The 96,897-nt window shown below is 60.2% G+C and carries 94 protein-coding genes, 1 tRNA gene and 2 pseudogenes (1 of these 97 only partly in view); 49 read left to right on the forward strand and 48 right to left on the reverse strand.

The features are described 5' to 3' along the window. Both PY650_RS03505 and PY650_RS03510 read left to right on the forward strand, forming a co-directional pair. Nucleotides 1–924: the 3' portion of an imelysin family protein gene (locus tag PY650_RS03505; protein WP_285877671.1), read on the forward strand. The gene continues 186 nt to the left of window position 1, outside the view; 924 of the gene's 1,110 nt are visible here — the last part of the coding sequence; the start codon falls outside the window, past its left edge; its stop codon occupies nucleotides 922–924. Nucleotides 925–929: 5 nt separating this feature from the next. Then, complete coding sequence (locus tag PY650_RS03510) at nucleotides 930–2,015, forward strand: DUF1513 domain-containing protein (RefSeq protein ID WP_285877672.1); 1,086 nt, start codon at nucleotides 930–932, stop codon at nucleotides 2,013–2,015. A 12-nt stretch (nucleotides 2,016–2,027) separates the two neighbouring features. Here the strand turns inward: PY650_RS03510 and PY650_RS03515 are convergent, their stop codons facing one another. Further along, nucleotides 2,028–2,708, reverse strand: coding sequence for a GntR family transcriptional regulator (locus tag PY650_RS03515; protein WP_285877673.1), 681 nt, complete (start codon nucleotides 2,706–2,708; stop codon nucleotides 2,028–2,030). A gap of 334 nt (nucleotides 2,709–3,042) precedes the next feature. On the opposite strand from PY650_RS03515, the gene PY650_RS03520 reads away from it, so the two are divergent. Then, on the forward strand, nucleotides 3,043–3,837 hold the full coding sequence (locus tag PY650_RS03520) for an alpha/beta hydrolase (RefSeq protein ID WP_285877674.1): 795 nt from the start codon (nucleotides 3,043–3,045) through the stop codon (nucleotides 3,835–3,837). A 15-nt stretch (nucleotides 3,838–3,852) separates the two neighbouring features. Here PY650_RS03520 and PY650_RS03525 read toward each other — a convergent pair whose 3' ends face one another. Further along, the gene (locus PY650_RS03525) at nucleotides 3,853–4,929 is read right to left on the reverse strand and encodes a DUF2252 family protein (RefSeq protein WP_285877675.1); all 1,077 of its coding nucleotides are present in this window, start codon (nucleotides 4,927–4,929) and stop codon (nucleotides 3,853–3,855) included. 159 nt (nucleotides 4,930–5,088) lie between these two features. Between PY650_RS03525 and PY650_RS03530 the strand changes: the two genes are divergently transcribed. The 3 genes from PY650_RS03530 to guaA all read left to right on the forward strand — a co-directional run bounded on the left by PY650_RS03530 (nucleotide 5,089) and on the right by guaA (nucleotide 8,160). After that, nucleotides 5,089–5,538 (forward strand): PaaI family thioesterase, encoded by a 450-nt coding sequence (locus PY650_RS03530; RefSeq protein ID WP_285877676.1) that lies wholly within the window; start codon nucleotides 5,089–5,091, stop codon nucleotides 5,536–5,538. Further along, nucleotides 5,535–6,176 (forward strand): 5'-methylthioadenosine/S-adenosylhomocysteine nucleosidase, encoded by a 642-nt coding sequence (locus PY650_RS03535; protein ID WP_285877677.1) that lies wholly within the window; start codon nucleotides 5,535–5,537, stop codon nucleotides 6,174–6,176. The genes PY650_RS03530 and PY650_RS03535 overlap by 4 nt, the downstream gene beginning before the upstream one ends. 421 nt (nucleotides 6,177–6,597) lie before the next feature. After that, a complete protein-coding gene (gene guaA, locus PY650_RS03540; RefSeq protein ID WP_285877678.1) occupies nucleotides 6,598–8,160 on the forward strand; it encodes a glutamine-hydrolyzing GMP synthase in 1,563 nt (520 codons plus the stop codon). Nucleotides 8,161–8,288: 128 nt separating this feature from the next. On the opposite strand, the gene PY650_RS03545 is transcribed toward guaA, so the two are convergent. From PY650_RS03545 to PY650_RS03550, 3 genes are all read right to left on the reverse strand, one after another. Next, nucleotides 8,289–8,417, reverse strand: coding sequence for a hypothetical protein (locus tag PY650_RS03545; RefSeq protein ID WP_285877679.1), 129 nt, complete (start codon nucleotides 8,415–8,417; stop codon nucleotides 8,289–8,291). A gap of 204 nt (nucleotides 8,418–8,621) precedes the next feature. Then, nucleotides 8,622–9,350 (reverse strand): DUF2306 domain-containing protein, encoded by a 729-nt coding sequence (locus PY650_RS37315; protein ID WP_432761484.1) that lies wholly within the window; start codon nucleotides 9,348–9,350, stop codon nucleotides 8,622–8,624. 86 nt (nucleotides 9,351–9,436) lie between these two features. Next, nucleotides 9,437–9,736, reverse strand: coding sequence for a TetR/AcrR family transcriptional regulator (locus PY650_RS03550; RefSeq protein WP_285877680.1), 300 nt, complete (start codon nucleotides 9,734–9,736; stop codon nucleotides 9,437–9,439). Between PY650_RS03550 and PY650_RS03555 the strand changes: the two genes are divergently transcribed. Further along, nucleotides 9,727–9,969, forward strand: a complete 243-nt coding sequence (locus tag PY650_RS03555) for a hypothetical protein (RefSeq protein WP_285877681.1) — start codon at nucleotides 9,727–9,729, stop codon at nucleotides 9,967–9,969. The two genes, PY650_RS03550 and PY650_RS03555, sit on opposite strands and share 10 nt — an antisense overlap. After that, entirely contained in the window at nucleotides 9,950–10,204 is a 255-nt protein-coding gene (locus PY650_RS03560; RefSeq protein WP_285877682.1) for a dihydrofolate reductase family protein, read from the forward strand. Before PY650_RS03555 ends, PY650_RS03560 begins: the two co-directional genes overlap by 20 nt. 231 nt (nucleotides 10,205–10,435) lie before the next feature. On the opposite strand, the gene PY650_RS03565 is transcribed toward PY650_RS03560, so the two are convergent. Next, on the reverse strand, nucleotides 10,436–10,876 hold the full coding sequence (locus tag PY650_RS03565; protein ID WP_285877683.1) for a lipid-binding SYLF domain-containing protein: 441 nt from the start codon (nucleotides 10,874–10,876) through the stop codon (nucleotides 10,436–10,438). Nucleotides 10,877–11,171: 295 nt separating this feature from the next. Beyond that, complete coding sequence (locus PY650_RS37675; RefSeq protein ID WP_490390923.1) at nucleotides 11,172–11,681, reverse strand: GFA family protein; 510 nt, start codon at nucleotides 11,679–11,681, stop codon at nucleotides 11,172–11,174. Nucleotides 11,682–11,765: 84 nt separating this feature from the next. On the opposite strand from PY650_RS37675, the gene PY650_RS03570 reads away from it, so the two are divergent. Then, complete coding sequence (locus tag PY650_RS03570; protein WP_285877684.1) at nucleotides 11,766–12,422, forward strand: TetR/AcrR family transcriptional regulator; 657 nt, start codon at nucleotides 11,766–11,768, stop codon at nucleotides 12,420–12,422. Between the two features lie 691 nt (nucleotides 12,423–13,113). Here PY650_RS03570 and PY650_RS03575 read toward each other — a convergent pair. Further along, nucleotides 13,114–13,797 (reverse strand): methyltransferase family protein, encoded by a 684-nt coding sequence (locus tag PY650_RS03575; RefSeq protein ID WP_285877759.1) that lies wholly within the window; start codon nucleotides 13,795–13,797, stop codon nucleotides 13,114–13,116. A gap of 67 nt (nucleotides 13,798–13,864) precedes the next feature. Further along, nucleotides 13,865–14,314: a GbsR/MarR family transcriptional regulator gene (locus tag PY650_RS03580; protein WP_285877685.1), complete on the reverse strand. Its 450-nt coding sequence runs from the start codon at nucleotides 14,312–14,314 to the stop codon at nucleotides 13,865–13,867. Between the two features lie 225 nt (nucleotides 14,315–14,539). Here PY650_RS03580 and PY650_RS03585 point away from each other — a divergent pair, with 225 nt between their 5' ends. Further along, nucleotides 14,540–14,905: a YciI family protein gene (locus PY650_RS03585; RefSeq protein ID WP_285877686.1), complete on the forward strand. Its 366-nt coding sequence runs from the start codon at nucleotides 14,540–14,542 to the stop codon at nucleotides 14,903–14,905. Nucleotides 14,906–14,971: 66 nt separating this feature from the next. Here PY650_RS03585 and PY650_RS03590 read toward each other — a convergent pair whose 3' ends face one another. After that, nucleotides 14,972–15,946 carry a LysR family transcriptional regulator gene (locus PY650_RS03590; RefSeq protein ID WP_285877687.1) on the reverse strand — a complete coding sequence of 325 codons (975 nt, stop codon included), beginning with the start codon at nucleotides 15,944–15,946 and terminating at the stop codon, nucleotides 14,972–14,974. A gap of 119 nt (nucleotides 15,947–16,065) precedes the next feature. On the opposite strand from PY650_RS03590, the gene PY650_RS03595 reads away from it, so the two are divergent. The 3 genes from PY650_RS03595 (at nucleotide 16,066) to PY650_RS03605 (ending at nucleotide 18,967) form a co-directional block, all read left to right on the forward strand. Beyond that, a complete protein-coding gene (locus tag PY650_RS03595) occupies nucleotides 16,066–16,884 on the forward strand; it encodes a class I SAM-dependent methyltransferase (RefSeq protein ID WP_285877688.1) in 819 nt (272 codons plus the stop codon). Nucleotides 16,885–16,908: 24 nt separating this feature from the next. After that, nucleotides 16,909–17,433 (forward strand): DUF8737 domain-containing protein, encoded by a 525-nt coding sequence (locus PY650_RS03600; protein WP_285877689.1) that lies wholly within the window; start codon nucleotides 16,909–16,911, stop codon nucleotides 17,431–17,433. A gap of 151 nt (nucleotides 17,434–17,584) precedes the next feature. Further along, entirely contained in the window at nucleotides 17,585–18,967 is a 1,383-nt protein-coding gene (locus PY650_RS03605) for an MFS transporter (RefSeq protein WP_285877690.1), read from the forward strand. Nucleotides 18,968–19,015: 48 nt separating this feature from the next. Here PY650_RS03605 and PY650_RS03610 read toward each other — a convergent pair whose 3' ends face one another. The 4 genes from PY650_RS03610 to PY650_RS03625 all read right to left on the reverse strand — a co-directional run bounded on the left by PY650_RS03610 (nucleotide 19,016) and on the right by PY650_RS03625 (nucleotide 23,115). Next, nucleotides 19,016–19,579, reverse strand: a complete 564-nt coding sequence (locus PY650_RS03610) for a methylated-DNA--[protein]-cysteine S-methyltransferase (protein WP_285877691.1) — start codon at nucleotides 19,577–19,579, stop codon at nucleotides 19,016–19,018. 162 nt (nucleotides 19,580–19,741) lie between these two features. After that, nucleotides 19,742–19,918: a hypothetical protein gene (locus PY650_RS03615; RefSeq protein ID WP_285877692.1), complete on the reverse strand. Its 177-nt coding sequence runs from the start codon at nucleotides 19,916–19,918 to the stop codon at nucleotides 19,742–19,744. 547 nt (nucleotides 19,919–20,465) lie between these two features. Then, nucleotides 20,466–22,112: a SulP family inorganic anion transporter gene (locus PY650_RS03620; protein ID WP_285877693.1), complete on the reverse strand. Its 1,647-nt coding sequence runs from the start codon at nucleotides 22,110–22,112 to the stop codon at nucleotides 20,466–20,468. Nucleotides 22,113–22,203: 91 nt separating this feature from the next. Beyond that, nucleotides 22,204–23,115, reverse strand: a complete 912-nt coding sequence (locus PY650_RS03625) for a LysR family transcriptional regulator (RefSeq protein WP_285877694.1) — start codon at nucleotides 23,113–23,115, stop codon at nucleotides 22,204–22,206. A gap of 59 nt (nucleotides 23,116–23,174) precedes the next feature. Between PY650_RS03625 and PY650_RS03630 the strand changes: the two genes are divergently transcribed. The 6 genes from PY650_RS03630 to PY650_RS03655 all read left to right on the forward strand — a co-directional run bounded on the left by PY650_RS03630 (nucleotide 23,175) and on the right by PY650_RS03655 (nucleotide 29,143). Then, nucleotides 23,175–24,149 (forward strand): quinone oxidoreductase family protein, encoded by a 975-nt coding sequence (locus PY650_RS03630; RefSeq protein ID WP_285877695.1) that lies wholly within the window; start codon nucleotides 23,175–23,177, stop codon nucleotides 24,147–24,149. A gap of 303 nt (nucleotides 24,150–24,452) precedes the next feature. Then, the gene (locus PY650_RS03635) at nucleotides 24,453–25,634 is read left to right on the forward strand and encodes an MFS transporter (protein ID WP_285877696.1); all 1,182 of its coding nucleotides are present in this window, start codon (nucleotides 24,453–24,455) and stop codon (nucleotides 25,632–25,634) included. Nucleotides 25,635–25,792: 158 nt separating this feature from the next. Further along, a complete protein-coding gene (locus tag PY650_RS03640) occupies nucleotides 25,793–26,854 on the forward strand; it encodes a M14 family zinc carboxypeptidase (protein ID WP_285877697.1) in 1,062 nt (353 codons plus the stop codon). 101 nt (nucleotides 26,855–26,955) lie between these two features. Further along, nucleotides 26,956–27,312, forward strand: coding sequence for an ArsC family reductase (locus PY650_RS03645; RefSeq protein ID WP_285877698.1), 357 nt, complete (start codon nucleotides 26,956–26,958; stop codon nucleotides 27,310–27,312). A 10-nt stretch (nucleotides 27,313–27,322) separates the two neighbouring features. Further along, nucleotides 27,323–27,796, forward strand: a complete 474-nt coding sequence (gene ybaK, locus PY650_RS03650; RefSeq protein ID WP_285877699.1) for a Cys-tRNA(Pro) deacylase — start codon at nucleotides 27,323–27,325, stop codon at nucleotides 27,794–27,796. A gap of 93 nt (nucleotides 27,797–27,889) precedes the next feature. Next, a complete protein-coding gene (locus PY650_RS03655; protein WP_285877700.1) occupies nucleotides 27,890–29,143 on the forward strand; it encodes an aminopeptidase in 1,254 nt (417 codons plus the stop codon). 3 nt (nucleotides 29,144–29,146) lie between these two features. Here PY650_RS03655 and PY650_RS03660 read toward each other — a convergent pair whose 3' ends face one another. From PY650_RS03660 to xseA, 3 genes are all read right to left on the reverse strand, one after another. Next, the gene (locus tag PY650_RS03660) at nucleotides 29,147–30,256 is read right to left on the reverse strand and encodes an endonuclease/exonuclease/phosphatase family protein (RefSeq protein ID WP_285877701.1); all 1,110 of its coding nucleotides are present in this window, start codon (nucleotides 30,254–30,256) and stop codon (nucleotides 29,147–29,149) included. 105 nt (nucleotides 30,257–30,361) lie between these two features. Continuing rightward, entirely contained in the window at nucleotides 30,362–30,958 is a 597-nt protein-coding gene (locus PY650_RS03665; RefSeq protein ID WP_285877702.1) for an NAD(P)H-dependent oxidoreductase, read from the reverse strand. Beyond that, nucleotides 30,958–32,574, reverse strand: a complete 1,617-nt coding sequence (gene xseA, locus PY650_RS03670; protein WP_285877703.1) for an exodeoxyribonuclease VII large subunit — start codon at nucleotides 32,572–32,574, stop codon at nucleotides 30,958–30,960. The genes PY650_RS03665 and xseA overlap by 1 nt, the downstream gene beginning before the upstream one ends. Before the next feature lie 137 nt (nucleotides 32,575–32,711). Between xseA and PY650_RS03675 the strand changes: the two genes are divergently transcribed. Next, the gene (locus PY650_RS03675) at nucleotides 32,712–32,939 is read left to right on the forward strand and encodes a homogentisate export protein (protein WP_285877704.1); all 228 of its coding nucleotides are present in this window, start codon (nucleotides 32,712–32,714) and stop codon (nucleotides 32,937–32,939) included. A gap of 9 nt (nucleotides 32,940–32,948) precedes the next feature. Here PY650_RS03675 and PY650_RS03680 read toward each other — a convergent pair whose 3' ends face one another. Continuing rightward, nucleotides 32,949–34,784 carry a hypothetical protein gene (locus PY650_RS03680; protein WP_285877705.1) on the reverse strand — a complete coding sequence of 612 codons (1,836 nt, stop codon included), beginning with the start codon at nucleotides 34,782–34,784 and terminating at the stop codon, nucleotides 32,949–32,951. 216 nt (nucleotides 34,785–35,000) lie between these two features. Here PY650_RS03680 and PY650_RS03685 point away from each other — a divergent pair, with 216 nt between their 5' ends. Both PY650_RS03685 and PY650_RS03690 read left to right on the forward strand, forming a co-directional pair. Beyond that, nucleotides 35,001–36,038: a glycosyltransferase gene (locus tag PY650_RS03685; protein ID WP_285877706.1), complete on the forward strand. Its 1,038-nt coding sequence runs from the start codon at nucleotides 35,001–35,003 to the stop codon at nucleotides 36,036–36,038. After that, nucleotides 36,035–36,421: a GtrA family protein gene (locus tag PY650_RS03690; RefSeq protein ID WP_285877707.1), complete on the forward strand. Its 387-nt coding sequence runs from the start codon at nucleotides 36,035–36,037 to the stop codon at nucleotides 36,419–36,421. Before PY650_RS03685 ends, PY650_RS03690 begins: the two co-directional genes overlap by 4 nt. Nucleotides 36,422–36,430: 9 nt before the next feature. Here the strand turns inward: PY650_RS03690 and PY650_RS03695 are convergent, their stop codons facing one another. Further along, nucleotides 36,431–37,417: a Gfo/Idh/MocA family protein gene (locus PY650_RS03695; RefSeq protein WP_285877708.1), complete on the reverse strand. Its 987-nt coding sequence runs from the start codon at nucleotides 37,415–37,417 to the stop codon at nucleotides 36,431–36,433. 314 nt (nucleotides 37,418–37,731) lie between these two features. Here PY650_RS03695 and PY650_RS03700 point away from each other — a divergent pair, with 314 nt between their 5' ends. The 4 genes from PY650_RS03700 to PY650_RS03715 all read left to right on the forward strand — a co-directional run bounded on the left by PY650_RS03700 (nucleotide 37,732) and on the right by PY650_RS03715 (nucleotide 40,808). After that, complete coding sequence (locus PY650_RS03700; RefSeq protein ID WP_285877709.1) at nucleotides 37,732–38,292, forward strand: isochorismatase family protein; 561 nt, start codon at nucleotides 37,732–37,734, stop codon at nucleotides 38,290–38,292. Beyond that, a complete protein-coding gene (locus PY650_RS03705; RefSeq protein ID WP_285877710.1) occupies nucleotides 38,289–39,281 on the forward strand; it encodes a GlxA family transcriptional regulator in 993 nt (330 codons plus the stop codon). The genes PY650_RS03700 and PY650_RS03705 overlap by 4 nt, the downstream gene beginning before the upstream one ends. A 113-nt stretch (nucleotides 39,282–39,394) precedes the next feature. Further along, nucleotides 39,395–40,345: an aldo/keto reductase gene (locus PY650_RS03710; protein WP_285877711.1), complete on the forward strand. Its 951-nt coding sequence runs from the start codon at nucleotides 39,395–39,397 to the stop codon at nucleotides 40,343–40,345. A 19-nt stretch (nucleotides 40,346–40,364) separates the two neighbouring features. Next, nucleotides 40,365–40,808, forward strand: coding sequence for a GNAT family N-acetyltransferase (locus PY650_RS03715; RefSeq protein ID WP_285877712.1), 444 nt, complete (start codon nucleotides 40,365–40,367; stop codon nucleotides 40,806–40,808). Between the two features lie 49 nt (nucleotides 40,809–40,857). Here PY650_RS03715 and PY650_RS03720 read toward each other — a convergent pair. Both PY650_RS03720 and PY650_RS03725 read right to left on the reverse strand, forming a co-directional pair. Further along, nucleotides 40,858–41,208: pseudogene (locus tag PY650_RS03720) on the reverse strand (hypothetical protein); the annotation flags it as partial. A gap of 44 nt (nucleotides 41,209–41,252) precedes the next feature. After that, nucleotides 41,253–42,146, reverse strand: a complete 894-nt coding sequence (locus tag PY650_RS03725) for a LysR family transcriptional regulator (RefSeq protein ID WP_285877713.1) — start codon at nucleotides 42,144–42,146, stop codon at nucleotides 41,253–41,255. Nucleotides 42,147–42,283: 137 nt separating this feature from the next. Here PY650_RS03725 and PY650_RS03730 point away from each other — a divergent pair, with 137 nt between their 5' ends. Further along, the gene (locus PY650_RS03730; RefSeq protein ID WP_285877714.1) at nucleotides 42,284–43,279 is read left to right on the forward strand and encodes an aldo/keto reductase; all 996 of its coding nucleotides are present in this window, start codon (nucleotides 42,284–42,286) and stop codon (nucleotides 43,277–43,279) included. Between the two features lie 105 nt (nucleotides 43,280–43,384). On the opposite strand, the gene phnF is transcribed toward PY650_RS03730, so the two are convergent. Then, nucleotides 43,385–44,134, reverse strand: coding sequence for a phosphonate metabolism transcriptional regulator PhnF (phnF, locus tag PY650_RS03735; protein ID WP_285877715.1), 750 nt, complete (start codon nucleotides 44,132–44,134; stop codon nucleotides 43,385–43,387). A 342-nt stretch (nucleotides 44,135–44,476) separates the two neighbouring features. Between phnF and PY650_RS03740 the strand changes: the two genes are divergently transcribed. The 3 genes from PY650_RS03740 (at nucleotide 44,477) to PY650_RS03750 (ending at nucleotide 52,525) form a co-directional block, all read left to right on the forward strand. Continuing rightward, nucleotides 44,477–49,978 carry an alpha-2-macroglobulin family protein gene (locus tag PY650_RS03740; protein ID WP_285877716.1) on the forward strand — a complete coding sequence of 1,834 codons (5,502 nt, stop codon included), beginning with the start codon at nucleotides 44,477–44,479 and terminating at the stop codon, nucleotides 49,976–49,978. A 9-nt stretch (nucleotides 49,979–49,987) separates the two neighbouring features. Beyond that, nucleotides 49,988–52,075: a penicillin-binding protein 1C gene (pbpC, locus tag PY650_RS03745; RefSeq protein ID WP_285877717.1), complete on the forward strand. Its 2,088-nt coding sequence runs from the start codon at nucleotides 49,988–49,990 to the stop codon at nucleotides 52,073–52,075. A gap of 90 nt (nucleotides 52,076–52,165) precedes the next feature. Continuing rightward, complete coding sequence (locus tag PY650_RS03750) at nucleotides 52,166–52,525, forward strand: nuclear transport factor 2 family protein (RefSeq protein ID WP_285877718.1); 360 nt, start codon at nucleotides 52,166–52,168, stop codon at nucleotides 52,523–52,525. Nucleotides 52,526–52,564: 39 nt separating this feature from the next. Here the strand turns inward: PY650_RS03750 and pheT are convergent, their stop codons facing one another. From pheT to infC, 5 genes are all read right to left on the reverse strand, one after another. Further along, nucleotides 52,565–54,988 (reverse strand): phenylalanine--tRNA ligase subunit beta, encoded by a 2,424-nt coding sequence (pheT, locus tag PY650_RS03755; RefSeq protein WP_285877719.1) that lies wholly within the window; start codon nucleotides 54,986–54,988, stop codon nucleotides 52,565–52,567. Nucleotides 54,989–55,004: 16 nt separating this feature from the next. After that, nucleotides 55,005–56,087: a phenylalanine--tRNA ligase subunit alpha gene (pheS, locus tag PY650_RS03760; protein ID WP_285877720.1), complete on the reverse strand. Its 1,083-nt coding sequence runs from the start codon at nucleotides 56,085–56,087 to the stop codon at nucleotides 55,005–55,007. 295 nt (nucleotides 56,088–56,382) lie between these two features. Then, complete coding sequence (gene rplT, locus PY650_RS03770; protein ID WP_285877721.1) at nucleotides 56,383–56,787, reverse strand: 50S ribosomal protein L20; 405 nt, start codon at nucleotides 56,785–56,787, stop codon at nucleotides 56,383–56,385. Nucleotides 56,788–56,824: 37 nt separating this feature from the next. Further along, nucleotides 56,825–57,028 carry a 50S ribosomal protein L35 gene (gene rpmI / locus PY650_RS03775; RefSeq protein ID WP_283056789.1) on the reverse strand — a complete coding sequence of 68 codons (204 nt, stop codon included), beginning with the start codon at nucleotides 57,026–57,028 and terminating at the stop codon, nucleotides 56,825–56,827. 316 nt (nucleotides 57,029–57,344) lie between these two features. Then, a complete protein-coding gene (infC, locus tag PY650_RS03780) occupies nucleotides 57,345–57,881 on the reverse strand; it encodes a translation initiation factor IF-3 (RefSeq protein ID WP_181315998.1) in 537 nt (178 codons plus the stop codon). A 280-nt stretch (nucleotides 57,882–58,161) separates the two neighbouring features. On the opposite strand from infC, the gene PY650_RS03785 reads away from it, so the two are divergent. Continuing rightward, nucleotides 58,162–58,974, forward strand: coding sequence for an alpha/beta hydrolase (locus PY650_RS03785; protein ID WP_285877722.1), 813 nt, complete (start codon nucleotides 58,162–58,164; stop codon nucleotides 58,972–58,974). A gap of 235 nt (nucleotides 58,975–59,209) precedes the next feature. Continuing rightward, the gene (locus PY650_RS03790; RefSeq protein WP_285869154.1) at nucleotides 59,210–59,809 is read left to right on the forward strand and encodes a transglutaminase-like cysteine peptidase; all 600 of its coding nucleotides are present in this window, start codon (nucleotides 59,210–59,212) and stop codon (nucleotides 59,807–59,809) included. A gap of 169 nt (nucleotides 59,810–59,978) precedes the next feature. Here the strand turns inward: PY650_RS03790 and mbfA are convergent, their stop codons facing one another. After that, nucleotides 59,979–60,962 (reverse strand): iron exporter MbfA, encoded by a 984-nt coding sequence (mbfA, locus tag PY650_RS03795; protein ID WP_285877723.1) that lies wholly within the window; start codon nucleotides 60,960–60,962, stop codon nucleotides 59,979–59,981. 236 nt (nucleotides 60,963–61,198) lie between these two features. On the opposite strand from mbfA, the gene PY650_RS03800 reads away from it, so the two are divergent. Beyond that, a complete protein-coding gene (locus tag PY650_RS03800; protein WP_285877724.1) occupies nucleotides 61,199–61,666 on the forward strand; it encodes a group III truncated hemoglobin in 468 nt (155 codons plus the stop codon). A gap of 615 nt (nucleotides 61,667–62,281) precedes the next feature. Here the strand turns inward: PY650_RS03800 and PY650_RS03805 are convergent. After that, on the reverse strand, nucleotides 62,282–63,196 hold the full coding sequence (locus PY650_RS03805) for an EamA family transporter (protein ID WP_285877725.1): 915 nt from the start codon (nucleotides 63,194–63,196) through the stop codon (nucleotides 62,282–62,284). Between the two features lie 96 nt (nucleotides 63,197–63,292). After that, complete coding sequence (locus tag PY650_RS03810; protein ID WP_285877726.1) at nucleotides 63,293–64,318, reverse strand: histone deacetylase family protein; 1,026 nt, start codon at nucleotides 64,316–64,318, stop codon at nucleotides 63,293–63,295. 162 nt (nucleotides 64,319–64,480) lie between these two features. On the opposite strand from PY650_RS03810, the pseudogene PY650_RS03815 reads away from it, so the two are divergent. Beyond that, a pseudogene (locus PY650_RS03815) lies at nucleotides 64,481–65,093 on the forward strand (HAD family hydrolase). Nucleotides 65,094–65,104: 11 nt separating this feature from the next. On the opposite strand, the gene PY650_RS03820 reads toward PY650_RS03815, so the two are convergent. Together PY650_RS03820 and PY650_RS03825 are read right to left on the reverse strand one after the other, a co-directional pair. Further along, nucleotides 65,105–65,629: a GNAT family N-acetyltransferase gene (locus tag PY650_RS03820; RefSeq protein ID WP_285877727.1), complete on the reverse strand. Its 525-nt coding sequence runs from the start codon at nucleotides 65,627–65,629 to the stop codon at nucleotides 65,105–65,107. A gap of 18 nt (nucleotides 65,630–65,647) precedes the next feature. Next, complete coding sequence (locus PY650_RS03825) at nucleotides 65,648–66,217, reverse strand: helix-turn-helix domain-containing protein (RefSeq protein ID WP_285877728.1); 570 nt, start codon at nucleotides 66,215–66,217, stop codon at nucleotides 65,648–65,650. A 126-nt stretch (nucleotides 66,218–66,343) separates the two neighbouring features. Here PY650_RS03825 and tenA point away from each other — a divergent pair, with 126 nt between their 5' ends. From tenA to PY650_RS03840, 3 genes are all read left to right on the forward strand, one after another. Beyond that, nucleotides 66,344–67,072 carry a thiaminase II gene (gene tenA, locus PY650_RS03830; protein WP_285877729.1) on the forward strand — a complete coding sequence of 243 codons (729 nt, stop codon included), beginning with the start codon at nucleotides 66,344–66,346 and terminating at the stop codon, nucleotides 67,070–67,072. A 55-nt stretch (nucleotides 67,073–67,127) separates the two neighbouring features. After that, a complete protein-coding gene (gene lepA, locus PY650_RS03835; RefSeq protein ID WP_285869165.1) occupies nucleotides 67,128–68,951 on the forward strand; it encodes a translation elongation factor 4 in 1,824 nt (607 codons plus the stop codon). 65 nt (nucleotides 68,952–69,016) lie between these two features. Then, nucleotides 69,017–69,226, forward strand: coding sequence for a type II toxin-antitoxin system CcdA family antitoxin (locus tag PY650_RS03840; protein WP_285877760.1), 210 nt, complete (start codon nucleotides 69,017–69,019; stop codon nucleotides 69,224–69,226). 37 nt (nucleotides 69,227–69,263) lie between these two features. Here PY650_RS03840 and PY650_RS03845 read toward each other — a convergent pair whose 3' ends face one another. Both PY650_RS03845 and PY650_RS03850 read right to left on the reverse strand, forming a co-directional pair. Next, on the reverse strand, nucleotides 69,264–69,719 hold the full coding sequence (locus PY650_RS03845; protein WP_285877730.1) for a GFA family protein: 456 nt from the start codon (nucleotides 69,717–69,719) through the stop codon (nucleotides 69,264–69,266). Between the two features lie 129 nt (nucleotides 69,720–69,848). Then, complete coding sequence (locus PY650_RS03850) at nucleotides 69,849–70,583, reverse strand: type 1 glutamine amidotransferase (RefSeq protein ID WP_285877731.1); 735 nt, start codon at nucleotides 70,581–70,583, stop codon at nucleotides 69,849–69,851. Between the two features lie 124 nt (nucleotides 70,584–70,707). Here PY650_RS03850 and PY650_RS03855 point away from each other — a divergent pair, with 124 nt between their 5' ends. Next, a complete protein-coding gene (locus PY650_RS03855; protein ID WP_285877732.1) occupies nucleotides 70,708–71,001 on the forward strand; it encodes an Rdx family protein in 294 nt (97 codons plus the stop codon). A gap of 98 nt (nucleotides 71,002–71,099) precedes the next feature. On the opposite strand, the gene PY650_RS03860 is transcribed toward PY650_RS03855, so the two are convergent. Together PY650_RS03860 and PY650_RS03865 are read right to left on the reverse strand one after the other, a co-directional pair. Continuing rightward, complete coding sequence (locus tag PY650_RS03860; protein WP_285869171.1) at nucleotides 71,100–71,237, reverse strand: hypothetical protein; 138 nt, start codon at nucleotides 71,235–71,237, stop codon at nucleotides 71,100–71,102. A 155-nt stretch (nucleotides 71,238–71,392) separates the two neighbouring features. Beyond that, entirely contained in the window at nucleotides 71,393–71,815 is a 423-nt protein-coding gene (locus PY650_RS03865; RefSeq protein ID WP_285877733.1) for a BA14K family protein, read from the reverse strand. Nucleotides 71,816–71,995: 180 nt separating this feature from the next. On the opposite strand from PY650_RS03865, the gene PY650_RS03870 reads away from it, so the two are divergent. The 3 genes from PY650_RS03870 to PY650_RS03880 all read left to right on the forward strand — a co-directional run bounded on the left by PY650_RS03870 (nucleotide 71,996) and on the right by PY650_RS03880 (nucleotide 74,464). Next, a complete protein-coding gene (locus PY650_RS03870; RefSeq protein ID WP_285877761.1) occupies nucleotides 71,996–73,417 on the forward strand; it encodes a phosphomannomutase in 1,422 nt (473 codons plus the stop codon). A 92-nt stretch (nucleotides 73,418–73,509) separates the two neighbouring features. Further along, nucleotides 73,510–73,594 (forward strand) — tRNA-Leu (locus PY650_RS03875). A gap of 603 nt (nucleotides 73,595–74,197) precedes the next feature. After that, nucleotides 74,198–74,464, forward strand: a complete 267-nt coding sequence (locus PY650_RS03880; protein WP_285877734.1) for a hypothetical protein — start codon at nucleotides 74,198–74,200, stop codon at nucleotides 74,462–74,464. Nucleotides 74,465–74,596: 132 nt separating this feature from the next. Here PY650_RS03880 and PY650_RS03885 read toward each other — a convergent pair whose 3' ends face one another. The 4 genes from PY650_RS03885 to PY650_RS03900 are packed head-to-tail and all read right to left on the reverse strand — an operon-like array spanning nucleotide 74,597 to nucleotide 78,631. Further along, on the reverse strand, nucleotides 74,597–76,516 hold the full coding sequence (locus PY650_RS03885; protein WP_285877735.1) for a beta-N-acetylhexosaminidase: 1,920 nt from the start codon (nucleotides 76,514–76,516) through the stop codon (nucleotides 74,597–74,599). A 27-nt stretch (nucleotides 76,517–76,543) separates the two neighbouring features. Beyond that, entirely contained in the window at nucleotides 76,544–77,320 is a 777-nt protein-coding gene (locus PY650_RS03890; protein WP_285877736.1) for an SDR family oxidoreductase, read from the reverse strand. Between the two features lie 21 nt (nucleotides 77,321–77,341). Then, nucleotides 77,342–78,205, reverse strand: a complete 864-nt coding sequence (locus PY650_RS03895; RefSeq protein ID WP_285877737.1) for a MurR/RpiR family transcriptional regulator — start codon at nucleotides 78,203–78,205, stop codon at nucleotides 77,342–77,344. Between the two features lie 36 nt (nucleotides 78,206–78,241). Next, nucleotides 78,242–78,631, reverse strand: coding sequence for a RidA family protein (locus tag PY650_RS03900; protein WP_285877738.1), 390 nt, complete (start codon nucleotides 78,629–78,631; stop codon nucleotides 78,242–78,244). Nucleotides 78,632–78,743: 112 nt separating this feature from the next. On the opposite strand from PY650_RS03900, the gene PY650_RS03905 reads away from it, so the two are divergent. The 3 genes from PY650_RS03905 to PY650_RS03915 are packed head-to-tail and all read left to right on the forward strand — an operon-like array spanning nucleotide 78,744 to nucleotide 81,836. Next, complete coding sequence (locus PY650_RS03905; protein WP_285877739.1) at nucleotides 78,744–79,229, forward strand: hypothetical protein; 486 nt, start codon at nucleotides 78,744–78,746, stop codon at nucleotides 79,227–79,229. An 11-nt stretch (nucleotides 79,230–79,240) separates the two neighbouring features. Continuing rightward, nucleotides 79,241–80,731, forward strand: a complete 1,491-nt coding sequence (locus PY650_RS03910; RefSeq protein WP_285877740.1) for a M81 family metallopeptidase — start codon at nucleotides 79,241–79,243, stop codon at nucleotides 80,729–80,731. Nucleotide 80,732: 1 nt separating this feature from the next. Further along, complete coding sequence (locus tag PY650_RS03915; RefSeq protein WP_285877741.1) at nucleotides 80,733–81,836, forward strand: D-TA family PLP-dependent enzyme; 1,104 nt, start codon at nucleotides 80,733–80,735, stop codon at nucleotides 81,834–81,836. Between the two features lie 85 nt (nucleotides 81,837–81,921). On the opposite strand, the gene PY650_RS03920 is transcribed toward PY650_RS03915, so the two are convergent. The 6 genes from PY650_RS03920 to PY650_RS03945 all read right to left on the reverse strand — a co-directional run bounded on the left by PY650_RS03920 (nucleotide 81,922) and on the right by PY650_RS03945 (nucleotide 87,863). Then, nucleotides 81,922–83,079, reverse strand: a complete 1,158-nt coding sequence (locus PY650_RS03920; protein ID WP_285877742.1) for an ABC transporter ATP-binding protein — start codon at nucleotides 83,077–83,079, stop codon at nucleotides 81,922–81,924. Between the two features lie 85 nt (nucleotides 83,080–83,164). Further along, a complete protein-coding gene (locus PY650_RS03925) occupies nucleotides 83,165–84,394 on the reverse strand; it encodes an ABC transporter substrate-binding protein (protein WP_285877743.1) in 1,230 nt (409 codons plus the stop codon). A gap of 34 nt (nucleotides 84,395–84,428) precedes the next feature. Beyond that, complete coding sequence (locus PY650_RS03930; RefSeq protein WP_285869186.1) at nucleotides 84,429–85,286, reverse strand: carbohydrate ABC transporter permease; 858 nt, start codon at nucleotides 85,284–85,286, stop codon at nucleotides 84,429–84,431. Further along, the gene (locus tag PY650_RS03935; RefSeq protein ID WP_285877744.1) at nucleotides 85,283–86,167 is read right to left on the reverse strand and encodes a carbohydrate ABC transporter permease; all 885 of its coding nucleotides are present in this window, start codon (nucleotides 86,165–86,167) and stop codon (nucleotides 85,283–85,285) included. Before PY650_RS03935 ends, PY650_RS03930 begins: the two co-directional genes overlap by 4 nt. A 13-nt stretch (nucleotides 86,168–86,180) precedes the next feature. Continuing rightward, complete coding sequence (locus PY650_RS03940; protein WP_285877745.1) at nucleotides 86,181–87,341, reverse strand: Gfo/Idh/MocA family protein; 1,161 nt, start codon at nucleotides 87,339–87,341, stop codon at nucleotides 86,181–86,183. Nucleotides 87,342–87,530: 189 nt separating this feature from the next. Next, nucleotides 87,531–87,863 carry a hypothetical protein gene (locus PY650_RS03945; protein WP_285877746.1) on the reverse strand — a complete coding sequence of 111 codons (333 nt, stop codon included), beginning with the start codon at nucleotides 87,861–87,863 and terminating at the stop codon, nucleotides 87,531–87,533. A gap of 279 nt (nucleotides 87,864–88,142) precedes the next feature. Between PY650_RS03945 and PY650_RS03950 the strand changes: the two genes are divergently transcribed. Continuing rightward, nucleotides 88,143–88,994, forward strand: coding sequence for a glycosyltransferase family 25 protein (locus tag PY650_RS03950; RefSeq protein ID WP_285877747.1), 852 nt, complete (start codon nucleotides 88,143–88,145; stop codon nucleotides 88,992–88,994). Between the two features lie 30 nt (nucleotides 88,995–89,024). Here PY650_RS03950 and PY650_RS03955 read toward each other — a convergent pair whose 3' ends face one another. Together PY650_RS03955 and PY650_RS03960 are read right to left on the reverse strand one after the other, a co-directional pair. Beyond that, nucleotides 89,025–91,007 carry a polysaccharide biosynthesis protein gene (locus tag PY650_RS03955; protein ID WP_285877748.1) on the reverse strand — a complete coding sequence of 661 codons (1,983 nt, stop codon included), beginning with the start codon at nucleotides 91,005–91,007 and terminating at the stop codon, nucleotides 89,025–89,027. 215 nt (nucleotides 91,008–91,222) lie between these two features. After that, nucleotides 91,223–92,899 (reverse strand): GumC family protein, encoded by a 1,677-nt coding sequence (locus tag PY650_RS03960; protein WP_285877749.1) that lies wholly within the window; start codon nucleotides 92,897–92,899, stop codon nucleotides 91,223–91,225. A 209-nt stretch (nucleotides 92,900–93,108) separates the two neighbouring features. Between PY650_RS03960 and PY650_RS03965 the strand changes: the two genes are divergently transcribed. From PY650_RS03965 to PY650_RS03980, 4 genes are all read left to right on the forward strand, one after another. Continuing rightward, the gene (locus tag PY650_RS03965) at nucleotides 93,109–94,185 is read left to right on the forward strand and encodes a glycoside hydrolase family 5 protein (protein WP_432761485.1); all 1,077 of its coding nucleotides are present in this window, start codon (nucleotides 93,109–93,111) and stop codon (nucleotides 94,183–94,185) included. A gap of 93 nt (nucleotides 94,186–94,278) precedes the next feature. Continuing rightward, nucleotides 94,279–95,523: a hypothetical protein gene (locus PY650_RS03970; protein WP_285877750.1), complete on the forward strand. Its 1,245-nt coding sequence runs from the start codon at nucleotides 94,279–94,281 to the stop codon at nucleotides 95,521–95,523. A 38-nt stretch (nucleotides 95,524–95,561) separates the two neighbouring features. Further along, nucleotides 95,562–96,584 carry an acyltransferase family protein gene (locus PY650_RS03975; RefSeq protein ID WP_285877751.1) on the forward strand — a complete coding sequence of 341 codons (1,023 nt, stop codon included), beginning with the start codon at nucleotides 95,562–95,564 and terminating at the stop codon, nucleotides 96,582–96,584. 193 nt (nucleotides 96,585–96,777) lie between these two features. Beyond that, nucleotides 96,778–96,897, forward strand: a 120-nt coding sequence (locus PY650_RS03980; protein ID WP_285877763.1) for an ACT domain-containing protein, incomplete at its 3' end; no start/stop codon positions are given.

The raw sequence follows: 96,897 nt of genomic DNA on the forward strand, positions 1-96,897 counted from the left end.
CTGACCACGGCGATGAAGGCGCTCTGCGCCGATCCCTCTGCCACAAGCCTCGCCAACGCCCAGTCCGCCTTCGGCGATGCGGTCAAAAGCTGGTCGCGCATCGAGATCGTGCAGACCGGGCCGATCATCGAAAAGAACCGTTTCGAGCACATCCTCTTTTATCCCGACCGCAAGGGCGTCGGCTTGAGACAAGTGCAGGCGCTGATCGCCAAGGCCGACGAGCACGACGCCACGGTCGAGGCGGTCGCCGGCAAGAGCGTGGCGCTGATGAGCCTCACGGCGCTGGAATATGTGCTCTACGGCAATGACTCCAGCGTTCTCAGCACCGAAAAGCAAGGATTCCGCTGCCGCTATGGCGCGGCCGTCGCCGGCAATATCGAAAGCACGGCTAAGGACATCGCCGACGAATGGGACGATCCGCATGGTGTGCAGAAGTCCTGGAAGAATCCGGGCAATACAAGCGACGACTTCATGGACAACAAGGAAGCCGTGACGGCGCTGCTCGGTATCCTAGTACACGGCGCTGAGAATGTTCGGGATCAGCGGCTCGAAACCTTCTACAAGGGTGATCCCGCGACGGCGCGGCCGAAAATGGCGATCTACTGGCGTTCCGGCAACACGTGGGCCTCGCTATCAGGCAACCTCGAAGGACTGAAAACGCTCTGGGAAAAGGCCGGCATGGCTGACCTCCTGCCCGTCGACAAACGCAACATTGAAGACAAGATCGACAGTCTGCTGAAGGAGCTGACCGTGACCGCGCCGACGGTCAATCCAGATGTCGAAGCGGCGATCGGCAATGATGTCGGGCGCGCTGAAATCGACAAGCTGCTAAATGTCAGCCGCGACCTCACCACTGCTTTTAGCGACGATTACGGCGGCGCGATTGGCCTCTCTGCCGGTTTCTCCTTCGCCGACGGGGATTGATGGCGATGCGAAGCGCGTTGATCGATCGCAGGGCCTTCGTCAGGGCGGCGGGGTTGACCTTTCTGGCGGCCTTGAAGCCGGCTGCGCTGATGGCGCTGGAGCGAGCCGATGCGGTCTACGCTTCCGGCATCCGCGCATCCGACGGCACATTCGCGGTGGCGACGGTTACCGAGCGCGGCCAGATCCTTGATCAGGTGGCGCTGCCCGCGCGCGCCCATGGAATGGCCTTTTCCAAGGTGACCGGCAAGACGGTCGCCTTCGCCCGTCGCCCCGGCACCTATGCGATGATCTTCGATCCCTGGAACAAGGGAGAGCCCATCGTCACTACCTCGGGCGAGGGCCGGCATTTTTACGGCCACGGAACGTTTTCCCCCGATGGAAAGCTGCTTTTTGCCAGCGAGAACGACTTCGGCAAGAACAGGGGGGTGATCGGCATCTACGACGCCCGCAATCGCTTCGCGCGCATCGGAGAATACGAAACCTACGGTACCGGGCCACACGACATGACCGTTTCCGACAACGGGAAACTGTTGATTGTCGCCAATGGCGGCATCGAGACCCACCCGGATTTCGGCCGCACCAAGCTCAACCTCGATCATATGGAGCCGTCGCTGACGCTGATCGACGTCGCCACCGGCCGGCTGATCGAGAAGCACGCCTTGCCGCCGCAATACGCCCAGGTCTCCACTCGACATGTCGATATCGATTCCCAAGGCCGCGTCTGGTTCGCCTGCCAGTATGAAGGCCGCCGGAACGACCTGCCACCGCTCATCGGTCACTTTGCCAAGGGCGAGGACCTGACCTTCGTCCGCCTACCCGACGACACCACTCGCGCCCTCGGCAATTATATCGGCGCCATCGCCGTCAACCGCGCCGAAAACCTCGTCGGAGTCACCTCGCCGATCGAAGGCACGTCGGTGACGCTGGATGCAAAGACCGGGGTAGTGCTGAAGGTCGAGAGCATGTCGGATGCGGCGGGTATAGCGCCGGCACGGCATGGGTTTGCGGTTTCCTCCTATGACGGTGATTTCCTGGGCGAGCACAGCGATGTGGCCTGGGACCAGCACATCGTGCGCATCGCCCGAGGCTGATCCGGATCTTACCTAACCAAACTTGTTGGCTTCAATGAAGCGCCGCAACGCCGTCGCCGCATTCAGCATATGCGCCCGCATGCGCCGCGACGCCATCTCCCCATCACCCTCTGCGATTGCCTGCATGATGGCTTCATGCTCCGCCCGGGATCTATCGAGGCGCTCCTCCTGCTGCAATTGGGCGCGGCGGAAGGCCATCAGGCGATGACGTATCGCAATTGCCTCTTCGGCAAGGAAGCTGTTGTGGGTCGCGTGATAGATCGCCTCGTGGAATGCGCGGTTAAATGTATCGTAGGCATCGAAATCGCCCTTTTTCACGATAGGCTCGGATGCATCGTGCAATTCGATCAGGTGACTACGCTCCAGGGGCGTCATGCGATAGGTGGCGAGCCTAACGCACATGGCCTCGATTTCGGCTGCGGTCTCGAACATGTCCATGATGCGTTCGGGCGTCATGCGGGCAACGACGACCCCGCGCCGAGCACGCACTTCGACCAGACCATTCGCCGCCAGTTGCCTTAAGGCCTCGCGCACCGGGGTACGCGAGGCGCCGAAGCGATCGGCAAGCTGCTGCTCGTCCAGTGCAGCACCTGCCTCCAGCTTACCGGTCGCGATCTCGTCGGCCAGCGCGTTGCGGATACGATCGAACAACAACTCGCGATCTTCAGCCGCATTATCCAACCCATCTGTCATTCCCAGGTCTCCGATATCCACTGTGGCTTGTATGCAGAAATATCTCTTTGCATCATCTTCGCATACAAATACCACATCACGCAACTGTTACGCATCCATACATTGACCAATGGCGCCATTAAGAATACAAAAATAGCAGCTGAACGTATTTTTGCATACACAAAACAGCCTCGGTACCGAATCGGAATGCAAGACGGGCAACTTCGATCCGTGTGTTAGGACGGATGTCGCCCCCAGAAATAGGAAACTTTCGAGAAGCTCACCGCTCCGACGTCCGGCGCGGACAGCTTTCTGCTGCCCATTTATCCTCAACGCCACAAGGACTACGATAAAGATGATGACCAGACGGAATTTCGCAACCGCGCTCGTTGCCGGCGCCGCCGCCTCCCTGATTTCCGCACGCGGCATGGCCGCCAGCGAGCCGACCTCGAGCCCGGCGATACCCGCGCCATTGAAAGCTCGCAATGTTGTCCTCGCCCATGGGCTCTTCGCAGACGGCTCGTGCTGGACGGAAGTCATCGCGCGGCTGCAGGACAAGGGGCTGAAGTGCACGGCGGTGCAGAATCCATTGACGACGCTTCCCGAAGCAGTCGCAGCAGCACAACGCGTCCTAGATCGCCAGGACGGCCTGACAGTCCTCGTCGGCCATTCCTTCTCCGGCATGATCGTGACCGAAGCCGGCGTGCATCCGAAGGTTTCTTCGCTGGTCTATGTCGCGGCCCGCGCACCAGATGCAGGCGAAGACTATACGGCGCTCGCCAAGACATATCCGACACCCCCTGCTTCGGCAGGCATCGTCTTCGACGGCGACGAAGGACGGCTGACGGAAGAAGCCTTTCTGCGCGACTTCGCCGGCGACCTGCCCGAGGCTAAGGCTAAGGTGCTTTATGCCGTGCAGGAACCCTTCCATAAGGCTTTGCTGATCGGCAAGACCACCCAAGCCGCTTGGCGCAGCAAGCCGAGCTGGTATGCGGTCTCTACCGAAGACAGAACGATCAATCCGGATCTGGAACGCTTCATGGCAAAGCGTATGGGCGCCAAGACCATCGAGGTGAAGGCCAGCCACCTCTCGCTGATCTCGCATCCCGATACGATCGCCCGTCTGATCCTGGAAGCTGCAGGTCATTGATCGGTTTTTACCGGTTTAGCCGTTCCTGGCGAATTCGGTCTGTTCCATGCCGATCGCAGCTGCAGCCGCCTTCGCGGAATTCCTCAACCAGTCTGCCTCTCGCTTGTCGAGGTCAGCCAGAATCACTGGAATGCGGGAGGCGTCATCGGCATGGCTATTGGCGATCTCGAAGCCCATCAGGTCTAGCATGGCCGGCGACAGCAGGATCTGCGCATCGCCCTCAACTTCGATCTTGCGGCTGTTCGGCGACAGTCGGCGGATCAACAGGTTGTCGGTCACCTGGTAATGTGGATCGGGAGAGCGGGCACGGCCTGAGGCAATGACGGCCGTGCGGATCACAGTGTCGGACGGATTGTGCCTGAGTGACCATACGGACTGGGCGAGCGCCTTGACCTCGCGGACGACCGGCCCCCCACGCCACTCGACGTTGGTGACGAAGCGCGGCCGGCCGAGACTGCCGGTACCGGCCGTGCGCGGCTTGGCGATGAAGGAGAGCCCACCATCCGGCAGCGACCGCCGCAGCGCCTCGAGATAGGGCGTCGGCACAGGTTTGGCGGGGAGCGGCAGATCACGGTATTTGTCCCAGAATGCCTTGCGCTCGCCATTCGAGAGAAGCACGTCATTGCGCAGCCACTTGTAATCACGCTCCAGAATGACGGGCGCAGGCGCCTTCAAACCGCGGCGATAGCCGCCAAGGATCGCCTCGGCGATGGCGCGCGATGTCGGGGAGCTGGAGTTTCGTGCCAGGATCGCACTCGTCGCCAGGCGCACGAGGTCGAGCGCATAGGGCATGACGGCCGCGTCGTCGAAATCATTGGCACCCCAGACCAACCGCCCCTCCTCGTCGCGCCAGGTGCCGAAATTCTCCAGATGCGTATCGCCAATCGCCAGCACTTGCGGAGCATTCGCAAGATCGGGGCAGATGTCGAAGATCGTCTCGGCCCAACGCCAATAAGTGGCGCGCAGGAAGACGAAGGCGCCGCTCTTCATCTTCTTGTACTTCTTGTCGAGATCGGCCTCCACAAGGTCGCCACCGAGTTGCGCACGCATCCAGGTTTCAAAGGCCCTGGTCGATTGCAGTATCGTCGTCATCTCGTTTCCCATCCAATCTCATGTTGAGCATTATCGAAACCTGGCCATCACAGAAAAACAAGCCGATCACCCATCGTTCCTTCAAGGTGGAATTCGATCGCATCGCCCTTGTCCAAATTATCCTGCCATGTCAATTTCGCACCCGCGAAAGGGAACAGGATGACCGAGGAAAACAGCGGCGACTTTCGAGCGCGCATTCGAACGAGCTTCCGCCGGCAGGCGGCGATGACGACGATTGGCGCGGAACTCACGCGCGTGGAGCATGGCATGGTCGAAATCGAGATGCCATTCGACGTGAAGCTGACGCAGCAGCATGGTATCCTGCATGCCGGCATCATCGCGGCGGCGCTGGATTCAGCTTGCGGTTTTGCCGCCTACAGCGTCATCGACCCTTCGGCTTCGATCCTCACCATCGAATTCAAAGTCAATCTGATGTCGCCGGGACGGGGCGAGCGTTTTCTCTTTCGCGGTGAAATCACCAAGCCCGGCACTACAATCATCGTCGCTGATGGAAGAGCCTATGCCATCAGCGACGGACCTGCCAAGCTGATTGCCTCCATGACCGGTACAATGATGGTCATCCGAGGCCGAGAGGGAATTACCGGATGAAATTCGAACTGAAACGTGTATCGGGAAAATCGATCCTGTTCGTCATGGCGGCAGAGGCGGAATACGGCCCCTTCCTGCGCTCCCGCATTGATCCGCTGATGACCGGCGTCGGCCCGGTCGAGGCCGCCATTGCCATGACGCGGGCGCTCGCTCAGCTGGAAGCGCAGGACGATTTGCCGGACATGGTGGTTTCGCTCGGGTCGGCTGGATCTTCCAAGCTGGAACAGACGGAGGTTTATCAGGTCACTTCGGTTTCCTATCGCGACATGGACGCTTCGCCTCTGGGCTTTGAGAAGGGCCGTACGCCTTTCCTCGACCTGCCCGCCACAATCGAACTGCCGTTGCGCATTCCCGCCGTCCCGGAAGCGAGCCTTTCGACCGGCGGCAATGTCATCTCCGGCCTTGATGCCTATGGCCGGATCGCCGCCGACATGGTGGACATGGAAACTTTCTCCTTGCTGCGCGCCTGCCAGATTTATGATCGGCCGCTGATCGGCCTGCGCGGCATTTCGGACGGCGCGATCGAGCTGCAGCATATTTCCGGTTGGACAGAGTACCTGCACGTCATCGACCGCAAGCTCTCCTATGCAGTCGACGGGCTGTTTACCGCGCTCGAGGACGGCATATTCTGGTTCTGATCAACATTTTGGGCAACATCATCGACGACCTAGTGTTTATTGCACGTCCTGCGATCGGAACTGACAGAAGTTTGTTGCGTATCTTGCTGGCGCTTGGATTTATGATTTTTGCTATCTCTAATCTTCTGGCGATCCGTGCGATCAATACGCAGCCTACCCAAATAAGATGCTCATACAGACGCCATATAAAAATGTCGCCAAATTTGGCGAGCCGCTTTTGGAACCTGTCCTTTGGGGCTTCCATGTTGGTGCGGACATTTTAGTTCTTCTGAGCATTTTCTACTTCCGGGATTACCGCACGAAACCGGCTTAGGGCTTCCACAGCCAATGCGGTTCGATGTAGGACAATCGGGACAATAAAATCGGCTCCGGCGCGATTTGCCCGATTGCCAGGGAAAGCGCTTTTCATTAAAGGCTCGCCATGACCCAGACAGCACATCCAGATACCGTTCTCATCGTCGATTTTGGCAGCCAGGTGACGCAGCTCATCGCACGGCGCGTGCGTGAAGCGGGCGTCTATTGCGAGATCGTACCCTTCCAATCCGCCGAAGCCGCTTTCAAGCGGCTGCAGCCGAAAGCGGTGATCCTGTCGGGCAGCCCAGCCTCGACCGTGGATGAAGGCTCGCCACGAGCGCCACAGATCATCTTCGACAGCGGCCTGCCGGTTTTCGGCATCTGCTACGGCCAGCAGACCATGTGCATGCAGCTCGGCGGCAAGGTGGAGAGTGGCCATCACCGCGAATTCGGCCGCGCCTTTCTCGACGTCAACACTGATTGCGCCCTGTTCGAAGGTCTCTGGTCATCCGGCTCTCGCCATCAGGTCTGGATGAGCCACGGCGACCGCGTCACCGCGCTGCCGGAAGGCTTCGAGGTCGTCGCCACCTCCTCGAATGCGCCCTTTGCCTTTATCGCCGACGAGAAGCGCAAATATTATGGTGTGCAGTTCCATCCGGAAGTGGTGCATACGCCCGACGGCGCCAAACTAATCAGCAATTTCATCCATAATATTGCGGGTATCAAGGGCGATTGGTCGATGTCGGCCTATCGCGCCAAGGCGGTGCAGGCGATCCGAGAGCAGGTCGGCGATAAGCGCGTTATCTGCGCGCTGTCCGGCGGCGTCGATTCCTCCGTCGCGGCACTGCTGATCCATGAAGCGGTCGGCGATCAGCTCACCTGCATACTCGTCGACCACGGCCTGATGCGCAAGGATGAGGCCGCAAACGTCGTTACGATGTTCCGCGAGCATTACAATCTGCATCTGTTGCATGTCGACGCCTCTGATCGCTTCATCGGCGAGTTGGAGGGCGTCAGCGACCCCGAAACCAAGCGCAAAATCATCGGCCGCCTCTTCATCGAGACCTTCGATGAGGAAGCCAAGAAGCTCGGCGGCGCCGATTTCCTTGGTCAGGGCACGCTCTATCCTGACGTGATTGAGAGCGTTTCCTTCACCGGCGGTCCCTCGGTTACCATCAAGTCGCACCACAATGTCGGCGGCCTGCCAGAGCGCATGAAGATGCAGCTCGTGGAACCGCTGCGCGAACTCTTTAAGGACGAAGTGCGCGTACTCGGCAAGGAGCTCGGTCTTCCCGACAGCTTCATTGGCCGCCACCCCTTCCCCGGCCCCGGTCTCGCGATCCGCTGCCCCGGCGGCATCACTCGCGAGAAGCTGGAAATCCTGCGCGAGGCTGACGCCATCTATCTCGACGAAATTCGCAAGGCCGGCCTTTACGACGCTATCTGGCAGGCCTTCGCCGTGCTGCTGCCAGTCCAGACCGTCGGTGTCATGGGCGACGGCCGTACCTACGAATTCGTCTGTGCGCTCCGCGCGGTCACCTCCGTCGACGGCATGACTGCCGATTTCTACCGTTACGACATGGAATTCCTCGGCCGTGCAGCAACCAGAATCATCAATGAAGTCAGAGGGATAAACCGCGTGGTGTATGACGTGACGTCGAAGCCGCCCGGTACGATCGAGTGGGAGTGAGTAGGAACAAACGCGGGCCTGCTTTGCGCGGAGACTGCTGTCGATCGAGCTTCACTGGCGTTCGGAAGCAAGTCATTGCTGGTGCAGAATTGATCCGTCGCCAGTGGCCGGGCGTCATGTCTTCCCACTCACGGAAAGCGCGCACCTGCCGCACAGGCCCAGGCGAAGACATCGCCAATGCGGGAATAGAGCGTCGGCGCGGGTCCCTCGGCGCGAGCGGTGACACGGCCTTGCGCGTCCGTAATTGTTAGAAGCACATTTCACGCCGCGCGCGCCATCGCAAAGCCGGTGGAAGGTGCTGCGAGCCGCGCCAAACCGAACGCCAAATTAGCTACAACGGCGCAAATAAGAAAGTGACGCTCCACAAGCCGGTTAAGGAGGCGCTTTAGATGAACACCGGCGCGGGGACCCGACTATAAGCAAACGCACCGACGCGGCCGTAGGCCGAAATGCGTGCATGTTCATTGACCGGCGGTGTTTGGAGCGCGGGGTGTGGGGCCTTCATTGAACCCAAGTGACAGAGAACGTTGCCTGGCTTCAAACATCGAATACAGGGCCACTATCAAGACGTTGGGTATCCACGAGGTAAACGCCAGAATCGGAGACATGCTGGAATAACTGCTGTAGCCCAACGCGAAACCGATCGGAATCTGCAAGCGTAGCGCGACTGCTCCGAAGGTCATTGCATAGCTGAATCGCATTAGTAGCCGATGCCACTCAAACCTTCCTTGCACAACGGAAATCCAAGCGGCCACAGTAGTGCCTACCCACAATACCGCGAGGATCCCAAAGCCGACACTGGCGACCAACCCTCCTGAAGCAAATGGTGACGTAGCGAACGCTCCTATTCCGCCTATAACGCATGCCAGGACATAAACTCGACCGAAACAGCGATGCAGCTTCGGATGGCGCATTCGTATTCCCGGAAAAAATTGGAACGGTCCGAGGACCAAAGCGGCGGGAGCTATGAGCATGTGCATTAGCGCTTGGAGAGGCGCTTGCAATATGACAGCCTCGATATTCGGATCGATATCCCACCATATGCCACCCAGCGCGGCGTAGTAGCGCGAGGAGTACAGTGTTACGATTACGGCGAGTACAACCATAAGGCCGCACCCAATGCGGGGGATGTATCTCTTAAGCATCTGCGTAGGACCCTTGCCGGCTCTGTTGCAAAATTTTCTCGTCATAGAATGTAATTCCACTTGAGTTGCTGCCTGAAAAGCTGATTTTTTGATAATTTACTGCCTCCGATTTCGGGGTCGCTGTGAGGCACCTAGAAGGAAGGCAGCCTCGTACTGGCGTGGTGGCTCCTCGAGCGCGAAAGCAAGAAATGCTTCGCTCGCCGCATGGAGCCATGAATGGGGTTGCGAAGCCATTCCTCCCATGCCGACATGCCGTTTAGTATGAGCGCGTTCATCAGGGCCTCGTTATCCGGATAGTGCCGGTAGATGGCCATCGCGGTAAGACCGACGTCCTTGGCAATCGTACCCATGGAGACGCCGGTAGGTCCCTCCCGCTCAAACCGCCTGCTTTGCGGCGTCGAAAATTTGCAGCATGGTTGCCATGTATACATCGTATACCATGGAACTCCAGCAGTGGATATTTCCGCAGCGGTTCTTCCGGGAGAGATTGAAGATCGGCGAGGGTGGCGAGGAAGGGCGCGACAACGACATCGTGCGGGCGACGTTCGAGCGCACCGGCGCGAGCGTGATGGGCAAACGCATGTTCGACCTCGGAGAGCAGGCGTGGCCCGAGGAGGCACCGGTTTCACACGCCGGTCTTCGTCGTGACGCACGAGAAGCGTGACCCCTGGCAGCGATTGGGTGGGACGACCTTCTACTTCGTCAACGACGGAATCGAGACCGCGCTCCACCACGCGCGCGACGCAGCCGCCGACCGAGACGTCCGCATCGCAGGCGGCGGCGCAACGATCCTGGAGTACGTGAACGCCGGCCTGATCGACGAGTTCTCGATCGCGCTCTCACCCATGCTGTTCGGCTCCGGAATCCGGTTGTTCGAGGGCCTGAATGCGGGCAGCTAGCCCTGGATTCGGTCCACCCAGAGCAGACGCAGCGCGTCACCCACCTGACCTGCGCAATCCGGGAGCGGTAACTGTCTCAACCTCAACGCTCCCTCCCCGAGATCAGCAGCGCGTGAGATGGTGCAAACGTCGGAAGCCGGCGCGGCGGACGAGTCCCAAGGCGCCCTCCCCGGAAGTGCCCGATCGCCAACTTTAGCAATCGGGCCTATCCAAGAAACAGAGTGACGGCCCTTACCTCACGTTGATGCTCATGCCGCTGATATCAGCATTGACCTGTAGGCCAACCTGCCTGCCTGTGAGTTCGAGTTGTGCGCCCTTGTCATTGGTCATAACGATCATCTGGGCTCCTCTGCCGACCGCGCCGCCACCACCCGCTGCACCATATACGCCCGTCACATCTTGGGCGCGGCGTATGTGGCGCACGGTACCATTGAAATACGTCTTGGAGGCGCCGAAGGCGAGGCCCCCGGAGATGCCGCCGATCGAGACCGGATATCGGTGACCGTGGAAGGTCAGCGTGCCCTCGCCGCCGGAACCTCCGACGAAGAAGGCGGCCTTGTAGACGGCGAAGTGGATGGTGCCGCTGTCGGCATGCGCGGCGCCGGCAAAGCTAACTCCCGCGGCGGCGATGGCGGCAACCGCCACTGATCGAAATTTGGATGAAATCTTCATGATAAGATACTCCTCAAGAGCGCCGCTTACCCAGTCGGCCGGGCACGACGTCAGCGTCGTATCAAAGTTATAATTCAACAATTTCGCACGCTATTAGTTCCAAGGCACGGCAATAACAAAGCGTTAGAGCAATCAAATAACCAAGTGCGAAAGAGGGGTGAGTAATGAAGGCCCCAGGATGTAGGGGCGTATGAATGGCGGATGTCCGCTGTCGAACGTCTCGACTGATTGGGTGCCCCGATCAGCTGTCGGGACCGGAATGCGGCGACCTGAAATTTCAATCAGACGCGCCGGTTTATCGACCTAGCAACATCCCCACGCGCGATGCGAGCAGCCTGACGATGAAGCCTGGGGCATAGCTCCGATAGCTCGGCACGTCGTCGGGAAGTACTGCACTATCCGGCTTGAACTTCGTGCAAATCCGAAACTGCAGTGGCGGGAGTTCTCCGCGAAATCGCGCTCTGTATGCCGAAACCCAGTGTGGACCTCTATCGAAATTCATGAACACGGCCGAGTTGCAGCACGTGGCGACAACTCTGTTTGTGGCCGAGGTTTCCTTAAGCTTGTAGCCCTTCAGCAATTCGGCGCCGTTGGAACACTCGATGCGGTCTTTTCGAAAGAGGATGTATGCGGTTCCGCCATCGGGATCGCGTATGGCGCCAGCATTCGGCAAAGATTCGATCTGCTCTGCGCCCTTCTGGCAATCGTCGCAATAGCAGACGCTGCTTACGATCGGCCTGCCGAACGCCTTGAGTTCAACGCTGCCGCAGGAGCATGTCACGGTCATGGTGGGTACACTTATCATTTGCCGGTAATCACCTTATGATTGCCCATTGCATCGATGCGAACATCAAACTAGACCGTCCAGTACTAGGAGTCAATCTCGGGAATGACCACTACGCCATCAGCAAGTGCTTCAGAGGAGCTCGAACAGCAGGGCCGGTCGGCGCAAAAGCGACGGGCCATTCTCGATGCGGCGACAGGGGTGTTTCTGCAAAAGGGCTATCTGGCCACTAATATGGATGAGATCGCAGCACTTGCGGCGGTGTCGAAACAGACCGTCTACAAGAATTTTCCGGGTAAGGAGACGCTGTTTGTGGAGATCGTGAGCAGTGTGACCAGCCGCACCGGCGATCGGGTTCACAATGAGATGCCGGACTTGGCCGATGGCGAAGATGTTGCCGAGTATCTTCAGCGCTATGCGTACCGACAGCTTACCATTGTCCTCACGCCGCGCGTCATGCAACTGCGCCGATTGGTGATCGGCGAAGTCGGCCGTTTCCCTGATCTGGCGAAGGCACTCTTTGACGGTGGACCCAAGCGCGCGATGGCGGCGATGGCCGCATTGTTCGTGCGCTTGGCCGATCGCGGTCTCCTTGCGATCGATGATCCAGCCGTCGCCGCTTCGCAGTTCAATTGGTTGATAATGGGCGAGCCGTTGAACAGGGCCATGCTGCTGGGTGACGATGCAATTCCGAAACCGGCGGAGCTTCGACGGCACGCCGCAGCCGGCGTGCGCGTGTTCCTTGCGTCATACGGCAAGTGAGGGAAGTGCAAGGACGCTGCGACAGTAGAGCTCAATATCGAAGCGCTAAGTCGTTCGATGCTGGTCGAAGCTTTCCGCCCGCCGTCTTTGCAAGAAGCGGCGGACGGCAGGGTCTATTTCCAGCGCAATCGCTTGGTATATGCTTCGCGGGCCGCCGCCATTTCCGCCATTCTCGCATGAAGTTCGGCTCGCGCCTCCCAACAGCGTTGATACTCGACAAGCCGGCTGACGGGCCACGTCGGCATCATAGGCGACGGCGGCATAGCGCAGCGTTTGTGACATAATCGGTTCTGAGCGACAGCGGTTGATAGATGCGGCGCGACTAGAAGACGCCAGGTACGAGATGCCAGCGGACTTTTGCGCAATATTCGCTATAACCGCACAAATTCTCAGCAAGAAATTTTTAGTGAGTCGCTCTTCTGCGCCCGGCCTGTCTTGGTTCCGCTCTCGAGTAGTATCGGATCGTTCAAGATGCACAGCGCACGGCGGAAACCCGATACGACGTCGAGTTAAACCCATGCCTGCCAGTACCCAAACTGTTCCCGCCGAGACAAACAGCGCGAGCGCTATGATGGCATAGCTCATGATAAGCGAGAGCCACGCCTTAACCTTGGGATCCTTCATTTGATTTGAACTGCAATTTTCTCCTCTGAGTTCGGGGCTGCCGGCATTCCTATGTGGGCGGGCCGTGTCACCAGATGAAAGGAATCAGACGCCAGCGCACCCGGCGCGCATAAGCGTCATATCCCTCAAGGCCCGTGCGCAGCGTTTTTTCTTCGACGCCGATCCGGATGCCGAATAAGATGGCGAGAATAGGGAGCGTCGCAAGTCCCCACCATGATCCGAGCACAAGCGATGTTCCGGCGATATAGAAGAGCGCGCCAAAATACATTGGATGGCGGACGATGGCATAAGGGCCTGTTGTGATGACCGCCTGCCCACGATCCTTTTGTATTTTCACGACTGGCGCTGCGAAGCGGTTCGTACGCATGACCCAGTAGATGAACAAAAGCGACGCCAAGAGGAGACCACATCCTTTCCACTGCACGGAGGATGGCATCGCTGACCAGCGCCAGCGCGCCGCATCTGCCGCCATGAAGGCCATTCCTCCGAATATGAGGAGCAGGATTGGGATGAGAATCAGCTTGTCCGCGAGCGGCTGGTCCTTTTGTACAGGCGGCTTGAGTCGCTCTTTAAGCAAGCCGGGATCGACGCGCATCATGTGCAGCCCAAAAGCGACAGAGAGCGCAACCATCACAGCGAGATAGAGCCAGCCACCGGTGTAGTCCATCGTGCCTGCGGCAACAAAGATGATCGCGCCCATGAAGCCGAACCAGACAATCGTCTGGACGAAGAGGTTTAGAACGAGACCCATTTTCTTGCCGTTCCTGTCGAAGCTTAAAGTCTTCCACTTGGCGAGCACCACAGCTGGAATTCTCTCGTCATCGCGGTTGCCGAACACTCTTCCAGCGGCGCATGGCAGTCTCCATGGCACCACGCATCACCCGATAGAAATCCGCCATCTCCTCGAGGCGGGCGCTTGCCATCTCTGACGCGGCGATTCCGGCACCGGCGTTCAACTGCCCGGCCAACATATCGAGCAGACGGTTCTGCTGCCGGATCATGGCTTCGTAGTCGTCGGCTACGGCATATAGCGCACGCTTCGTTCCAGCCTCGCTATGGCGACGCGCGAGCGTATAGCTTTCCAACAGCCGGGCAGCCACGCTTGCGCTGCTCTTGCTGATCTCAAGGTCCTCGGTGATTTGGTCGAGCGTGACTGGGCGAGGACAGAGAAGCAGATACCCGTAGAGCCGGGCCGCGACCGGCGGCACACCCCAAGGCGTGAGCAGCCGAGCCACATCCTCGACGAACCGTCGCTCGTCCTTGTTCAATTTATTTGGTATATTCGGCATATTCCGAATATAGAGAAAAACGCAGCTGACGCCAAGGACCACAGCGGGAGAGGCTCGCCATCGCGACCCCTGACGTGGAAGCTGCTCTTCGTGCTTCGAATCTCAATCGTCAAAAAAATCACACGACGATGTCGGATATCAAAAACCCCCGATCGTCATTGCAATTTCCGGCCGATGAGGCCGGCGCAAACATGGAGATAGACGATGCGTGTGATGGTGCTCGTGAAGGCTACGCAAGACAGCGAGAAAGGGTTTCTCCGCACGGCCTGGGAGGCGCAGATGATGGAGGCGATGGGCAGATTCAATGAGGAGCTGCGGGATGCCGGCATCTTCGTCATGGCCGGCGGCCTCAAGCCCACCTCGCAGGGCAAGCGTGTTGTGTTCGACGGCCCGGGCCGTACGGTTATCGACGGGCCTTTCCCCGGCGACGATATGGTCGCCGGCTTCTGGCTCTGGGACGTCAAGGATATGGACGAGGCGGTCGCCTGGGTGAAGCGCTGCCCCAATCCCATGCCGGGACCGAGCGAGATCGAAATTCGACCACTATACACGGCTGCCGATATTCAATGAGTCGCAGCAATCCATGACCGGACGCCAGAAGTTCGTAGGCAATTGACGGAAACTTCGGGCATGTCTTCAGGATTGGTTTGCATCGGGGCGCCCGCGCAACGCCCGTCCAGCTGCTTCGTCCCTGGGAGCGTCGCCGCTGCGGTATCTGATATGCTCGATGAACGCCCGGAGTTTGGGCAAGACCTGGCGTCTGCCCGGATGGTACAGAAAAACCCCAGGCGCTGTAACCGCAAAGGAGGTTAGCAGCGCTTGCAATCGGCCATCGGCGATCGCCGCCTCGGCAAGCGGGCGGGGCACCTGCGCAAGTCCCGCGCCTTGGAGGGCAGCCCCCAGAACCGTGGGGTAATCATGCGCGATGAGCGGCCCCGAGACGATCACCTCGACCGCCTCGTTGCCGTCGACAAAGGACCAGGGCGCGACCGAACCGTTCGAGCGGCGCATGCGCAGGCAGGCGTGATCACGCAAATCTTCGATGCACTCCGGCGGCTGGCGCCGAGACAGGTAATCGGGGCTGCCAACGACCACAATCGGGAAGGGTGGCGTCAGCCGCACAGCAATCATGTCAGCGGCGATGAATTCGCCCATCCGGACACCGGCATCAAACCCTTCGGACGCGAGGTCGACCAGCTTTTCGCTTACGGCAATCTCCACCTCGATTGCGGGATAGGCCTCGCAGAAGGACGCGATCAGCGGCTCCAGTACGATCGGCACGACCGAACGCGGCACGGCGAGGCGCAACAATCCGGCCGGCCGCTCGCCGAGTTGACCTGCGACTTCACTTGCCGCGACGAGCTCTTCGAAGGCGGGTTTTGCACGCGACAGAAACCGTTCGCCGGCTTCGGTCAGGCCGACACTGCGCGTCGTGCGCAGGAAGAGCGCTGCGCCGACGCGCTCTTCAAGCGCGCGCACCACTTGGCTGATCGCCGATGGCGTCACCCCCAGTGCCGCGGCCGCTCTGCGAAAACTGCGGTGCTCGGCGACGCTCAGGAACGCCTCCACACCGTCGAGCGCACCTCGTCTGACTGTGAAATTCTGCTTCATGGCCCGTCAACATTATAGCGAATAGTCGCTCGGTGAAAGCAGTCGTACATCTGACTTGCAAAGCGGCAATCACTCCGATGCCGCTCCACAACAGTCAGAAGTCTCAGAGGAAACTTGCAATGACCGATATGATGGAGGACGTGCGCCAACACTATCATGCGACCGGCTTGACCGAGCGGCTGAGGGCGGCGCTTACGGCGCTCTGGCCGGAGGATCAGCTGCTCACGCCCCAGCAACTCGGCGCTCTCGACCAGTTTCACACCCGAGGGCACGTTGCGACCGCCGAGATTGGCAAGTTGGCGGAGATTGCCGCCAACATGTCAGTCCTGGACGTCGGTTCGGGCGTCGGAGGGCCGGCTCGCGTCCTGGCCGCGGCTCACGGCTGCCGAGTTACGGGCATCGACCTTAGCGAGCCATTTGTCAATGCCGCGCGCTATCTGACCGAGCGCACGGGCCAAACCGGACAGGTGTCATTCCAGACCGCCAGTGCGCCGGAGCTCCCATTTGACTACGGCTGTTTCGACGTCGTGTTGCTGCTGCATGTGGCGATGAACATCTCCGACCGGGCGCGGCTCTACCGTGAGGTTCGGCGCGTGCTGAAGCCTGGCGGCAGATTTGTCACCTACGACGTCGTAGTGAACAGCGGCGAGCCCCACTATCCCGTTCCCTGGGCGCGAACACCCGCAACGAGCTTTCTCTTGACCGCTGGCGAGACGCGCGAGGCGATCGAACCGGCCGGCTTCCGGGCGTTGGTATGGCAAGACAGCACCGAGGCGGCCAAGGGTTGGATCGCCGAGCTGCGTGACTCGGGTCCACCGCCTTCGCCAAATCTCGGCTTGGTGATGGGGCCGGACTTCCCGCAGCTTGCCGCCAATTTGGGACGAAGTCTCATGGAAGGCCGGCTCGGCATTCTGACCGCGGTATTCGAGGCCGTGTAACCTAGCAACCCACAGGAGGGCCCAATGTCGCCCGCAATCATTTTCCAGTTACATATCGTTCTAGGCTACGTTCCGTGGCTGCTATGTTTCGGGGCGTATATCTGGCCCAGACTCAAATCGATGGATCCGCTCGAAGCGCAGCGCGCCATCGCCACGCTGCACAGCTTCCGCTTCTTCGGGCTCGTCTTCATTGTTCCCGGCGTCGTCGGCCCCGATTTGCCCGCCGGCTTCGCGACGCCAGCTGCTTACGGTGATTTCGCATCCGGCTTGCTCGCCATCCTGGCGCTTCTCAGCGTCAGGACGCGTCCGCTGTTTTGGCTGTTCGTCATCAGCTTCAATGTTGCCGGAGCAGTCGACCTCATCGTCGACTATTATCACGGCATTCAGTTCGACCTCCCTTCGGCGGCCGGGGCGTTGGCGGCCACCTATGCGATCCCTATCGTATACGTGCCCATTTTGATGATCACCCACGTCGCTGCATTCTACTTGCTGCTGCGTCCTCAGCCCAAGGCGGCCCGGGCCTTTGCCGGCGATGCCGCTGCATCATAGATCGGACGGCAATGCGGCGCCGCCGCCCGATGAAGAGGCGACGGCCCGCGCCGACAAGGAACGGTAAACGCACTCCCGCATTAACTCTGGATGTGCGCTCGCCAGGCACGGCGAGACATCAATTGCTTTGCACTTGGCAGGAGAACGATTGATGACGGAGAGCGCGGCTGACAAGGACGACCGTTCAAGATTGACGAAGTCGCTCACGCTCGCCGGGATGAGTCTCGGCTATGCTGTCGTCCAGCTCGACGTGACTATCGTCAACACCGCCTTGAGCAGCATTGGCAAAGCGCTGGGCGGCGGGGTGCCCGAGCTTCAGTGGGTGGTCACCGTCTACACGATTGCGTTCGCCGCGCTGATCCTGACGGCCGGTGCGCTGGGCGATCGCGTCGGTGCGAAGAAGACATTCATGGCCGGCTTCGCTATCTTCACGGTAGCGTCGCTCGCTTGCGCGCTGGCGCCCACACCAGTGATCCTGATTGCGGCCAGGGCCTTGCAGGGCATCGGCGCCGCCATTCTTGTTCCCAATTCACTCGCCCTCCTCAACCACGCCTATCCCAATGAAAAGGAACGTGGTCGTGCGGTTGGAACCTGGGCGGCCGGAGCGAGCCTCGCGCTCATGGCAGGCCCATTCGTTGGCGGCGGCCTGATCGCGATCGTCGGCTGGAGGAGCATCTTCTTCGTCAACCTGCCGATCGGGCTCGCAGGCCTTTGGCTGACATGGCGGTGGGCTAAAGAGACCACGCCATCGCCATATCGCGAGTTCGACCTTGTTGGCCAGACAATAGCAATCGGCGCGTTGGGTTGTCTCGCTGCGACAATCATTGAAGGCGGAACCTCGGGCTGGGGCAACTCCTGGGTTGTCGCAGGCTTTATTGTTTCGGCCATACTGATTGCACTCTTCCTGTTGCGGGAGCAGCACGCCGAGCAGCCCATGCTGCCGCTTGGCCTCTTCAAACGTCGATTGTTCTCGCAGATGTCGCTTGCGGGCCTGTTGGTGAACGTGCCGTTTTATGGTCTTATCTTCGTGCTCAGCCTCTACTTTCAGCAGGTCAACGACCTTTCTCCTTTTGAGACGGGACTGGCCTTTCTGCCGATGATGGCGGCGGTCTTTCCGGCCAATTTATTGGCGGCTCGGGCAGCCCAGCGATTTGGAGCGCTGCCAGTCATCGCCGCCGGAGCATTGATCGCAGCGGCTGGCTGCATCGGTCTCCTCGGCATCGGCCGTGGTACCAGTTACTGGGCGATGCTCGTTCAGTTCCTTGCAATGGGAAGCGGGTTGGGATTGCTGGTCCCGCCGCTCACGTCGACGCTTCTAGGCAGCGTCGAGAAGGCGCGTTCGGGCGTGGCGGCGGGCGTTCTTAACTCCGCGCGACAAACCGGCAGCGTCCTCGGCGTAGCTTTGTTTGGATCGTTCGTGGGCCAGATAAACGCGTTCGTCACCGGTGCGCGGGAAGCACTTGTTGTTTCCACAACGCTACTGGTTGGCGCGGCCATAACCACGACGGTCCGAGGCTGGAGCACGACGGAATAAGGGGGCAAATCCATGGATGGCCGTTGGTCAGCTTTCTTCCGCATCTGCTTAGAACCCTAGGGATTGCTGCACGGGTTTCGGCGGCGCAAGCTGGACGCCTTCCAGTTCCAGCATGCGGGCCTTGGCGGTCGACCCGCCGGGCGCCGAGAAACCGCCTATCTTACCGCCGGCGGCCAGGACGCGGTGGCAGGGAATGATCAGCGCCACGGGGTTCTTGGCCATGGCCTGGCCGACGTCGCGCGCAGCTTCCGGCCCGGCGCCGAGCTGTTTGGCGATCATGCCATAGGTGGTGGTGTGCCCCCATGCGACCTGCCGCGCGGCGGCATAGATCTGCTTGAAGAAATCGTCTTGCTCACTGAGATCCAATTTGACGCCGGAGAAGTCGATCTCTTCGCCGGCGAAATAGCGCTTCACGGCGGCAACCGCCTCGGACACGTCCGGCGTCGGTGTGCCGGGCTCGGCGTGTGGCAGACGGCGAAGCATAAGGCGCTCGGTCGCTTCAACACGTTTCGTCGGCAGCTGGAAGCGCGTTATGCCGATATCGTTCCACGCAATCCCACAAAACCCCCCCGCTGTTTCGAAGATCAGATAACGTTGCGTCGTTTCACTCATGGCAAAGCCTCCGTGTTTCCACTTGCCATGAAAATCGTGCTCCCGGCGCTCGAATTCAACCCGATTCTTGCGCCGAACGATTGTTGCCAATATTTTGCTGGTCGAAGGAAGCGATGCCGATGCCGCAATGGCAACGTCAGCCGCATCGCTTCCGGGAGGTTATCAATATCCGCCGCCCATACCGCCACCGCCCATGCCACCACCGCCCGAGGTACCGCCGCCAGCCGGAGAGGAATGCGTCATACCGCTGCTATTGCCCTGCCCGGTGGTGGAGCAAGCGGAAATACTGAGGCTGATGAGGGCAAAAAACACCGCGGAAAAGATTGCTTTTATCAACATGTGAGGTCATTCCCTTGTTGAGAGCGGGCGCGAAATGCCCTGACTTGCGGTAAACAGCCGAGCGGGCGGTTTTATTCGGTGCCTGAACATCCCAAACGATAAATGTGGGCCGCGAGATATTCGGCCCAAAAGGCATCGAACAACACGTTCTCTCCATTCTTGATTTGTGACAAAGCGTGGGATTAGCTTGGCAGTAGGGAAGCGAGGCGCATCCGTTGGACCGAAAGGTATCAAATGTCCGACGTCAGACGAACGCAGCTTCCATTCGAGCCGACGGAACCGGAGACTCTGCCCTCAAGGACAAAATCAAATATAGGGATCGGCTCATGGTGGTATTGGGCCAAAACCATCGCTTGCTAGGCAAACCCAGACCACCCAAGCTTCGGCATGTCTCTACACATGGCTTCCGTCCGAAGCGACGAAATGACTTTTCGACCATGTTTTCAGTTTTCGACAACCGCCGCCGGTCACATGGATAGTGCGAGCGTTATGTTGGTCAATAGGCTACAAGGTCAGAACAAGCACGAATATGTCGATCAGGCCTCGCTTAAGTTGATCCATCAGAATGCATCACCGCCGCCTCTACCGCGGCAGCCGCGTCGTCGACGCTAAAGCTGCAGCGCCTGTCGAGACTAGTCATTCCGGCCGCAGCCATGAGGTCACGGGCTCGATCATGGGCACGCGCGAATTGCACGCGGATGCCGGCGGTGCGCATGGCAGTATCGAATTCCATCAAAGCGTCGAGCGCCGAACTGTCGAGATCGAAGCTTTCCTCCAGACTTAGCACCACGGCCTTCAGTCCCGTCTCTGCGCGGCTGCGCCTCAGAATTTCGCTAAGAATCGTATCGGCATTGCCGAAAAATAGCGGCTCGCCAGGGCGCCAGATAGCAATACCGGGAGTCTCCGTCGCATCCGGATGGCGGCTGACGTCAACGAAATTATGGCTGCCCCCCAACCGTCCGAGACGAGCCACATAGGGAGACGCCAATCGGTGCATCATCGCAACGAGCGCGATCGCGATCGCCAACAACATGCCGTTAAGGACGCCGAAAATCAGCACGCCCGCCGCGGCACCGAGCGCGACATAGAAATCGCGATGGAGTCGGCGAAGACGAAGGATGGGACCGGGGTCGAGTGCATGTGTCAGGGCCGCGATCACAACCGCGGCTAGCACCGGCTCCGGCAGCCGCGCGACCAACGGCTCTGCGCACGCGATGAGGATGGCCAGGCCGATTGCGGCAAAGACACCTGTTGCGCGCGTCTTCGCCCCCGCCGCTTCACTGGCGAAACCGGCCGAAAAGCCGGCGCCGACCGGCATACCCTGAACTATGGCGCTGGCGATATTAGCAAGGCCCAGCGCTCCGAGTTCGCGATTGACCTCGAGAGGATCGCCATAGCGCAGCGCCAAGCCGCGCATCGTACCCCAGGATTCGGCGAAGAGAATGAGGACGAGGGGCACGGTGAACTGCACTAGCCGCGAATAAGCCGGCCAGCCGGCATCTTGAAGCGAAGGCCATTGCGGCAGGACCTCGATCGTCCCGACCAGCCTGACACCATGGCCGGCGAGATCAAAGGCAGATGACGCAAGAATGCCGGCCGCGAGCACGAGGAAAGCGCCGGGGACACCCGGCAGTCGCTTCAGCAGCAGCAGTGCGGCCAGCGCCACGATGCCGACGGCGACGCTTGCGAGGTTCCATCGCGCGATCGCCGCGAGCAAGGCGCCAGCATAGCTCAGGATATTCGAGCCTTGCACGGAAACGCCGACGAGAATCGGCAATTGATGCAGGATGATGGTAATCGCCAGCCCCAGCGCGAATCCGCGCAGCACCGGGCGTGAGATGAAGCCCGTAATGCCACCAAGGCGTAGGGCAGCGGCGACGACAAAAAGCACGCCGGCAAGCGCGACCGCAATGGTCGTGAGGCCAGCCTTGACGGTGGCATCTCCCGGAACAACCGCCAGCGTCGCGGCAAGGATGGCGGCGGATGAGGAGGTCGGCGAGACGATGGCGAAGCGGCTGCGTCCGAAAATCGCGTAGACGAGACAGCCGGCGATACCGGCGAGGATGGCCCGATGCGGTGGCAGACCGGCGATACCCGCATAGGCGACCGCTTCCGGCAGCATCAGACCGGCAACCGATATACCCGCGATCACATCGGCTTTGTTTAATGCAGGCCAGTCACTCAACTTCGTCATCGATCAGCGACCATAGGAATCGTCAATCTGCCTAGATCTAGACCTTCGCATACAAGCTGCAACAAAAAAATAAGCGGCGGCGAACTGCCGTCTATACAACCCCATCAACCTCTCGAAGCGGACAACTTCTGCCGATCGTCTCACTGACAAAATCCATCACCGCCCGGATTGCCGGAGAGCGGCGAAGATCGGGATAGGTCACAAGCCAGAGGTCGCGCGTCGGTGACGGGATCTCCGTCTGCAGACGCGTGAGGCCGGCTTCGCCGTCGCCGAGGAAGGCGGGTAACGCCACTACGCCCAGACCGGCGCGCGCGGCTTGCAACTGGCCGAAAACGTCGCCCGCCCGAAACACGATAGGGCGACCGGCAAGCAGGCTGCGGAGCCAGGTCTGCTGGGTCAGATGATCGAGCGCCGCATCATAGCCGATGAAGACCCGACTCTCCTCGGGCGCTTTTGCAATTTCGGGGATGGCATAAAGCCCGAAACGCATGACGCCGATCCGCCGCACCAGGAGATCGCTCTCCTCCGGGCGCGACATCCGCACGGCGATATCGGCTTCGCCATGGTCGAGGGCGGCGCGGCGGGTCACGCCGGCGACCGTCAGCGTAATATCGGGATGTTCGGCGCGGAATCCGACCGCCTTCGGGGCGATGAGGTGGGCGGCAATCGAAGGCGGCGCGCTGATCTTGACGGCCGCAGAAAGCCCCGCAACGGCGCTTTTCGAATAGCGTCTGATCGCTTCGACATTGTCCTCCATACCTGCCACCAACTCGGCAATTGCCCGGCCATCAGCCGTCAACGGCGAGGTGCGCGGCCTGCGGTCGATCAGGCGCAGATCAAGCGCACGTTCCAACGCTGCAATCCGCCGGCCGACGGTTGCGTGATCGACGCCAAGCTCGCGCGCAGCCGCCGAGAGCGAGCCGGTGCGCGCCAGAGACGCGAAGTGAAGAAGATCCTGCCAATCGATCATCTGTGCATTATTGCACAGATATGGTGAGTTCATACCGAATTTATTCAGACGCACCTTTGTGATCAAAGGTGCGTTCGAAAGGAGACTACTCAATGCCAGTAGCCATCGCGATAACCAATCCCGGCACGCCAGAAACAATGAAGCTCGTCGAGCTCCCCATCACCGAGCCGGGCCCCGGCCAGGCCCGCATCCGCCAAAGCATTTCCGGCGTCAATTTCGTCGATATTTATGTTCGCACCGGGCTCTATCCCCTGCCGCCCGGGCAGACCGTTCTCGGTTTCGAGGGTGCAGGCGTCGTTGAAGCGATCGGTTCCGGCGTCGAAAACGTCAAGATCGGCGATCGCGTCGCCTATGTCGGCCATCCGCTTGGAAGCTATGCCGAAATGCGTACCCTGTCGGCTTCTCGGCTGGTGCGGCTGCCCGACGATGTCAGCGAGCGACTTGCCGGCAGCACCATGTTGCGCGGACTGACCGCCCATATGCTGCTCCACAAGGTCCATCCGTTGCGATCGGGCGAATGGGTTCTGGTGCACGCGGCCGCCGGCGGTCTCGGGCAGATCGTGACACGCTGGGCAAAGCGGCTTGGCGCCAATGTCATTGGCACGGTCGGTTCGGGTGCCAAGGCGGAATTTGCCTATGAGGCTGGCGCCGACGCCGTTCTCCTACATAATTCCGAGGATTGGGTGGACGAAACGCGCCGCATCGCTGACGGCCGCGGCGTACATCTTGCCATCGACGGTATCGGCGGCGCGATGCTTTCGCAGACGCTCGCCACGGTCCGTCCCTTCGGCACGGCCGCCAGCATCGGCCAGGCCGCCGGCCCCATTCCCCCTATCCAGCTCGAGGAATTGACCGCACCCCGGGCCATCGGTCTCGCCCGCCCGAGCGTCCTGACCTACGCCAACGATCCCGATCTCTATCGGCAGGGCACCAAAGCCCTGGTGGCGGAATTGCGGGCCGGCCTGATCAATCCGATCGGTGCGGAATACGCGCTGAAAGACGCGGCCAGGGCGCATGCCGACCTGGAGGCGGGACGAACGACGGCGAGCGTGGTGCTGACGATGTAAACTAGGGGCGAGGAAGTTTGATCATCACCTCGCCTCCCTCCCCCGCAAAGGCATTTGACACCGGGCTGGCCGGACATCGCCCAGTCCGCGTCCGCCAGCGCTCTAAACACAATCGCTTGAGCGCGCCACGTTTTTTTGCTGCAAAGCAGCAATTTCGTTGACCCGGCTGCTTGTCGCCTGATACGAAACTGACCCGTGACGTCGCGCGGTCGATGGCCGTTGTCGCCACTCCTGTCCGGTACAAACCCCGATCCGCATGGCAACAGCAAGGACACCGCACGCGGTGCCCGCAGGCGATATCTCGTGAACACTGCCTCCCAGACCATCCAGTCCAATTCGGCCCTATCCCTTCTTTCCATCGTTACGCTGACCTTCTTCGGCTATGTCGCCATCGGGCTGCCGCTTGCCGTGCTGCCGACCTATGTTGATAGCGGTCTCGGCTTCGGCGTCGTCTGGGCCGGCATCACCATCAGCGCGCAATATGTGGCGACCGTCATCAGCCGCGCGCAAGTCGGCCGCCTATGCGATCGGTACGGGCCGCGCCGTTCGGTGTTCCTCGGGTTCTTTGCCTACGGGCTTTGCGGAGCCTTGACGCTGGCGTCAGCCTTGCTGAGCGGTGTACCGGCATTGAGCCTGGCGCTGCTGCTTGTCGGGCGGCTGGCGCTCGGCGTCGGTGAAAGCTTGGTCAGTACGGCGGCGATCACCTGGGCGATCGGGTTGATGGGGGCGCGCGAAACTGTACGCATCATCTCCTGGAACGGCATCGCCACCTATGGCGGCATCGCGATCGCCGCGCCCTTCGGCGCCTGGCTGGAGGGGCAATATGGTTTCTTCGCCATGGGCACGGTGACGATTGGCCTAGCAATTACCGGCCTGATGCTGGCCCAGACGCGTCCGCCTGTGCCCGGCGTCAAGGAGAAGGGCATCGGCACGGGCCAGGTCCTCAGCCGTATCGCGCCCTTCGGCGTGGCGCTGGCGCTTGCCTCCAGCGGTTTCGGCGTCGTCATGGCCTTCGTCGCCTTGTTTTTCCATAGCCGTGGTTGGGACGGGGCTTCGCTGGCGCTAAGCGCTTTTGGTCTGGCCTTCATGGGCGTTCGCCTCGGTTTGGCTCAAGCCGTTGCCCGCTTCGGCGGCTTGCCGCTGGCGCGCGTTTCGCTGGTGTTGGAGATCATCGGGCTGCTGGTGCTGGCCCTTGCGCCTTCGCCCACCGTCGCGATCATCGGCGCAGCCCTCGCCGGAGCCGGCTTTGCGCCGATCTTTCCGGCGCTTGGGAACGAGGCGATGGCCCGCATTCCATCGCAGAACCGTGGTGTGGCGCTTGCCCTCTACTCGGTTTTCATGGATGTGGCGCTCGGCAGCACCGGCCCGATCGCCGGCCTGCTCGCCGATCATTTCGGCTACGCGGCGCCCTTCCTCCTCGGTGTCGGCGCCGTCCTGCTCAGCCTCGGCCTGATCTTGAGCCTGCGCAAGAGTGGCAGTCTGTAGAACGAGTGCAGAGACAACGGCTCTGTGAGCCCGAGCCTTTGATCTTTCCGCAAAGCAATCTCGGATCTTGCGGCCGGGACCATCCGCGCGCCGCTCAATAATCATTGCGCGAGGCGACCACGGCTTGTTATCTGACCATTACAAGCAGGAGACAGCGCATGGACATCACAGAAATTGTTATCGACGGCGACACGCCCGGGATCGCATGGCGGCTACCGGTGCTGCATTTTGCCGGCAGCAAGCCGGATGCTCCGAAGATCTATATCCAGGCGGCGCTGCATGCCGGTGAGCTGCCGGGCACGGCGCTTGCTCATTTCCTCTGCGAGCGGCTGCGGCAGGCGGAGGCCGAAGGCGCGGTTCTGAGCGATATCGTCGTCGTGCCGCACGCCAATCCGGTCGGCGCGGCGCAATCGCATTTCGGCGAGCTGCAGGGCCGCTTTGACCTGGGCACGCGCACCAATTTCAACCGCGACTTTCCGCTGATCTCGGCACGCGACCGCCATCTGCTGATCGAAAACCTGGAGCGGTACTCTGCCGCCGACCGTTTGAAACGGCAGCTCATTCACATGGCGCTTGGCGCCGATCTGGTCATCGACCTGCATTGCGATGACGAATCCGTGCAATATGCCTATATCGACGATGCCTTCTGGCCGGAGGCCGCCGACTTGGCGGCTGCGCTGAATATGGACGCGGTACTGCTGTCGGACGGCGAAAGCTCGGCATTCGAAGAGGCCGTCAGCTTTGCCTGGAAATACGAGGTACCCGGCGAGAAGATGGCAAGTTTGCCGGGAAAACTGTCTGTGACCGTCGAACTGCGTGGCACGCGTGACGTTTATCCGGAGATGGCAAAGAAGGATGCCCAAGGGCTTTGGCGTTTCCTCGCTGCCCGTGGAGCAGTGCGTGACGATAGCGTGACCCTGCCGGCCTTTACCGGGCCGGCGGTGCCGCTCGACAATGTGGAGATGATCCGCGCTCCGCAGGCCGGCACCGTGCTCTTCCACCACAACATCGGCGAACGTGTCAGCGAGGGTGATCTGTTGGCGACGATTATTACGGCGCCCGGCATGCCGGATGGAACGATCGACGTCCACGCCCCGCAAGCGGGCCTCATCGTCACCCGCGTCTCCGACCGACTCGTGCGCCGACGCGGCGACTTGATGAAAATTGGCAGCGATAGACCGAGCGCTGCCACCCGCAAGCCGGGAACGCTGGAAGACTGAGGCATCTCAGCGGAGGTCTAGGACCATCGAGCCGTCCCAGACTTTCGCTCATCTTCGCTTGCATGTTATGCGGTGGGCGCATAGCAAGAGACGGATTCGGCATGGCAATCACCATTTACGGCATCAAGAATTGCGACACCATGAAGAAAGCGCGGACCTGGCTGGACAGCCACGGCATCGCCTATGATTTCCACGATTACAAGACCGTCGGCATCGATCGCGAGCATCTGGAGCGGTGGACCGCGCAAGCCGACTGGGAAACCGTCCTCAACCGCGCCGGCACCACCTTCAAGGCGCTCCCGGAAAAAGACCGCGCAGACCTCACCAAGGGCGAGGCCATTGCCCTGATGCTGGCCCAACCGTCAATGATCAAGCGTCCGGTGCTGGAAGCTGACGGCAAATTGCTGATCGGTTTCAAACCGGAGATCTATGCGGGCGCATTCAAGGTCGACGAATAACGGGTGAATCATGTCCAAAACCACCCGCGCCACGCAAGTACTGACCCAGGCTAAGGTTGCCTTCACCGTCCATACCTATGATTACGATCCGAATGCCGAGCGCGTCGGTATGCAGGCGGCAAAAGCTTTGGGCGAAGAGCCGCACCGGGTGTTGAAGACGCTAATGGCGGAGGTGGACGGCAAGCCGGTCTGCGTGGTCGTGCCATCAAACCATGAAGTCAGCATGAAGAAGCTCGCCGGCGCTTTCGGCGGCAAGTCGGCGAATATGATGAAGCCTGCCGCTGCCGAGCGGCTGACCGGCTATCATGTCGGCGGCATCAGCCCTTTCGGCCAGAAGAAGGTGGTGCCGACGGCGATCGAGGCACAGGCGATGACGGAGACCCATGTCTACATCAACGGCGGCCAGCGCGGCCTTCAGGTGCGCCTTGACCCTAAGGACGCGCTAGCGGTTTTGAAAGCCAAAGCCGCGCCGCTCATTACCTGATCATGCCTGAAAGACAAAACTGCCTTCATTTTCACTGCAAACCGGTCTAAGTCTGTGGACCGTTCTTCCGATCCTCAGCATGCAGGTCTTGCCATGACGTTCGCCTCCCCCAACCACCATCCCGTCGATCCCGCCAAGCTGGAAAAGCTCGCCGAAGTGGCCGTGAAGGTCGGGCTGCAACTGCAGAAGGGCCAGGAATTGGTCATCACCGCGCCGATCGTCGCCATGCCGCTGGTGCGGCTGATCACCCGCGAGGCGTATAAATCCGGCGCGGGTCTCGTTACAGCTTTCTATTCCGACGAAGAAACCACGCTTGCGCGCTACGCATACGGCCATGACGAAAGCTTCGATCGCGCTTCGAACTGGCTCTATGAAGGCATGGCCAAGGCCTATGGCAACAATTCCGCGCGGCTCGCCGTCTCCGGCGACAATCCGATGCTGCTCTCCGGCCAGGACCCGGCCAAAGTCGCGCGCGCCAACCGCGCCAACTCGGCCGCTTACAAGCCAGCGTTGGAAAAGATCTCCAATTTCGACATCAACTGGAACATCGTCTCCTATCCGAACCCTTCGTGGGCGAAGCTGGTTTTCCCGGACGATCCGGAAGCGATCGCGGTCGCCAAACTTGCCAAGGCAATCTTCGCCGCCTCGCGCGTCGACGTGCCGGACCCGATCAGCGCCTGGGCCGAGCACAATGCCAACCTGCACAAGCGGTCCGCCTGGATGAACGGCCAGCGTTTTGCCACTCTGCATTTCCAGGGTCCGGACACCGATGTGAAGATCGGTCTTGCCGATGGCCATGAATGGCATGGCGGCGCCTCGGTCGCCAAGAATGGCATCACCTGCAACCCGAACATTCCGACCGAAGAGGTGTTCACCACGCCGCATGCGCTGCGCGTCGAAGGCTACGTCTCCTCGACCAAGCCGCTGTCGCATCAGGGGACGCTAATCGACAATATAATGGTTCGCTTCGAAGGCGGCCGCATCGTCGAGGCCAAGGCATCGCGCGGCGAAGAAGTGCTGAACAAGGTGCTGGATACCGATGAGGGCGCCCGTCGACTCGGCGAGGTGGCATTGGTGCCTCATTCCTCGCCGATCTCTGCCAGTGGCATCCTGTTCTACAACACGCTGTTTGACGAAAATGCCTCCTGCCACATCGCGCTTGGTCAGTGCTATTCCAAATGCTTTATTGACGGCGCGACGTTGAGCCAGGAACAGATCAAGGCCCAGGGCGGCAATTCCAGCTTGATTCACATCGACTGGATGATCGGCTCCGACAAGGTCGACATCGACGGCATCAAGCCGGATGGCTCGCGGGTTCCGGTGATGCGCAAAGGCGAGTGGGCGTAACGGTCAGATGTCCAAATCCACCCATATGGCTGCATGATCTGATGCGCCCTGTCGCTCCGTGGTGAGGTCCGGATAGACGTCCCAGCGTTTCGGTCGCGATCCCGGCCATAGGCCTCTGCGGAAGACACCGCCACGCTGAACCTTGTCGAAAAGGGTCGGTGACAGGAAGAGATAGTCGATCTTGCTGGTGGTGTTGCAGAGACCGTAGGTGCCGGGATAGCCTCCATCGTCGAAGTCGGGATGCCTAAAGGCGTCCTGCAGAGTGCTAGTGGTCAGCGGCTTCAGCGGATGGCTGTCGGGAAAGTCGTTGAGGTCACCGATCAAGGCAATGTAATCGAGGCCTTCCGTCAGTAGGGCCTCGTAGATTTCCCGTGCCCGCTTCGCCTGAGTCTTGCGGCGGGCATCGGAGGCTTGCACGCCGCCATAGCCCTTGCTTTTGAAATGATTGACCAAGACGACGAGCGTAGCGCCGGCTGGCGTGGTGACGCGATATTCGGCGCAATCGCGTGAGAAGATCAACGAACCATCGGGCATGCGGTCATCGACATGGCTGCGCATGAAGCCGATCGGGAAATTCTCGCGCGTCATAATGCCGACATCGATGCCGCGCTCGTCATTGCCGTCGATCACCATGACATGGGCGAAGGGATCGCCGCCGACCACTGGCACGATCAATGAATTGAAAGCGGACAAGACCGGCCGACTTTCAACTTCGACAATGCCCAGCACATCGGCTTTGATATCTTTCATCACACGAGCCGTGTTGCGCATCGCCTCTTCATCCACCGGCTCTTCCCGCAACTCCAGCGAGCCGACCCAATCGGCGCGGCCATTGGCGACAATGACGACGCCGCCGGTCTTCGGCCGCGTCAATAGCGCGCCACGATTGCGGCGGAGAAGAACAAAGGGACCGGTATCGCTCCTCTCCAATCCAAGCGCAATAATCAGCTCCGTCATCTTCCGTTTGTCGGCTTCACTGTAGCTCACCTGGCCAAGCAGGCCTTCAAGCGCCGCGAACTTCTCCAGGATCGGGCGCCCTTCCTCCCAGCTATCGAGATTCATCGCCTTGGCGCGATCGAATAGGTTTTCAACATTATAAGAGGCCAATCTCATCGTATGGTCCTCCCAAAAAAACATGGCGTTAGAATAACATAACGTCGCGAAAACCGCATATCAGCCGAATTGGTTGCGGATGGGATACCGTCGGGATTAGTTAGGTCAGAGTGAGAGGGCGGCCATGGTATTCCTGATGCGAGCGAGATGGGCGAGACGCCTGGCTTGGCTGATCCGATCCATGTCATGCAGGGTCAACATACGGAAATCGAGCCGCTTGGAGCAAAAGGCGGCGATGCCGCGTTTCAAAAGGCGGCGCACTGGATTGCCCATATAGAGATGCACCACCCACCAGGGTGAACCGGTGGTCGTCAGCGCCCAGAACAGGCGAATATTGCTCAACTGGGGCACGATACGACCTCCGGCGGAATCATGGCGGAAAGCGATGCCGGGAGCAAATGCGCGATCGAAAAAGCCCTTGAGAATGGCCGGAAAATTGAACCACCATTGCGGAAAGACCAGCACTAGCCCATCAGCCGCCTGAAGCCGGGCAACAATTTCTTCGACGGCGGAGGTATCATAGGGCTGGTCGAAATAACCGCGCCGCTCCGCTTCGGACAGGCGAGGGTCGAAATTCTCGCGGTAGAGATCGAGCAGATCCACCTGATGTCCGCCGGCGACGAGCGTCTCCTCAGCCGTTTTCGCCACCGCTGCGGCGAAGCTGTCCTCCAGCGGATGGGCGAGGACGAGCAGGATGCGCATCAGAACAGGCTGCCCTGCTTTGGCGGATCGGCGGCGGCAGCCGGTTTCGCGACCCGCTTCTTGTGCGACGGAGTGCCTTCTGGAGGTTTCGCGAGCGATGGAGCGGCGGGGATGTCTCCAGTGACTGCACCGATGCGACCATCGGCGAATTCGACCGAGATCGCGACACCTGTGGCAAGGGCTGCGGCCACGGAAACCGGCCGGTCCGCGTCGTCGCGAACGACGGCGTAGCCGCGCTTCAGCACATTCTTGTAGGACAGGGACTGCAGAACCCGCTCCTGGGCCACCAGCTCACCCCGCAGCCTTGCGAGCTGGTGGCGTATCGCCGTATCGGCGTGACGGGAAAGGCTGCCGAGATGATCGCGGGCGCGGCCGGTCTGCGCCGCCAGCCGCGAAGGCAGCGTGGCAAAAACGGCGTCGGCACGACCAATACGGGCGCGGCCACGATCGATCATCCGCTCGACGGTGCGTTGGGCGCGACTCATCCGGTCGCTCAGCATCTGCCGCCGCTCGACGATACGGCTCGAGAGCACATCGGGCCGCAGATGCGACGCGGTGCGCTCGAAGGCGCGGCGTTTGTTCAACGTATTCAGCTCCAGCCCGCGGCCCAAACCGGCGGCGGCCTCATCGAAGCGACGGCGCGGCAGGCCGAGAAGCTGGTCGAGCGATGGCAGCGCCCTCAGCAGCGCACGTATCGCCTGCCGGCGTTGATCCATTTGCCTGCCGACACTGCCCTGCAGGCGGGCGGCAAGGCTTGCGAGCTGCGCCTCGAGTTCAGCCTTGACCGGTACGGCCATTTCAGCGGCGCCGGTCGGCGTCGGCGCCCGAACGTCGGCGGCATAGTCGATCAACGTCCAGTCGGTCTCGTGACCGACGGCGGAGATCAAAGGGATCTCGCTTGCCGCCGTGGCGCGAACGACCGCCTCGTCATTGAAGCTCCAGAGATCTTCCAGACTGCCGCCGCCACGGGCGACGATCAGCACGTCGGGACGGGGAACGGGACCTCCGGGCGCAAATTCGTTGAAGCCGCGGATGGCGTTTGCCACCTCGTCACCCGACCCCTCCCCTTGCACCTTTACCGGCCAAACAAGGACATGCACTGGGAAACGATCGGAGATCCGGTGCAGGATGTCGCGGATGACAGCACCCGTCGGCGAGGTGACGACACCGATCACCTTCGGCATGAAGGGAAGCCGTCGCTTGCGGCCTGCCTCGAAGAGGCCTTCCGCACCGAGTTTGCGCTTGCGTTCCTCCAAGAGGGCCATCAGCGCACCGGCGCCCGCCGGTTCCAGCGTTTCGATGACGATCTGGTATTTCGAGGATCCTGGGAAGGTCGTCACCTTGCCGGTGGCAATCACCTCCATCCCCTCTTCGGGGCGGAATTTCAGTCTGGAGAATGTACCTTTCCAGATCACCGCGTCGATGCGGGCTCTGTCGTCCTTCAGCGAAAAATAGGCATGGCCGGAAGAATGGGGCCCGCGATAGCCGGAGATTTCGCCGCGCACACGCACCTGATCGAAGGCGCTCTCGACGGTACGTTTGATCGATCCGGACAATTCCGAGACAGAATATTCCGCGAGATTCGTGGGCGAATCATTCTCAAAGAAGCTGCTCATAGGGTCCTTTTATCCGAAGTTGCGGCAAATGCGGAGCCTATTGCTTCATCAAGTGTTAACCCTATGCACAAAGTCTTTTTTAGCCATCCGCATGCAATTCTGTGCAAAGTTGTTTTTGGTAAAGAGGAGGTGGAGCGATGATATTCGTAACCGCCATAATCATCGGTATTACGGCCGGCCTACAGCGTTCGACCATCGGCTCGATCCTGGGTGCGGCCCTAGTCAGCATCACCTTCATGGCAGCCGTTGCCGCCTCCGCGGTTGTCCCGCCTTTGACGACATTGTTCATCGCGCTCGGTGGCTACAATCTCGGCTTCATCGGGTATCTCGTGACGCTCGACATGCTGGAGCAGCGCCAGGCTTGATCCGGCGCCTCAATCCAGCGGTTTGAACCGGAAGAACTGTACATCCGACTTCGCCGCCGGGATCGGCTCAAGATAGGCGGGCACATGAGCCCGGCCAAGTTGAGCATAGAGCCCCTCGGGCTTTAGCTTTGAAACTTCCTTCACCTGCGGATCGCCGGGGCAAAAGGCAAGCAGCGTCACATGAGCGCCGCGCAGGAAGGCTTCCGCCTCCTTTGGCGCAGCAAGGCCGATATGCAGTTCTGTCAGCATACCGCCCTGGTCACGATGATAGGGACCAGACAGCACTCGATGCGGCGTGAAGCGCAGGAGTGTCGAACCCATGTTGGAGGCCGCCGAAACGACGCCGGGATTGAGACTGGCGATCGGCGCCAGCGCTTCCTTCGAGGCGCAATTCCCCGTCGCATCCGCATCGGTGAGCGAGTTGGCAGAGAAGCTATTGTCGATCCCATTATAGGCAAGTGTGCCGCCGACGGCCCAAACGGCGGGTGCCGAGAGTAGTGTGGCGGCGACATAGAAGAAGGCTGCGCCCACGTCTTCCGTGTCGGCGGCCGAGATTCGGCGCAGTTCGGCAAGCAGCAGCGCCAGCGGCGGAATGGCGAGCAGATTGGAAAACTCGGCCCCGCGCACTTGTACCAGCGCAATAACCCAATTGATGGCCACCAAGGCTAGAAGAACGGCATGCAGCCGGGCACGCTTGCCTTGCAGCATGCGGAATATGCAGACGACGATCGCCAGGAAGCCGGTGGCATAAAAGGCGCCAAGCGCTTCCGGCTGATGGCGCGACAAAGTGAAGATCGACTGCGCCTCGGTGACGCTGTTCAGCCACAGTTTCACCAGCATCGGATCGAGATCGGCGAGCGGATCGCGCAGGCATTGCGGCGCGATCGCCAGCGTCGTTGCGAACACGGCAATGCCATTGGCGATCAGCACCACCAGACGCCACGGGCGCGATAGACGGCTGGCAAACAATGCGGACAGCAACAGGCCGGTGCCGCCAATGCTGGTCATACTGTAGAAGCCCAGCGAGAGATTGTCGCAAGTGACCGTGGAATAAAGATGCGGCGGTACGAGCGCAAAGAACGCGACGCTGACGCCGATCGTCAGCATCAAGGCGAAGGCGCGGGCGGCGGGCGCGAAAATCTCGCCGTCCCAAGCCCAGAGACCGGCGACCGCCATGCAGGCGACCGCGACGAACGGCGTCGTCTCCGCGCCGATGCCGAGGGCGATCGAAAGGGCGATAGCGGCGATGGCGAAATTGCGCGGCTTGTAGGTTTCATCGGCGAGCATCGCAACGGTAAGCGCAACAAGACAGAGCTGCACATTGTCATGGTCAATCGATCCGGGCGTGAAGCGGCGTGATGTCAGCACGAAGAGCGCCGTTAGGCCAAGCGAGAAATGCATGCCTTCGACGCCGGCGATCCGGTGACCGGCAAGCCCCATGAAGGCCATGAACGGCAACACGAGCATCAATGGCCAAACCGTAAGCGCCGCGGCTTCCGCATTTTCCGGCGCAAGAAACAGCCGCAAGAAGGCAATGAGGCTGGCGATCGGCAAGTCGATGAAGCGCGACCAATGCATCAACGTGCCGCCGTCAAGGCCGAGGCGGTATTGCATCATATCGTACCAGCCCTGCCCGCCGAGGAAATCACGCACCTCGACCAGACGCATGACGTCATCATTGTCGGGACCGACATAATCCATGGCATGGCGATTGAAGATCAACAGGGCGACGATGACAACGACGCTGTAAATCAGCGAGACGAGCCCCGGTCGCGACCAAGGCGAAGGGGCTCTTTCCGCCACTATCAAAGTCGATCCGCGCGACATTTCCACGGCCTGCGCCATCTCGATGAAACCCTGTGTTTGAAGGACATACGAGGCACCACGCTAACGGCTGCCGATCAAGAAAGAGTAAAGCGAAACTATGCCGCAGCCGATATCACGAGAATGTTCCCGCAGAGATCGCAACCGGCCATTTTTCGCCCGCAGCCATAGGGTCTTGTTAACGCGCAACAGGATAAGTTCTCCTTCGGATTGTCCGTTGGGGCCCAAGTGGAAGTCATGCGTAGGAATTGGTCAGAGACCTTGTGGAGTGAGAGCCTGAATATCGCCGTTCTCCTGCCCTGCTACGACGAGGCCGCGACGATCGGCGACGTCGTTTGCGGTTTTCGCAAGGCGTTGCCACGGGCGGATATCTACGTCTACGACAATAATTCCACCGACGGCACGGCGCTGCACGCGATGCTCGCAGGTGCGACCGTCATGCGCGAACGTCGGCAGGGCAAGGGGCATGTGGTGCGCCGCATGTTCGCCGATATCGACGCAGATATCTACGTCATGGCCGACGGTGACGGTACATACGCGCCCGAAGACGCAGAGGAACTGATCCGTACGCTTTTGACCGAAGGTTCCGACATGGTGGTGGGCACCCGCCGTGGCGTGCACGACGATGCCGGCCGGCAGGGTCACGCCTTCGGCAACCGAATCTTCAACTGGCTTTACCGAACGATTTTCGGCACGGACTTCACCGACATTTTCTCCGGTTATCGAGCCTTCTCCCGTCGCTTCGTCAAAAGCTTCCCGGCGGTCTCAGGCGGTTTCGAGATCGAGACGGAAATGTCGGTGCATGCGTCACGGTTGAAACTGCCCGTCAGCGAATTAGAACTCGGTTACGGCCGCCGGCCGGAGGGTTCGCATTCCAAACTGTCGACCTTTCGCGACGGTTGGAAGATCCTTTGGATGTTCGCGATGCTGATGAAGGAAACCCGACCCTTCGCCTTCTTTGGCATATTGGGCGCCATTTCCATGGAAGCGAGCATCGGTTTCATGATCCCCGTCTTTGTCGGATATTTCGAAACCGGCTTGGTCCTGCGCATGCCAACCTGGGTACTTTCCATGGCGCTGATGATGATTTCCTTCATGCTGTTCACGGCCGGCCTGATCCTTGATTCCGTCGCCCGAGCCCGTGCAGAACAGCTTCGCATTCACTATATGAGCTTGACAAAGCCGATATCCCGCCAAAAACGGGCCAACCAGACGGTATCTATGGAAAAGCTAGAAAACCCGACAGGCCGGAAGAAGAAAGCCAAATTGGCATGAAAAAACTCTTCCGTTTCCTGATTGCCGGCGGCATCGGCTTCGTCGTCGATGCAGGCGTGCTGCATTTGCTGCTCTGGTTGACGCCCTTCGGCCCCTTCGTCGGCCGTGCGATCTCGATACCGAGCGCGCTGCTCGCCACCTGGTTTCTCAACCGCACTTTCACCTTCGGCCGCTCCGACCGCTCGCTTGCGGCCGAAGGCTTCCGTTACGGTTCGGTCGGCCTGACCTCGGCATTGCTGAACTATGCCTTGTTCAGCTCGCTGCTGGTCTCCGAGCCGACTCTTAAGCCGATCATTGCGTTGACCCTCGCATCGGCGGCGGCGACTGCGTTCAGCTTCTTCGGCTATTCACGCTTCGTCTTCCGCCACCGGCAAAATACGTGAAATACGGGCTCAGACCGGCTCCCAGCCATCCTTTTCGCTGGCTCGATAGATGGCGTCGATGACCTTCTGATTGAGCTTCGAGCTTTCTAGCGTCACGACTTCCGCACCCCTGCCCAAAGCAGCCGAAGCAAAAGCCTCCACCTCGCGTTTGTACTGACGGCTGTCGGGGAAACGGAAGAGCTGCGATTCCGAATGATTGCGATTGGTTAGCTCGAGCTCTTCGGCGCCATAGCGGTCGGCATTGAAGGGAGACTTCACCTCGATGAAACCGTCCGTGCCGTGGAATACCATGACCTGACGGGCAGCCATCTGCGTCGAGATGTAGAAGCTCATTTCGAAATCGCCGAAATCGGCTTTGACGCTGGAATAGATGTCCGTGCCGAATTCCGGATCGCGCTCGGTAACAGCCTGAATGCGCAGGGGCTCGCGCCCGGTGACGAAGCGCGTGCTGATCGTCGGATAGACGCCGATGTCTGGCAGGCCGCCGCCGCCGAGTTCCGGGATATTGCGCATATTGCCGGCATCGCGGTTGAAATAGGTGAACGCGCCCTGGACATGGCGCAGACGGCCGATGGCACCGGCTGCCAGCAGCGACCGGACTTTCTGCCAGACTGGCGTATAGGTGACCATATAAGCTTCCGTCACCAGCACCTTGTTGCGGTCGCGGGCAGCGATCAGGCTATCGACCTCATCGGCCTTCAGCGCAATCGGCTTTTCGCAAAGCACATGCTTGCCCGCATCGGCCGCCTTGATCGTCCATTCGACATGCTGTGAGGTCGGCAGGGGAATATAGACGGCATCAATCGTGTCCGAAGCCAGCATTTCCTCGTAGGAGCCGAAGGCATGCGGCACCGAGAAGCGATCGGCCATGTCGCGAGCACGTGCCAGATCACGGCTGGCGACTGCCGTCACCACACAATTTTCCGCATCCTGAATGGCCGGCACGACCAGTTCGCGGCCGATCTTCGCCGTCGACAAAATTCCGAAACGCAACATGACTTTTCCTCCTGGAGCGGGATCCCGAAACAGACGACCGCAGGATGGCAAGCGCGAAGCGGTTTTCAGAGGGGATCTTTGTAAAATGATAGGCAGAGCAAAACGATAGGTCATCTCGCCCGCGATGAAAGTGAAGCAACTTTATTCGGGCCTTACCCAAGGCGCAATGGCATGGAGTGGCGCCAGGCCAGAAACCCGGCGGGCCTCAGCAGTTACGATGGCCGGATTTGTCCTTATTTTGTCCAGCACATGACTTTTGTGGCTATTCATATGGAGCTAGCTTTGATTATCCTTCAAACATAGGAGATACGAAAATGTCCCATGCCGACACCGCTTTGCTGGTCATCGATGTCCAGGAGTCCTTTCGTCAACGCCCTTACTGGCAAAAGGACGACCTGCCTCATTTCGTCGACCGGCTGCAGGCGCTGATTGACGGCGCCAAGGCTCGTGACATTCCGGTGGTCCAGATTTTCCATGTCGATGGCGACGAAGATTTCAGCCTTGCGAGCGGATATGTCCGTAAGCTCGAGGAGATTGGGCTGGAGGCTGATGCCGTGTTCCACAAGTCGCGCCATTCCGCCCTCGTGGGTACCGGCCTCGATGTCTGGCTGGTGGAAAACGGCATCCGCAAGCTGATCGTTTCCGGCATCCGCACCGAGCAATGCTGCGAGACGACGACGCGCCACGCCTCTGACCTCGGCTACGATGTCGACTACGTCACCGAAGCGACGCTGACTTTCCCGATGACGCATGCGTCCGGCACAGTGTTCAGCGCCGATGATATAAAGAAGCGTACCGAGCTGGTGCTATCAGGCCGCTTCGCCCGCATCGCCACCGTGGAAGATGCGCTTGCGGCTGCAAGGAGTGCCGCATGAGCCAAACCGGCAGACACCTTCGGGTCCTTCCCGTGTATGTCCTACTGCCGCCCTATACGCTGCTGATGGACGTTGCCGGGCCGATGGAGGTTCTGCGTCGCGCCAACATCGAACAGGACGATATCCTGTTCGACTACCGTTTCGTCGCCGCCCGGCCGAAGCAGACGACCTCGATCGGCCTGACACTTGCCGATCTCCTACCATTGCCCGATCATGTTCCCGACGACGCCTATGTCGTCGTCTCCGGTAGTGTCACGCCGCCGCCCGATGCGGGCAACATCGACGAAGAGAACGGGCTCATCGCCACCTGGCTGAAGACAGCGATTCGTCCGGGCGTCACGCTCGTCACCATCTGCTCGGGAGCCGTGCTTGCCGCCCGCGCTGGCCTGCTTGAAGGTTATTCCTGCACGACGCACGCGGCCTGCATCAAGGAGGTCCAACACCATGCCCCAACCGCGCGGGTGCTGGACAACCGGCTCTATGTCGAGGACCGCGGCCGCTACTCCAGCGCCGGTATCTCGACCGGCACGGATCTGATGCTGCACATCGTCTCCAAGCTCACCTCGCCGATGACGGCGCTGACAATCGCCCGCCACATGGTCATCTATATGCGCCGCACTGGTGCCGATCCGCAGCATTCCCCGTGGCTCAGCGGCCGCAACCACGTGCATCCCGCCATCCATCGCGTTCAAGATGCAATCATGGCCGATCCTGCGCATGGCTGGTCGCTCCCGGAGCTGGCAGGAATCGGCGCGATGAGTGCGCGGCATATTTCCCGGCTGTTTCAGGAGCATGCCGGCCTTTCAGTAACCGCCTATGTCAATCTGATGCGCGTTACGCTCGCTCGCGATGTGCTCACCAATTCGCGGCTGGACATGGAGCGCGTGGCTGAAAAATCCGGTTTCGCCTCGCCGCGGCATATGCGGCGTGTCTGGTCGAAATACAATGAGCTGCCGCCCAGTCACTACCGGCGATCGGCGGTCGAATAAAATAAAAGTTAGTGGCATTTCCTGTGACGGGCCGATAATTTTCACCGACGTCCCCTCCTCCTTCCGGCCCTTTCCGGCGCCGATCTTTTGCTCAAGTGATTTGGAGAGTCATTATGGAAATGCGTAAGCTTGGACGAACTGACCTTTTCACCGCGCCGATCGTCTTCGGCGGCAATGTTTTTGGCTGGACCGCCGATGAGAAAACCTCCTACGCTCTGCTCGATGCATTCTTCGATGCCGGCTTCAACACGATCGACACCGCCGATGTCTATTCCCGCTGGGTTCCAGGCAACAAGGGCGGAGATTCCGAGGAGGTCATCGGCAAATGGCTGAAGCAGGGACACGTTGCCCGCGATAGGGCCATCATCATCACCAAGGTCGGCTCGGAAATGGGTCCGGGCAAGAAGGGGTTGAAGGCGGACTACATCCTGCAGGCGGTCGAGGATTCTCTGAGGCGGCTGCAAACCGACTATATCGACCTCTATCTCTCGCACTGGCCAGACCCGGAAACGGCGCATGGGGAAACGCTCAGCGCCTTTGCCAAGCTGAAGGAACAGGGCAAGATCCGCCATGCCGGCTGCTCCAACCTCAACGCTGAGCAGCTGCAGGCCTCCTTCGATGCCGCCAGCAAGGCCGGCCTGCCGCGTTACGACGTGCTGCAGCCCGAATATAACCTCTATGCCCGCGACAGCTTCGAAGGCCCGCTCGCGGACCTCTGCGTCAAGGAAGAAATCGGCGTCGTCACCTATTTCAGCCTCGCAGCCGGCTTCCTCACCGGCAAATACCGGAGCAAGGCTGATACTGAGGGCCGCGCGCGCGAAAACCGCGTCACGGCTTACCTCAATGAAAAGGGTTTTCGCATTCTCGCTGCGCTCGATACCGTCGCCGCGGAAACCAAGTCGACGCCGGCCGATGTCGCGCTCGCCTGGTTGCTGCGCAAAAGGGGCGTCACCGCGCCGATCGCCAGCGCCACCAGCCTCAGCCAGCTCGATGCGCTGATCAATTCGACGAAGCTTTCGCTTTCCGACGAAGCCATGAGCCTGCTCGACAGAGCGGGCGAATAAAGTAAGCAGGAACCAACCTATGACCATGGTGATCCGCGATGCCAGACCTGAAGACGAAGCCCGCTGGCGCGAGCTCTGGGCTGACTATCTCGTTTTCTACGGCGTCGGAGTCGCACCCGATATCACCGACAAAACATGGCGCCGGGTCTTCGATCCGGCGTCCGCCATCTTCATGCGCGTCGCCGAAGTCGACGGGGAGGTCAAGGGTTTCACGCTCTGCCTGACGCATGAGGGCACTTGGGTCCGCGAGCCGGATTGTTATCTGGAAGACCTTTTCGTTGCCGAGAGCGCACGTGGCCATGGTGTGGGCCGGGCGCTGCTGGACGATCTCGTCGCCCTATGCAAGAAGAACGGCTGGGCGCGGCTTTATTGGCATACGGAAGAGAGCAACACCACGGCCCGCATGCTCTACGACAGCTATGTCGAGAGCGATGGCCACATCCGTTATCGCATCAATTTTTAAGGCATGATCCCAAAAAGTACGATCAGGTTTTTGGACAAGATCATGCCCATCAAGTGACCGATTTCGGAAACCCTTCGTAGAGAGCGGAATGATCGCCCTGCCAATTTGCCATGCCGCGCTTGGTAAGCGTGCCGCGAGGCTGGGCAAAGCTCTGGATCATCCGTTGCGGCCGCTCGTGCCATTGTATGTTGAAGGCCCATAATTTCGGGATGAAGCAGAGCGGTGCGTAGGGCAGATGATCATGGATCCACCATGCAAGCTTCCGCCAATCGCCCTCTTGGCGGCAATTGTCGATCAGCCATGGCACGACGATGCAGACTGCCGCACCCATGCAGCTATTAAGATCGCGCATATCCCAGATGTGGTGGGCGGCAGCGTGGGCGTTGGTCGAGCAATTCAGGCAGCAGCAGAATAACAGCAGCGTGGCTGTTCTCCGCTACTCTCCTAATGCCCGGTATATTTGAAGAAATCGATGAAGGCCCTGAGTGCTGGGCGTATCTGGCGACGACTGGAATAATAGATGCAGAAGCCGGGATAGGGTGCGCACCAGTCCTCCAGCACGCGGATGAGTTTGCCCTCGGCCAGTTCCTGCTGCACGCGTATATCGAACAGATAGGCAAGCCCGGCGCCGTTTGCCGCCGCCAAAACAGCGAGCCGGTCCTCGATTACGATCAACGGCCCGTCGACCGCCACGATCAACTCACGGCCGTCCTTCTCGAACTCCCAGCGATAGAGGGAGCCGTCCGTAAATCGCCGCTTGATGCAGCGGTGATGGACGAGGTCGCGCGGATGCAAAGGCTTCTGATTCTTCTCGAAATAGGCCGGGGAACCGGCGATGACGGTGCGAATATCCGGCGAGACCTTCACCGCGATCATATCCCCTTCGATGCTCTCCTCCAGCCGAATGCCGGCGTCGAAGCCTTCCTTGACGATATCGCTGAAACCATCCTCGTTGGCGATCTCCAGCGTAATGTCGGGATAAGTATTCAGGAAATCGCCGAGCCTCGGGGCAAGCAGCAGGTCGGTCGCAAAGCGGGGTGCGGTGATGCGAAGGCTGCCGGCCGGGCGCCCGCGGGCGGCGAGCGTATCCTCCAAGGCAATATCGATCTCCTCCAGTGCCGGCGCCAAGCGTTCCAGCAGTAGCTTGCCCTCCTCCGTCGGCGCCACGCTTCGGGTGGTCCGGGCAAGCAGCCGCACCCCGAGGCTTTCCTCCAGGCTGGAGACGGCATGGCTAACGGCGGAGGGCGCGACCGACAATTCCTTGCCGGCCGCACGGAAGCTTCGATGGGCGGCAACCGCAGCGAAGACCGCCAATTGGGAGAGCTGAGTTCTGTTCATTGATCTAAATAATAGAACAGCCCATTTGGATTTGCATGCATTTTCATTCGTTATCGGCAGGCATAGTTTCTTGCCTGTCGCGCAGCTAGCAATAATGGCCGCCGCAGACCGGAATTAAGCTCAAAAGGAGCAGGACTATGAAAACCCGCAAACTCGGCAAGGAACTCACCGTATCCGCCGTCGGCATCGGCTGCATGGGCATGAGCTTCGCCTATGGCAGGACGGATGACGATGAGTCGGTCAATACGCTACATCGCGCCGTGGACCTCGGCGTCACCTTTTTCGATACGGCCGAAACCTACGGCCCCTTCACCAATGAGGTGCTGGTCGGCCGGGCGTTGAAGCCCGTCCGGGATCGCGTCGTCATTGCGACCAAGTTCGGCTTCAAGCTCGATCTGGAAAAGTCCGGCCCGGCCGCAATAGTCGGCGTCGACAGCGGACCAGAGCATGTGAAGGAGGTCGCCGAAGCCTCGCTGAAGCGCCTCGGCACCGATGTCATCGACCTCTTCTACCAGCACCGTGTCGATCCGAATGTCCCGATCGAGGATACCGTCGGCGCCATGGCGGAGCTGGTGAAGGAAGGCAAGGTGCGTGCGCTCGGGCTTTCCGAAGCCAGTGCTGCCACCATCCGCCGCGCCCATGCGGTGCATCCGATAGCCGCCGTGCAAAGCGAATATTCGCTGTGGAGCCGCGATCCGGAAGAAGAGGTGCTCGCGACCTGCAGTCAACTCGGCATCGGCTTCGTGCCCTACAGCCCGCTCGGCCGCGGCTTCCTGACCGGCGCGATCCGCAATGCTAACGAACTGGCAGCCGACGACTTCCGCCGCAACCTGCCACGCTTCCAGGGCGGGAACTTCGACGCCAACGCTGCACTCGTCGCCAAGCTCGAAGCTTTCGCCAAGGACAAAGGCGTCACGGCGGCGCAGCTCGCGCTCGCCTGGGTGCTGCACCAGGGCGACGACATCGTACCGATCCCCGGTGCCCGCAAGCTGCATCATCTGGAGCAGAATGCCGCCGCCGCTGACATCACTCTATTGGCTGATGAAGTTCAGGAACTGAGCGATATCATTCCGCTCGAACAGGTGGCCGGCAAGCGCTACTCCGACGCGTCTCTGGCGATGACCAACCGATAAGTCGGTTTTCTGTTTTCTCCTACGCGACATCGGCATCGGCCTCATCGCCGGTGCCGAACTTTCTGGCCCTCAATTGCTTGGATCGAGAGGCAAAGCGGGAAGCGCTTATTCGATGACGAGCTGGACACGGTCGCCGGAGAAACAGGAAATGCCGAAAGAGATCGGACGTCCCTCGGTATCGACGTCGACCTTGTGTATCTCGATCACCGGCCGCGTCTTCGGCAATTTCAAGGTCAGGGCCTCGCGCGCGCTAGGCAGGCGGGCAATGATGCGGGTGCTCTTGCGCTTGTAGTCGTTGATCCCGAAGGAGCGGTAGGCGACGGTGCGCGACGGATTCTGCCGCAGCAATTCGTCAATGCCACGGAAGCGTTCGACGGGAAAATAGCTGCGTGCCATACTGAGCGGCCGTCCGCTGACTTCACCCATGGAGTCGATCACCACCACTTCAGCGCCGCGCGGCAATTCGAGATTGCGCAATGTAGCGACATCGGCTTCCTCGATCGAGCTTGCCAGGATACGGCGCTGGCTTTCGAGGCTGGCGCGGCTCATATTTTCGGTCCAGCGTGTGCGCTCACCGAGCGCGTAGGCAATCGCGTCTTCGGCGACGAAGAGACCGCGGCCATGTTCGATGCGGATCAGGCCCTCTTTTTCCAGTTCGGCCAGCGCCCGGCGAACCGTGAAGCGGCTGACATCGAAGTGCCTTGCCATGTCGAGTTCGGTCATCAACTGCATGCCGGCAACCAATTTGCCGCCGCGGATATCCTCGCGCAGCGCCGACGCGACACTACGCCACAGCCGGCCGCGCTCCTGGCCCTCGCCACTATGGATGTCACCGGTTTCTCTCGTTGAAGCCATGTTTCCGATCCTTTGCGCATGCCCTTCGGGCCAGGTTTATCGGGGGACTTCGCCTCACCGAAATCATTTCCGCAATCGTCATAAGGGCGAAACAGACGACCTGTAAAGGTCCGTACTGCGAAATTAAGGTACGAACCTTTGTTGTATTTGGGTTGCGATTTTCCCGTGTTTTTCCGCCGCCGAAGATATTGCGACGGACGCAGGGCGAGTTCTGGTTCAGGGTGTTGCGCCAACGGAACGGAATGGTCGTAAACCGCGCCGTCATCTCTCGACGTTCGGTTGACAAATTAGCCCGAAGTTTGAAGAGTGCGGCCATCGAAACGGGCAGCGTCGGGGGGACTTATGTCTAAGCGGGCGTTCATCGGATTTTCAGCTTTTTTTCTTGCCACTTTCGCCGCCTTGACGCCAGCCAGCACCGCCGATGCCAAGCGGCAGGTGGTCACCACACAGGATGGCGATTACTTCGGCTTCGATCTGCGCACCGAGCAGAACGTCACGCTGGATCAATGCTCAACATCCTGCATAGGCGATAAATCCTGCAAGGCCTTCACCTATAATCCCAAGGTGAGATGGTGCTTCCTGAAATCCGATTTCAACCAGCTCAACAGCTTCCCCGGCGCCGTTGCCGGGAAGATCGTCGAAACCGTCGCAGCCAGCGAGCCAGATATCGGCGCCGCCCCTGCTCTCCCCTTCCTTTCCGACAATTTCGTACAGAGCGCGCGTGATGCGAAAAGCAGGCTCACGCTCGCCAATGAGCTAAAGGGACAGGGCGTCGAAAGCCTGACGGCGCTCGGCCGCATCGAGCTGACCTCGGGCAATGTCAACAAGGCCTTGAACGCCTTCCAAGGGGCGCTGTCGCTTGCGCCCGACAACGGTGATCTCTGGATCGAGATGGCGCGGGCCGCCAACACGATAACGAATGATACGACCGTTGCCACCCAGGCGGCCTACGCTGCCCTCAATGGCTATCAGCTTTCCCGCACAGCGCGCACCCGCGCCGACGCACTTGCCGTGCTCGCCACTTCGCTGCAGAACGCGCAGAACTATCGCCAGGCGCTAAGCGCGTATAAGGCGAGCCTCGCTCTGGTCGGCTCCCCGGCCATCCAGGCCGCCTACGACGACCTGAGAGCCCGCCAGGGCTTCCGCGTCACCGGTAACACGCTGGACAATGACAACGCCTCGCCCCGCGCCTGCCTGCAATTCTCCGAAAAACTGGTGAAGAGCGGCGTCGACTACACGCCCTTCGTGACTGTCAATGGCGCCGCTCCGAAGGGCGTTGATGCCAAGGACAACCAGATTTGCGTCGAGGGCCTCGACTTCGGCCAGCACTACAAGATTTCGCTGCGCCCGGGCCTGCCCTCCTCCGTCGATGAGGACCTTGCCGCCCAGGTGGACATCGAGGTCTACGTAAAAGACCGCACCGCTTCGATCCGCTTCACCGGCGACAATTTCGTGCTGCCGTCGACGGCGCGGCGCGGCATCCCCTTGGTTTCGGTGAACACCACAACGGCCAACTTGAAACTCTACCGCATCGGCGACCGCAACATCGCCCAGCTGCTCAGCAATTCGCAGTTCCTGGCCCAGATGGACAGCTATAGCGCCGAGACGATACAGAATAGCAGCGGCGAACTAGTCTGGCAGGGTTCGATCGATATCCAGCAGGACTTGAATAAGGACGTCGTCACCAGCTTCCCGGTCGATGAGGCGCTGCCGAAGCGCAAGCCCGGCGTCTACGTCCTAACCGCGGTCGCACCGAACGGCGGCCAGGAATGGGATCCGCAGGCAACGCAATGGTTCGTCGTCTCCGATATAGGCGTCACCACCTATGCCGGCACGGACGGGCTGAACGTCTTCACCCGCTCGCTCGGCAGCGCCAAGCCGATCGCGGGCGTCGAACTGCAACTGCTCGCCAAGAACAACGAAATCCTCGGCACTGCCAAGACCGATGCGAATGGCCGCGCCACCTTCAGCGCCGGCCTGATGCGCGGCACGGCAGGCATGACCCCGGCCGTCATCACGGCGCAGAACGGCGATCAGGACTACGTCTTCCTCGACATGACCCGTGCCGGCTTCGATCTCTCAGACCGCGGCGTCGCCGGGCGCACGGCGCCGGGCGCGATCGATCTGCTGACCTGGACCGAACGCGGCATTTACCGCGCCGGCGAGACGGTGCACGCCTGCGCTCTTGCCCGCGACGTCAGCTCCGTGGCGGTCGAGAACCTACCGCTCACTTTCGTCTTCCTGCGCCCCGACGGTGTCGAGGACCGCCGCATCGTTACCGACGGCGGCAAGCTCGGCGGCTACAATGTCGATCTGCCGCTGCAGCAGACCGCAATGCGCGGCACCTGGACGATGAATATCTATACCGACCCGAAGGGCGCCTCCATCGGCTCGCAGACCTTCCTCGTCGACGATTTCGTGCCGGATCGCATCGAATTCGACATGAAGAGCGACGCCAAGGCAATCGAAGTCGGCCAACCCACACCGGTCAATATCGAAGGGAGCTATCTCTATGGCGCGCCGGCCGCCGGCCTAAACCTCGAAGGCGAAGTGACGCTGAAGCCGACGCGCGAGAGTGCCGACTATAAGGGCTATGAATTCGGCCTCGCCGACGAGGGCGCAGGGCAGGACAACAGCGATAGCGACAGCAGCAGCGACAACAAGGCCGAGAGCTCGCAAGTGCCGCTCGAGGACCTACAGCCGCTGGACGAAGACGGAAAGACGACCTTCGACGTTACCATCAACGACACGCCTTCGACCACACAGCTCCTCAACGCCAACATCACCGTCCGTATGCAGGAAGCCGGCGGCCGCGCCGTCGAGCGCTCCCTGACGCTGCCAGTCAAGTCGGATGGACCGCGAATCGGCATCAAGCCAGAATTCGACGGCGATCTCGGCGAAAATTCGATCGGCAATTTCCACGTCATCGCCGTCGACCAGAACGGCCAGAAGCAGGCCCTGCAGGGCCTGACCTGGAAGCTGCTTAGTGTCGAGCGTGACTACCAATGGTATCGCGACGGCAGTAGCTGGAAATACGAGCCCGTCATGTCGACCAAGCAGGTCGCCACCGGTACCGCCAACGCCACCCTGGACGGCGCAGAAATTTCGGTGCCGGTCACCTGGGGCCGCTACCGGCTGGAGGTGGAGACGGCCGACACGAACGGGCCGCAATCCAGCGTCGAATTCGACGCCGGCTGGTATGTCGCCTCGACCTCGACGCAGACTCCCGACGCATTGGAAATCGCGCTCGACAAGGCGAGCTACCATGTCGGCGATACGGCCAAGCTGAAGGTGACCTCGCATTATGCCGGACAATTGATGGTGACGGCCGGATCCGAAACGCTGATCTCGGTGACCAATGCCGACATCGGTGCCACCGGCGGTGAAGTCGACATTCCCGTCACCGCCGATTGGGGCGCCGGCACCTATGTGACCGCCACCCTCTTCCGCCCCGGCGATGCACAGGAAAGCCGCATGCCGATGCGCGCGATCGGCATTAAGTGGGCGACAGTCGATCCCGGCGAACGCAAGCTGCAGGTCAATTTCGATGCGCCGCAAAAGACCCTGCCGCGCCAGCCGCTGAATATCGGCGTGCAGGTCACGGGCGCAGGCGCTAACGAGGACGCCTATGTCACAATCGCTGCCGTCGATGTCGGTATTCTGAACCTGACGCGCTACCAGCCGCCGGCACCCGACAACTGGTATTATGGTCAGCGCCAGCTCGGCCTCGAAATCCGCGACCTCTACGGCCGCCTGATCGACGGCTCGCTCGGCGCCGCCGGGCGACTGCGTACCGGCGGCGATGGCGGACAGGTGGCCTTGCAGGCGAGCCCGCCGACGGAGAAGCTAATCGCCTTCTTCTCCGGCCCGATCAAGCTCGATGTCAACGGCAAGGCTAATGTCAGCTTCGACATTCCGCAATTCAACGGTACGGCGCGCCTGATGGCAGTCGCCTGGTCGAAGCTCGGGATCGGTCATGCCACGCAGGATGTGATCATCCGCGACCCGGTCGTCGTTACCGCCAGCCTGCCGAAATTCCTCGCTCCGGGGGATAAGACCAATCTCCGGCTCGATATCGCCAATACCGACGCGCCTGCCGGCGACTTCAAGCTGGCAGTCACGGGCAATTCGGCCGTCACCGTCGATGCCAGCGCCGCGCAGCAGACGATCAAACTGCAGCAGGGCGGCAAATACGATATCACCCTGCCTCTGACCGGCCGACAGCCGGGCGCGGGTACGGTCGCGATCAAGCTTTCGGATGCTTCGGGACTATCGCTCGATCAAGCGGTCGACATCCCGGTTCGGCCGGCACAATTGCCGGTGACCGAACGACGGCTGATCACGCTCGCACCCGGCAAGAGCCTGACGGTCAACGCCGACCTGCTGGCTGACAGCGTGCTGCCGGGCGCTTCGGTCAGTGTCAACGTCAGCCGCTCCAGCGCCTTCGACGTGCCGGCTCTTCTGATGAGCCTCAGCCGCTACCCCTATGGTTGCGCCGAGCAAACGGCCAGCAGCGCCATGCCGCTGCTCTATTTCAGCGACATGGCGATCAAGAACGGGTTGGCAGACGACACGGAAATCCATCAGCGCGTTCAGGACGCGATCTATCGCGAAATGTCCTATCAGTCGTCGACGGGCAGCTTCGGCCTCTGGGGTCCAGGCTCCGGCGATCTCTGGCTCGATGCGTATGTCACGGACTTCCTGACCCGCGCCCGCGAACAGAAATACATCGTGCCGGACCGGGCCATGGTGCAAGCGCTGGAAAACCTTCAGAACTCCTTGAGCATCAACACCAACGTCAAGGACCAAGGCAACGAGATCGCCTATGCGCTCTATGTGCTCGCCCGCAACAAGAAAGCTTCGATCAGCGATCTGCGCTACTACGCCGACACGATGCTGAACGACTTCCCGACGCCGCTCTCCAAGGCGCATCTGGCGGCGGCTCTGGCGCTCTATGGCGATGCGCAGCGCTCGCGCAACATCTTCGTCGATGCGCTGCAGATGTCACAGCAGGCGGCGGTGACCAAGGTCAGCTTCGTCCGTTCCGACTACGGTTCGTCGCTGCGTGACGGCGCAGCGGTGCTCGCGCTTGCCGCCGAAAGCCGCCCCGTGCCACCGATCATTCCGGACCTGGCGCCGGTTGTTGCGAAGGAATGGCAGACCAGGACCTATACCAGCACTCAGGAACAGACCTGGATGCTGCTCGCCGCCCGCGCCCTGCAGAACGGCGATGACGGCCTGACGCTCGATATCAACGGCGCAGCCCATAGCGGCGCTTACATGGCCCAAATGAGCGGCGACGCCCTGATGGGTCATCCGCTGACTATCATAAACACCACCCGGCAGCCGCTATCGACCGCGGTAACCACGGTCGCAGCACTGACCACTCCGCTGCCGGCCGGCGGCAACGGCTTCACCATCGAGCGCAAATACTACACGCTTGATGGCGAGGAGGCGAACGTCACCCAGGCGCAGCAAAACGAACGCTATGTCGTCGTGCTGCACATCACGGAAACCAACGACTGGCCGTCGCGCGTTCTCGTCGCCGACCTCTTGCCTGCCGGCTTTGAGATCGACAATCCGAGCATCGTCAACAGCGCCCAGCTTTCGAACTTCGACTGGCTGAGCGATGTGCAGCCAGCCCATGTCGAGTTCCGCAGCGACCGCTTCGTCGCCGCCTTCGACCAATCGTCCGACCGCGATCTCAGTTTCGCCTACGTCGTACGCGCCGTTACCCCCGGCACTTACGATCATCCGGCCGCGAGCGTCGAAGACATGTACCGTCCGCAATTCTCGGCCCGCACGGCGATGGGCCGCATGGAGGTGCTGGCAGCACAGCAGTAAGAGCAGGTGATGAGGACTCGATGGAAAATTGCGATCGGTGTCGGGGTGAGCGCCCTGTCGGTGGCGGCGCTCGTCTTTGGTCTCGAGGCCGCCGATCGTGCCTTTCCGCCGCCGCTCGAAAGGGCCGGCATCGTCTCGGCTGAAGTGCTCGACGCCAATGGCGAACTGCTCCGCGCCTTCGCCACGCCGGAAGGGCGCTGGCGGCTGAAGACCGATGTCGCCGATGTAGATCCGCAATTCCTGCGCATGCTGGTCGCCTATGAGGACCAGCGCTTCTACCGCCATCACGGCGTCGACGCGGTGGCGCTCGGCCGCGCCTTCCTCCAGCTTGTCAGCCATGGCCGCATCGTCTCGGGCGGCTCGACGCTGTCGATGCAGGTGGCGCGGCTGATCGAGCCACGCAGCGAACGATCGGTGCCGGCAAAGCTGCTGCAGATCGCCCGCGCCATGCAGATCGAGCGACGGCTCAGCAAGGAACAAATCCTCAACCTCTACCTGACGCATGCGCCCTATGGCGGCAATCTGGAGGGGGTGCGCGCGGCAAGCCTTGCCTATTTCGGCAAGGAGCCGCGGCATTTGACGGTCGCGCAGGCGGCCCTGCTGGTCGCCCTGCCGCAATTGCCGGAAAAGCGCCGGCCTGACCGGAACCTCGCAAGCGCCGAGGCCGCTCGACGTCGCGTGCTCGACCGCGCCGCCGTTGCGGCTGCCGTCGGCGAGGGCGAGGCGGAGCGAGCAGCACTCGTCCCCGTCCCGGCCGAGCGGCGGCAATTGCCGGCCTATGCCGCGCATCTCGCGGAAGCCGCGCTGCGCAAGCAACCCAGCGTCATCCAGCACCGCACGACGCTGCGCCGAGACGTCCAGCACGGCCTGGAGATCGTCGCTGATGAGGCGTCGAAGCGGCTGGGGCCGAAGGTTTCGGTCGCGATGGTGATGGCGGATGCGCATACCGGGGAGATCGTCGGCGAGGTCGGCTCGGCCAATTATTTCGATTCCAGCCGCTCCGGCTGGATCGACATGACCCGAGTGCTGCGCTCGCCCGGTTCGACACTGAAACCCTTTATCTACGGCCTTGCCTTCGAAGAGGGATATGTCGCTCAGGAAACCATCATCGAGGACCGTCCCGCTGATTTTTACGGCTATCGCCCCCGGAATTTCGATATGACCTACCAGGGCGATGTCAGCGTGCGCGAGGCGTTGCAGCTGTCGCTCAACGTGCCGGCCGTGCGCTTGCTCGACGCCGTCGGGCCGACGCGGCTGCTCGTGCGTTTCCGCCGCGCCGAGGTGAAACCGGTCTTGCCGCCCAACGAAGCGCCGGGCCTTGCCATCGGCCTCGGCGGCGTCGGCATTACGCTCAAGGACCTGGTGCAGCTCTATGCCGGGCTTGCCAATCGCGGCAAACCAATGCGGATCGGCGACGGCATTCAGGATCAGCCCGGGCCGATCGAAAGCGAGCCGCTGATGGAGCCAGTGGCAGCCTGGAACATCACCGACATACTCTCTGACATCATTGCTCCGGCCGGCAGCAAGCAGCTCGGCATCGCCTACAAGACCGGTACCAGCTACGGCAACCGCGACGCGTGGTCCGTCGGTTATGACGGCGCACATGTGCTCGGTGTCTGGGTCGGCCGGTCGGACAATGGCGCGGTACCGGGACTGGCTGGCTATGTCTCAGCCGCCCCGATCCTGTTCGAAGGTTTCGCCAAGTCCGGCGTCGCCATCGCACCATTTCCACCAGCGCCCATGGGCGCGGCGCGCATTTCGGCCACCGAACTGCCGATCAGCCAGCGGCGTTTTTCGGTCACGGCAGCCGGTCTGCTGTCAGCCTCGACCCGCGAGCCGGCGCCGCAGATCGTCTATCCGCCGGAGGGCGCGCGCGTCGACCTTGGCGCCAGCGGCGGCGCCAACCCGAAAATGCCGCTGGCGTTGAAGCTGCAGGGTGGCCGCGCGCCGTTCCGCTGGCTCGCCAATGGCAAGCCCCTGCCCGATCTCTCTCGCCGCCGGACCAACCAATGGATTCCAGATGGAGCCGGGTATTCGACGCTGACAGTCATCGACGCCGCCGGTCGCGCCGCCAGTGTCCGGATTTTTGTGGAATAAGACCTATCAAATCCTTGCGATCACACCACTGTTTTTGCCGGTTGGAGTGTTTATACTATATTAACAAGCACTCACATGAGGAATGGCGAGATGTCAGAAGAGCAAGCAATCCGCGCGGTTGTTCACCTCTATGTCGATGGCATGGCATTCGCGAATGAGCCGGCGCTGCGCAAGGCGCTGCATCCAAAGGTAGCAGTCATAGGCAATTATCAGGGCGCAGTGGAATGGATGACACGCGACGAATTCATCGCCGCTATCGTCGAGGAAGGCAGTGCGCCGCCGGACACAGTGCCGCTGATGGAAATCGAACTGATCGACATCGAGGGCGATGCCGCGAGCGTCAAAGTCGTCGACGAATTCGCCGGCATGCGCTTTTCCGACTATCTATCATTGCTGAAGATCGACGGTCGGTGGAGCATCGTCAACAAGGTCTATCATCTGCATCGGTAGGCCTTTCTCCTTCTCCCCGGGGGGAGAAGGAGAACCTTGTCAGCCTCTCAGTACGCCACCCGTCGACTTCGTTACATTGGTGACTATCTTCTGGGTCAGCGCCTCGAAATCTTCGTCGGTCAGCGTGCGCTCGGCCGGCTGGATCTGCACTTCGATGGCGATCGACTTCTTGCCGTCGCCGAGCGATGGGCCCTCGAAAATATCGAAGACATTGACGCCGGTGATCAGCTTGCGGTCGGCGCCGGTCGCGGCGCGGATGATGGCGCCGGCTTCCACTGCCTTGTCAACCACGAAGGCGAAATCGCGCTTGACGGCCTGGAACGGCGAAAGCTCCAGCGCCGGCTTGGTGCGCGTCGTCTTCTTCTTCGGTTCCGACATGGCGTCGATGTAGACCTCGAAGCCGGAAAGCGCGCCGGTGACATCGAGCGCCTCCAGCGTCTTCGGATGGAATTCGCCGAAATAGCCGAGCACCACTTTCGGGCCCATCTTAATCGTGCCTGAACGGCCTGGATGATACCATGCGGGACCACCCCGCTCGATCTGGATATTGCCCATCGGCAGGCCGCAGGCCTCGATCACCGCCAGCGCGTCGGCCTTGGCGTCGAAGACATCGACGGACTTGCCGGCACCGGTCGCGGCATTCGACCACATACGGCCGGAGCCAGTGAGCGTCGCAGTACCACGGCGGATGCCGCCGGCAACGCGGCGTTGGCCTTCGGGCCGATCATTTTCATAGGTGCCGGAGACTTCGAAAATCGCGACGTCGCCATAGCCTTTGTCGGCATTGCGCTGCGCAGCCGACAGCAGGCCCGGCAACAGCGAGGGGCGCATGTCGGACATGTCGGCGGCAATGGGGTTCGCGAGCTTCAGCGCCGGGGAACCGCCGCCGAAGAGCTTGGCCTGGTCTTCCGAGATGAATGACCAGGTGACAGCTTCCAGCATGCCACGGGCGGCAAGTGCGCGCTTGGCGGTGCGGGTGCGGATCTGCAGCGTCGTCAGGATCTTGCCGTTGACGGCGTTGTGGCTTGCGAGCGGCGCCGGCTTGATATTGTCGACGCCGTGGATTCGCATGATCTCTTCGACCAGATCGGCCTTGCCATCGACATCCGGCCGCCATGAGGGTACGGCGACGGAAACGTGCCCGCCCGAACCGGAAACCGAAAAGCCGAGCTTCGTCAGGATCGACCTGCCCTCTTCCATGGAGACATCAAGGCCAGTCAGACGTTTGACCTCGGAGAAGGGGAAATCGACGATCTTGGCGTCATAGCCCTTATAGCCTTCGACCTTGGCCTTGGCGGCCGTGCCGCCGCAGCAGGCGAGCACCAGCTCGGTCGTCCGCTCTATGCCGGGAACCATATATTCCGGATCGACGCCACGCTCGAAACGGTAGCGGGCATCGGTGATGATGCCGAGGCTGCGGCCGGTCTTGGCGATGTTCATCGGGTCCCAAAGCGCCGACTCGATCAGTACGTCGACGGTGTTCTCATCGCAGCCGGAATGCTCACCGCCCATGACGCCGCCGATCGACTCGATGCCGTCGTCATCGGCGATGACGACGTTGTTCGGGCCAAGCTTGTATTCGCGCTCGTCGAGCGCCAGCACCGTTTCGCCGTCCTTGGCGCGGCGGACGACGAGATTGCCCTTGACCTTGGCGGCGTCGAAGACGTGCATCGGCCGGCCCTGATCGAAGGTCATATAGTTGGTGATGTCGACCAGCGCGCTGATAGGGCGGAGGCCGATCGCCAGCAGCCGCTGCTGCATCCATTTCGGGCTCGGGCCGTTCTTGACGCCGCGCACGAGGCGGAGCGCGAAGCCGGGGCAGAGGCTGGCATCGTCGAGTTCGATCTTCACATCCACCGGCGTATCACCGTCGACTGCAAAGGTCGGCGTCAGGCGCGGCTTCAGCGTGCCGAGGCCGGAAGCGGCGAGGTCACGCGCGATGCCATAAACGCCGGTGCAGTCGGGCCGGTTCGGCGTCAGGTTGATCTCGATCATCGGATCGTCGAGGCCGGCATAGGCGGCGAAGCTGGCGCCGACGGGCGCATCTTCCGGCAGATCGATAATGCCGTCATGGCTGTCGGAGATTTCCAGCTCCTTCTCCGAGCACATCATCCCGTGGCTTTCGACGCCACGAATATTGCCGACCGAGAGCGTCACGTCGATCCCCGGGACATAGGTGCCGGGCGCGGCGAAGGCGCCGACGAGGCCGGCGCGGGCATTGGGCGCGCCGCAGACGACCTGAACCGGCTTGCCGGAGCCATAGTCGACCATCAGTACCTTCAACCGGTCGGCCTGCGGATGCTTTTCGGCTGACAGGACTTTGGCAATGACGAAGGGCTTAAATGCTGCCTTGTCGTCGACCTCTTCCACTTCCAGCCCGATCATCGTCAGGCGGGCGCAGATCTCGTCGAGCGTGGCGTCCGTTTCCAGGTGCTCTTTCAGCCAGGAGAGTGTGAACTTCATTTGCTTAATCCCTTCCTTACACGCTCAAACCGCCGAAAAGGGTCGGCATATCGAGCGGGCGGAAGCCATAGTGGTTCATCCAGCGGACATCGGCGTTGAAGAAGTCGCGCAGGTCGGGCATGCCGTATTTCAGCATGGCGATGCGGTCGAGCCCCATGCCCCAGGCAAAGCCCTGATATTCGTCAGGATCGAGGCCGCCATATCGCAGCACATTCGGATGCACCATGCCGCAGCCGAGGATTTCCATCCAATCGGTGCCTTCGCCGAACTTGACGATCGGGCCGGAGCGGTCGCACTGGATATCGACCTCGAAAGAGGGTTCGGTGAAAGGGAAGAAGGACGGACGGAAACGCATCGTCACGTTGTCCACTTCGAAGAAGGTCTTGCAGAATTCTTCGAGCACCCAACGGATATTGGCGACATTCGCCGTCTTGTCGACCACCAGGCCCTCCACCTGATGGAACATCGGCGAGTGCGTGGCGTCGCTGTCCTGGCGATAGGTCTTGCCGGGAATGATGATGCGGATCGGCGGCTTCTGCGCTTCCATGGTACGCACCTGCACCGGCGAGGTGTGCGTACGCAGCACCTTGCGTTCACCCTTTTCATCCGGCAGGAAGAAGAAGGTGTCGTGCATCTCGCGGGCCGGATGCCCTTCGGGGAAGTTCAGTGCCGTGAAATTGTAGTAGTCGGTCTCGACGTCGGGACCTTCGGCAATCGAGAAGCCCATGTCACCGAAGATGGCGGTGATCTCGTCGACGATCTGGCTGATCGGATGGATGCGACCACGTTCGGCCGGAGAGGACCGCACCGGCAGGCTGACGTCCACGGTCTCGGCCTTCAGCTTCGCCTCGATCGCAGCATCCCTCAGCGCGCTTTTGCGCGCGTTGATCGCGTCTGATACCGAGTTCTTCAGCGCGTTGATCGCGGCACCCCGCGTCTGCCGCTCTTCCGGCGACATGGTGCCCAGCGTCTTCAACAGTTCCGAAACCGAGCCCTTCTTGCCGAGAGCGGCCACTCTGACGGCTTCGATCGCCTGCTCGTCCGCAGCCGCGGCCACGTCGGCCATGAGTTGGATTTCAAGAGTATCGAGTTCCGTCATCTTGTCCTGCCTTGCGGAGAGCGGCTTGGGAATGCTGCTCATTCCACGGAGTAATTGGTAAACACATACATCAGATAGCTGGTGGCAACGATGAAGCGCTGCAGATCACTACCCATGTGGACGCGGCCAATCAACCGGGCAAATGACAAAAACCGCCTTGCCGTTAAAATCCCTGGTCGTCCGTCGATTGGCGAACTCATTCCATCAAGATGCCTGTGCCTTCAAGCACAAAACCCGCGCCGATTTGCCGGCACGGGTTTTGCGATGATCGTTCGAAATACGTGCGAGGCGCTGATTAATTTACAGCAGCTTCGAATTCGTTCTTCGTGCCGGCGTCCTTGAGATATTCCAGCGCCTTCTTGGAGGCGGCGACGAGCGCGCCGAAAGCTTCCGGCTCATGGATCGCCATGTCGGAGAGAACCTTGCGGTCAACTTCGATGCCGGCCTTGTTCAGACCGTCGATGAAGCGGCCGTAGGTCAGGCCGAATTCGCGGACGGCAGCGTTGATGCGCTGGATCCAGAGGGCGCGGAAATTGCGCTTGTTAACCTTGCGGTCGCGGTAAGCGTACTGCTTGGAACGGTCGACGGCGGCCTTGGCGGTACGGATCGTGTTCTTGCGGCGGCCGTAGAAACCCTTGGCGGCCTTCAGAACCTTCTTGTGCTTGGCATGGGCAGTGACGCCTCTTTTTACGCGTGCCATTTCATGATCTCCTTAGTCTATAGCGTTACGAATAGTCTTAGAGACCGTTCGGCAAGTAGTTCTTGACAATCTTACGGCCATCCGGTTCGGCGAGAACCATGGTGCCGCGGGCGTCGCGAATGAACTTGTTGGTACGCTTGATCATGCCGTGACGCTTGCCAGCAGCGGCTGCCTTAACCTTGCCGGATGCGGTGATCTTGAACCGCTTCTTGGCAGAGGACTTCGTCTTCATCTTGGGCATTTTGCTACTCCTTCGATGCTTCCTGGCGTGCCTTATAAAAAAGCCTTCCTACAGATCCGGCTGGGCCGGGCTGCAACAAGGTGCCGGAGCGTTTGTTGTTGAACGGCGGTACGGTGACGAACCGCCCCGCCAGCATTCTGAACCGCCACGGCATGCCCTGCCGGTCAGTTCGGACGCGCGCTTATAACCGCAGTTGCCCGTAAGTGCAACGGGCGCGACGGGGATTCTTTTGCGGATCGATGACAGGCATTGACCCGTAACACAAATGGAAAAGCCGCCCCATGGACGGCTCCGGCTTCTTACTTCCGCTCGCGCCTCACTTCGGCGCAAGCACCATCATCATCTGACGGCCTTCGAGCTTGGGCTCGGCTTCCACCTTGGCGATCTCGAGCGTATCTTCCTTGACCTGCTGAAGAAGCTTCATGCCGAGTTCCTGGTGCGCCATTTCGCGGCCGCGGAACTTCAAGGTCACCTTCACCTTGTCGCCTTCTTCGAAGAAGCGACCGATCGCCTTCATCTTCACCTCGTAGTCATGGGTGTCGATGTTGGGGCGCATCTTGATTTCTTTGACTTCGACGATCTTCTGCTTCTTGCGCGCCTCGGCCGCCTTCTTCTGGTTGGCATATTTCAGCTTGCCCAGATCGAGGATCTTGCACACAGGCGGTTCAGCGTTGGGGGAAATCTCCACCAGATCGAGACCGGCCTCCTCTGCCATTCTCAATGCCTGGTCAGTCGGAACAATGCCCATATTCTGGCCGTCAGCCGTAATGAGCTGAACTTTGGGAATGCGAATTTCCCTGTTGGAACGCGGCCCGTCCTTTACGGGCGCGTCGGCTTTAAAGGGTCTGCGAATGGTCGTACTCTCCACGAATTGTTTCGGATTGCTGCAGCCTCTCGCTCCCGTCGGCGCAACTGACGGAAATGTCGTAAAAGCTGTGGTGAAGTCAATAGCATGATGCCAGGAAAAAATCACCTCCCGTGTACCAATACTGCGCGGCGCAGCCGTAAGATGCGCAAAGGACACAATAACATCCTAAAAAAGCGCAGGAGCCTTTCCAAGAATCGAGAGGATTTTTTTGGGTCGCGGGCGCGAGAATCTGCTTTATAGGACGGAAAGATTCAGGAGTATCTTCATGTCCGAAGCAGCGACAAGCCTCGAACCTTCCTTCCTTTCCGTCGACACCGGCGACTATCAGCGGCAGATTGCCATGCAATTGCGCGCAGCGAGGAAGGGCGTGGATGGCCCGACTTTCGTCTGGCTCTCCGGCTATCGTTCCGACATGAGCGGCACCAAGGCACTGGAGCTGGACGCGTTGGCCGCACGATTGGGCCTCGCCTGTATCCGCTTCGATTATTCAGGCCACGGCCAATCCGGCGGCACGTTCACCGATGGTACGATCTCCCGCTGGCTCGAGGAGGCGCTCCTTGTCATCGACCACGTCAAGCCGAAGCGCATCGTCCTCGTCGGCTCGTCCATGGGCGGCTGGATTGCATTGAGGCTCATTCAGGAGCTGCGTAAACGCAAAAAGGCGGCCGCCATCCAAGGCCTTGTGCTGATTGCTCCTGCCCCGGACTTCACCATCGACCTCATCGAACCGAACCTTTCCGATGTCGAGCGGAGATCGCTTGCCGAACGCGGTTATTTCGAGCAACCCTCGGAGTATAGTCCGGAGCCGAATATCTTCACCCGCGCGCTCATCGAGGATGGCCGCGCCAACCGCGTCTTGACGGGCATCATCGAAACCGGCTGCCCGGTTCATATCCTGCAGGGCATGCAGGACGAGGATGTGCCATTTGCGCATTCGTTAAAATTGGTCGAACATTTGCCGGCCGATGATGTCGTGTTAACACTTGTGCGTGATGGCGACCACCGGCTGTCGCGACCGCAAGATATCGAGCGCATTTTGAGTGCGGCAGAGACATTAGCGCTGCATAATCATCCGTAAAAACAGATAGATAGACTTCGGAAAAACCCGCGGCTCGCCTCGCCGCCGGGTAGAATTTGCCTACCCCTCCGTAATCATAAGAGGCAGGAAAATGTGGCAACTATCCCCTTGATTGTAGTGAAATTAACCATAAAGGCTGGTTCCGCTGTTAACACTTAAGTAATGATTGACTTGGCGCACCCCCCTACATTAACAATTTGTTAACAAATGCAGGGACGATACAAGGATAGTGGGCGTGCGTATTAAGGGCGTATTCGTTGCCTTCGCAGCTATAGTTGCGATGTCGTCGTCGGCGATGCCGGCCCCCCAGAACACCGCATCGATGACCATCGGCGGCGTCACGTCTCAGCCCATTGGGCATTATGAATTTTGCGAGCGTCACGCCGACGAATGCGGCCCGACGCGCAATGCCGGTCCTGTCGATATGAACGCCGCCACTTGGGCTCTGGTCAACCAGATCAACCTGCGCGTCAACAAGACCATCACGCCGGCCACCGACATGGAGGTCTACGGGCAGGAAGAATATTGGGAATATCCGAAGACGGCCGGCGATTGCGAGGATTTCGCGCTTTTGAAGCGCAGGCTTCTGATGCAGAAGGGCATCTCCGCCGCCAACCTGCTGATGACGGTGGTGCGCAAGCCCGACGGCGAGGGCCATGCCGTGCTGACGCTGCGGACCAAGCAGGGCGACTTTATTCTCGACAATCTCGATGACGAAGTGAAGGCGTGGTACCAGACGCCGTATTCCTACCTGAAGCGTCAGGCCAGCTACAACGCCGGCCGCTGGGTCACCATCGAAAACGGAAACGACGTCCTGGTCGGCGCGGTCAAGTAAGCGCAGTAGGTACCTAATCTAATCAAAAGGCCGGCAAATCTCTGCCGGTCTTTTGTTTTTCCGTAGATGAGATGATTAAAACGGTCCCTGCCCTTTGGCACGGACTATCGGATATCACCATCAGTAGTGCTTATGGCTTTGCTGACACTCGGGGGCGTTCGATGCTGTCTCACCCATTGCCGATCAATATGCCTGCTGCAAGCACCAGGGAACCGCCGAGGACGACCTGGAAAGCGGCTCGCAGAAACGGCGTCTCCATATATTTGTTCTGAATGAAGGCAATTGCCCAAAGTTCGAAGAAGACGACGATGGCGGCGGTGATGGTCGCCGTCCAGAAATCGGGAATGAGATAGGGAAGGGCATGACCGAGGCCGCCGATCGCCGTCATGATGCCACAGGCAAGGCCGCGCTTGATCGGCGAACCGCGGCCGGAAATCTTGCCATCGTCATGGGCTGCTTCCGTGAAGCCCATAGAAATGCCGGCGCCGACGGATGCCGATAGACCGACCAGGAAGGTCTGCCAGGTCTGCTGTGTCGCGAAGGCGGCCGCAAAGATCGGCGCCAGCGTCGAGACGGAGCCGTCCATTAGTCCTGCGAGGCCCGGCTGCACATAGGTGAGCACGAATTTGCGGCGGGCGCTCGCGTCTTCTTCTTCCTTGACCGATTGCGGCGTATGCTTGTCGCCGAGCATGCGGGCGATGTCTTCATGACCTTGCTCGGCCAGCGCGAGATCGCCGAGAAGCTGGCGCGTCGAGGCGTCGGAGACCTGCTTGGCCGCCTCGACATAGAAATTATAAGCCTGCTGCTCCATTGCCTCAGCCTCATCGCGGATGGCTTCAAGCGACAAGTTTTTGCGCAGCCAATCCGGCTTGCGTTCATAGAATCCGCTGACATGCTCGCGTCGGATCAGCGGAATGCGCTCGCCGAAACGCTTGCGATGCATATCGATTAGCGTCTTGCGATGGGTGTCCTCGACTTCGGCCATATCCTCGAACACCTTGGCTGAGTCGGGATAATTGGCCCTTAGAATATCGGCATAGGCAAGATAGATGCGTGCGTCGTCCTCTTCCGAGGCGATCGCGACGGCAAGAATTTCTTGTTCGGACAAAGAAGCAAAAGAACGTTTTGGCGAGCGAAAAAACCTCAGCAACATAAGAATCTCCATTTTAGAATTATTCTAAAACTAAAGTGGACGATCGCACTGGTCAAGAGCTAAGGCATGTGCCGAACTGAAGAACTCCGCGGCGAAATAGAGGAGGCGGTACGACTTTGACAGATTGCCGCAACAGCTGCGTGACGTCTTGGTTGCGCCGCAAAAATGCATAGATAGAGCCCGACAAACGCTCGTATGCACTAAAAGAGCGCTGTGTGCGGCGACAGGAGCATGACTTGACCACTGAGATACAGGGCCGCGCCGTCCACTTGGCCGGCATTCGTGAGCGAGCCGAGGCAGAGATGGAGCGCGTCGGCATCGATGCCGCCTTCATCGAGCGGCTTGTCGATACTTTCTACGGCCGCATTCAGGCACATCCCCGGCTCGGTCCGGTTTTTGACGGGCGCCTCGCCGGGCGCTGGCCGGATCACATGGAGAAGATGAAGCGTTTCTGGTCGTCTGTCGCTTTCAAGAACGGCGCTTATGGCGGCAAGCCAGTACAGGCTCATGTCGGAGTCGAAGGCATCGCGCCAGAGCTCTTTCCGGAGTGGCTGGCGCTGTTTTCGGAAACCCTCGGCGATATCGCACCCTCCGATGAAGCCAAGACCTGGTTCATGGCGACAGCCGAGCGCATCGCCAAGAGCCTGACGCTATCACTGTTCTATAATCCGGCGTTGGACGATCCCGCGAGGAAGACTGAATAAAGCATACCGCCCAAGACTATGGAATCCGATGACAGATGCTGCAACCTTGGCCGTGGTTTAAGGCAGTTTTGCCTCCTCGGCACTATCGCCTTCCTCTGATGCGGCGCATATCTACGACGCGGCCATCGCGCTGTCGCACGGCAACCTCGAACCGGCTACCGCCCCTCCAAGCACGATAAACGAAGGTACGACCACGGCAGTCGATCCGCCTGACGTCCCTAAAACCGCGGTTACGGAGCAACCTCTCGCCCTGACTACAACTAATCCCTCTGCCTCTATTCAGATTGGTACCGACGCTAATGGAAACATGGGTCTGTGCGCTTGCTACGGTCGGCACGGAAATCGATGAAACCGACAGGCCGACAGCCAGCGCGAGTGACAAGAACAACGATGATCTAGGCAAGGCATCCTCCATTTGGACGACGGGTTGTGAACCCACGACGCTCGTTCCCCTGCGGAATTATACAACCATGAGAGTAGAAGCGATAGGGGTCGTGTAAACACAACCTGCCTCTGCTGCAGTCAGATAACCAGAGAGGATAACGAGAATCGGACATTGCCGAGACCGCGACCAGCGCCGACCTTTACATCGGTCGTTTGCCGGTGCGCTTCAGCTCAGCTTTTCGTGGCGAAAATCGTTGCCCCGATGCTGGCGGCGACGACGAGTGCCGTGCCGAACATCTGCGACGGCGTCATCGGTTGTGACAGGATGACGAAACCGGCAAATGCACCGATGGCGGGCTCGAGGCTCATGAGGATGCCGAAGGACGAGGTGGGCATGCGCCGCAAAGCGACCATTTCCAGCACATAGGGAAGGAGCGGAACAAGCAGCGCCAGGCCGGCTATTTCGAGGAGGCCAACGGCCGTCAGATGCGGAGCGGCGGCGGCAAAGCCGAAGGGTGTCGAAACGACGGCCGCAACCAGCAGCGACATGGAAAGCCCCTCGAGACCTTTAAAGGCATTGCCGACCCTCTTCGTCAGCAGGATATAACAGGCCCAGCCCGCTCCCGCGCCGATGGCGAAGAGGATACCCGGCCAATTGCCGACCCACTCCTCGCCGTCATAGGCCAACAGCAGAACACCGATGGCGGCAAAAACCGGGCATAGAAGCTGGCGGCTCAGCCCGAAGCCGAGGGTCGCAACAAGCAGAGGCCCGAGAAATTCTATGGCGACCGTAAGACCCAACGGAATACGCGCAATCGCCGAAAAGAAGGATGTCGTCATCAGTGCTGACACGGTGCCAAGCGCCAGCACGCCGATCCATTGCGAGCGGCTGTAGCTCATGACCTTCGGCCGAACGATGATCGCTAAGGCGACGGACGCGAAGACGAGCCGCAGCCATGTCGCGCCGGCAGGTCCATAGGCGTTGATGATCGGAGACGACAATGCCGAGCCGAACTGGATAGAGGACATGGACATCACGCACATGAGCACTCCAGTGGCAATGCCGCCGGAGGATGGCGCAACGTCCGGATGCGGCATGAGCGCCGCGCCACCATCCGTGCCACTCTCGATAAGCGTCTGATCCATAACCTCTCTCCTTACGCGGGTTTCTAGAGGTCGAGGCCCGCAGTGGCAAATTCAAACTTTTCATCGAGCGATCAGGCGCTTTGATAAAAGGCCCTCTCAGGCTTCGAGGCCTGTCAGCACATTGGCGACGTTCAGGCCGATCTCCGGCACGCCATAACCGCCCTCCATGCAGGTCAAAACCGGCAGGCCGGCGCCGGCGATCAGCTTGCCCATGCGGATGTAATCCTCCGAGGTCAGCATGAAGAAGGAAATCGGGTCGCGCTCGAATGTATCGACGCCGAGCGAAAGCACGATCGCCTCGGCGCCAAAGCTCCTGATGCGGGCGAGAGCGTCGGCAAGCGCTGTCGACCATTGTTCCCAGGGCGTACCGCGCGGCATTGGATAGTTGCGGTTCGCGCCGAGCCCTTCGCCCTCGCCCCTCTCGTCGGCATGTCCGAGGAAATAGGGGAAGGCGTGGATGGGGTCGCCATGCAGCGAAGCGGTAAAGACATCGCCGCGCTGATAGAAGATGTCTTGGGTACCGTTGCCATGATGGAAATCGACATCGAGAACAGCCACTTTCTTCGCGCCGTGGTCGCGCAGCCTCTGCGCCGCGACGGCGGCATTGTTGATAAAGCAATAGCCGCCGAAGAGATCGAAACCAGCATGATGGCCGGGCGGACGGCAGAGCGCGAAGGCAAAGCGATTGCCCGCATGGAGCCAATCGGCTCCCGTGAGCCCGCAGCGCATCGATGCCCGTGCCGCTTGGTAGGAGCCCTTGGTGATCGAGGTATCGGCGGCGTTGGCATAGTGGCCGATCATGCCGACGATGTTTTCCGGCACGCGCTGGCTGGTACGCCGTACGGGAAAGGAATTGGCGATCGCCTCGCCTTTGTGGCCGGCCGCGACCCAGCGCTCCCATACCGTTGCCAGGAAATCGAGATAGGCCGGATCATGCACCTTGCGCGCCGTTTCGAGCCCATGCGCCTCAGGCGCGACAACGTCCTCGAAACCCGCCTCCCTCACCGCCGCCAATATCCATTCGGCTCGGAACGGAGCTTCGAAGGGCGTCACAAGCTGACCGTCATGCAGCTCAGTCTTGGCGTCCCTCAACTTGTGATCTTCCGAATAGATGACGCGCATCTAGCTGCTCCCCGATCGATCTCTTCTTTGCATTTCGGCGATGGCGAGACTCGCATGGAACCGTGACATGCGAAAGTGGAAGTGCCGCGTAGAGCCTCTTGAATGCGCGACGCATCTACAGGATTCTCGCAGAAATTTTGGACAACGGGAGTCGGTCGAATCATGGTAGTGCTGATGGTTGATGTCGATGGCGTGCTCGTTCATGGACGCCCGCATGATGGCCTGCCTCCCTTTACGTTTCTGGAGCGCGATCTCGGCCTGTCGCCCGATCTTCTCCAGGCGGAATTCTTCAAACCCTTACTGGAGCGAGATCATCGTCGGACGCGAGCCGATGATGCCGTGGCTGGATTCGGTCCTAGCCAGGATTGCGCCTGATATCATCGCCGAAGCGCTTGCCGCCTATTGGTTCGAAAACGATTCCCGCCTGGATCATGACTTTCTCGACGCTCTGGCGCATTACCGCGCCGATGGCATCCGCGTGTTCCTGGCGACGAACCAGGAGCATATGCGGGCGAAATATCTCATGGAGGAGCTTGGCCTCGCTGCCCATGTCGACGGCATTTTCTATTCCGCTGCCCTCGGCCACCGCAAACCGTCCGAGACATTTTACGCGCTCGCTGGCGAAAGGGCGGACGCGTGTCCAAACGATATCGTCTTCATCGACGACGTAGAGGAGAATATCGAGAGCGCGCGGCGTTTTGGCTGGCAGGCGATCCACTGGACCGGAGAGATTGCGCTGCACGATGCACTCACTCCGTTTGTCGCGCACAAATAGGAGCGACGTTATTAGTCGGCTAATATTCTCTTATAGAACACGGTCGTGTCGCAAAGGCCGCCTTCCGGCCACATGGCGTAGTCGGGGATGACGCCGACGCGTCGCCAGCCGAGACGGGGATAGATGGCTTCGGCTTCGCTGCCGGTTGCCGTGTCGAGCACGAGCAAAGTCTTGCCGCGCTTGGCGGCCTCATGCTCAGCCGCTGCCATCAGCAGCCGGGCAAGTCCCCTTCCCCGGGCAGACCGAAGTACCAGCAACTTCTTCAGATCGCCGCGATGCGGCTGATTCGGCATTTGCGCCGCGCCGATCTGTACGGTGCCGGCGATTTTGCCTTCCAGTTCCGCAACAAAAAGCAGCGTGGCGCCGTCGGTCACGTCTTCGGCGACGCCACGCCAGTAGGTTTCAGCATCAGCAGGTGCGTAGGGCTGCATAAAGCCGACAGAGGCGCCACTATTGACGCAATCGACAAGCACTTCGCAAAGACCTGGAATAGCGGCGCTAGTTTCGGAGGCGGAGAGAAGGCGGATAGTCGACATGATGATCCTCTAAATTGTTCAACGGTCGCCACGATCCAGCACGACGCAATAGCGTGCCGGCGCTTGGCCCGGATTGTGAAAGACATGGCCGTCACCAACAGGCATGAAGAGACAGTCGCCGGGCTTCAGGCGGTATAAGGTTTCGCCGACAGTCATTTCCAACTCGCCGTCGAAGAGCCAGACGTGCTGAGTCATGCCGCGGCTCGCCGCATGTGGCGGAAAGCTGACCCGCGCGCCGGCAGGAAACACGACATCGACAATATCGACATCCGAGGCGCTCCCGGGTGGAGAGACGGCTCGGCGCATATAGCCGGTTTCGGGATCGCGCCAGACCTGCTGCTCCTGCCGGCGCGAAAGCGGTGAAGCCTTCTGCCCTTCCTCGGCGAAAAACTCCGACAGCGACAAGCCGAGCGCGGCGCAGACCCGCGCCAAGAGCGAAGCTGTCGGGCTCGCCTCGGCGCGTTCGATGCGGGAGATCATGGCGCGGCTGACACCGGATGCTGAAGCGAGATCGTCCAGCGTGAGGCTCTTTTCCACTCGCAGGGCACGGATGCGAATGCCGATCGCCTGTTCGAGTTCCAGTTCCATATTTGGATCCTTGATTCTACTATAGGAGAAATACAAGATCCAATGATGGAATCAAGCTCCTTGTGAGCAGACTTGCTTTCACCATAGCGCCGTCGATATATGGCGGGTGCAAGAGTGGAGAGCGGCATGGACGGCATCAGGCAAGGCACCGAGACCACGGAAAGCTTCACGGATGCGGCTTGGGACCGCATCAAACCAATTATGGTGGAAATCGAGCGATTGCCGCTGCTGGAACGGCTGTCGGAAGGTACGCTGCCACCGGAGGTTTTCCGCCATTACATCCTGCAGGATGCAATCTATCTGAAGCACTATGCCCGCTGCCTTGCAATCGTTGCCGCCAAGGCGCCCGACAATGCGCAGGTGTTGCGCTTCCTCGGTTCGGCGCAGAAGGCAATCACCGTCGAGCAGGGCCTGCACGCCGGCTTCCTGATGCAGTTCGGCATTTCGAGCGCGGATGTAAGCGCTGCCGAGCCTTCGCCGGCCTGTTTCGCCTACACAAATTTCCTTTTGGCTACCGCCTATCACAGTTCCTATGCCGTTGCGCTTTCAGCCGTTCTGCCATGCTTTTGGATCTACTGGCATGTCGGCGAAGGCATCAAAAGCAAGCCGGCGATCGAGGGCAATGTGTTCCAAGCCTGGATCAACACCTATGGCGATCCGCAATTCGCAGCCGGCGCCCGGGAAGTCATCGCATTGACCGACATCGCGGCCCGCGCAGCCTCGGCAGCTGAGCGCCGGCAAATGAGCGACGCCTTCGTGCGTGCCGCCCAATATGAATGGATGTTCTGGGATTCAGCCTGGCGACTGGAGAAGTGGCCCGCCTGCCCCACGCTCCCCGGCTGCAAAATAGCGTAAACGGCGGGATAATTACCGCTTTGCGGCGCGGGGCGGCGCTGCTATATGCTCGCGCATGAGCACCAATTCCACCACTCCGCTTTCGCATATCCGCAATTTCTCGATCGTGGCCCATATCGACCACGGCAAATCGACGCTGGCCGATCGTCTGATCCAGACGACGGGCGGCCTTGCCGAACGCGAAATGTCCGAGCAGGTGTTGGACAATATGGAGATCGAGCGCGAGCGCGGCATCACCATCAAGGCCCAGACCGTGCGCCTGCACTACAAGGCGAACAACGGCGAGACCTATATCCTGAACCTGATCGACACGCCCGGCCACGTCGACTTCGCATATGAAGTTTCCCGCTCGCTGTCGGCCTGCGAAGGCTCCCTTCTGGTGGTCGACGCATCGCAGGGTGTCGAAGCGCAGACACTCGCCAACGTCTACCAGGCGATCGACAACAATCACGAGCTCGTCACCGTCCTCAACAAGATCGACTTGCCAGCGGCCGAACCCGACCGCATCAAGGAACAGATCGAGGAAGTGATCGGCATCGACGCATCCGACGCCGTGTTGATCTCGGCCAAGACCGGTCTCGGCATTCCCGATGTTCTAGAAGCGATCGTCCACAAGCTGCCGGCGCCGAAAAGCCCGGGCGGCGAAAAGGCGCCGTTGAAAGCGTTGCTGGTTGATAGCTGGTACGACACCTATCTCGGCGTCATGGTTCTCGTGCGCATCATCGATGGCGTTTTAACCAAGGGCCAGACCATCCGCATGATGGGCACGGACGCGAAGTACCAGATTGAGCGCGTCGGCGTGCTAACGCCGAAGATGGTCGCCGTCGACAGCCTCGGCCCCGGCGAGATCGGCTTCATCACCGCCTCGATCAAGGAAGTGGCCGACACCCGGGTCGGCGATACCATCACCGAGGACAAGCGTCCGACCGCCGAGCCGCTGCCGGGCTTCAAGCCAGCGCAGCCTGTCGTGTTCTGCGGCCTCTTCCCAGTCGACGCCGCCGACTTCGAGGATCTGCGCTCAGCCATGGGCAAGCTGCGCCTCAACGACGCCAGCTTCTCCTTCGAAATGGAATCCTCGGCCGCTCTCGGTTTCGGCTTCCGCTGCGGCTTCCTTGGCCTGCTGCATCTGGAAATCATCCAGGAACGCCTGGAACGCGAATTCAATCTGGACCTGATCGCAACGGCGCCCTCCGTCGTCTATCAGCTCACCATGACCGACGGCACCGAGATCGAGCTGCACAACCCGGCCGACATGCCCGACGTGGTCAAGATTTCCGAATTCCGCGAGCCCTGGATCAAGGCGACGATCCTGACGCCGGACGACTATCTCGGCTCGATCCTGAAGCTCTGCCAGGACCGCCGCGGCATCCAGACCGAGCTGACCTACGTCGGCAACCGCGCCATGATCACCTACGACCTGCCGCTCAACGAAGTGGTCTTCGACTTCTACGACCGCCTCAAGTCGATCTCCAAGGGCTATGCCTCCTTCGACTACAGCCTGACCGACTATCGCGAGAGCGATCTCGTCAAGATGTCGATCCTCGTCAATGCCGAGCCGGTCGATGCGCTCTCCATGCTGGTGCACCGCTCCGCCGCCGAAAAGCGCGGCCGCGTCATGTGCGAGAAGCTGAAGGACCTAATCCCGCAGCACATGTTCCAGATCCCGATCCAGGCCGCCATCGGCGGACGCATCATCGCCCGCGAGACGGTGAAGGCGCTACGCAAGGACGTGACCGCCAAGTGCTACGGCGGCGACGCCACCCGCAAGCGCAAGCTGCTCGACAAGCAGAAGGAAGGCAAGAAGCGCATGCGGCAGTTCGGCAAGGTCGAAATCCCGCAGGAAGCGTTTATCGCCGCGCTGAAGATGGGGGATGAGTGAGGCTTCGCGATAAATGATTATGCGCATAATTCGGCGAGAACACCGTTGCTCAGACTGCGCGCAAAATCGTCACCTTGTGGCTTGACGAAAGCCTTGCTTCGCATGCCCTTGCCCTAGAAATCAATATCTCGCGTGCCGCCGAAGATGGCATCGCCCTTGCGACAAAAGCTGAATGCGAGCGCCTATGGCGTTTGGAAAACGCTCAAGCGATTGAACAGGCGAATGCCTATGTCGAAAAACACGGACTGCCGCTTGGAAAATATCCGCAGTTCTGATCCGCAGCGACGACTTTCTCTTCCAATGTTTCTGACCTCAGTTCTGCGCCGTATATTCCTTGATTAGGCCCTCATACTCATTCATCTCCGGCAGTGCGGCATAGCTGTGAACCGCCGGTGTCGTCACCCAGGGCAATTTTTCTCTCGTCCAGGTCTCGACGAACGGCGTGAACCAGCGGGGGTCGTCTAGCATGGTCGGGCGCAGGTTCACGAACCAGTCGAACCCTTCCAGGCGCGTGAACATCCAGCTCATGCAGTATGGGCAGAAGTAGTGTTTCAGGTTTTCGTCGTGCATCCCGCCGATGACCGGTTCGCCATGCGTGACTTCGAAGCCTTCGCTCGGAATGGCGACGCTCAGCGAATAGGCGCTGGAGGACATATGTTGGCAGCCTGTGCAGTGGCAGGCCATGGTCAATAGCGGCTTGGCGCTGACCTTGATGCGTATCTGCCCACAACGGCATCCGCCTTCCCAAGGCAATTCTGGCTGGGTCATGATCTCGTCTCCTCCGGTTCTAATCGTTGTTCGGCCAGGATTTAGCGTCGGGACGCTTAACGTCGAGTGGCCGCGTCGATCAGCGTTTGCTGACACGCAAGATCCTTGGTGCTCGGCGGCTTTCGGCCTTCAGAGCACGGCCTCCTTGTGTCGCTCCGCCGCCGTGCCAATCGTGCTCACCCAGCCCCGCGCGATGGCCAGCCCTGCTGTCTCAGCCGAAGGCGCATCCTGCACAGCGATCTCGGGATAGCGCTCCAGCCAGCCAGGTTCGTTGCGTTCGATCGATGCCTTGAATTCCGTCCGCCAACGTTCGACCACTGCGGCATTGGCCTCGAAATGGAACTGCGTCCCGTAGGCGGCGCGGCCGACGCGGAAGGCCTGGTTCCTGGTCACGGCGTTGGTCGCGAGGTGCACGGCGCCGGCGGGCAGCGAAAATGTGTCGGAATGCCATTGGAAGATGGTGAAATCGTCGGCGACATCGGACAGCAGCGGATCGGCCTTGCCTTCCTCTGTGACGCCGACCATTTTCCAACCGAATTCATGGGTTGTGCCGATGAGGTTCTCTGCCTCATAGGCGCGCGCCAGAATCTGGCTCCCGAGGCAGATGCCGAGCACGGCCTTGTCAGCCTCTTCGAAGCGGCGCATCAGTTGCGCTAGCTCCGGCAGATAGGGGTGGGTTTCGTCGTCAAGCGCATTCTGCTCGCCGCCGAGCACGACCAACGCATCATGCGCCCTGACATCATTCGGAAGCCTCTCGCCATCCCACGCCCGAAACCACTCGATCTCCGCGCCCGCTTCCTCCAGCGCGATGCCAAGAGCGCCAAGCGGCGTGTTTTTCATGTTTTCGACGACAGCGACCCGCATTCTCGTTGATTCCCGAAAAATTATCCGGGCAAAGATGAGCATGAGCGGATCGGCGGCGCAAGAGCCCCGCTTGCGGCCGATTAAAGTTGAGTCTAAATGTCAGCAAACAACAAGGAACCCGACGATGACCGACAAGCCGCGGATCACCATTCTCTATTGCACACAATGCAACTGGCTGCTGCGCGCCGGCTGGATGGCGCAGGAATTGCTGCAGACCTTCAGCGACAACCTTGGCGAAGTGGCCCTGATCCCCGGCACAGGCGGCAACTTCGAAATCCGCATCGACGGAGAACTTTTGTGGGAGCGCAAGCGCGATGGCGGCTTTCCCGGCCCAAAGGAGCTGAAACAGCGGGTGCGCGACGTCATAGATCCCAATCGCGATCTCGGCCACACGGACCGCGGATCGCTGGAGAGCTGACTGCGCCACTCACCGGCGAACCTCTGGGGCCGCGCCGACTGACATTGCACCGACTGACATATCCGGAAGGCGCGGCCCACTGGCCCGCCTTCGCTCTGTCACTTGTCTTTCCTGCCGAGGCTTACCGTGCTGGCAGCCTGCCTGACCTGAGAGCCCGGCTGCTGCTTTACAGCGACGATCTTGTCCTTCTTGGGTTTTCGCACCTCGCGATGACTTCTAATTTGACCCTTGGCCATTGTGGGCTCCTTCCTTCGCGCGCGGCCATATGGATGTGGCGACACTTTAGGGACTGCTCAAGTTACGCGAAAATCAAGCGAATATTTTCGAACGAGCCGTTAGACACAGCAAATGGATGTGCTTAGCCCCAAAACCGGTGGCAGAAGACTCCCGCTTAATTGTAGGGTGAGCGGCAGGTCTGGAACCCGTGGTGAAGTGTGGTGTAGAGATTGGTGCCAGGATTGTAGGTCCGATAATGTTCGGAGCACCACATCTGATGGCGGGTGCGATTGTCGACCGGCATGCGGTAGTTGGTTGTTGGCGCGACATAGTTGGTGCGTGGCGGGATCACAACTCGGGGCGTCTCGAAACGGTTCCTGTCTAGCGGCGACACCGTATTCGGAAGGGGATAGCCGGGCGGCCGATACCATTGCTCCGATCCGAAGCCGAAGCAGCCCCGATAGTCGCATACGGTGGGCCCAGTCGTGCGGGGAGGAATGACGAGCGGGCTGCTCGCGGCCGCGTTGGCGAGATCCGGTGGCGACAGCAAAGCGAGGCTGATTGCGCAGCCGAATACGATCTTGCCGAAAACAGTCATGATAGACTCCTGTCGTTGGTCATGACGACCCAACCCGCGGCTTTACTTTTTATTTGGGCCTTCGCCGGAGACAAAACCAGAGGCGCGATGGCGGATATCAGCCGCATCGGTCGGTTGATCCTTTGCCTCGCTTGCTCCATAAGAGGTGCAACCTTTCCGAGGAGATTGCCCGTGAGCAGCTTGAAATTTGGAACCAGCGGCCTTCGCGGCCTGTCCGTCGATCTCCTGGGACGGGCGTCTGCCCTCTATGCCACCGCCTTCGCCCGCCACCTGTTGAAAAGCGGCTATGCACAGCCCGGCGACCTCATCCTGGTCGGCCGCGATTTTCGCGAATCCAGCCCGGCGATCTCGGCCACCTGCATCGGCGCGCTCAAGCGTGCCGGCCTCACGCCGGTCGATTGCGGCACGGTGCCAACCCCAGCGTTGGCGCTTTACGGGCTGGAGCTCAAGGCCGCTTCGCTGATGATCACCGGCTCGCATATTCCGGCCGACCGCAACGGCATCAAATTCTATCGCCCCGACGGCGAGATCGACAAGCAGGACGAATTGGCGATCAGCGCCGAAGCTGCTGGCATCGGCGACGCCAGCCTGGATGAGACGCCCGCCGCTGGCGAGAATCGAACGGCGGAGGCCGAGGCGCTATTCTTCGAGCGCAATACCGCCCTGCTGCCCGCCGACAGCCTCATCGGCCTCACCATAGGCGTCTACCAGCACAGCACGGTGGCGCGTGAGCTGCTGGGCCTGGTGCTGGTGCACTACGGCGCGCGAGTCGTGCCGCTCGGCCGTTCCGAAAGTTTCATTCCTGTCGATACCGAAGCGGTCTCCGCGGAGACCATCCGCCTGCTCAAGGGCTGGACACCGGAGCATGGACTGGACGCGATCGTCTCCGCCGATGGCGATGGCGACCGGCCGCTTGTCTCCGACGAAACCGGCGAGCCGCTGCGCGGCGACCTGCTCGGCCTCATCGCCGCAAATTTCCTGGGCGCGGAGGTCGTGGTAACTCCGGTTACCTCCAATTCCGGCATCGAAGCCGCCGGCTCCTACGCCGTCACCCGCACCCGCGTCGGCTCGCCCTATGTCATCGCTGGCATGGATGAGGCGCTGGCGGCCGGCAAGGCGAATGTCATGGGATTCGAAGCCAATGGCGGCACCCTGACGGCAAGCCGCTTCATCATCGAGGGACAGCCGATACGCGCGCTGCCGACGCGCGACAGCTTCCTGCCGATCCTGGCGACACTCTACGCCGCCGCCCGCGCAAAACAATCGCTGACGGCCGTCGCCGCCAACTACCGCCTACCTTTCGCCGCTGCCGACCGGCTGGAGAATTTTCCGGTCGAAACCAGCGCGGCACTTATGGCTTATCTGCGCGCCTCCGACGCCAACCTCGCCGACTTCATGGCGCCGATCGCCGGCGTGGCGTCAAAGAGCGATATAGACGGGCTGCGGGTGACGCTGACCGATGGCCGAATCATCCATTTCCGCCCTTCGGGCAATGCACCGGAAATGCGCTGCTATGTCGAATCGGCGGATGAAAACGAAGCAAAGGCCCTGCTGGAACAGGGACTTGACCTCATCCGCGCATGGGCGGCGGCCCGGGGTTAACCCGGGCTTCAACCGCTTTTTTTCAGATTGCCACGAAAACTTCAAAAACCCTGTTGACACCGAAGAGCCACCCCCTTACATGCGTGTCCGTCGCCCAGATGGCGGAATTGGTAGACGCGCAGGTTTCAGGTACCTGTGCCGCGAGGCGTGGAGGTTCGAGTCCTCTTCTGGGCACCATTCCATTTCGAACGTATTGATTACGTTCAACTTCCTGATATTGCTAAGCTGTTCGCTTACCTACTGCTACACGCGGGTGGGACACAGTGCATGTCAGAATGGCAAGCCCGATGCGCCGTAGAGGCTCTACCTTCATCCAATTCCGAAAGCGAATTGCGAAGGATGTTATCGCTCTTGTGCGCTTCTCCGCCGGATGGCTTTAGGTCCTTCTTGCCCGCATTTTGTAAAGCCTACATCCGCTGGTTTGCGTGACCGTAGCCAACCTTTCAACCCCTCGGCATCATCCCAATGAGCAGCATGTTGCCTTGCCTATTGCCGCAGCCTTGGCAGACCAACTTGGTCGCCAGTGAGCCTACCTTCCTGCCGCCGCCGAAACGTCTGGCCATCTCGTAGCGGTCGACACGCACGGTCCTGTGGCAAGCCGAGCAAGCGGCAGTTAGTTCGTACCATTGCGGTAGACCTCCAAGCGTACGCTGGTAGTCATCATGCCCAATAGGCAGCAGCGTTATGCCTTTTCGGTGTCTCATTTCGTGCGTCGTGCCGTGGCTCATTGACTCCCATAGCAATAAGAACATAAAGGGAACGTGAAGGAGTAACAAGCTAATGATTCGATTTGCACCGCAGGCAGCCCAAATCGCCACCCCTTTGAAAGCCATCAAGGAAGGTCCAGCGATCGAACCCGCAAAGGTGACTGATGAAAGCAAGGCGACCACTGATAGTGGATCGCTGCTTGCGGAGCTTCCAGAGGTTTCCGCTCCCGCTCCGTCTAAGGCCTCCAGCTCCCATCTGAGCACCAAGGCCCGTGCGCCTAAGAAGTCGAAGGCGGGGTCAGACGCAACGGCAGCCATGCAGCTCGATTTGAACGCATAGGCTCGTCCTGCGTAAGAAGAACTGCCGAGATTTCCTCTCGGCAGTTTCTCAGATCAAATGCGATGATTTTTGAGACGAAGCCGCGCATTGCCGGCGATGCGGAAGGCAATCAGACGGATGCGGAAACTACACCTATAGAACAGGACTGAGCCGCACGATCGCCGCAAACCGTTCCCAATCCTTCCCGGCCTTCGGAGTCCATGCGGCTTCGGCGATGGCCGGCAGTCGGGGGAAGACCAGGCGGTTGAAATAGGCGCGGGAGAGGAAATTTTCCTGCCAGATACAGGCTTGTACGCCCTTCATCCGGTCCGTCAGCTCCTCGGGGAACTCGCCCTCCGCCTCATAGGCATAGGTGTGCGCCGGCGGCACGGTTCCGGCCCAGCTCGCACCGGGTTCCTGCCAGGCTTCCGCCTGTACCATGTCGAGGTAATAGGCCTGGCCGGGGGTCATCACCACATCATAGCCCTGGCGCGCCAGCTCGATGCCGACTTCAGGCTTCTCCCAGGCCATCAGCAGCGTGTCTTCGGTGGCGACGCCGCCGCCATGAGCGACTTCGTTCCAGCCGACGAGCTTGCGGTCGCGTGCCGTCAGCATCGCCTTCACCCGCTTCAGGAAATAGGATTGCAGCTCGAAGGTGCCGGATATACCCTCCCGCTCCATCACCTTGCGCGCAAGTGGCGAGGCGAGCCAGGAGCCGTTGGCCACCTCGTCGCCGCCGATATGGATATACTCGGAGGGAAACAATTCGACCATTTCGTCGAACACTTTCCCGAGGAATTCATAGGTCGGCTCAACGGCCGGGTTGAGGGCATTGTTGGGATAGCCTTGCACGGAGTGATAGCTCTCCGGCGCCTCTTGCCCGTCGGCCAGATCCGGCAGGGCAATGAGGGCGGCAGTGCTGTGGCCGGGAATATCGATTTCGGGCACGACCTCGACGCCGAGCTCGGCTGCATGGGCGACGATTTCCCTGACATCATCGTGCGAATAGAAGCCATTCACCGGCTCGGCACCGTTTCCGAGCTGCGGCAGCAGCGGTTCATCGGGGCCGCGCAGCACGCCGACCGAGGTGAGCTGCGGATAGGCCTTGACCTCCAGCCGCCAGGCCTCGTCGTCGGTCAAATGCCAGTGGAAGATGTTGAGCTTCAGCCAGGCGAGGATATCGATCAGCCGCTTCACATTCGCCTTGGGATGAAATTGTCGGGAGACGTCGAGATGGCAACCACGCCAGCCGTAACGCGGCTGGTCGGAAATCGTGCCGGCGACTGGAAAGCGGAATTTGCCGGGTTCGCGCCGCGCGCCGTCGAGAAGCTGTGCCAGCGTCGTCAAACCATAGAGGCGGCCGGCGTCGGCGGAATAGGCAAGCGTGATCTCGTCTGCAGAGAAAGTGAGCTTATAGGCCTCCCTGGCGAGAGCGGGCTGTTCAATGAAGTGCAGGCGCCTGCCCTGCGGCGCGGCGATGAGGCTGAACGGCGCATGATTGGCCGGAAACAGGCGATGGAAGAGCGCCTGGGCCGTCGCAACCGCCTTTAGGCTGGCACCGTCGGTTCCCTTGACCGGATAGAGCAAGACCGGAAAGACTTCGCCCGGCCAGGCATCGATCACCGCAGGCCAGGGTTGGATAGCGAAGGGAAGATCGAGCTTGCCCTCGGGCAACAATACCGGCGGCGGTTCGCTGACACGGCCTTCGAGCAGGAGATCGGAAACGAAAACATCGATGTGGCGGCCGTCGGAGAGCGTCAGGTAGGCCGACTTGGCGCCATCGGTGCAGTGTTTTGCTACCCGGTTCAGGCCGCTGACGCTGAAGGTCCAGCTTTCGCCTGACGAAATGGTGAGGCCGGCAGGCGGGGCGAATTCATGGAAATTGGCGTTGCGGCGCAGGAAGGCCGCATTCTCGCAAGCCTTGGGGTCGATGACGCGTGTCAAGGAGGTATAGACGAGGCGGAAATCGGCCAGCGGCGCATCCGACAGATTGATCAGCGTAAAGGTCAGGCGGCCATTCGGTCCGCCATCGGGAGACCAGGTGCTTTCGAGATGATAGGAAGCCGGCTGCATGTCTATTCCCCCTTTAACAACAAGCGTTCAGTAATGATCGGACTGTGAAAATGTGTGGGCGGGCTCGGCTTGCCCGGCTGTCAGGCCGCAATCGACCGGCAGGCAGACGCCGGTGATGGCGCTGGCAAGCGGGCCGGCGAGAAACGCCACGGCGTTCGCGACGTCGGCCGGATCGACAACGCGCTGCAGCGGATACCAGCGGCGAGCCTCTTCGAAGACATTCGGATTGGCGTTCGCGCGAGCCTCCCAAGCCTGTGTGCGCACCGTGCCCGGCGCAACAGCATTGGCGCGGATGCCGAACTTGCCATATTCGACCGCGACCAGCCGGGTAAAATGCAAGAGCCCGGCTTTGGCGGCGCTATAGGCGGGATGGCCGAAGACGGCCATGCCGTTGACCGAGGCAATGTTGATCAGCGATCCCTTCGACGCCTTCAGCATATGCTCCACAGCGCGGAAACAGAGGAAGGCGGCTTCGAGATTGAGGGCGTTGTCGGTGCGCCAGATATCCGGTGTCGTATCGTGCAGACTGGCGGCGCGGGCCGCTCCCGCGTTATTGACCAGGGTCTTGACCGCGCCCAGCCCCGCGGCAACCTTCGCCATCTCGGTAGTGTCGTTCTCGCAGGTGACATCGGCTTTCAGGGCAACGAAACGTTCCGCCGGTCCCAGCTCCTCCGCAGCCTTTCGAACAGCTGATGCGTCGATATCGACCAGCAGGACAACATCGTGATCATCCGCCAGGCGCCGGGCAATAGCGCGGCCGATATCTCCGGCGGCTCCGGTAACGATAGCGACGGATCCAGTCATGCTTCTACCCTCTGATGCGTTCTAGTCCCCGAGAAGTTGGCGGTCGTCGCCGTCGCGATGGGTCACGAGCTGCTGCTTGATGCGGCGCAGCGTTACCGTCGCTTGCGGCTGAATGCGGTAGGCGACAAGGCTGGCAAGGATGTCCACGACCGCGAGATAGGCGATGCGCGTCGATGTTGGGCGATAGATATTGTTCCCTTCCGGCAAGTCGACGGACACGGTGACCTCGGCGGCAAGCGCCACCGGGCTCTGGCTTTGCGTCAGCGCAATCGTCGGCACCTTGGCTTCGCGAGCGAGCATGAAGGCCCGCACCAGCTCGGCATTGCGGCCAGACAGCGACGAACCGATCAGCACATCCGTCGGCTTGGCGGCAGCGGCCATCATCAACTGCATGCTGTGATCGGAACTGGCGGTAACGCGAAGGCCGAGGCGGAAAAGCCGGTTCTGCAGCTCACTGGCGATCATTGACGAATTGCCGCCGGAGCCGAAGGCGTAGATCATCTCGGCGCCAGCCAGCCTGTTCGACGCCTGCTCTATAGCGGAAATATCCAGCCCGCGATGCAACAGGAATAGCGCATTCTGCGCCTTGGTGATGATGTCCTGCGCCACATCCGCCGGCGCGATGCTTTTCGACTCGGGCTTGAAGTAGCGCATGCCGACATAGGCGGTGCGGGCAAGCTGCACCTTGAAATCGGAAAAGCTCTCGCAGCCGAGGCGGCGGCAGAAGCGGGTCACGGTCGGCGGCGAAACATCCGCCTTTGCTGCGAGCTCGACGATGGAGGCGTTGACCGCAAATTCGAAGTCGTTGAGGACGATGTCGGCGATGCGGTTTTCCGACTGCGACAACCGCCCCCTCTCCTCCTGCATGGTCGTGAAAATATCCACGGACGTCTCCTCTAGCGCATGTTGCCTTTTGCCGTCCTAGGCTTCCGGCGTCTTATACGCGATGCAATCGATCTCCACCTTGCAATCCACCATCATCGACGACTGCAGGCAGGCGCGCGCAGGCGGATGCGCGCCGAAGTAGTCCTGGTGGATCTTGTTGAAGTTCCAGAATTCGCGGGGATCGTCGAGCCAGACGCCGACGCGGACCTCATGTTCAACGTCGTAGCTCGCCTCGTGGAGAATTGCGATGAGATTGCCGATTGCCTTATGGGTCTGTGCGACGATGCCGCCATCGATGATCTCGCCGTCCTCCATGGCAACCTGGCCGGAAACATGGAGCCAGCCATTGGCTTCGACAGCGCGCGCAAAGGGCAGCGGCTTGCCGCCTGCACCCGTCTCGCCAGCGCCACAACGTTTGATGGACATTCTCGAATCCTGCAAATTATTTTCTTGATACGTTGACAAATGACCATAGAAAGCAGAATTTGGCCAGTGAAAATCGCAGTTTATGAAAAGAATTTCAATACTGGCTGACACAATGCGCGATCCCTTTAGAAATCCCTTCCCTGCCGACGATGCCGCCCGACGTGCGATCTGGGAGATGCTTGTGCCGCGCGACATCGACGCCTTTCTCGCCGCCGACTGGTCGTTGGTATCGGACGATTTCGTGGAAGACGGCTTTATCGGTATCGATGGCCGCCGCGAGGTCAGTCCCGACAAATGGCGCCTCGCCTTCCCGACGCTTAGCGCCTATCGCGATGAATGGTTGCGACAAGCGCGCGACTTCGCTGGCCAATCCTTTGCAGAAGACCCGCGCACCAAAATCTTTACCACGACGACGCTGGAAGATATCGAGATCGAAGGCGAGATGGCGCTGGTGCGCAAGAAATTCGATGGCAGCCTGAAGAAGGCGGACGGCGGCGTTGATGTGCTGAAATGGCAGACGCTTTATTATTGCCGCCTGCATGAAGGCCGCTGGAAGATTTCCGGCTTTACCGGTTACCTTCCGAACCCCATGGAATAGAGGCGACGGAGTTGCGCATTTTTACCGCGGTGCTCGCGACAGAGACGAACACGTTTTCTCCGATCTGCGTCGATCGGCGCGCCTTCGAGGCTTCCCTCTATGCGCCGCCGGGCACACATCCGGAGACGCCGACGCTCTGTTCGGCGCCGATTACTGTGGGCCGGCGGGTGACCGCGGAAAAAGGCTGGGAACTGATCGAGGGCACGGCCGCCTGGGCGGACCCGGCCGGCCTGGTCAACCGTAGGACCTATGAGGATCTGCGTGACGAAACCCTCGACCAACTTCGAGCCGCTGTGCCGGTCGACGCCGTCGTACTCGGCCTGCATGGCGCGATGGTCGCCGACGGCTATGAAGACACCGAGGGCGATTTTCTCACCCGAGTCCGCCGGATCGTTGGGCCGGACATCCTTGTCTGCGCCGAACTCGATCCACACAGCCATCTGACGAAAAAACGCCTCGCGGCAGCGAATTTCTTCGTCTATTTCAAAGAGTTCCCGCATACGGACTTCGTCGATCGTGCCGAAGACCTCTGGCGCATCGCCGTCGACACGCTGGAGGGCCGCGCAAAGCCGGTCATGTCCGTCTTTGATTGCCGGATGATCGACGTCTTTCCGACCTCGCGAGAGCCGATGCGCTCCTTCGTCGACAAGATCATGACGATCGAGAAAAGGGATGCGGATATCCTGTCTATCTCCGTAATCCATGGCTTCATGGCAGGCGACGTGCCGGAAATGGGCACGAAGCTGCTGGTCGTCACCGATAATAAGCCGGACAAGGGTTCGGCTCTCGCCCGCGAACTCGGCTTGGAGCTCTTCTCCAAGCGCGGTACCTTCATCATGCCTCAGATCGACGAAAAGCAGGCTGTGGCCGAGGCCATGGCTGCCTGGTCGGGGGCAGCACGTTCGGCTCCAGTTGTCATTGCCGATGTTTGGGACAATCCCGGCGGCGGCACGGCGGGCGATGCGACGGTTATCCTCGAGGCGTTGCTGGCCCAAGGTGCGCGCGACACGGCGATCGGCACGATCTGGGACCCGATGGCGGTGCAGATCTGTATGGCGGCCGGCGAAGGCGCGGAAATTCCGCTGCGGTTCGGGGCAAAATCGGCGCCGGGTACCGGCAATCCCGTCGATGGGATCGTCAAGGTCGTGCGCCTCGTCGCCAATGCCGAAATGCGCTTCGGCGAAAGTTTCGCCCCCTTCGGCGATGCCGCGCATATCGAGCTCAACGGCATCGACATCATTCTCAATTCAACGCGCGCCCAAAGCTTCGATCCGAGCCTTTTCTCCGCAATGGGCATCGACCCCACGCGCAAGAAGATCCTGGTGATCAAGTCCACCAATCACTTCTACGCCTCCTTTTCCAAGATCGCGTCACAAATCCTTTACTGTTCGGCCGGAACGCCTTATCCGAACAATCCGGCGCGCACGCCCTATCGCCGCGCGCCGAAGGACATCTGGCCGATGGTTGCCGACCCGCACGCGGCAAAAGAGGGAGTTGCCTGATATGACACGTGATATCGTCTCTGAAATCAGCCCCAAGCCTGGCGACCGCATTGACGATCTCTCGACCCCGCGCCCGATCATCGACGAAGACCGCATGACGGCGAATATCACGCGCGTGCAATCCTATATGGACGCGCACGGGCTCAACTTCCGGCCACATATCAAGACGCACAAAATTCCCGCGCTGGCGAGCGCCCAAGTGGCGGCAGGCGCCAAGGGGATCAATTGTCAGAAGATCACCGAAGCCGAAGTGTTTGCCGACGCCGGCTTCGAAGATATCCTCATCACTTTCAACATCATCGGTCCCGAAAAGCTCGTGCGCCTCGCAGCCCTGAACAATTGTATCGCCGGACTGAAAGTGGTCGCCGACAGCACCGCTACGGTCAATGGCTTGTCAGCCCATTTCGCGACCGGCAAAGCTCTCACCGTGCTGGTTGAGTGCGATACCGGCGGCGGGCGCTGCGGCGTGCAATTGCCGCAAGAGGCAGCTGCACTGGCCAGACACATTGTCGGCAAGCGCGGCCTGACTTTCGGCGGCCTGATGACCTATCCGAAGCCGAACAGCGCCGCCGCCATACAAGCCTTTCTGGCGGAGACCATCACTCTTCTGAAGCGTGACGGCATCGAATGCCCGATCGTCAGTAGCGGCGGCACGCCGAGCCTTTACGAGGCGCATCTGGTTACGGCGGCTAACGAGCACCGTGCCGGGACCTATATCTATAATGATCGCTCCATGGTGCGCGCAGGCCATTGCGGCGAGGACGATTGCGCCATGCACATCCTTGCGACCGTCGTCTCGTGTCCCACGCCGGACCGCGCCGTCATCGATGCAGGTTCTAAGGCACTAACCTCGGACCTTCTCGGCTTTTCAGACTATGGCGCCGTGGTCGGCTATCCGGAAGCCGTCATCACAAACCTCTCGGAAGAGCATGGGGTGATCGACCTTTCGAAATGCAGCGGGTCGCGTCCAGCGATCGGCGACAAGATCCTCATCATCCCCAACCACACCTGCGTCGTCTCCAACCTCTTCGACCGCATGGTGTTTCACCGCGACGGCATCGTGACCCGCGTTGAGGATGTCGCCGCACGCGGGCTGGTCTGGTAGGTCACGACCATCCTTTCTCCCCTTGGAGAGAAGGTGCCAGAAGGGCTGATGAGGGGCGGCGCTTTAGCGCCCCGTCAAATCTGCGCTACGCGCGACCTTCCTCCCACTTGGAGGAGGGTGTGCTCAACCACTCCATATCGATATCTGTCAAGTCCACCTTGCGTTCGAAAGCCATGCCATTCTCATCGAAAAGATGGCAGTCGGCGACGTGAAAGCCTGTGACCAGCGGCACGTCCGTGCGGATGGCAACGCTCCCCGGCAGCGTAGCACAAAAATTCTCGCCGCTATAACGTTCTAGCGCCGCATAAGCGACCGTCTGCGCGCCCAGCCGCTCGATCACGGTCGGCATGACTGTCAGGGATATATCGCCGGCGCCGAGCTGCACATGCTCCGGCCTGATGCCAAGCGTCAGCTTTTTGCCGACAGCGCCGTCTTGCGGCCTCACCGGCAGCAGCGCCGTCTGGCCCTTGTACTCCACCTCGACGCCTGCCTCGGTGACGCCCTTGCACGTCACCGGCAGGAAATTCATCTTGGGATTGCCGATGAAACTGGCGACGAATTTATTTGCCGGCTTATGATAAAGTTCCAGCGGCTCGCCAGTCTGAGCGATTTCGCCGGCGTTGAGGACAACGATCCGGTCGGCCATGGTCATTGCCTCGACCTGATCGTGGGTCACGTAGATCATCGTCGCCTGCAATTGATGGTGCAGCTTGGCAAGCTCGATACGCATGTCGGCGCGCAGGGCCGCGTCCAGGTTCGACAACGGCTCGTCGAACAGGAAGATCTTCGGCTCACGGACGATCGCCCGGCCGATGGCGACGCGCTGGCGCTGGCCGCCCGACAGCATGCCGGGCTTTTGCTGCAGGCGCTGGTCGAGATGGAGGATTTGGGCGGCGCGCTCCACCCTGGCTTTGAGTTTGTCTTCCGCCATTCTCTCGACGCGCAAGGGAAAGGCGATATTCTCGAACACCGTCATATGCGGATAAAGGGCATAGGACTGGAACACCATGGCGATGCCGCGCTTAACCGGCGGCAGGTCGTTGACGCGCACACCGTCGATGATGATGTCGCCGCCGGTGACATCGTCGAGTCCGGCGATCATCCGCAGCAAAGTCGACTTGCCGCAACCGGAGGGACCGACGAAAACGACGAACTCGCCGTCGGTTACGTCAAGCTCAACGCCTTTGATGACTTCGAAGTGGCCGTAAAATTTCTTGACCTGCTTAAGGTGAAGCTGTCCCAAAAATCTGTCTCCGCGCGGCGCCGCCATAAGGCGGGCGGGGCTCAAAAGGCCGCGCGCATTGCGCGCGGCCCGGCGATTTGCAGGCCTATTTATACTGCTCGAGATCCACGGCTGCCTTCTGCAAGGCATCCGCCGGCTGGGCCTTGCCGGTCACAACGGACTGGACCATCTCGATCATGACATTCTGGAAGCCCTTATAATCCTTGAACAGCGGCTCAGGGCCACCGTAGCTGATGCCGTCGATGAACGGCTTCCAGAAGGGATCCTTCTTCTCGAACTCGTCGACCAACGGAGACGGACGCAGAGGCGTCAGGCCGGCGCCGCCTTGAAGTTCATATTCGGCCTGCGGACCGGGAGAGGTGATGAACTTCGCGAACTCGATCGCCTTGTCCTCAACGCCAGTGCCTTTGAAAACAGCAAGACTATCGGTGATGAGCAGCGTGCCCTGGCCCTTGGCCGAAGGACCGAGCGGGAGCGGTGCGACGCCCCAGTTGATCTTCGTATCCTTCAGGCGATAGGCAGCGCCCGATCCAGCCTGGAGCATGCCGACCTTGCCGTCCAGAAAGATAGCGCGCATTTCGTTCTGCTCATAAGCCGTGGCGCCTTCGACGGAATAGGGGGTGATATCCTTATAGGCCTGAAGGGCCGCCAGCACTTCCGGGCTATCGAGGACGATCTTGTCACCGTCGATCACCTTGCCGTTGTTCGTGTAAACCCAGTGCAGGAACTGGTGCATTGTGTTGTCGAACGTCTTGGCCGATAAGCCGTAGCCGGGAATTCCGGTCTTTTCCTTGATCACCTTGGCGTCAGCGATTTCCTCGGCCCAGGTGGTCGGCGGCTTTTCCGGATCGAGACCCGCCTGCTTGAAGAGGTCCTTGTTCCAATAAAGCGCTTTGGTCGAGAAGGCGATCGGCACGCCCCACTGCTGTCCGTCGGAGGTTACGGTATCGACAATATTCGGATAGTAGCTCTTCTTTTCCTCATCCGTCATCGGGATCGGAACGATGAGATCGTTTTCCGCGAACTGCTTCAGCGTACGCGAGCCGACATAGGCCATGGCGACCGGGGTACCGGCCGCAGCCAGCGTCGTTGCCTTGTCCTGGCACTGCTCCCAGCCGACGACTTCCGGCTTCACTGCCCAGCCCGGATTCTTGTCTTCCCATTGCTTGATATATTTCACATGGATGGGATCGATGCTGTCGCCGCAATAGATCCAGTTGATTTCCTTGTCGGCGGCTTGGGCATTCACGGCGCCAAGCGCGGTGGAGCCGAGCAAAGCAAAGGCAAGCAGCCCCGTTTTGAATTGGAATTTCACGTTTAAGCTCCCGTTCTCTGGTGGTTAATTGATTTTATTGCTTCACCGCGCCAGCAGTCAGACCGCTGACGAGATACCGTTGCAGGAAGAAGATCACGACCAGGGCCGGCGCGATGCCTACGAAGCTTGCCGCCATGAGTTCGTTCCAGACTACCTCTTGCCGGCCGAAATAAGCGAACAACCCAACCGGCAGCGGCATGTATTCGGACTTGGAATTGAAGGTGAGCGCATAGATGAATTGCTGCGCGTAGGCGCCGATGAAAGTGGTAATGGCGACGACGGTGATGCCTGGCATGGCGATCGGCAGGATGACGCGGCGCAACGTATAGAAATGGCTGGCGCCATCGACAAAGGCCGCCTCGTCGAGCTCCTTCGGAATGCGCATCATATAGGTACGCAGCAACCAGATGGCGGAGGGAATGAGGAAGGCGACACCCGGCACGATCATCGCAAAATAAGTGTTGAGCACGCCCATGCTGCGCATCAGCCGGAAAAGCGGAATCAGCAACACGGCACCGGAAAACATGTTGACTGCCAGGAAGGCGCCGAGCAGCACGCCGCTGCCCCTGAAATCGAAGCGGGCGAAGGCATAGGCGGCCGGCACGACGAGCACCAGCACAACCGCCGTGACGATAGTGGAAATGAAGAAGGAATTGAAGATATAGCGGCCGAAGCCCGGCACGCTGATCCACATGGTGCGGTAGGCTTCGAAGGAGCCGTTTTCCGGCCAGAAGCGATAAGGCGACGAAAAAAGCAGTGAGAGCGGCTTCAACGACACCAGGAAGCCCTCGACGAAGGGCGCCAATACGAAGGTCAGGAACACCAGGATGCCGGCATAGATGCCGATCAATTCGTACCATTTGTAGCGGTTGATCATCGCCGGATGGCTCATCGGTTATCCCCCGTGGCAAAGCGACTGGTGGTGCGAAAATAGGCGAGGCAGAACAGCGACAGGAAAATGCAAATCAACACCGCGCGAGCCGCACCCTCGCCATACTTGTAAGAGCCGATCGCGGTGCGATAGGTATCGATGATCATTGTCGTCGTCTCGCCGTCCGGGCCGCCGCGCGTCAGGATCCAGATGATGTCGAAGGAATTGAAGGTGGCGATCAGCGACAGCATCGACATGGTGATCAGCGACGGCACCAGGAGCGGCAGTGTGATGCGGCGAAAGCGATAGGCCCGTCCAGCACCATCTGTCCACGCGGCCTCATAAAGATCCTGTGGGATCGCCTGCATGGCGGCGAGCATATAGAGCGTCACCAACGGCACGCCGATCCATACGTCGGTGATGATCGTCGCCCAGAAGGCCGTGCTGCCATAAGCCAAAAAAGCAACCGGACCGCTGACGAGGCCAAGATTCTGCAGGACGCCGGAAATCATGCCGAACTGGCCGTTATACATCCAGCCCCACATGAAGATACCGATCGCCATCGGCACGATCCAGGGCGGCATGGTCAGCACCCGAAAGAGCGAGCGACCGGGGACCGCCGAATTCAGCATCATCGCCCCGAAAGTGCCGATGATCATTTTGATCGACACCGAAAAGAACGTCCAGACGAAGGTCCGGATGATCACCGAGGCGAAAGTGGCGTTGAAAATCTTCTCATAGTTGTCGAAGCCGACCCAGTTCGTCACCTTCTTCAGCGAGGCGTCGGTGAAGGATAGGATAACGGTGTCGATCAAAGGATAGGCGACGATGACGACGACATAGAGAACGGCCGGAAGAAGCAGGATCCAGGCGAAGATGACTGTGCTTCGGTGAACACCCATCTTGCGCCTCCCTCTAAGCGGCTCGCGATTGCAGCGCTTCGTCGAACCTGTCCCAGATCGGGCGCAGGTCCACGACCGCCCTCTTCATTCGCGCCTCATCCATAGACAGTGCCAAGATGCCGGCTTCCAGCGCGTTCAGGGTCGACACCGGCAAATCCTGACCTGACTTTACGTGTGCTATGACATCGGCAGCCATCTGTTCGTCGGCGCCGTAATGCTGGGAAAGCGCCGTCTGTGTCGCGTATTTCTTCTCGATCACCCTATTGCCCGTCAGCATTTCATGAACATTGAGGTAGCCGCGAATAAAATCGCCCTCAGCCATGCCCCGCGAACCCATGATGGCGAAACGACGGAATTGGTCTGGCACGTTCAGATTGGTGTGAAAATTCATACCGACGCCATTGGCATATTCGATGATTGCGACCTGATAATCGATGATGTCGCCATCGCTGTCGAAAACCTTGTCCGAGCCCATCCAACCGCTGGGCTTGCGATGGAATAGTTCAAGGTCGTTGATCCCTTCCCTGGCGGGATCGTTTGCCGGAATGAAGCTCTTTCGGCCGCCAAAGCTCGCGACCCGCTCCGGACGCGCTCCGACCACCCCATTGTAGAGATCGAGGTCATGGCAACATTTCTCCAGCATGAAACTGCCAGAATAGTGCTCGTAACGGCGCCAATCACGCATGAAGAAAGCACCATGGTAGGGCTCAATGTGCTCGGCGGCTTCGATCGAAACGACGTGACCCAGCTTTCCCGCGGCCTGCGCGGCCAGGAGATCGCGGTACATCGGCGAATAACGCAGCACGAGGCCAACCATCAGCCGCTCGTGACCATATGTGGCCATCAGATGCGCGAGCTCAATGCTTTGCTCAATGGTCGAGACGATCGGCTTCTCGCAGAAGATCTTCAGGCCGGCCTCAAGCCCGAGACGAATGTGATCGAGATGCATATGATTTGGCGAGCCGATCATCAGCAGGTCGAGCTTTTCGCTGGCGATCAGGTCCTGGGGAGAAGCATAGGCCTTGCCGGCCGAAATACCCTTTTCGATCAGGCCGGGCAGGCCCGCTGGCTCCGGATCGACATAGCCCGCGATCTCGAAGCTGTCATGGATCGCTTTGAAAACATAGCCTAGGTACCCCAGACGGAATCCGAGGCCAATAATCCCCACTCGCATACCGGTATCGTTCCCACTACGTAATTTATTTTCGTCAGCTTGAGGCAATTTTTCGCATTCGTCAACGAGCTTCGGCAAAATAGTCGAATATATGAAATTTATTTTCAGAGTGACGCATGACGACGCTTCCAGGTAGGCCTTTTGGGATCCGGGCTCTTCGTCGCTTGATTTCTGTAAGTATCGCCGCGCTTATCTGTTCGGGCCGTTATATTGCCAATATTGATAGTTCGGCTTGCTGCTGCCTTCGGAGATGACGCCGTTCTGTTCGCAGATATAGCCGAGCCGCGGCATATTGCGATAGAAGATGCCGTCGTGGAAGCCACGTATCCGCATGGTGGTCGTGCGGCACTCAAATTTTTCGTCGGCTGCCATCTTCGGCTCGGTCACGCCTGGAAGGTCTTTGTAGGGATAGACCGGGCGGACATAGGGCTTAGGAAGCACCGGATTGCCTGCAAAACTCTGTGTGGGCAAGACGCATGCGAGAAGCAACGCGGCAATGACGATTTTCGGTCTGGTCCACATGGATTCTTAGGGTCCTTCCGACGCGAGCGCAACGATGATGCGTCGCATATTCCAGATATAATGGCGCTCGCGCAGAGCGCCAACAGAAGCGTCGGAAAATCACGCTCTAAAACGGATGGCGCCGCAAACGCCAATCTGTTCACAGTAAATTACGCTAACGAAAAGGCTTTTACTTGAGCGTACATTGCAAGCGTGCAATCTGAGTTTGCGAAAAGTAAGAAGCTTGTTATATATTAGCGGCGCTATCGCCCTGGTTTATCGTCGTCGGAATTTCAATTTGTGGGAGTAAAGGTGATTCTCGAGCGGGCTGATCGGATCATCCAATGCGCGGAGATACCTAGCGCCGACATTCTGGCACTGCATGTCCGCATTTACGTCATCAATCTCGACCGCTCGCCCGAGCGCTGGGAAAGATTGCGTGGGCAGGCTGCCCAATATGGGCTCAGCGTCACTCGAATTCCCGCCATTGATGGCAGCGCGATTCCGGAAAGCGACCGTGTCGATTTCCATCCGCGGCAATTCGTCTATCATAACGGGCGCAAATTGTTGTCGGGCGAGTATGGCTGCTATCGCAGCCATCTGCTTGCGTTAGAGCAATTTGTCGCAAGTGGCGACAAAATGGCGATCATCATGGAGGATGACGTCGAGCTCAACCATCGGCTGATACCGCGGGCACTCGCCGCCATGGATAGTGTCTGTGGTGCGCGTTTAGTGAAGCTCGTCAATCACCGTCTGGTCGGCTTCAAGCCGCTATCCGAAACCGCCGAAAAAGACGTTGTCGGCCGCTGCATGCACGGGCCGCAGGGGTCGGCCGCGTGCTATATCGTCAACCGCAAAGCTGCGAAGAGGCTGCTGGTCTCACTGAAACCGATGCTTCTTCCTTACGATGTAGCGCTTGAGCGTGGCTGGTCGACAGGGGTCGAAACCTTCGCCACTCTTGAAAACCTGGCGGATTTCAGTCCATTCCGCGCCGATACGACGATCGGCAAGCGCGCACACTACCGCGCCGCGAAGCGGCATTTTCTGCTGCGGGCCACGGCGCACTGGTTCCGCACTTGCGATCAGCTCCGTCGCTGGGCCTATGCTGTGAAGGCCAAACCCCAGTCGGTCGTAGGGAGCGCCGAAGGCTGAGGCGTTCGGCTTAATGGAATTGCCCTAAGGCTACAGCCCCGCAACACTACCGAAATTCGGCGTATCAACGATGAGATCCACCTCGCGCTCGCGGAAAACGAGGTCGACCACTTCACCGCTGGGCGTGTAACCGGACACGAGCTTCTGCAAGAGCGTTCTTGCAAGCGGTATATCATTTTCTTCGAGCGCGGCTTCGAGGGCTGCGAGCCTTTTTGACAGCTCCGCCCAGGGCAGGAAATCTTCCTTGGCTCGCATGATGCGCGGATGGCTCGTGGCCTGCGGATTGTCGCCGATCAGCAGCTCTTCGTAGAGCTTTTCGCCCGGCCTCAGGCCGGTGATCTCCAGTTCGATGTCCCCCTCCGGCTCGTCGTCATCCTTCACGGTCAGGCCAGACAATTCCACCATGCGACGGGCGAGAGCGGCGATGCGCACCGGTTCGCCCATATCGAGCAGGAAGACGTCGCCACCGCCGGACATGGCGCCGGCCTGGATGACGAGCTGCGATGCCTCGGGGATCGTCATGAAATAGCGGGTGATGTCCGGATGCGTCAGTGTGATCGGCCCGCCGTCGCGGATCTGCTGGCGGAAGAGCGGCACGACGGAGCCCGATGAGCCGAGCACGTTACCGAAACGCACCATGGCGAAATTCGTGCCGCCGGCACCGGGCTTGCGGTCCGCGTCCATGGCCTGAAGCACCATCTCCGCCAACCGCTTGCTGGCGCCCATGATATTGGTGGGACGCACGGCCTTGTCCGTGCTGATCAGCACGAAATCCTCGACGCCGCAGTCGCGCGCCGCCTCAGCGGTCGTCAGCGTTCCCAGCACATTGTTGCGAATGCCTTCAACGGGATTGTATTCGACGAGCGGTACATGCTTGTAGGCGGCAGCATGGTAGACCGTCTTCGGCCGCCATGCCTCCATAATCTGCCTGAGCCGCCGACCATCGCGGATGGACGCCAGAAATGGAATGATGCGGATATCGCCATCTCCGGCGGTTGCCGCCGATTTTTCCAGCTCGCCGTGAATAGCGTATAGCCCGAATTCATTCTGCTCCACCAGCAGCAGGCAGGACGGGCCGTTCTTCAGGATCTGGCGGCAGAGTTCGCTGCCGATAGAACCGCCAGCACCGGTCACCATCACAACCTTGCCACGGATGTTCTTATCGATTAGCCCTTGATCGGGCGCAATGACGTTGCGGCCGAGCAGGTCTTCGATATCGAGTTCGCGAAGGTCGGAGACAGCGACACGTCCCTGCGCAAGCGCCGTCAGGTCCGGCATGGTGCGCACGGTAACGCGGGCCTTGCGCATGTCTTCAAGGATCTCGTTGCGGCGCTGCCGCGTGGCGTTCGGCAGGGCAAGCAGCACGCCTCTGATCTCGCTCGATACGCTCAAGGCAGGCAAATCGGCGGGATCGTAGATCGGCAGGCCGCCCATAATGCTGCCATGCAGATGCCTGTCGTCGTCGAGGTAACCAACCACATTGAGTTCGGCGCTGTTGGCGAGCGCGCCGGCGAGTTGCCGGCCGGAGGCGCCGGCGCCATAGATCAGCACCTTGGCGAGCTTGTTGCGGTTCAACAGCCGCTGATAGGCATTGCCAAGCCAGTAGCGCGTCCACATGCGCGACAGGCCGATGGCGATCAGCAGCAGCAGCGGCTGCAGGATGCCAACCGTACGCGGGACGCCGGGTACGCTGATCGCGGTAAAAATGGTCATGAAGGCAAGCGCGTAGATTGCCACCGCCTTGACCACCGTCATGAAGGCCGACATGCCCGCGTAGCGAAAAATTGCGCGATAAAGGCCAAGGACAATGAAGATCGGAATGGCGACGAGGAGCGAAACGATCGCCGGGAGCCACTCCACGCCCTCCAGAATCACCCAGTCATCCAAGCGGAGGCAATAGGCAAACCAGACGGTCAGCACGCACAGGCTGGAATCGACGATCAGCGCCAGTGCGCGTTTGGTCGAACGCGGTAGCGCCAGGAACGGTAGGACGAGCTTATCCGCGGGTACCATGGGTCAGTTTCCCCTGGCGCCAGTCAACGGAATAGCATACCCCTTCTCTCGCATAAATTGTCCCACTACATATTACACGACACAGCATGATTGTCTTTATGCATTCATTAGGAAAATGCAATCACTCTCTGCAGCCAATCGCTTTTAAAACAGCTGACGCGCAATTGCATCCCCGATCTTGAAAGAGCCACCGACCGCACATGGGGCGGCCGGGATCACTTTCCAAGATAGCCGCGGACCACGGGATGCCGGAACAGGCCGGAGAGGATGGCAAATGCTGCGCCGAGGCCTATGCCGAACACGGCGCCGGCGATCAATCCGGCCACCATCATCACCTTCCGGCTCGGTCCGTCCGCCGTCAGCGGCGGTTCGGCCTCGGAGATGACACGGATATTGCTCTGTGACAAATCCTGCGCGTCGCTCGTCTGACCGGAACGCTTCAGCAGCGTCTCGTAGACCTCTCGGGCAGCGGCGGCCTTGCGCTGCAATTCATTGAGCGCAACCAGCTTGCCCGACGTATTGACCTGCGATGCCTTCTGCACCGCCAGTTCCTTGGCAATATCCTGCTCAGCCTTCTGGGCTTGCTCGTAATCGGCACGGGCCGAGGTCGTCTGCCTCCGCAGTTCACTGCGAATTTCGGTGGCGAGGCTGTCGAGCGAGGATTTGGCCGCGAGCAGCCGGGGGTGACGGGCGCCGAGTTGGCTTTGCAGGCTGCCGACTGCGGCGGCGAGCGTCGCATACTGCTGACGCAGACTGCCGAGTGATGCGGACGTCACCGTCGTCGTCGAAGAGCCGTTCGAAACGACGTCCTCGAAGCTCAGCTTATCGGCGGCATCTGTGCGCGCCTTTGCCTCGATAGTCTTTTGCTCGGCGGTCAACAGCATGTCGTTCAACGCGGTCAGGCGCTTGTCGGAAATCAGATTGCCTTCGACGGCGACCATATCGTTGTCGGCACGGTAGGTCTCGACTGCTTTTTCAGCGGCAAGCACCTGACGGCGCATATCTTCCAGCCTACCATCGAGGGCGGTATTACTGGTCTGATAGCTGTTCGCTGCAGCCTTGCTCTCTTCCTCCATGAAGGAGGTGACAAGCTGGTTGGCGATCTTGGCCGACTTTTGCGGATCGCGCGTCGTCACCTTCACTGTCACGACATAGGTGCTTGCCTCGCGGGCAATCTGCGCGGCTTTCGCCAGCGTCGCGGTCGCCACGAATTTTGCCGCATCGCCGGTGGCGCCGCCGTTGAATTGCGGATCCTGATCAAGCTTCAATGCATCGACGACCCGGCCAAGCACCTTGCCAGAGGAAAGGATCTGGGTCTGGCTGTCGATCATCGTCAGGATCAGTTCCGGCGCGGTGGGAGCGGCCTGGGGGCCATCGGAGCCTCCCACTTGGCGAGGGTCGAAATAGAGGCTGGTTTCGGCCGTGAATTTCTGCGGCAGCAGCGGGATGAGTGCGGCGCCGAGCACCGCCCCGACCGCCGCAAGCGCAAGAACCAGCAGCTTCTTCGCCCAGATCGACCGGACGGCGGAGCGCAAGTCAAGTAGCGGCGCATCGTTCGCGGCCATCGGTGCCTGCGAAACCGCTTGCGGCGCGGCGACGACTGCCGGTTGCGGCGCGACGACGACTGCCGGCTCGACTATCGAGGGTGCCGCGACAACAACAGGCTCAACGATTGGCTCGATCTCGCGATGCACCTCGCCACGGCTGTGGATTGCCTGCTCTACTGAACTAGCTGGTTCCTCGGCCACAACGGGCCTGACCTCATGGACAAAGTCCCTTGGGCGTACCACCGGGCTGCGCAGGCGCAAGTCCCCACGCTGTCCTTCGGACGGCTCGGTGCTGCGCCAACCCGGAAGTTGGCCCGGTCGCTTGCTTCGTTCCAATGAGCTCATGTCAGACTTTCATGCGGTCCGCCGGCAGGTCCTGCCCGCAGATGCCCGGAGTTTAGAAATGTTTGGCTAACGGAACATTAAGGACGTTCCCAGGAAGTCCCATGGCAAACGGCGGCAGAAGGCCCGCCAAGTTCGTCTCTTCATCAATATTCAACGGGCAAGCCTCTACGAAACGGGCTCACTGGCGACGGGGAAGAACAGGAGCTTGCATGACCCCACTCGTTAAGAGATTGCTGCGCCGATCGCTCGCCGCAATGGTTTTGTTCGCCTCCGCCGCAAAGGCCGATGCCGGATTTGCCGCTGAGCTCTGCTATCGAGGGATCAATCTCTCCGGCGCCGAATATGGCGATCGCAGCGGCGTGCTCGGTACCAACTATACCTACCCATCGGAAGGCACGGTACGCTATTTCGGCAATAAGGACATGAATGTCGTCCGCTTGCCCTTCCGCTGGGAGCGGCTGCAGCCGGTGCTGGGACAATCCCTCGATGGCGAAGAGCTGCAGCGGCTCAAGGATGCCGTCGACCTCATTCAAAGGAACGGTATGGCGGTGATCCTCGATCCGCATAATTTCGGCTATTACGACAAGGGCCAGCTGACGCAGGCGCCGGCGACCACTCGCGCCTTCGGTGACTTCTGGGCCCGCCTCGCAGTCGAATTCGCCAATCAGAAGGGTGTGCTCTTCGGCCTGATGAACGAGCCGCACGATATCAAGCCCCCCGACTGGCTGGAGGCAGCCAATACAGCCATCCGCAGCATTCGCACGGTTGGCGCCCGTAACCTCATTCTTGTGCCCGGCACGAATTGGACCGGCGCATCGAGCTGGGCGACCGATAAGCTCGGCGGCGGCGCAAACGACACCGTCATGCTTGGCGTCAAGGACCCTCTGGATTTCTACGCATTCGAGTTTCACCAGTATCTCGATGCCGACAGCTCCGGTACGCATTCCGTTTGCGACGGCACCGACCAGGCCAACCAAGGCCTGACCGATGTCACGTCCTGGCTGCGCAAGAACGGGAAGCGCGGTTTTCTCGGCGAATTCGGTGTGGCGGCAAACGAGCCCTGCCTCGACGGGCTGAAACAGGTTTTCGACGTGATGGCGGACAATAGCGACGTGTGGCTCGGCTGGACCTATTGGGCCGCCGGTGACTGGTGGCCACCGCAGGAGCCATTGAACGTGCAACCGCATGGCGGCAAGGACCGGCCGCAGATGAAGGTGATCACCGCCGCCGCCGGCAAGAAGACGCCGCTTGCGCCGGCCTGCGCCAGCGTCAAGCCAGCAGGCTGATCGGTCGAAACGGACGGGCGGATAGCGCTTTGTGGCGAATCACGGCGCTGCTATGGTTACGCCGGCCGATGGATGCGGCAGCCTGGACATTTGATGAAAAGCCTCACGGACCAACAGCGCATCGATTACCCGATCCTGGCGATCACGCTGTTTTCGGTGCTCTACAACTGCATCCTCGCCTATATCAACCACAACATCATGCCGCTTTCCGTCTCACATGTCGTGCTCTGCGAAGGCATTATGATGCTCTCCAGTGTCGCCTATCTGTTGAAAAGGGGCATCTATGAGGAGGATCTGCCGATCTTCCTGTATCTGATATTCACTCTGGTCGTCACGGTCTATGTCACCGTCCTGAACCGCGTGCCCTTCATCGACCAGTTCCGCAACGTGCTGATCATCGTCGCCTTCGCCGGTATCGGCAGTTGGGCGAGCGAGCAGACGGTGAAACTGGCGTTCCGCATCGGCTGTTTCTTCGTGCTGCTGTTCCTGGTTTGCGAGATTATCAGCACGCCCTTCTATGTCAGCCTGTTCCATCCCGGCCAATATTTCGAGAATACCCGCGGCATCAAGCAGGCAAGCTTCAACAATACCGGCCTCTTTGCCAATGCGCTCGGTTTCGAGGGGCGCTTTTCCTTCGGGCTTATCAACCACCGTTCCTCATCCATTTTTCTGGAGCAGGTATCGCTCGCCAATTTCTGCGGCGTCATCGTCATCTATCTGCTCTCGTTCTGGCCGAAGCTCGGCAGGATCGAGAAAGCGCTGTTCGTCTCGACGGTGGTGCTGATCCTGCTCACCAACGATACGCGCACGATGCTGATCTTCTCCTGCGTTAGCATCATCGGCTATTTCGCCTTCCCGAAAATACCGAAAGCCTTCGATCTCATTTTGATGCCGCTGATTATCCTGATCGGCTTCTTCGTGCATTTCATGAAGCCGGAGGAAGTGGGCGACAATTTCACCGGCCGTGTCGGCGTCACGATTAAGAAGATGTTGGATCTCGATTTCCAGGCGATCCTCGGCCTGGATATTACGCGCATCGGGGAATTCGCCGACAGCGGTTATGTCTACCTCATCTACGGGTCCACGATCTTTGGCCTGATCATGTTCTGGCTGTTTGTCTGCCTTTATCCTGCCGGCACAACGCCTGCACAAAGACGTTGCGCTCATTCACTCTCTCTTTTCATTTTTCTGAATATGATGATCGGCGGCACGGCGATTTTTTCCATCAAGATCGCCGGGCTGCTCTGGCTGCTGATCGGTTATATGCGCGTTTCTGAAAAGCCGCGTACCGCCCGGGCGCAGCCGGCAAATGTGGATGGCAGCAGAGTGCCGGGCTGACCTTGCCTTGCGTCGGCCGCGGCCGCATGAGGATCGGGATGCTTGTTCAGTTGCAGTATCTGCGCGCCATCGCCGCGTTGATGGTCGTCTATTTTCATTCCGTGCTGCAGGTGCAGAAAGTCAATTCCGGCTTCGACTCGCAATTCCATCTTTTCGGCGAGACCGGCGTCGACATCTTCTTCGTATTGAGCGGCTTCGTCATGTGGCTGACGACAGCGGGCCGCGAAATGCGCCCGCTCGATTTCTATCGTCGCCGCATCCAGCGCATCGTGCCGCTTTATTGGCTGGCGACACTGTTTTCCGCCGCCGTCGCGCTCATTGCGCCGTCGATCCTCAAATCGACCGTGTTCAACATTCCGCACCTTGTGGCTTCCCTGCTGTTCCTGCCCTGGCGCAATGCCGCCGATCCCGAGCTCGTCGCACCCGTCGTCATCCCCGGCTGGACGCTGAACTACGAGATGTTCTTCTATCTCGTCTTCGGCCTGTTGCTGCTCGTGCGTGAAAAATGGCGTCTCTATGCTCTCTTCGGGACGATGACGGCTGTCATCCTCACCTGCCGCCTGTTGCCGGTGACGACGGCCACCACGGTCTATGGCGACCCGATCATCTATGAATTCCTGGCAGGCGTCGTCCTCGCCAAGCTTTACCTCGAAAAAGTGCTGCTGCCGCAGGCCGTCGCTTGGCCCGCCCTGGTGGTTGGATTCGCCTTCCTGCTGATCAATGAAACGCTCTGCGATGCCAGCATGCGCGCTTATATGTGGGGCATTCCGGCCGTCGTCATTCTCTGCTCGGCCGTCTCGATCGATTTTTCCAAGCGGCCGGTCATCGGCTGGCTCAGCTATCTGGGTGACGCGTCCTACAGCATCTACATCACCCATGCCTTTACGCTGGCACTCATACGTGTCGTCTGCGGCGTACTGAAGATCGATATCGTGACGCATGGATCGGTCTTCGTCAGCGCCTGCATCGTCGGTTCGGCGATCGGCGGCGCGATCGTCCATGAGCTCACGACACCCAGCCGCTGGGGGAAATGGAAAAAGAAGCAGGCGGCCATCGCCTGAATTGTTTCTCATCGATCTACAGCTGCTTTCACTCAGAACGACGGGGATACGCGGCTGAAAGGCGCAATGGGAACGGAATTTTCCGCCACCTATCTTAAGCTCAGTCGCCAGGAATGGACGGGGAGGTTTCCCCTCAAGTTCGATTGCTATATGCGAGCGGCGAAACGACGAGCCGCCTTACGAGGGAAGAGACATGAAGAGCTATGTTCTACGGGTATCCTGCAAATCGACGCGCGGGATCGTTGCGGCGATAGCGAATTATCTGGCCGATCAAGGTTGCAACATCGTCGACTCCAGCCAGTTCGACGATCTC

This window comes from Martinezella calliandrae, assembly GCF_030272695.1.
In the GTDB taxonomy this organism is placed as follows: domain Bacteria; phylum Pseudomonadota; class Alphaproteobacteria; order Rhizobiales; family Rhizobiaceae; genus Rhizobium; species Rhizobium calliandrae.

Excerpts from the sequence above, each read along its gene's own strand:
- PY650_RS03630 (WP_285877695.1), top strand. The coding sequence starts at position 23,175 with ATGCCAGTAGCCATCGCGATAACCAATCCCGGCACGCCAGAAACAATG.
- PY650_RS03885 (WP_285877735.1), bottom strand. The coding sequence starts at position 76,516 with ATGCAGCCGGCTTCCTATCATCTCGAAAGCACCTGGTCTCCCGATGGC.
- PY650_RS03615 (WP_285877692.1), bottom strand. The coding sequence starts at position 19,918 with ATGTTGATAAAAGCAATCTTTTCCGCGGTGTTTTTTGCCCTCATCAGC.
- PY650_RS03730 (WP_285877714.1), top strand. The coding sequence starts at position 42,284 with ATGAAAACCCGCAAACTCGGCAAGGAACTCACCGTATCCGCCGTCGGC.
- ybaK (WP_285877699.1), top strand. The coding sequence starts at position 27,323 with ATGTCCAAAACCACCCGCGCCACGCAAGTACTGACCCAGGCTAAGGTT.
- rplT (WP_285877721.1), bottom strand. The coding sequence starts at position 56,787 with ATGGCACGCGTAAAAAGAGGCGTCACTGCCCATGCCAAGCACAAGAAG.
- PY650_RS03905 (WP_285877739.1), top strand. The coding sequence starts at position 78,744 with ATGCGCGATCCCTTTAGAAATCCCTTCCCTGCCGACGATGCCGCCCGA.
- PY650_RS03575 (WP_285877759.1), bottom strand. The coding sequence starts at position 13,797 with ATGGGTCTCGTTCTAAACCTCTTCGTCCAGACGATTGTCTGGTTCGGC.
- PY650_RS03525 (WP_285877675.1), bottom strand. The coding sequence starts at position 4,929 with ATGACGACGATACTGCAATCGACCAGGGCCTTTGAAACCTGGATGCGT.
- PY650_RS03675 (WP_285877704.1), top strand. The coding sequence starts at position 32,712 with ATGATATTCGTAACCGCCATAATCATCGGTATTACGGCCGGCCTACAG.
- mbfA (WP_285877723.1), bottom strand. The coding sequence starts at position 60,962 with ATGTTGCTGAGGTTTTTTCGCTCGCCAAAACGTTCTTTTGCTTCTTTG.
- PY650_RS03930 (WP_285869186.1), bottom strand. The coding sequence starts at position 85,286 with ATGAGCCATCCGGCGATGATCAACCGCTACAAATGGTACGAATTGATC.
- PY650_RS37675 (WP_490390923.1), bottom strand. The coding sequence starts at position 11,681 with ATGATAAGTGTACCCACCATGACCGTGACATGCTCCTGCGGCAGCGTT.
- PY650_RS03685 (WP_285877706.1), top strand. The coding sequence starts at position 35,001 with ATGCGTAGGAATTGGTCAGAGACCTTGTGGAGTGAGAGCCTGAATATC.
- PY650_RS03555 (WP_285877681.1), top strand. The coding sequence starts at position 9,727 with ATGTATACATCGTATACCATGGAACTCCAGCAGTGGATATTTCCGCAG.
- PY650_RS03900 (WP_285877738.1), bottom strand. The coding sequence starts at position 78,631 with ATGTCCATCAAACGTTGTGGCGCTGGCGAGACGGGTGCAGGCGGCAAG.
- PY650_RS03750 (WP_285877718.1), top strand. The coding sequence starts at position 52,166 with ATGTCAGAAGAGCAAGCAATCCGCGCGGTTGTTCACCTCTATGTCGAT.
- rpmI (WP_283056789.1), bottom strand. The coding sequence starts at position 57,028 with ATGCCCAAGATGAAGACGAAGTCCTCTGCCAAGAAGCGGTTCAAGATC.
- PY650_RS03710 (WP_285877711.1), top strand. The coding sequence starts at position 39,395 with ATGGAAATGCGTAAGCTTGGACGAACTGACCTTTTCACCGCGCCGATC.
- PY650_RS03605 (WP_285877690.1), top strand. The coding sequence starts at position 17,585 with ATGACGGAGAGCGCGGCTGACAAGGACGACCGTTCAAGATTGACGAAG.
- PY650_RS03585 (WP_285877686.1), top strand. The coding sequence starts at position 14,540 with ATGCGTGTGATGGTGCTCGTGAAGGCTACGCAAGACAGCGAGAAAGGG.
- PY650_RS03970 (WP_285877750.1), top strand. The coding sequence starts at position 94,279 with ATGAAAAGCCTCACGGACCAACAGCGCATCGATTACCCGATCCTGGCG.
- PY650_RS03595 (WP_285877688.1), top strand. The coding sequence starts at position 16,066 with ATGACCGATATGATGGAGGACGTGCGCCAACACTATCATGCGACCGGC.
- tenA (WP_285877729.1), top strand. The coding sequence starts at position 66,344 with ATGGACGGCATCAGGCAAGGCACCGAGACCACGGAAAGCTTCACGGAT.
- PY650_RS03695 (WP_285877708.1), bottom strand. The coding sequence starts at position 37,417 with ATGTTGCGTTTCGGAATTTTGTCGACGGCGAAGATCGGCCGCGAACTG.
- pheS (WP_285877720.1), bottom strand. The coding sequence starts at position 56,087 with ATGACGGAACTCGATACTCTTGAAATCCAACTCATGGCCGACGTGGCC.
- PY650_RS03620 (WP_285877693.1), bottom strand. The coding sequence starts at position 22,112 with ATGACGAAGTTGAGTGACTGGCCTGCATTAAACAAAGCCGATGTGATC.
- PY650_RS03565 (WP_285877683.1), bottom strand. The coding sequence starts at position 10,876 with ATGAAGATTTCATCCAAATTTCGATCAGTGGCGGTTGCCGCCATCGCC.
- pbpC (WP_285877717.1), top strand. The coding sequence starts at position 49,988 with ATGAGGACTCGATGGAAAATTGCGATCGGTGTCGGGGTGAGCGCCCTG.
- PY650_RS03520 (WP_285877674.1), top strand. The coding sequence starts at position 3,043 with ATGATGACCAGACGGAATTTCGCAACCGCGCTCGTTGCCGGCGCCGCC.
- PY650_RS03705 (WP_285877710.1), top strand. The coding sequence starts at position 38,289 with ATGAGCCAAACCGGCAGACACCTTCGGGTCCTTCCCGTGTATGTCCTA.
- pheT (WP_285877719.1), bottom strand. The coding sequence starts at position 54,988 with ATGAAGTTCACACTCTCCTGGCTGAAAGAGCACCTGGAAACGGACGCC.
- PY650_RS03965 (WP_432761485.1), top strand. The coding sequence starts at position 93,109 with ATGACCCCACTCGTTAAGAGATTGCTGCGCCGATCGCTCGCCGCAATG.
- PY650_RS37315 (WP_432761484.1), bottom strand. The coding sequence starts at position 9,350 with ATGACGAGAAAATTTTGCAACAGAGCCGGCAAGGGTCCTACGCAGATG.
- PY650_RS03860 (WP_285869171.1), bottom strand. The coding sequence starts at position 71,237 with ATGGCCAAGGGTCAAATTAGAAGTCATCGCGAGGTGCGAAAACCCAAG.
- PY650_RS03845 (WP_285877730.1), bottom strand. The coding sequence starts at position 69,719 with ATGACCCAGCCAGAATTGCCTTGGGAAGGCGGATGCCGTTGTGGGCAG.
- PY650_RS03805 (WP_285877725.1), bottom strand. The coding sequence starts at position 63,196 with ATGGATCAGACGCTTATCGAGAGTGGCACGGATGGTGGCGCGGCGCTC.
- PY650_RS03955 (WP_285877748.1), bottom strand. The coding sequence starts at position 91,007 with ATGGTACCCGCGGATAAGCTCGTCCTACCGTTCCTGGCGCTACCGCGT.
- PY650_RS03715 (WP_285877712.1), top strand. The coding sequence starts at position 40,365 with ATGACCATGGTGATCCGCGATGCCAGACCTGAAGACGAAGCCCGCTGG.
- PY650_RS03915 (WP_285877741.1), top strand. The coding sequence starts at position 80,733 with ATGACACGTGATATCGTCTCTGAAATCAGCCCCAAGCCTGGCGACCGC.
- PY650_RS03725 (WP_285877713.1), bottom strand. The coding sequence starts at position 42,146 with ATGAACAGAACTCAGCTCTCCCAATTGGCGGTCTTCGCTGCGGTTGCC.
- xseA (WP_285877703.1), bottom strand. The coding sequence starts at position 32,574 with ATGAGCAGCTTCTTTGAGAATGATTCGCCCACGAATCTCGCGGAATAT.
- PY650_RS03645 (WP_285877698.1), top strand. The coding sequence starts at position 26,956 with ATGGCAATCACCATTTACGGCATCAAGAATTGCGACACCATGAAGAAA.
- guaA (WP_285877678.1), top strand. The coding sequence starts at position 6,598 with ATGACCCAGACAGCACATCCAGATACCGTTCTCATCGTCGATTTTGGC.
- PY650_RS03550 (WP_285877680.1), bottom strand. The coding sequence starts at position 9,736 with ATGTATACATGGCAACCATGCTGCAAATTTTCGACGCCGCAAAGCAGG.
- PY650_RS03960 (WP_285877749.1), bottom strand. The coding sequence starts at position 92,899 with ATGAGCTCATTGGAACGAAGCAAGCGACCGGGCCAACTTCCGGGTTGG.
- PY650_RS03535 (WP_285877677.1), top strand. The coding sequence starts at position 5,535 with ATGAAATTCGAACTGAAACGTGTATCGGGAAAATCGATCCTGTTCGTC.
- PY650_RS03640 (WP_285877697.1), top strand. The coding sequence starts at position 25,793 with ATGGACATCACAGAAATTGTTATCGACGGCGACACGCCCGGGATCGCA.
- PY650_RS03940 (WP_285877745.1), bottom strand. The coding sequence starts at position 87,341 with ATGCGAGTGGGGATTATTGGCCTCGGATTCCGTCTGGGGTACCTAGGC.
- PY650_RS03935 (WP_285877744.1), bottom strand. The coding sequence starts at position 86,167 with ATGGGTGTTCACCGAAGCACAGTCATCTTCGCCTGGATCCTGCTTCTT.
- PY650_RS03820 (WP_285877727.1), bottom strand. The coding sequence starts at position 65,629 with ATGTCGACTATCCGCCTTCTCTCCGCCTCCGAAACTAGCGCCGCTATT.
- PY650_RS03655 (WP_285877700.1), top strand. The coding sequence starts at position 27,890 with ATGACGTTCGCCTCCCCCAACCACCATCCCGTCGATCCCGCCAAGCTG.
- PY650_RS03855 (WP_285877732.1), top strand. The coding sequence starts at position 70,708 with ATGACCGACAAGCCGCGGATCACCATTCTCTATTGCACACAATGCAAC.
- PY650_RS03680 (WP_285877705.1), bottom strand. The coding sequence starts at position 34,784 with ATGGCGCAGGCCGTGGAAATGTCGCGCGGATCGACTTTGATAGTGGCG.
- PY650_RS03590 (WP_285877687.1), bottom strand. The coding sequence starts at position 15,946 with ATGAAGCAGAATTTCACAGTCAGACGAGGTGCGCTCGACGGTGTGGAG.
- PY650_RS03785 (WP_285877722.1), top strand. The coding sequence starts at position 58,162 with ATGTCCGAAGCAGCGACAAGCCTCGAACCTTCCTTCCTTTCCGTCGAC.
- PY650_RS03890 (WP_285877736.1), bottom strand. The coding sequence starts at position 77,320 with ATGACTGGATCCGTCGCTATCGTTACCGGAGCCGCCGGAGATATCGGC.
- PY650_RS03975 (WP_285877751.1), top strand. The coding sequence starts at position 95,562 with ATGCTTGTTCAGTTGCAGTATCTGCGCGCCATCGCCGCGTTGATGGTC.
- PY650_RS03600 (WP_285877689.1), top strand. The coding sequence starts at position 16,909 with ATGTCGCCCGCAATCATTTTCCAGTTACATATCGTTCTAGGCTACGTT.
- PY650_RS03530 (WP_285877676.1), top strand. The coding sequence starts at position 5,089 with ATGACCGAGGAAAACAGCGGCGACTTTCGAGCGCGCATTCGAACGAGC.
- PY650_RS03810 (WP_285877726.1), bottom strand. The coding sequence starts at position 64,318 with ATGCGCGTCATCTATTCGGAAGATCACAAGTTGAGGGACGCCAAGACT.
- PY650_RS03515 (WP_285877673.1), bottom strand. The coding sequence starts at position 2,708 with ATGACAGATGGGTTGGATAATGCGGCTGAAGATCGCGAGTTGTTGTTC.
- PY650_RS03510 (WP_285877672.1), top strand. The coding sequence starts at position 930 with ATGCGAAGCGCGTTGATCGATCGCAGGGCCTTCGTCAGGGCGGCGGGG.
- PY650_RS03865 (WP_285877733.1), bottom strand. The coding sequence starts at position 71,815 with ATGACTGTTTTCGGCAAGATCGTATTCGGCTGCGCAATCAGCCTCGCT.
- PY650_RS03665 (WP_285877702.1), bottom strand. The coding sequence starts at position 30,958 with ATGCGCATCCTGCTCGTCCTCGCCCATCCGCTGGAGGACAGCTTCGCC.
- phnF (WP_285877715.1), bottom strand. The coding sequence starts at position 44,134 with ATGGCTTCAACGAGAGAAACCGGTGACATCCATAGTGGCGAGGGCCAG.
- PY650_RS03880 (WP_285877734.1), top strand. The coding sequence starts at position 74,198 with ATGATTCGATTTGCACCGCAGGCAGCCCAAATCGCCACCCCTTTGAAA.
- PY650_RS03850 (WP_285877731.1), bottom strand. The coding sequence starts at position 70,583 with ATGCGGGTCGCTGTCGTCGAAAACATGAAAAACACGCCGCTTGGCGCT.
- PY650_RS03660 (WP_285877701.1), bottom strand. The coding sequence starts at position 30,256 with ATGAGATTGGCCTCTTATAATGTTGAAAACCTATTCGATCGCGCCAAG.
- PY650_RS03570 (WP_285877684.1), top strand. The coding sequence starts at position 11,766 with ATGACCACTACGCCATCAGCAAGTGCTTCAGAGGAGCTCGAACAGCAG.
- PY650_RS03690 (WP_285877707.1), top strand. The coding sequence starts at position 36,035 with ATGAAAAAACTCTTCCGTTTCCTGATTGCCGGCGGCATCGGCTTCGTC.
- PY650_RS03625 (WP_285877694.1), bottom strand. The coding sequence starts at position 23,115 with ATGAACTCACCATATCTGTGCAATAATGCACAGATGATCGATTGGCAG.
- PY650_RS03700 (WP_285877709.1), top strand. The coding sequence starts at position 37,732 with ATGTCCCATGCCGACACCGCTTTGCTGGTCATCGATGTCCAGGAGTCC.
- PY650_RS03610 (WP_285877691.1), bottom strand. The coding sequence starts at position 19,579 with ATGAGTGAAACGACGCAACGTTATCTGATCTTCGAAACAGCGGGGGGG.
- lepA (WP_285869165.1), top strand. The coding sequence starts at position 67,128 with ATGAGCACCAATTCCACCACTCCGCTTTCGCATATCCGCAATTTCTCG.
- PY650_RS03945 (WP_285877746.1), bottom strand. The coding sequence starts at position 87,863 with ATGTGGACCAGACCGAAAATCGTCATTGCCGCGTTGCTTCTCGCATGC.
- PY650_RS03825 (WP_285877728.1), bottom strand. The coding sequence starts at position 66,217 with ATGGAACTGGAACTCGAACAGGCGATCGGCATTCGCATCCGTGCCCTG.
- PY650_RS03740 (WP_285877716.1), top strand. The coding sequence starts at position 44,477 with ATGTCTAAGCGGGCGTTCATCGGATTTTCAGCTTTTTTTCTTGCCACT.